The organism is Arsenophonus endosymbiont of Apis mellifera, from assembly GCF_903968575.1.
Classification (GTDB): Bacteria; Pseudomonadota; Gammaproteobacteria; order Enterobacterales; family Enterobacteriaceae; genus Arsenophonus; species Arsenophonus apicola.
This window is the reverse complement of record NZ_CAJCFU010000039.1, coordinates 1-108,648: the sequence shown is the minus strand read 5'-3', so window position 1 is coordinate 108,648 and position 108,648 is coordinate 1. Positions and strand designations below refer to the sequence as shown.

94 protein-coding genes, 1 rRNA gene and 2 pseudogenes are annotated in these 108,648 nt (G+C 34.9%); 42 read left to right on the top strand and 55 right to left on the bottom strand.

All coding sequences use genetic code 11. The features are described from left to right. Window positions 1-393: ribosomal RNA gene (locus H1X92_RS05550) — 16S ribosomal RNA — on the bottom strand; the annotation flags it as partial. 421 nt (window positions 394-814) lie between these two features. Next, window positions 815-1,654 (bottom strand): glutamate racemase, encoded by an 840-nt coding sequence (murI, locus tag H1X92_RS05545; protein WP_180559218.1) that lies wholly within the window; start codon window positions 1,652-1,654, stop codon window positions 815-817. Between the two features lie 339 nt (window positions 1,655-1,993). Between murI and trmA the strand changes: the two genes are divergently transcribed. Continuing rightward, window positions 1,994-3,097, top strand: a complete 1,104-nt coding sequence (gene trmA / locus H1X92_RS05540; RefSeq protein ID WP_180559217.1) for a tRNA (uridine(54)-C5)-methyltransferase TrmA — start codon at window positions 1,994-1,996, stop codon at window positions 3,095-3,097. Window positions 3,098-3,315: 218 nt separating this feature from the next. On the opposite strand, the gene fabR is transcribed toward trmA, so the two are convergent. Continuing rightward, the gene (gene fabR, locus H1X92_RS05535) at window positions 3,316-3,948 is read right to left on the bottom strand and encodes an HTH-type transcriptional repressor FabR (RefSeq protein ID WP_180559223.1); all 633 of its coding nucleotides are present in this window, start codon (window positions 3,946-3,948) and stop codon (window positions 3,316-3,318) included. Between the two features lie 221 nt (window positions 3,949-4,169). On the opposite strand from fabR, the gene sthA reads away from it, so the two are divergent. Continuing rightward, entirely contained in the window at window positions 4,170-5,567 is a 1,398-nt protein-coding gene (gene sthA, locus H1X92_RS05530; RefSeq protein ID WP_180559216.1) for a Si-specific NAD(P)(+) transhydrogenase, read from the top strand. A gap of 35 nt (window positions 5,568-5,602) precedes the next feature. On the opposite strand, the gene oxyR is transcribed toward sthA, so the two are convergent. Continuing rightward, window positions 5,603-6,505: a DNA-binding transcriptional regulator OxyR gene (gene oxyR / locus H1X92_RS05525; RefSeq protein ID WP_180559215.1), complete on the bottom strand. Its 903-nt coding sequence runs from the start codon at window positions 6,503-6,505 to the stop codon at window positions 5,603-5,605. A 623-nt stretch (window positions 6,506-7,128) separates the two neighbouring features. On the opposite strand from oxyR, the gene argE reads away from it, so the two are divergent. The 4 genes from argE to glnG all read left to right on the top strand — a co-directional run bounded on the left by argE (window position 7,129) and on the right by glnG (window position 12,584). Beyond that, window positions 7,129-8,301: an acetylornithine deacetylase gene (argE, locus tag H1X92_RS05520; RefSeq protein ID WP_180559214.1), complete on the top strand. Its 1,173-nt coding sequence runs from the start codon at window positions 7,129-7,131 to the stop codon at window positions 8,299-8,301. A 245-nt stretch (window positions 8,302-8,546) separates the two neighbouring features. Continuing rightward, on the top strand, window positions 8,547-9,956 hold the full coding sequence (glnA, locus tag H1X92_RS05515) for a glutamate--ammonia ligase (RefSeq protein WP_180559213.1): 1,410 nt from the start codon (window positions 8,547-8,549) through the stop codon (window positions 9,954-9,956). Window positions 9,957-10,103: 147 nt separating this feature from the next. After that, window positions 10,104-11,147, top strand: coding sequence for a nitrogen regulation protein NR(II) (gene glnL, locus H1X92_RS05510; RefSeq protein WP_180559212.1), 1,044 nt, complete (start codon window positions 10,104-10,106; stop codon window positions 11,145-11,147). A 9-nt stretch (window positions 11,148-11,156) separates the two neighbouring features. Continuing rightward, entirely contained in the window at window positions 11,157-12,584 is a 1,428-nt protein-coding gene (gene glnG / locus H1X92_RS05505; protein WP_180559211.1) for a nitrogen regulation protein NR(I), read from the top strand. A gap of 45 nt (window positions 12,585-12,629) precedes the next feature. On the opposite strand, the gene hemN is transcribed toward glnG, so the two are convergent. From hemN to greB, 14 genes are all read right to left on the bottom strand, one after another. Then, window positions 12,630-14,003: an oxygen-independent coproporphyrinogen III oxidase gene (gene hemN, locus H1X92_RS05500; RefSeq protein ID WP_180559210.1), complete on the bottom strand. Its 1,374-nt coding sequence runs from the start codon at window positions 14,001-14,003 to the stop codon at window positions 12,630-12,632. A gap of 230 nt (window positions 14,004-14,233) precedes the next feature. Continuing rightward, window positions 14,234-14,749, bottom strand: a complete 516-nt coding sequence (gene yihI, locus H1X92_RS05495) for a Der GTPase-activating protein YihI (protein ID WP_180559209.1) — start codon at window positions 14,747-14,749, stop codon at window positions 14,234-14,236. Window positions 14,750-14,917: 168 nt separating this feature from the next. Then, complete coding sequence (locus H1X92_RS05490; RefSeq protein ID WP_180559208.1) at window positions 14,918-16,246, bottom strand: NCS2 family permease; 1,329 nt, start codon at window positions 16,244-16,246, stop codon at window positions 14,918-14,920. A gap of 254 nt (window positions 16,247-16,500) precedes the next feature. Further along, window positions 16,501-17,235, bottom strand: coding sequence for an amino acid ABC transporter permease (locus H1X92_RS05485; RefSeq protein WP_180559207.1), 735 nt, complete (start codon window positions 17,233-17,235; stop codon window positions 16,501-16,503). Window position 17,236: 1 nt separating this feature from the next. Continuing rightward, complete coding sequence (locus H1X92_RS05480) at window positions 17,237-17,974, bottom strand: amino acid ABC transporter permease (protein WP_180559206.1); 738 nt, start codon at window positions 17,972-17,974, stop codon at window positions 17,237-17,239. 60 nt (window positions 17,975-18,034) lie between these two features. Next, on the bottom strand, window positions 18,035-18,859 hold the full coding sequence (locus tag H1X92_RS05475; protein ID WP_180559205.1) for an ABC transporter substrate-binding protein: 825 nt from the start codon (window positions 18,857-18,859) through the stop codon (window positions 18,035-18,037). Window positions 18,860-19,018: 159 nt separating this feature from the next. Beyond that, entirely contained in the window at window positions 19,019-19,738 is a 720-nt protein-coding gene (gene phoU, locus H1X92_RS05470) for a phosphate signaling complex protein PhoU (RefSeq protein WP_180559204.1), read from the bottom strand. A 14-nt stretch (window positions 19,739-19,752) separates the two neighbouring features. Next, on the bottom strand, window positions 19,753-20,529 hold the full coding sequence (pstB, locus tag H1X92_RS05465) for a phosphate ABC transporter ATP-binding protein PstB (protein ID WP_180559203.1): 777 nt from the start codon (window positions 20,527-20,529) through the stop codon (window positions 19,753-19,755). Between the two features lie 38 nt (window positions 20,530-20,567). After that, the gene (gene pstA / locus H1X92_RS05460; protein ID WP_180559202.1) at window positions 20,568-21,452 is read right to left on the bottom strand and encodes a phosphate ABC transporter permease PstA; all 885 of its coding nucleotides are present in this window, start codon (window positions 21,450-21,452) and stop codon (window positions 20,568-20,570) included. Window position 21,453: 1 nt separating this feature from the next. After that, complete coding sequence (gene pstC / locus H1X92_RS05455) at window positions 21,454-22,410, bottom strand: phosphate ABC transporter permease PstC (RefSeq protein ID WP_180559201.1); 957 nt, start codon at window positions 22,408-22,410, stop codon at window positions 21,454-21,456. Window positions 22,411-22,506: 96 nt separating this feature from the next. Further along, on the bottom strand, window positions 22,507-23,544 hold the full coding sequence (pstS, locus tag H1X92_RS05450) for a phosphate ABC transporter substrate-binding protein PstS (RefSeq protein ID WP_180559200.1): 1,038 nt from the start codon (window positions 23,542-23,544) through the stop codon (window positions 22,507-22,509). Between the two features lie 267 nt (window positions 23,545-23,811). Then, the gene (envZ, locus tag H1X92_RS05445) at window positions 23,812-25,137 is read right to left on the bottom strand and encodes a two-component system sensor histidine kinase EnvZ (RefSeq protein ID WP_180559199.1); all 1,326 of its coding nucleotides are present in this window, start codon (window positions 25,135-25,137) and stop codon (window positions 23,812-23,814) included. Further along, window positions 25,134-25,853, bottom strand: coding sequence for an osmolarity response regulator transcription factor OmpR (ompR, locus tag H1X92_RS05440; protein ID WP_026821896.1), 720 nt, complete (start codon window positions 25,851-25,853; stop codon window positions 25,134-25,136). The genes envZ and ompR overlap by 4 nt, the downstream gene beginning before the upstream one ends. 143 nt (window positions 25,854-25,996) lie before the next feature. Further along, entirely contained in the window at window positions 25,997-26,482 is a 486-nt protein-coding gene (greB, locus tag H1X92_RS05435; RefSeq protein WP_180559222.1) for a transcription elongation factor GreB, read from the bottom strand. Between the two features lie 189 nt (window positions 26,483-26,671). Here greB and H1X92_RS05430 point away from each other — a divergent pair, with 189 nt between their 5' ends. From H1X92_RS05430 to H1X92_RS05415, 4 genes and pseudogenes are all read left to right on the top strand, one after another. Then, window positions 26,672-28,993, top strand: coding sequence for a Tex family protein (locus H1X92_RS05430; protein ID WP_180559221.1), 2,322 nt, complete (start codon window positions 26,672-26,674; stop codon window positions 28,991-28,993). 308 nt (window positions 28,994-29,301) lie between these two features. Continuing rightward, window positions 29,302-29,538: a ferrous iron transporter A gene (gene feoA, locus H1X92_RS05425; protein ID WP_180559198.1), complete on the top strand. Its 237-nt coding sequence runs from the start codon at window positions 29,302-29,304 to the stop codon at window positions 29,536-29,538. 58 nt (window positions 29,539-29,596) lie between these two features. Beyond that, window positions 29,597-31,912 (top strand): annotated as a pseudogene (gene feoB, locus H1X92_RS05420) (Fe(2+) transporter permease subunit FeoB). Between the two features lie 10 nt (window positions 31,913-31,922). Then, entirely contained in the window at window positions 31,923-32,183 is a 261-nt protein-coding gene (locus H1X92_RS05415) for a FeoC-like transcriptional regulator (protein WP_180559197.1), read from the top strand. A gap of 69 nt (window positions 32,184-32,252) precedes the next feature. On the opposite strand, the gene bioH is transcribed toward H1X92_RS05415, so the two are convergent. Next, window positions 32,253-33,029 carry a pimeloyl-ACP methyl ester esterase BioH gene (bioH, locus tag H1X92_RS05410; protein ID WP_180559196.1) on the bottom strand — a complete coding sequence of 259 codons (777 nt, stop codon included), beginning with the start codon at window positions 33,027-33,029 and terminating at the stop codon, window positions 32,253-32,255. A gap of 39 nt (window positions 33,030-33,068) precedes the next feature. On the opposite strand from bioH, the gene gntX reads away from it, so the two are divergent. The 6 genes from gntX (at window position 33,069) to glpD (ending at window position 38,211) form a co-directional block, all read left to right on the top strand. Next, the gene (gntX, locus tag H1X92_RS05405) at window positions 33,069-33,752 is read left to right on the top strand and encodes a DNA utilization protein GntX (protein ID WP_180559195.1); all 684 of its coding nucleotides are present in this window, start codon (window positions 33,069-33,071) and stop codon (window positions 33,750-33,752) included. A 58-nt stretch (window positions 33,753-33,810) separates the two neighbouring features. Then, window positions 33,811-34,389: a Fe-S biogenesis protein NfuA gene (nfuA, locus tag H1X92_RS05400; RefSeq protein ID WP_180559194.1), complete on the top strand. Its 579-nt coding sequence runs from the start codon at window positions 33,811-33,813 to the stop codon at window positions 34,387-34,389. A gap of 94 nt (window positions 34,390-34,483) precedes the next feature. Beyond that, a complete protein-coding gene (gene glpE, locus H1X92_RS05395) occupies window positions 34,484-34,810 on the top strand; it encodes a thiosulfate sulfurtransferase GlpE (protein ID WP_180559193.1) in 327 nt (108 codons plus the stop codon). A 15-nt stretch (window positions 34,811-34,825) separates the two neighbouring features. Then, window positions 34,826-35,680, top strand: coding sequence for a rhomboid family intramembrane serine protease GlpG (glpG, locus tag H1X92_RS05390; protein ID WP_180559192.1), 855 nt, complete (start codon window positions 34,826-34,828; stop codon window positions 35,678-35,680). A gap of 17 nt (window positions 35,681-35,697) precedes the next feature. Then, window positions 35,698-36,456 carry a DeoR/GlpR family transcriptional regulator gene (locus tag H1X92_RS05385; protein WP_180559191.1) on the top strand — a complete coding sequence of 253 codons (759 nt, stop codon included), beginning with the start codon at window positions 35,698-35,700 and terminating at the stop codon, window positions 36,454-36,456. Window positions 36,457-36,714: 258 nt separating this feature from the next. Continuing rightward, on the top strand, window positions 36,715-38,211 hold the full coding sequence (gene glpD / locus H1X92_RS05380; RefSeq protein WP_180559190.1) for a glycerol-3-phosphate dehydrogenase: 1,497 nt from the start codon (window positions 36,715-36,717) through the stop codon (window positions 38,209-38,211). Between the two features lie 70 nt (window positions 38,212-38,281). On the opposite strand, the gene pfkA is transcribed toward glpD, so the two are convergent. Further along, entirely contained in the window at window positions 38,282-39,259 is a 978-nt protein-coding gene (gene pfkA / locus H1X92_RS05375; protein ID WP_180559189.1) for a 6-phosphofructokinase, read from the bottom strand. A 638-nt stretch (window positions 39,260-39,897) separates the two neighbouring features. Here pfkA and H1X92_RS05370 point away from each other — a divergent pair. Beyond that, complete coding sequence (locus H1X92_RS05370) at window positions 39,898-40,560, top strand: acyl-homoserine-lactone synthase (RefSeq protein ID WP_180559188.1); 663 nt, start codon at window positions 39,898-39,900, stop codon at window positions 40,558-40,560. Here the strand turns inward: H1X92_RS05370 and H1X92_RS05365 are convergent. Continuing rightward, window positions 40,531-41,268: a helix-turn-helix transcriptional regulator gene (locus H1X92_RS05365; RefSeq protein ID WP_180559187.1), complete on the bottom strand. Its 738-nt coding sequence runs from the start codon at window positions 41,266-41,268 to the stop codon at window positions 40,531-40,533. The genes H1X92_RS05370 and H1X92_RS05365 overlap by 30 nt on opposite strands. A 1,532-nt stretch (window positions 41,269-42,800) precedes the next feature. After that, window positions 42,801-43,664 (bottom strand): YicC/YloC family endoribonuclease, encoded by an 864-nt coding sequence (locus tag H1X92_RS05360; protein WP_180559186.1) that lies wholly within the window; start codon window positions 43,662-43,664, stop codon window positions 42,801-42,803. A gap of 118 nt (window positions 43,665-43,782) precedes the next feature. On the opposite strand from H1X92_RS05360, the gene rph reads away from it, so the two are divergent. Both rph and pyrE read left to right on the top strand, forming a co-directional pair. Then, a complete protein-coding gene (rph, locus tag H1X92_RS05355; RefSeq protein WP_180559185.1) occupies window positions 43,783-44,496 on the top strand; it encodes a ribonuclease PH in 714 nt (237 codons plus the stop codon). Between the two features lie 74 nt (window positions 44,497-44,570). Then, the gene (pyrE, locus tag H1X92_RS05350) at window positions 44,571-45,227 is read left to right on the top strand and encodes an orotate phosphoribosyltransferase (RefSeq protein WP_180559184.1); all 657 of its coding nucleotides are present in this window, start codon (window positions 44,571-44,573) and stop codon (window positions 45,225-45,227) included. Window positions 45,228-45,305: 78 nt separating this feature from the next. On the opposite strand, the gene slmA is transcribed toward pyrE, so the two are convergent. The 3 genes from slmA to coaBC form a co-directional block, all read right to left on the bottom strand. After that, the gene (slmA, locus tag H1X92_RS05345; RefSeq protein ID WP_180559183.1) at window positions 45,306-45,905 is read right to left on the bottom strand and encodes a nucleoid occlusion factor SlmA; all 600 of its coding nucleotides are present in this window, start codon (window positions 45,903-45,905) and stop codon (window positions 45,306-45,308) included. Between the two features lie 111 nt (window positions 45,906-46,016). Continuing rightward, window positions 46,017-46,475, bottom strand: a complete 459-nt coding sequence (gene dut, locus H1X92_RS05340) for a dUTP diphosphatase (RefSeq protein WP_180559182.1) — start codon at window positions 46,473-46,475, stop codon at window positions 46,017-46,019. Then, entirely contained in the window at window positions 46,453-47,667 is a 1,215-nt protein-coding gene (gene coaBC, locus H1X92_RS05335) for a bifunctional phosphopantothenoylcysteine decarboxylase/phosphopantothenate--cysteine ligase CoaBC (protein ID WP_180559220.1), read from the bottom strand. The genes dut and coaBC overlap by 23 nt, the downstream gene beginning before the upstream one ends. A 192-nt stretch (window positions 47,668-47,859) precedes the next feature. On the opposite strand from coaBC, the pseudogene radC reads away from it, so the two are divergent. From radC to H1X92_RS05295, 8 genes and pseudogenes are all read left to right on the top strand, one after another. Next, window positions 47,860-48,528 (top strand): annotated as a pseudogene (gene radC, locus H1X92_RS05330) (RadC family protein). Between the two features lie 246 nt (window positions 48,529-48,774). Further along, window positions 48,775-49,011 (top strand): 50S ribosomal protein L28, encoded by a 237-nt coding sequence (rpmB, locus tag H1X92_RS05325; protein WP_180559181.1) that lies wholly within the window; start codon window positions 48,775-48,777, stop codon window positions 49,009-49,011. Window positions 49,012-49,022: 11 nt separating this feature from the next. Beyond that, the gene (rpmG, locus tag H1X92_RS05320) at window positions 49,023-49,190 is read left to right on the top strand and encodes a 50S ribosomal protein L33 (RefSeq protein WP_026821921.1); all 168 of its coding nucleotides are present in this window, start codon (window positions 49,023-49,025) and stop codon (window positions 49,188-49,190) included. Window positions 49,191-50,008: 818 nt separating this feature from the next. Then, window positions 50,009-51,079, top strand: a complete 1,071-nt coding sequence (gene rfaQ, locus H1X92_RS05315; RefSeq protein WP_180559180.1) for a lipopolysaccharide core heptosyltransferase RfaQ — start codon at window positions 50,009-50,011, stop codon at window positions 51,077-51,079. A 4-nt stretch (window positions 51,080-51,083) separates the two neighbouring features. Then, window positions 51,084-52,208 (top strand): glycosyltransferase family 4 protein, encoded by a 1,125-nt coding sequence (locus H1X92_RS05310; RefSeq protein ID WP_180559179.1) that lies wholly within the window; start codon window positions 51,084-51,086, stop codon window positions 52,206-52,208. Continuing rightward, a complete protein-coding gene (gene rfaP / locus H1X92_RS05305; RefSeq protein WP_180559178.1) occupies window positions 52,201-52,998 on the top strand; it encodes a lipopolysaccharide core heptose(I) kinase RfaP in 798 nt (265 codons plus the stop codon). Before H1X92_RS05310 ends, rfaP begins: the two co-directional genes overlap by 8 nt. A 50-nt stretch (window positions 52,999-53,048) precedes the next feature. After that, window positions 53,049-54,092: a glycosyltransferase gene (locus H1X92_RS05300; RefSeq protein ID WP_180559177.1), complete on the top strand. Its 1,044-nt coding sequence runs from the start codon at window positions 53,049-53,051 to the stop codon at window positions 54,090-54,092. After that, a complete protein-coding gene (locus H1X92_RS05295; protein WP_180559176.1) occupies window positions 54,089-55,093 on the top strand; it encodes a glycosyltransferase family 8 protein in 1,005 nt (334 codons plus the stop codon). Before H1X92_RS05300 ends, H1X92_RS05295 begins: the two co-directional genes overlap by 4 nt. Before the next feature lie 36 nt (window positions 55,094-55,129). Here the strand turns inward: H1X92_RS05295 and rfaL are convergent, their stop codons facing one another. After that, on the bottom strand, window positions 55,130-56,344 hold the full coding sequence (rfaL, locus tag H1X92_RS05290; RefSeq protein WP_180559175.1) for an O-antigen ligase RfaL: 1,215 nt from the start codon (window positions 56,342-56,344) through the stop codon (window positions 55,130-55,132). A gap of 105 nt (window positions 56,345-56,449) precedes the next feature. Here rfaL and mutM point away from each other — a divergent pair, with 105 nt between their 5' ends. After that, window positions 56,450-57,259 carry a bifunctional DNA-formamidopyrimidine glycosylase/DNA-(apurinic or apyrimidinic site) lyase gene (gene mutM / locus H1X92_RS05285; protein WP_180559174.1) on the top strand — a complete coding sequence of 270 codons (810 nt, stop codon included), beginning with the start codon at window positions 56,450-56,452 and terminating at the stop codon, window positions 57,257-57,259. Window positions 57,260-57,278: 19 nt separating this feature from the next. On the opposite strand, the gene coaD is transcribed toward mutM, so the two are convergent. Beyond that, the gene (gene coaD / locus H1X92_RS05280; protein WP_180559173.1) at window positions 57,279-57,761 is read right to left on the bottom strand and encodes a pantetheine-phosphate adenylyltransferase; all 483 of its coding nucleotides are present in this window, start codon (window positions 57,759-57,761) and stop codon (window positions 57,279-57,281) included. A 312-nt stretch (window positions 57,762-58,073) separates the two neighbouring features. On the opposite strand from coaD, the gene waaA reads away from it, so the two are divergent. Both waaA and H1X92_RS05270 read left to right on the top strand, forming a co-directional pair. Beyond that, a complete protein-coding gene (gene waaA / locus H1X92_RS05275; protein ID WP_180559172.1) occupies window positions 58,074-59,351 on the top strand; it encodes a lipid IV(A) 3-deoxy-D-manno-octulosonic acid transferase in 1,278 nt (425 codons plus the stop codon). Between the two features lie 191 nt (window positions 59,352-59,542). Then, on the top strand, window positions 59,543-61,009 hold the full coding sequence (locus H1X92_RS05270; protein WP_180559171.1) for an ArnT family glycosyltransferase: 1,467 nt from the start codon (window positions 59,543-59,545) through the stop codon (window positions 61,007-61,009). Between the two features lie 154 nt (window positions 61,010-61,163). On the opposite strand, the gene rfaC is transcribed toward H1X92_RS05270, so the two are convergent. The 5 genes from rfaC to envC all read right to left on the bottom strand — a co-directional run bounded on the left by rfaC (window position 61,164) and on the right by envC (window position 66,683). Then, window positions 61,164-62,141, bottom strand: a complete 978-nt coding sequence (rfaC, locus tag H1X92_RS05265) for a lipopolysaccharide heptosyltransferase RfaC (protein ID WP_180559170.1) — start codon at window positions 62,139-62,141, stop codon at window positions 61,164-61,166. A gap of 2 nt (window positions 62,142-62,143) precedes the next feature. Then, complete coding sequence (rfaF, locus tag H1X92_RS05260) at window positions 62,144-63,190, bottom strand: ADP-heptose--LPS heptosyltransferase RfaF (RefSeq protein WP_180559169.1); 1,047 nt, start codon at window positions 63,188-63,190, stop codon at window positions 62,144-62,146. 11 nt (window positions 63,191-63,201) lie between these two features. After that, window positions 63,202-64,140 carry an ADP-glyceromanno-heptose 6-epimerase gene (gene rfaD, locus H1X92_RS05255; RefSeq protein ID WP_180559168.1) on the bottom strand — a complete coding sequence of 313 codons (939 nt, stop codon included), beginning with the start codon at window positions 64,138-64,140 and terminating at the stop codon, window positions 63,202-63,204. Between the two features lie 288 nt (window positions 64,141-64,428). Continuing rightward, window positions 64,429-65,391 (bottom strand): divergent polysaccharide deacetylase family protein, encoded by a 963-nt coding sequence (locus H1X92_RS05250; protein ID WP_225506753.1) that lies wholly within the window; start codon window positions 65,389-65,391, stop codon window positions 64,429-64,431. 2 nt (window positions 65,392-65,393) lie between these two features. Beyond that, window positions 65,394-66,683, bottom strand: coding sequence for a murein hydrolase activator EnvC (gene envC, locus H1X92_RS05245; protein WP_180559167.1), 1,290 nt, complete (start codon window positions 66,681-66,683; stop codon window positions 65,394-65,396). A gap of 340 nt (window positions 66,684-67,023) precedes the next feature. On the opposite strand from envC, the gene H1X92_RS05240 reads away from it, so the two are divergent. The 4 genes from H1X92_RS05240 (at window position 67,024) to cysE (ending at window position 69,872) form a co-directional block, all read left to right on the top strand. Continuing rightward, window positions 67,024-67,461, top strand: coding sequence for a rhodanese-like domain-containing protein (locus H1X92_RS05240; RefSeq protein WP_180559166.1), 438 nt, complete (start codon window positions 67,024-67,026; stop codon window positions 67,459-67,461). A gap of 72 nt (window positions 67,462-67,533) precedes the next feature. After that, on the top strand, window positions 67,534-68,010 hold the full coding sequence (gene secB / locus H1X92_RS05235) for a protein-export chaperone SecB (RefSeq protein ID WP_180559165.1): 477 nt from the start codon (window positions 67,534-67,536) through the stop codon (window positions 68,008-68,010). Next, on the top strand, window positions 68,010-69,032 hold the full coding sequence (gene gpsA, locus H1X92_RS05230; RefSeq protein WP_180559164.1) for an NAD(P)H-dependent glycerol-3-phosphate dehydrogenase: 1,023 nt from the start codon (window positions 68,010-68,012) through the stop codon (window positions 69,030-69,032). The genes secB and gpsA overlap by 1 nt, the downstream gene beginning before the upstream one ends. 24 nt (window positions 69,033-69,056) lie before the next feature. Next, complete coding sequence (gene cysE / locus H1X92_RS05225; protein WP_180559163.1) at window positions 69,057-69,872, top strand: serine O-acetyltransferase; 816 nt, start codon at window positions 69,057-69,059, stop codon at window positions 69,870-69,872. 26 nt (window positions 69,873-69,898) lie between these two features. On the opposite strand, the gene trmL is transcribed toward cysE, so the two are convergent. The 17 genes from trmL to cpxR all read right to left on the bottom strand — a co-directional run bounded on the left by trmL (window position 69,899) and on the right by cpxR (window position 88,372). Next, complete coding sequence (trmL, locus tag H1X92_RS05220; protein ID WP_180559162.1) at window positions 69,899-70,402, bottom strand: tRNA (uridine(34)/cytosine(34)/5-carboxymethylaminomethyluridine(34)-2'-O)-methyltransferase TrmL; 504 nt, start codon at window positions 70,400-70,402, stop codon at window positions 69,899-69,901. Window positions 70,403-70,492: 90 nt separating this feature from the next. Continuing rightward, on the bottom strand, window positions 70,493-71,443 hold the full coding sequence (locus H1X92_RS05215) for an NAD-dependent epimerase/dehydratase family protein (RefSeq protein WP_180559161.1): 951 nt from the start codon (window positions 71,441-71,443) through the stop codon (window positions 70,493-70,495). 40 nt (window positions 71,444-71,483) lie between these two features. Then, complete coding sequence (gene glf, locus H1X92_RS05210; protein WP_180559160.1) at window positions 71,484-72,587, bottom strand: UDP-galactopyranose mutase; 1,104 nt, start codon at window positions 72,585-72,587, stop codon at window positions 71,484-71,486. Between the two features lie 747 nt (window positions 72,588-73,334). After that, window positions 73,335-73,961: a haloacid dehalogenase-like hydrolase gene (locus tag H1X92_RS05205; RefSeq protein ID WP_180559159.1), complete on the bottom strand. Its 627-nt coding sequence runs from the start codon at window positions 73,959-73,961 to the stop codon at window positions 73,335-73,337. Further along, a complete protein-coding gene (locus H1X92_RS05200) occupies window positions 73,954-75,003 on the bottom strand; it encodes a glycosyltransferase (RefSeq protein ID WP_180559158.1) in 1,050 nt (349 codons plus the stop codon). The genes H1X92_RS05205 and H1X92_RS05200 overlap by 8 nt, the downstream gene beginning before the upstream one ends. Continuing rightward, window positions 74,981-76,027 (bottom strand): hypothetical protein, encoded by a 1,047-nt coding sequence (locus H1X92_RS05195; RefSeq protein ID WP_180559157.1) that lies wholly within the window; start codon window positions 76,025-76,027, stop codon window positions 74,981-74,983. Before H1X92_RS05195 ends, H1X92_RS05200 begins: the two co-directional genes overlap by 23 nt. 149 nt (window positions 76,028-76,176) lie before the next feature. Then, entirely contained in the window at window positions 76,177-77,169 is a 993-nt protein-coding gene (locus H1X92_RS05190) for a hypothetical protein (RefSeq protein ID WP_180559156.1), read from the bottom strand. A 19-nt stretch (window positions 77,170-77,188) separates the two neighbouring features. Further along, the gene (locus H1X92_RS05185) at window positions 77,189-77,812 is read right to left on the bottom strand and encodes an acyltransferase (RefSeq protein WP_180559155.1); all 624 of its coding nucleotides are present in this window, start codon (window positions 77,810-77,812) and stop codon (window positions 77,189-77,191) included. Window positions 77,813-77,819: 7 nt separating this feature from the next. After that, complete coding sequence (locus H1X92_RS05180; protein ID WP_180559154.1) at window positions 77,820-79,064, bottom strand: hypothetical protein; 1,245 nt, start codon at window positions 79,062-79,064, stop codon at window positions 77,820-77,822. Beyond that, entirely contained in the window at window positions 79,061-80,491 is a 1,431-nt protein-coding gene (locus tag H1X92_RS05175) for an oligosaccharide flippase family protein (RefSeq protein ID WP_180559153.1), read from the bottom strand. The genes H1X92_RS05180 and H1X92_RS05175 overlap by 4 nt, the downstream gene beginning before the upstream one ends. 13 nt (window positions 80,492-80,504) lie before the next feature. Continuing rightward, the gene (locus H1X92_RS05170; RefSeq protein ID WP_180559152.1) at window positions 80,505-81,323 is read right to left on the bottom strand and encodes an NAD-dependent epimerase/dehydratase family protein; all 819 of its coding nucleotides are present in this window, start codon (window positions 81,321-81,323) and stop codon (window positions 80,505-80,507) included. Then, window positions 81,320-81,877 (bottom strand): dTDP-4-dehydrorhamnose 3,5-epimerase, encoded by a 558-nt coding sequence (rfbC, locus tag H1X92_RS05165; protein ID WP_180559151.1) that lies wholly within the window; start codon window positions 81,875-81,877, stop codon window positions 81,320-81,322. Before rfbC ends, H1X92_RS05170 begins: the two co-directional genes overlap by 4 nt. Before the next feature lie 38 nt (window positions 81,878-81,915). Continuing rightward, the gene (locus H1X92_RS05160) at window positions 81,916-83,214 is read right to left on the bottom strand and encodes a cytidylyltransferase domain-containing protein (protein WP_180559150.1); all 1,299 of its coding nucleotides are present in this window, start codon (window positions 83,212-83,214) and stop codon (window positions 81,916-81,918) included. Window positions 83,215-83,218: 4 nt separating this feature from the next. After that, window positions 83,219-84,160, bottom strand: a complete 942-nt coding sequence (locus H1X92_RS05155; RefSeq protein WP_180559149.1) for a KpsF/GutQ family sugar-phosphate isomerase — start codon at window positions 84,158-84,160, stop codon at window positions 83,219-83,221. Between the two features lie 61 nt (window positions 84,161-84,221). Then, on the bottom strand, window positions 84,222-85,124 hold the full coding sequence (locus H1X92_RS05150; RefSeq protein ID WP_180559148.1) for a glycosyltransferase family 2 protein: 903 nt from the start codon (window positions 85,122-85,124) through the stop codon (window positions 84,222-84,224). 1,185 nt (window positions 85,125-86,309) lie between these two features. Continuing rightward, window positions 86,310-87,680, bottom strand: a complete 1,371-nt coding sequence (gene cpxA, locus H1X92_RS05145; protein ID WP_180559147.1) for an envelope stress sensor histidine kinase CpxA — start codon at window positions 87,678-87,680, stop codon at window positions 86,310-86,312. Further along, window positions 87,677-88,372: an envelope stress response regulator transcription factor CpxR gene (gene cpxR, locus H1X92_RS05140; RefSeq protein ID WP_180559146.1), complete on the bottom strand. Its 696-nt coding sequence runs from the start codon at window positions 88,370-88,372 to the stop codon at window positions 87,677-87,679. Before cpxR ends, cpxA begins: the two co-directional genes overlap by 4 nt. Window positions 88,373-88,526: 154 nt before the next feature. Here cpxR and H1X92_RS05135 point away from each other — a divergent pair, with 154 nt between their 5' ends. The 6 genes from H1X92_RS05135 to H1X92_RS05110 all read left to right on the top strand — a co-directional run bounded on the left by H1X92_RS05135 (window position 88,527) and on the right by H1X92_RS05110 (window position 95,895). Then, entirely contained in the window at window positions 88,527-89,039 is a 513-nt protein-coding gene (locus tag H1X92_RS05135; protein WP_180559145.1) for a Spy/CpxP family protein refolding chaperone, read from the top strand. A gap of 716 nt (window positions 89,040-89,755) precedes the next feature. Then, window positions 89,756-90,454: a response regulator transcription factor gene (locus H1X92_RS05130; RefSeq protein ID WP_180559144.1), complete on the top strand. Its 699-nt coding sequence runs from the start codon at window positions 89,756-89,758 to the stop codon at window positions 90,452-90,454. Further along, on the top strand, window positions 90,441-92,753 hold the full coding sequence (locus H1X92_RS05125; protein ID WP_180559143.1) for a response regulator: 2,313 nt from the start codon (window positions 90,441-90,443) through the stop codon (window positions 92,751-92,753). The genes H1X92_RS05130 and H1X92_RS05125 overlap by 14 nt, the downstream gene beginning before the upstream one ends. Window positions 92,754-93,053: 300 nt before the next feature. Continuing rightward, window positions 93,054-93,794: an outer membrane protein gene (locus tag H1X92_RS05120; protein WP_180559142.1), complete on the top strand. Its 741-nt coding sequence runs from the start codon at window positions 93,054-93,056 to the stop codon at window positions 93,792-93,794. A gap of 180 nt (window positions 93,795-93,974) precedes the next feature. Next, window positions 93,975-94,247: a helix-turn-helix domain-containing protein gene (locus H1X92_RS05115; protein WP_180559141.1), complete on the top strand. Its 273-nt coding sequence runs from the start codon at window positions 93,975-93,977 to the stop codon at window positions 94,245-94,247. Window positions 94,248-94,746: 499 nt separating this feature from the next. Then, window positions 94,747-95,895 carry a BamA/TamA family outer membrane protein gene (locus tag H1X92_RS05110; protein WP_180559140.1) on the top strand — a complete coding sequence of 383 codons (1,149 nt, stop codon included), beginning with the start codon at window positions 94,747-94,749 and terminating at the stop codon, window positions 95,893-95,895. Between the two features lie 592 nt (window positions 95,896-96,487). Here the strand turns inward: H1X92_RS05110 and H1X92_RS05105 are convergent. Together H1X92_RS05105 and H1X92_RS05100 are read right to left on the bottom strand one after the other, a co-directional pair. After that, entirely contained in the window at window positions 96,488-97,597 is a 1,110-nt protein-coding gene (locus tag H1X92_RS05105) for an SGNH/GDSL hydrolase family protein (RefSeq protein WP_180559139.1), read from the bottom strand. A gap of 493 nt (window positions 97,598-98,090) precedes the next feature. Further along, a complete protein-coding gene (locus H1X92_RS05100) occupies window positions 98,091-100,409 on the bottom strand; it encodes an MMPL family transporter (protein ID WP_180559138.1) in 2,319 nt (772 codons plus the stop codon). Between the two features lie 975 nt (window positions 100,410-101,384). Here H1X92_RS05100 and H1X92_RS05095 point away from each other — a divergent pair. Beyond that, entirely contained in the window at window positions 101,385-102,368 is a 984-nt protein-coding gene (locus H1X92_RS05095) for a hypothetical protein (RefSeq protein WP_180559137.1), read from the top strand. A gap of 219 nt (window positions 102,369-102,587) precedes the next feature. Here H1X92_RS05095 and bla read toward each other — a convergent pair whose 3' ends face one another. From bla to H1X92_RS05075, 4 genes are all read right to left on the bottom strand, one after another. Further along, a complete protein-coding gene (gene bla, locus H1X92_RS05090; RefSeq protein ID WP_180559136.1) occupies window positions 102,588-103,481 on the bottom strand; it encodes a class A beta-lactamase in 894 nt (297 codons plus the stop codon). Window positions 103,482-103,872: 391 nt separating this feature from the next. Then, window positions 103,873-104,586: a 4'-phosphopantetheinyl transferase family protein gene (locus H1X92_RS05085; protein WP_180559135.1), complete on the bottom strand. Its 714-nt coding sequence runs from the start codon at window positions 104,584-104,586 to the stop codon at window positions 103,873-103,875. Between the two features lie 332 nt (window positions 104,587-104,918). Next, the gene (locus H1X92_RS05080) at window positions 104,919-107,054 is read right to left on the bottom strand and encodes an SDR family NAD(P)-dependent oxidoreductase (protein WP_180559134.1); all 2,136 of its coding nucleotides are present in this window, start codon (window positions 107,052-107,054) and stop codon (window positions 104,919-104,921) included. A 132-nt stretch (window positions 107,055-107,186) separates the two neighbouring features. Continuing rightward, window positions 107,187-108,413 (bottom strand): RNA-guided endonuclease InsQ/TnpB family protein, encoded by a 1,227-nt coding sequence (locus tag H1X92_RS05075; RefSeq protein WP_180558336.1) that lies wholly within the window; start codon window positions 108,411-108,413, stop codon window positions 107,187-107,189. Between the two features lie 58 nt (window positions 108,414-108,471). Between H1X92_RS05075 and H1X92_RS05070 the strand changes: the two genes are divergently transcribed. Beyond that, window positions 108,472-108,648, top strand: a 177-nt coding sequence (locus tag H1X92_RS05070) for a transposase (protein WP_180558337.1), incomplete at its 3' end; no start/stop codon positions are given.

Here is a 108,648-nt window from a genome sequence, read left to right as displayed (position 1 = left end):
TGCATCAGGCTTGCGCCCATTGTGCAATATTCCCCACTGCTGCCTCCCGTAGGAGTCTGGGCCGTGTCTCAGTCCCAGTGTGGCTGATCATCCTCTCAGACCAGCTAGAGATCGTCGCCTAGGTGAGCCTTTACCCCACCTACTAGCTAATCTCATATGGGTTCATCCGAAGGTGTGAGGCCTAATGGTCCCCCACTTTGCTCCTTAGAGATTATGCGGTATTAGCCACCGTTTCCAGTGGTTATCCCCCGCCTTCGGCCAGATCCCCATACCTTACTCACCCGTCCGCCGCTCGCCGGCAAGAAAGCAAGCTTTCTCCCGCTGCCGCTCGACTTGCATGTGTTAGGCCTGCCGCCAGCGTTCAATCTGAGCCATGATCAAACTCTTCAATTAAAAGTTTGATGCTCAAAGAATGTTTTACTGGCCGTAACGCTTCTTTTTGCCACTTTGTCGACGTTTTAACGCCTTCGCTGTGGCCCAAAATCACGTTACTGCTTATTAGTTCATATATGAATTAACTGTTTTGTCACTCTTCAAGACTTAATCTTCAAATAGTTTTTGATGATGTCTTGCGAGTGCCCACACAGATTGTCTGATTAATTGTTAAAGAGCGTGCGACCCAGGTCGCGAGGTGGCGTATATTACGCTTTTCACCTGTAAAGTCAAGTAGTTATTCTACTTTCTTTTTAATTACTGACTAAGAATTTAATTATTTATTCTTGGCCAGTGGGAGCGCATTATAGGCGGTTTTACGCCGCTGGCAACCGTTATTTAAAAAAAATTGTCTAATTGATTTATATTTCGACAAATCGACTTAAATAGAAATTTTTTCTAATTGATTGAAACCTTCATTCATCAGTACAGGGATAAGTTTTTCAGCTTCAACATCCTTTTTAGTGCAATAAGCGATATTTTTATTTTTAGTCAAAATCAAATTTTGATGATTATTGATTAACCAAACTGCTCGTCTAGCAATTGCTGCGCCAGAATCAATAAGTCGGGTTCCATCAAACAACACTTCTTTAAGTTCTTCTGTTAATAAAGGGAAATGTGTACAACCGAGTACAATAGTGTCAGGGGGTTCTTTCATTTTTAACCACGGTTTTACAATACGTACTAGCGTTTCTTTTGAGATTATATGACCATGAAGTTTTTTTTCTGCTAATTCGACTAATTCTGATGAAGCAATCATCTCAACTTTACAATCAATAGCAAATCGGTCGATTAGCTCTCTAGTATAGTTTCCACTAACAGTTGCCTTGGTTGCTAATAATCCAATAATACCATTACGTGTTAATTTAGTTGCGGGTTTTATGGCGGGAACAACACCTATAATTGGAAATTGAAAATGCGCTCTTAAAGCAGGCAGACTGACCGTACTTGCCGTATTACAAGCAATAATTGCTATTGCCAATGCGTGTTTTTGTTGAATTTGATCGATGAAGCGGATAATACGTTCAATAATAAATTCGGCGCTCTTTTCTCCATAGGGAAAAGCATCATTATCAAAAGCATAAATATAGTGTAGATCTGGCAATAACTGTCTAACTTCACGGTAAACAGATAACCCACCAACCCCAGAATCAAAAATTAGAATAGTTGGTCGAGCTGTTTTCAATTGAGCAGAGGTTACTTTTTTTATTTCATTTTTCATTCATTTCATCACAATAATGAACAATATACCGATAAGAGAATTGTTAGTAAAAATAGTCGTGAATAATTATACAGTAATACTAGATTGAATAAATCCATGTACAGCTGTAATAACTGTCCCCTTGTTTTAAGACAATATTATAACTTATTTTTATTTTTGCATTACTGTCCAATATCGATGGCCTAAAATTTTACGGCTCTTAGTAGCAATATTGAAAAGTAAGCTTTAGAAAAACTATTTTAATTACAAACCATAAATCGTGCAGCAAAGCTAGACATCTATTTCTCTTTCCCTACAATCTTACGATAGAAAATTTTTTATCAATATGAATCTGAATACATGCTAAATAATTTGTCAATTACCCAATACAACTCGCAGTTAACTGAAAAAATCAAATATTTAAACAGTATTATGCTGCCTTTTAATGCACCTAAACCAGAAATTTTTCGTTCTGATTTTTCCCACTATAGAATGCGCGCTGAATTTCGTCTTTGGCATGAAGGACAAGATTTATTTCATATAATGTTTGATCAAACGACTAAACAACGTATAAGAATTGATCAATTACCTGTCGCTTGTAAATTAATTAATCAAATGATGGTTGCTTTAATTCCATTAATTAAAGCTAAACCACTTTTACGTTATAAACTCTTCCAAGTAGATTATTTATCAACATTAAGTAATAAGATCATTGTTTCATTAATTTACCACAAAAAATTGAATGAGGAATGGATTGAGCAAGCTAAACAGTTACGTATTGCTTTAATTAGTCAAGGTTTTGATATACAGCTTATTGGACGTGCAGCAAAAACAAAAATTATATTAGAACAGGATCATATTGATGAGGTATTACCTATTGCAGGTAAATCAATTATCTATCGGCAAATTGAAAATAGTTTTACCCAACCCAATGCCGGAATAAATATCAAAATGTTAGAATGGGCAATTGATTGTACTAAAAACGCAAGAGGAGATTTACTTGAGCTTTATTGTGGAAACGGTAATTTTTCTATCGCACTAGCGCAAAATTTTAATCGTGTACTGGCAACCGAGATCGCAAAACCATCAGTAGCTGCCGCTCAATATAATATTGAAGCTAATAAAATTAATAATGTAAAAATTATCCGAATGTCGGCAGAAGATTTCACCCAAGCAATACAAGGTGAACGTCAGTTTAAACGCCTTGGAGATATTGATTTAACGAGTTATAAATGTGAAACTATTTTAATTGATCCACCTCGCTGTGGTTTAGATGAAAAAACGCTTGAATTAGTACAAAAATATCCACGTATTCTTTATATATCCTGTAATCCTAATACACTTTGTCACAATCTAAATATACTTAATAAAACCCATAAAATTCATCGAGTAGCATTATTCGATCAATTCCCTTATACCCACCATATTGAGTGTGGTGTTTTACTTGAGAATACAGACAATTAAATGAAATAAAAACGCCATTAAAAATATGGCGTTTTATAAGTCATAACGGTAAAGTGACTCATTAACGATGGATAATATTATTTTACTGTAAGAATAAATATTAAATAATATTGATAATATTTCTCTAACACTAATATTATTAAAAGTCATTTAAAAAGCTAATATAGGAGATATTAATAATAAATAGTTGCAATTTGGAGTTTACTGCAAAAAATTATTTATAATTTGATATTATGTTTTTCCTGTTCACGACGATACCAATAATAGGCTCCCCTAGCGATCATTCTAAGTTGTAATACTAATCGCTCTTCCAAAAGTTGCCTTTTTTCCTGATCAATATCTAATGCTTCTGCCCCCGCACTAAATACAATAGTCACCATGGCTTCTGCTTGTATTTCAGTAAAATACCGAGGCATATTACTTTCCTGTTGCAGGTAATCGGCCAATTCAGCAATAAAATGCTGAATTTCTCTGGCAACGGCAGCACGAAACTCAGCCGATGTGCCGGAACGTTCACGCAGCAATAACCGAAAGGCATTCGGATTATTACCAATAAATTCCATAAAAGTAGCAACAGATGTTCGAATGACACTGCCACCTTTTGCAATACGCTGTCGAGCTTGACGCATTAATTGACGGAGCATAAGCCCGCTTTCATCAACCATAGTCAATCCTAATTCATCAACATCACGAAAATGTCGATAAAAAGAAGTCGGTGCAATACCCGCTTCTCGAGCAACTTCACGTAAGCTGAGACTAGTAAAGCTACGCTCAGCACTCAATTGACTAAAAGCCGCTTCTACCAGAGAACGACGCGTTTTTTCTTTCTGCTTTGCTCTAATGCCTGTAATATTACTCACAGTAATTAATATACCTCTTCGATAATAATGCAACTAGACCACTATACCAAAATTTAACGGATTTGCAGTGTCCTTAAGTTTAACTAGTATATAAGGAATTTCTGTTTGTTTATTAAAATGTAGAGCCTAAATCTTATATTTAAGCTTGATTAAAGAAGATAATGTTAAAGTGAGTTGTTTATTTGTATTTACATAATAATAGGTTATACCGAATGCCACAGATTCAATTTGATACTATCGTTATTGGTTCCGGCCCCGGGGGAGAAGGTGCAGCAATGGGGTTGGTAAAACAAGGGAAAAAAGTTGCAGTCATTGAACGTTATAATAAGATTGGCGGTGGTTGTACCCACTGGGGAACCATTCCCTCTAAAGCGCTTCGGCATGCAGTCAGCAGAATTATCGAATTTAATCAAAATCCATTATATAGCGATAAGTCCCGACTTTTACGCTCTTCTTTCTCCGACATTCTTAAACAAGCCGAAACTGTAATCAATCAACAAACACATATGCGACAAGGATTTTACGAACGAAACGGTTGTAATATGTTTGCTGGTGAAGCCTCTTTCATTGACGAACATACCGTAAAAGTTCTTTATAATGATGGTACCGACGATACGCTATATGCTGAAAAAATTATTATCGCAACTGGCTCTCGTCCTTACTGTCCCCCCGATGTCGATTTTCAGCATTCACGCATTTACAATAGCGATTCAATTTTAACACTCAATCATGAACCCCGTCATGTTATCATTTATGGAGCAGGGGTAATTGGTTGTGAATATGCTTCAATTTTTAGAGGGTTAGGGGTAAAAGTTGATCTTATTAATACCCGTGATCACCTTCTATCGTTTCTAGATCAAGAAATGTCAGATGCTTTATCATACCATTTTTGGAATAATGGGGTTGTTATTCGCCATAATGAAGAATATGAAAAAATCGAGGGAACCGATGATGGCGTAATTATCCATCTGAAATCAGGTAAAAAGGTCAAAGCCGATTGTCTATTATATGCCAATGGCCGTACCGGAAATACCGATAATCTAAATTTAGAAAATATCGCTATTCCTATTGATAATCGAGGTCTGATTAAAGTTGACGCTACCTATCGTACTCACAATGAAAATATCTATGCGGTCGGCGATGTTATTGGTTATCCCAGCCTAGCTTCAGCAGCTTATGATCAAGGTCGTCTCGCTGCCCGTGCAATAACAACGGGTCACGGAGATACCCATTTAATTGAGGATATTCCAACTGGCATCTACACCATTCCAGAAATTAGTTCTGTCGGTAAAACAGAACAACAATTGACTGCCATGAAAATCCCATATGAAGTCGGGCGCGCTCAATTTAAACACTTAGCCAGAGCACAGATAGCAGGGATGAATGTAGGCAGTTTAAAAATTCTATTTCATGGCGAAACATTAAAAATTCTAGGTATTCACTGCTTTGGTGAGCGTGCAGCAGAAATTATTCATATTGGACAGGCTATTATGGAGCAAAAAGGTGAAGGTAATACTATTGAATATTTCGTTAATACTACCTTCAATTATCCAACTATGGCTGAAGCATTTCGGGTTGCCGCGCTAAATGGCTTAAACCGTCTGTTTTAAACAAATAGCTCCCAATATTAGTAGTAAGTAAACAATTAATTTTTACTATAGTATCGCTGCATTTGTTTACGTATTGCCTCAGCAAATTGTTCATGACAACTTCTAAGTGGTGAACCAGGACGATAAACTAAAACAACCGAACGTGAAGGAACAGGGTTAATACAATCAAGATAGTAGACGCCATCACGTTTTATCTCTTTCGGTACAGATAAATCTGGCAAGAGTGTGATACCACTGCCGGCTGCCACCATGTTACGTAATGTCTCCAAACTGGTGGCACGAAAGTGGGTATCATCTTTGGCTCCAACCTGAAAACAATATCCCATCGCTTGATCACGCAAACAGTGACCATCTTCCAACATAAGTAATTTCTGCCCGACAAGCTCGTGCATTTCAATTTCTTTACGATTGAACCATGGATGCCCTTCATAAATGGCTAATCGCATAGGTTCCTCATAGAGAGGAATTTCAATAAAAGCTTCGGTTTCTTTCACTTGCGCTAATATAGCACAATCCAGTTTGCCATTATTTAATTGCGCTAACAGATGGTGTGTTTGTGCTTCATGTAAATACATTTCCAATTTAGGAAATAAACGGTGTAACTCTGGAATAATGTGAGGCAAAAGATAAGGGCCGATGGTAGGAATTAATCCTATGTGTAAAGGGCCTGACATGCTTTCACCTTGCAAGGAAGCCATTTCCTGCAATATCTTAACTTCTCGCAATACTGTTCTAGCTTGTTCAACTAACAATAATCCCTGCTGAGTAAACAGAACCTTTCGGCTTGTTCGTTCTAACAACATAACCCCTAAATCGTCTTCTAATTTACGAATTTGACCGCTTAGGGTTGGTTGACTAACATGGCAGGCATCTGCAGCACGCCGAAAATGTTTATGCTCAGCTAATGCAACAAGGTACTCCAAATCACGAATATTCATGCCTACTCCTTCCCTAAATAGAAATTTGATAGAATCAACCTATCCATTCATCATAATGGATCCAATTTTCCTATCAACGAAAAAATTCAGCAATAAAATTTATTTTTATAATTCATAGACAAAAATGATGAAATTAAACGCTTGCACGGCGAGTTGTTTATCGCCAATGACTGATTTTACTAAGTAGCTAAAATGGCATAACTAACTTACGACCATAAACCACAGCTTCAACTTCAAAGTTACAAAATAGTCAGGCTCACTAAGCATCAATTGTAGACATCACCGATAAAGACTTTTCTGAACTTTTATGCTCAAATTAGTGGTCATAGCTTAATTTAAATCGACTTATTACGATAACTATTTTATCATAAATATTAATATGTTATAGCAAATATTTTCTATCCTTAAATAAAATCTTTAGAGCAAAAAATATTAATCAACGCTCCTTTACAGTATCAATTTTCCTTTATCCTGTTCCATATGGTGGTTATTGATTAAAGAAAAAATTAGTATCATTAATATTCTGCTTAATAATTCTTGTACACTGAACTAACATTGATTACTGTATTTTTATTCAAAGAAATGTATGAGTATTGAAATTTTAGTCATTAAGGCTGGCTGCCGTGAAAGCGAAACTCCCAACATTTATCGAGTTATACCGTCAATTAATTGCTATACCATCAATTAGTTCTGTCGATGCAAGACGCGATCAAAGTAATAAAGCATTAATTAATCTACTAGCAGAATGGCTAACAACGCTAGGTGGAAAAATAACCATTCAACCTGTGCCAGAAACCCGGCATAAATTCAATTTACTGGCTACTTTTGGCCAAGGAGAGGGGGGATTACTACTCTGTGGGCATACTGATACGGTTCCTTATGATGATGGCCGCTGGACAAAAGATCCTTTCCAATTAACGGAATATAGCAATAAGTTATATGGTTTAGGCAGCGCGGATATGAAAGGATTTTTCGCTTTTATTATTGATGCCTTACGCAATATTGATATTCATCAGTTACAGCATCCTATCTATATTTTGGCAACTGCTGATGAAGAAACCACCATGGCCGGCGCGCGTTATTTTGCCACAACTGCTGAAATTCAACCTGAATTGGCGATTATTGGCGAGCCAACTTCACTGCGACCCATTCGCGCTCATAAGGGGCATATTGCCAATGCCATTCGTATTATTGGCCAATCAGGCCATTCTAGTGATCCTGCGCAGGGTGTTAATGCAATTGAATTGATGCATGAAACCATTAGTCAGTTAATCTTACTGAGAAATAGATTAAAAACTGATTATCACCACGAGGCATTTGTTATTCCCTATCCAACAATGAATTTTGGACATATTCATGGCGGGGATGCAGTGAATCGAATTTGTGGCTGTTGTGAATTACACATCGATATACGCCCACTACCTGGTCTGTCACTACAAAATTTGGATGAATTGTTGCAGGCCGCACTTAAACCAATTAAGCATCGTTGGCCAGATCGCTTAATTATCAAGGAACTACATCCTCCAATTCCAGGTTTTGAATGCCCAATCAATCATAAGATGGTGAAAATAATTGAAAATTTATTAAATCAGAAAGCGCAAAACGTTAATTACTGCACCGAAGCGCCTTTTATTCAAACACGCTGTCCAACATTAATATTAGGGCCTGGTTCGATAGAGCAAGCGCATCAACCTGATGAATTTATTGAAATTAAATATATTAAACCGACAATTGCATTACTATCACAAATGATATCCCATTTTTGTTTAAAAAATAACCGACAAATAGGAAATTAAAGAAAATAATCTCAGTGTTCCTCTTGTTGATTGCACCATTATTGTGCTTTTAAAGTACCTTAAATGCACTTAAATAGTGCAAATTACTATTGAATTTATGATTATTTATTAATAAATCATTCAAAAAGCATTTATTCTAGGTTATAAATAATTTGGCATGATTTTCGCTTAATAAATAATTAACCAATTTTAATAAAACTTTTTGGCGCTATCGTTCAAAACAGGATCCAATCAGGAGAAGCTTTATGTCTGTTGAGCATGTTTTATCCATGATAAAAGAGCAGCATGTTAAATATATTGATCTACGCTTTACCGATACCAGAGGTAAAGAGCAACATATCACTATTCCTGCTCACCAAATCAACGAAGATTTCTTCGAAGAGGGAAAAATGTTTGACGGCTCGTCTATTGCCGGTTGGAAAGGAATCAATGAATCAGATATGATGCTTATGCCTGATCCCGAGACGGCAGTACTAGATCCTTTTTTTAGTGATTCAACCCTAATTATTCGCTGTGATATCTTAGAACCGAATACCCATCAGGGTTATCAACGCGATCCACGTTCAATTTCTAAACGCGCCGAAAATTTCTTATGTAGCAGCGGTATTGCTGATAAAGTTTTATTTGGCCCTGAACCTGAATTCTTTGTATTTGATGATATTCGCTTTGGCAACCATATTTCTGGTGCTTATTACCATATCGATGATATCGAAGCAGCCTGGAATTCCGGCGCACAATATGAAGAGGGTAATAAAGGACATCGGCCAAGCGTTAAAGGGGGGTATTTTCCTGTTCCACCCGTTGATTCTTCACAAAATATGCGCTCCGCCATGTGTTCCACCATGGAGAAAATGGGATTAATTGTCGAAGCACACCATCATGAAGTTGCCACCGCAGGTCAAAACGAGGTCGCTACCCGTTTTAATACCATGACTAAAAAAGCCGATGAAACACAAATATACAAATATGTAGTACATAATATTGCCCATTCTTTTGGCAAAACAGCGACATTTATGCCAAAACCACTCGTCGGTGATAACGGCTCTGGCATGCATTGTCATATGTCGCTGGAAAAAAACGGCACCAACTTGTTTGCCGGTGATAAGTATGGCGGGTTGTCTGAAATAGCACTTTATTATATTGGCGGTATTATCAAACATGCACGTGCTTTGAATGCATTTACTAATCCAACCACCAATTCTTATAAACGTTTGGTACCTGGTTTCGAAGCGCCGGTAATGTTGGCTTATTCTGCCCGTAACCGTTCAGCTTCTATTCGCATTCCAATCGTCGCCAATCCCAGAGCATCACGTATTGAAGTTCGTTTTCCTGATCCGGCAGCCAATCCTTATCTAGCCTTTGCAGCACAATTAATGGCAGGTCTCGATGGAATAATGAATAAAATTCATCCTGGCGAAGCGATGGATAAAAATTTATATGATTTACCTGCGGAAGAAGCACAAGAGATCCCAACAGTTGCCAGTTCACTGGAAGAAGCCCTACAGGCGTTGGCTGTTGATCGTCAATTTTTGAAACGTGGTGAAGTATTTACTGATGAAACGATAGACTCGTATATCAACTTATTAAAAAATGATGTTCAACGTATTCAGATGGCACCTCATCCATTAGAGTTCGAAATGTACTACAGCGTTTGATAAGCCATTCTCCGCTGAGTATTTTTTGTTGTGTCACATTTACCTCATCTTTTGATGAGGTTTTTTCTGCATAATTATTGAACAAAAACGCCTGGTTTATACTCAAATATGTTAATATGCACTAAAAAGGTGCAGGAGTAGAACTTAGTGAAAATTGATAATTTACCAATTGCCGATCATATTTTAGATTGCTTATTACATAATATTCTATTACTGGATCATAAACTCATCGTCCATTACGCTAATCATGCTAGCCGCCAATTTTTTTTAGCTAGCCCAAGAAAATTGCTGGGAACACCGCTCCCGGTACTTTTTGATTATTGTTCGCTTAATATGGATTTAATGCAGAAAAAAATAAAAAAAAATCTAAGTTTTACCGATAATGAAGCCACTCTGGTTATCAATAATCACTCTTATATCGTAACTATCAGTGCACAGCCTATTTCACCCTGTTTTATTTTATTAGAATTTTCGCCGGTCAATTACTATCGCCGTATCGAGCAAGAACAATCATTACAAATACTATCACGTGACTTAATCCGAACTTTAGCCCATGAAATAAAAAACCCGTTAGGCGGTTTACGTGGCGCAGCTCAGCTGTTAGCCAAAACCCTTTCTAATTCTGAACAGTTGGAATATACCGAAGTTATTATTGAGCAAGCCGATCGCCTACGCAATCTAGTTGATCGTCTACTCGGCCCTCAACACCAAGGCGCAAAAACAACACAGAGTATCCATCAGGTAATTGAGCGTACTTACCACTTAATATCACTGACGCTACCGAAAAATATTAAATTAATAAAAGACTATGATCCTAGTTTACCTGAATTTCCACACTATCCCGAACAAATTGAACAAGTGTTACTTAATTTAAGTCAAAACGCGATACAAGCAATGGAAGAAAATGGCGGAACCTTGACTATACGGACTCGCACTGCATTTCAAACGACATTACAGGGAAAAACGTATCGACTTGCCGCTCGTATTGATATTGAAGATAATGGTCCTGGCATTCCATCACAGATACAAGATACGCTATTCTATCTCACAGTAAGCCATCGTCAGGGTGGCAATGGTTTAGGACTTTCAATTGTGCAAAATATTATTATTGACCAGCACGCAGGTCGGATCGAATTTTCCAGTTGGCCTGGCCATACGCAATTTTCGATTTATCTTCCTATTAAGAATTAGGTAACTGATATGCAAAAAGGTAAGGTGTGGATCGTTGATGATGATAGGGCTATTCGTTGGGTTCTAGAACGAGCATTAAACAATGCCAGCATGGAATGTACTAGCTTTGAAGATATGCAAAGTGTATTAGCTGCATTAGAAAAAACCTGTCCGGATGTTTTAATTTCCGATATTCATATGCCAGATAACGATGGGTTAACACTACTGACACGCCTAAAACAAAGCCATCCTAAATTACCGATTATTATTATGACCGCCCATTCAGATCTCAATACGGCAGTTAATGCCTATCAACAAGGTGCTTTTGATTACTTGCCAAAACCTTTCGATATTGACGAAACGATATCGTTGGTTAAACGCGCACTTAATTATTATCGCAATCAACAACCGAATACTGGATCAAATACTTCTCCGATGGCGAGTGTCAGCAAAATTATTGGTGAAGCACCGGCCATGCAGGAAGTTTATCGAATTATTGGTCGTTTATCTCGCTCCTCGATTAGTGTACTTATTAATGGTGAGTCTGGCACTGGTAAAGAGTTAATTGCGGATGCGCTTCATCGTCATAGCCCTAAAGCAGCTGGGCCATTTATTGCACTAAATATGGCGGCTATTCCTAAAGAACTGATTGAGTCTGAGTTATTTGGTCATGAAAAAGGCGCTTTTACGGGTGCCAGTCAGGTCAGACAGGGACGCTTCGAACAAGCGCATGGCGGTTCACTTTTTCTCGATGAAATTGGTGATATGCCACTTGATATTCAAACGCGCCTGTTACGCGTATTGGCTGAAGGACAATTTTATCGGGTTGGTGGTTATACACCCATTAAAGTTGATGTCCGTATTATTGCGGCAACCCATCAATGTCTCGAACAATTAGTACAAGAAGGCAAATTTAGAGAAGATCTTTTTCATCGCCTCAATGTCATCCGCATTCCTCTTCCACCATTGCGTGAACGGTCTGAAGATATTCCGCTTTTAGCCCGCCATTTCCTCCACCAGACAGCGCAACAACTTGGTGTGGAAAGCAAGATTTTGGCGCCACAGACCGAAACCATCTTAATGTCTTTACCTTGGTCAGGTAATGTGCGCCAGTTAGAAAATGTCTGTCGCTGGCTTACCGTGATGTCTTCCAGCCAAGAGATATTGCCGCAAGATCTGCCAAGTGATTTGCAACAAAATCAACAATTTCTTTATTCACCTAAAAAGACACTAGCGACAAATAACAAAAAATGGCTTGATCCGTTGGCTAATTGGACAAAAACCGCGCTCGAAAATAATAAACACCATTTACTACAGGAAGTTTTGCCGCAGATTGAACGTACCATGCTTGAATGTGCTTTAACCTATACCAAAGGTCATAAACAAGAGGCTGCTCGTTTACTCGGCTGGGGGAGAAATACTCTTACTCGTAAGTTGAAAGAATTTGGTATGTCTTAGTAAAAAAGAGCGGCAATATACAACTATGCTATCCCCTTTAACCTGCTAAATCACTCGTGAAAATTGACGTTGACGCATTTGGTTGCGCAAATAAATATCAAAACACATACATATATTTCGGATCAGTAATCGGCCTTTAGCAGTAATTTGTAGTTCTCTTTGACCAACAATCACTAAGCCATCTGCTATCATCGGTTGTAATAACTGTAAATCTGCAAAAAAATAATCCTTGAAATCAATTTGATAGCGATCTTCAATATCACTATAAACCAGCTGGAAATTACAGATTAAAGTTTTGATCACATCACGCCGAATACAATCATCCTGTGTTAAGGATAAACCTTTGCATAATGCATGCTGATGATTTTCAATGGCCTGATAGTAAGCGCTTAAATCTTTTTGATTTTGCGCATAATGGTCACCTAACATGCTAATTGCTGATACGCCCAATCCCAGTAGATCACAGTTTTGCTGGGTAGTATAGCCCTGAAAATTACGATGCAAGACGCCATTACGTTGTGCAATAGCCAATTCGTCGTTAGGTTTAGCAAAATGATCCATACCAATAAATTGGTAACCATTTTGTGTCAAGGTGAAAATCGTTTGCTGTAAAATAGTCAGTTTTTGTTCTGCTGTCGGTAGATCCTGGGTTTTAATTTTGCGTTGTGCAGCAAAGAGATGAGGCATATGGGCATAATTAAAGACACTTAAACGATCAGGCGAAAGTGCCAATACTCGCTCTAGAGTAAAAGCAAAAGTTTCCGCTGTCTGTTTAGGTAAACCATAAATTAAATCAATACTGGTAGAGTTAAACCCCACCTCACGTGCACGTTGCATCAAAGCAAAAATAAACGCTTCATCCTGCTGACGGTTAACTAAATGTTGTACCTGTTTATTAAAATCCTGCACGCCCATACTCAGGCGGTTAAAACCCTCACACCGCAAATGATCAATAACATGCAATTCTATTTCTCGCGGATCAATTTCAATTGATATTTCGGCATCAGCGGCAAAATCAAAGTGTGATTTTAACATTGCCATTAGTTGACTGAGCTGGGATTTATCCAAATAAGTTGGTGTTCCCCCTCCCCAATGCATTTGGATCACAGTTCGGTTGGTAAATAATCTCGCTTGTTTTATGATCTCTTTTTCTAAAACCAGCAGATAGTTATCTGCTTTATGTTTATGGCGAGTCACCAGCTTATTACAACCACAGAAATAACACAGCTTATGACAAAACGGAATATGTACATAAAGAGACAGTGGTCTGTCAGGATAGCGACTAGCGGCAATAGCAAAATCACTATCACTATAATTGTGGTTAAATTCTAACGCAGTAGGATAAGAGGTATACCTAGGCCCAGCATAGTTATATTTTTGAATGAGGGAAAGATCCCAAATAATACTCTGCTCTGACATTTTTTTATCCTTCAATATGGCTATCTCCTGTCTTATAGCCAAACTCACATTACTCTATTTATTACTACCATCTTAAGCGATAAAAAAATTATCTTAATTTGCTGTAAATAATACATTCAGCAAAAATAGTGACTGATAAGTTATTTATGATTTAACAGCAGCCAATATTACTATTTTATAAGGTAATAACACACATTTTTACGATTAAATAATTATGGAATAAACAATGCTTACTTCCCTTTCAAAAGCCGCATAATGTCATCCGATTTATCATCTTCTTCTTCGTCATCAAGCTCAATACCAACTATTTTCAACAAGCAATCAATTCGCTCCAGTTGTTTATCCACATAAGCCATTTCCTCTTTAGCTAATGTTTTACCTTCTTCAAGATGAGTTAATAACGTGGCTAAACGTTCATCATTTTCCAATAATGCCAACTCTTCTTCTGGTGATAATATTGATTTTTCTATCTTGTTTGTTTTTGGCTTGGTGATATTTAAATCTTTTTCTTCTTTAGCATCAATCACTAGTGCTATCGGTTTCTTACTGCCTATACGAGGATCTTTCTCCATCAACAAACAATTGTTATTTTGGGCGTCAGTTCTATTTTGATAACGGCTACCTGCTACGTGGCCACGCTTTTTTTTCTGTTTTTTTCGTTCACGACTGGCTAAATTTAGCGATTCACGATTTTTTTTCATTTTATTTGCTGCTTTTACAGCAGGTTTTTTCTTGTGCCCAGACATAACTAATTTTCTCTCATTGCGGATTTTCAATACTCTATTTAACACAATAATATGATATATAGATGACTTATACTAGCTACAGTAAAATTAGAATAAATAAAAAATTTGATAAAATTGTTATCGAAGTGATTTAAATAAATTCATTATTTAGTTAATGTATTAATGCTATTAAGCATCAACCAAAATAATTTTTGCAATGAATAATAGCGCCACAATAACGACTGCCGAACCAATCTCACGCCAGCGTCCTGTCCCTATTTTCATTACACAATAAGCAATAAAACCTAATGCGATACCTTCAGTGATTGAAAAACTAAAAGGCATCATAACAGCTGTGATAAAAGCGGGCACTGACTCGGTTAAATCATGCCACTTAACACGCGTTAGACTTGATGTCATCAAAACACCAACATAAATTAGTGCGCCAGCTGTCGCATATGCGGGCACCATACTAGCTAACGGTGAAATAAAAATGGTTAATAAAAATAGCAAGCCAACCACAATCGCGGTTAATCCTGTACGTCCACCTATCGCTACCCCAGAACTACTTTCAATATAGGCGGTGACTGAAGATGTTCCCATTGCGCTACCCGCGACTGAGCTTAAACTATCAACATAAAGCGCTTGTTTCATCTGTGGGAATTTACCCGTCTTATCAGCTAAACCCGCTTTATCGGTAACACCGATTAAAGTTCCGGAAGAATCAAAAAGATTAATTAGCATGAAAGAGAAAATAACACCAGACAAAGCAATATCTAATGAGCCAATCATATCGACATGTCCTACAACCGTCATGATGCTAGGTGGTAACGCAAAAAAACCATTATATTGGACATCCCCAATAATCATGCCAATAATCGTGGTGATCACAATAGATACAAGGACTGCAGCATGAATATGACGAGCGGCTAACACGGCAATGATAAAAAATCCTAAGATCCCCAATAACACATTAGATTGGGAAAAATTACCAATTGCTACTAGGGTATCCGGATTAGCAACAATAATGCCCGCATTTTTCAATCCCATCAGGGCAATAAATAAACCAATACCGCTAGTGATACCAACCCGTAAGCTTAAGGGGATATGCGCAATAATCCAGTAACGAATATGAAAAAGCGTTAAGAGAAATAAACCAACAGCTCCCCAGAAGATTGCACCCATTGCCACTTGCCAGGAATACCCCATAGCACCAACAACGACAAAAGCAAAAAAGGCATTTAATCCCATCGCAGGAGCCACAGCTACCGGTAAATTGGCCACGATCCCCATCATAATACTACCTAATGCCGCAACTAGACAGGTAGTGACAAAAACAGCTTTAATATCCATTCCTGCCATTGATAGAATTTGCGGATTAACAAAAACGATATAAACCATTGTCAAAAACGTCGTCAATCCGGCGATGATTTCTGTTCGAACTGTGGTGCCATGTTCTTGTAATTTAAACATGCGCTGAAGCAGACTCTGTTGTCTGATCGGATCTGTTTTGTTCATATACATAGCCTAATAAAAAAAGGGTTTTTGCTCTATCCTACAATAAAACTAATTCAATTAGTTAATTATAAAATAGAAAAAAGAAAAACAATTATCTGACATAATGATGCGAATGAGTATTCAACTCAATAATCACTCTGAAAATAAAGCTTAGCCGAATCAAAAGAGGGTAGCAGAAACTCCAACAAATAAATCACCCCTGGTGGCCAAGCTTTCATCTATTCTGAATGAGCCACAACATAAAATAGTGGATATTAGAGGCAAGCCAACTGTTTTAGTTGCTTGCCAGACAATAGAGCCAGTGACGACCGATTTTTTTCTAAACGAAGTAAGAATTGGTTTGCGATCATCTCAAGTGAAAAACACATAATAAAATAGATTAGAGCAACAAATAGAAAAACCTCCATTGGATAAATCATTTCTCGATTATTCACTTGAGTTGCTAAAAATGATAGTTCTGCCACTCCGACAATATAAGCCAATGAAGTATCTTTAATTAATGCAATCCATTGATTAATAAATGAGGGGATCATCATCCGTAACGCTTGCGGCAGTATAATATGCCATAATACCGCCCAACGAGTAAAACCTAACGACATTCCGGCTTGCCACTGTCCTTGGCCAATAGCCAAAATACCTGCTTTCACTCCATGTGCCAAATAAGCTGACGCGATCAAAGCTAATGCACAAACTACAGTCGCCAGTTCAGGAATATCCGTGCCTAATAAAATAGGTAATAGAAAGTAACTCCAGAAAATTAACATGATGACAGGTATAGCACGGAAAAAACCTAATACAGCTGCCAGCAAATTTGACCACCAACCTTTTAACATCGCTAATGCAATTCCACCAGCAATACCAAGAAAAATAGAGATACCTCCTGCTAATAAACTTATTAACAGTGTCAATGCTGCGCCTTCTAAAGGGCCATCAGGAAATGTACCAAATAACAGATAGCGCCAATTGTCGGCAATGACTGCAAAATTCATACTAATGTCCCTTAATTAATAGACGTTGCTGACGCCATTGTCCCCAGGCTTCCATCACAGCAATAATGGCGATATAAAGGATTGTCGCCACGCCAAATGCTGCAAAGGTTTGTAAACTTTGACTTTCAATCTGACGAGAAACATAAGAAAGTTCAGCAACACCAATTGCCATGGTCAGGGAAGAATTTTTCACGATATTCATATACTGTCCCAACAAAGGCGGCATTGCGATTTTTAACGCTTGGGGCAAAACAACATAACGCATGGCTTGCCAGCCTGATAAACCTAATGCTAAGGCAGCAAATTTTTGCCCTTGTCTTACACCATAAATACCAGCTCTTATTTCTTCAGCAATAAAAGGAGTAGAGTAGAGGATTAACCCAATCACACCGGCCAAAAACTCAAATGATGGCCATGCTAGCTGAATACCGAGAATAGTGAGCTGATGTGGTGTATTTAGCCATTGCATAACTGATTCCGGTAATATTCCTCCAACAGCGAAGTACCAAAAAAAAAGCTGTATTAATAATGGGGTATTACGAAATAGTGAGATATAAATCATTGCCAACCAACGCAAAAAAATGACCTGGCTATCTCTAGCAGCAACGACAACAAATCCTAACAGGGATGAGAAAACTATGGCACAAAACGAGATCCAAATAGTAATGACTAAGCCCTGCCAAATCCAATAAAGATACTCGGGTGCTAATAGCTGGGTAGAGAAAAAGTATTCAAACATTGATATAACCTATTTATGATAAAGGGACTCATTTAGGTATTTTTATAAAAATAATATTATTTATTTTTCTAATGGTGCAAATTTAAAATCACCACGTGGTAGTGCTGCTTTAGTATCTGGGCCAAACCAACGATTATAAATTATTTCTGCCTGACCACTTTTTTCTAATTTTAATAAAGTATTATTTACTGCATTGATTAAATTCGTTTCACCTTTAGCGGCTGCTAATGCCTGATATTCACGCGTAAGACTAAAAGGTGAGATCTCATAATCTGCTTTCACTTTGGCCGGTAAATTCCCCAATAAACCAACAAGTTTGGCGTCATCTTGAGTTATAGCTTGTACATTGCCATTTCGTAATGCAGCAAAAGCAAGCGGCGTATCATCGTAAGATATTACTTTAGTATTAGGATAGCGTTCACGTAGGGTGATTTCCTGCACTGTTCCTTTATCCGCGCCGATACGTAAAGGAATAATGTCATCAGCCGTTTTTAATACCTTAATACGTGCGATAAACTTCTGTCCAGTGGCAAAATCAGGAATTGAAAAATCAACTTGTTTAGCGCGTTCATTGGTAATAGTAAAGTTAGCACCAATCAGATCCACCTTACCTCCTGTTAATAGAGGTATTCGATTGGCTGGATTAGTAGGACGTAATACTAATTTAACACCAAAATCATTAGCAATCGCTTCAGCAATATCAATGTCATAACCCACCAATTTTTTAGTTTTAGCATCAATAAAACCAAAAGGTGGATTACTATCAAAAACAGCAATACTGATCACACCAGATTTTTTGATACTTTCCAATTTATCTGCTATCGCCAGCCCTGAGACCAAGGCTAATGAGACAGATAATAAAGTTGCAATAAGATTGGATTTCATTTCACTATTACCCTTTACTGTCAATTTTTGTATATTTATTCAAATCAAATTATCAATTCACTGTTAGAACAGGAAATAATATAAAAGTCTATATTTATTCCAAAACAGAATAACCATAAGCTGAAAATAATCATTGAATGATTTACTGCAAACGGTCTGTTAATGACTACCCTTAGTCAACATTTTTTCCACAAAATCCCCACCTAAGTGACGAAAATCTTGCCCTTTTGAATAATAGAAAATAAATTCACAAATATTTTGGCACCGATCACCTATTCGCTCAATAGAACGCGCGCAAAACAGCGCTGTTAATACACTAGGTATGGTGCGAGGATCTTCCATCATATAAGTCATGAGTTGGCGAACAATACCTTCATACTCTTCATCAACTTTTTTATCTTCCAGATAAACCCCAATTGCTGCATCCAAATCCATCCGAGCAAACGCATCCAACACATTATGTAACATTTGAATAGTATGTCCACCTAGCGCTTCCAGACTGACAAGAAGCGATTGATGTTGCTCAGAAAACTTCTCCAATGCAACCTCACAAATCTTATCAGCCACATCACCAATCCGTTCAAGTTCTGCAATGGTTTTCGAAATTGCCATAATTAAACGTAAATCACTGGCAGTAGGCTGCCGCTTAGCAATAATGCGCACACATGCCTCATCAATCGCCACCTCCATCATATTGACTTTTTGATCGTCCTCTATCACTTTTTTTGCCAAATCCTGATCTTGGTTATGTAAAGCTTCAATGGCATTTTTTAGTTGTTCTTCTACCAATCCACCCATTTTCATTAATTCAGTACGAATATGCTCCAACTCAGCATTAAACTGGCCGGAAATATGTCTGTTGTAATTTAAATTATCCATGGTAGTACCCTATATCAACCGTAGCGGCCAGTAATATAATCTTCAGTCTGTTTTACTGTAGGTGTAGTAAACAAAGTATCTGTATCATTAAATTCCATCAATTCACCTAAATACATAAATGCTGTGTAGTCGGAGCAACGTGCTGCCTGCTGCATATTATGAGTAACCATTACCACGGTATACTCAGATTTCAGTTCACTTATTAACTCTTCAATGCGTCCTGTTGAGATAGGATCAAGTGCTGAACAAGGCTCATCTAATAACAAGATTTCTGGCCGGATCGCAATACCACGAGCAATACACAACCGCTGCTGCTGGCCGCCTGATAAACTATAGCCACTATGCGAAAGTTTATCTTTCGTTTCATCCCAAAGGGCGGCTTTAGTTAACGCCCATTGAACACGTTCATCCATTTCAACGCGAGAAAGTTTCTCAAATAAACGCACTCCAAAAGCAATATTGTCATAGATTGACATCGGAAATGGCGTAGGTTTTTGAAAAACCATACCTACTCTGGCGCGCAATAAGGCAATATCTTGTTCATCGGTCAAAATATTGGTGCCATCCAGCAAAATTTCACCTTCTGCATGCTGTTCAGTGTAGAGTTCATACATCTTATTAAATGTACGTAAAAGGGTAGATTTACCACAGCCTGAAGGGCCAATAAAAGCCGTGACTTTATTCTCTGCAATATTTAACGAAATGTTTTTTAGCGCATGAAATTTACCATAGTAGAAGTTCAAGTCACGAACTTGAATTTTACTTCCTACCCTATCGTTTACTTTAATCATCAATTAATCTCTTAAATTTGTCATCTATTACTAAAGAACTAATATTTTTTCTTGGCAAATAATACACGCGCTAAAATATTGATTAACAATACACATAAAGTGATCAATAAAACACCTGCCCAAGCTAATTGCTGCCATTCTGAAAATGGACTCATTGCAAATTTAAATATGGTTACTGGAAGATTAGCAATCGGTTCGCTGAGGTCGGTACTCCAGAATTGATTAGAAAGTGAAGTAAACAATAAAGGCGCTGTTTCACCGGCAATTCTCGCAATGGCAAGTAATACTCCGGTAATAATTCCTGAGACAGACGCTTTTAAGGTAATGGATAAAATCATTTTCCATTTTGGTGCGCCTAAAGCATAAGCCGCCTCACGCAAATTATCTGGCACAAGTTTTAGCATATTTTCCGTGGTTCGAATAACAATTGGGATCTGTAACAATGCCAGAGCAATAACACCAGCCCAACCAGAAAAATGCTGCATTCTGGTAACAACAATCATATAAACGAATAATCCAACCACAATTGATGGCGCAGAAAGCAAAATATCATTAATGAAACGAATAATTTCCGCCAGCCAAGAACGACGCCCATATTCGGCTAAATAAATACCAGCCATAATGCCAAGTGGTGTGCCTAGCACCGTTGCCCATAAAATCAACAAACCACTACCTACAATAGCATTGGCTAATCCCCCACCGGTAGAATTTGGCGGCGGCGTCATTTCAGTAAATAAATTCCAGGACATGCCTTCTACTCCTTTGGTTAAAGTTGTAAATAAGATCCAAATTAACCAAAACAGACCAAATGCCATTGTGATCATCGAGAGCAATAGTGCAATCCGATTTTTTTGTCTTCGCCATGCCTGACGGCGTTGACGTTGTTTAATATCGATAGTTTTTGTTGTATCTGTCGTCAACATGTTAGCGCCCTTCATTTTTGGCCAAACGCATAATCATCAATTTAGAAAATGCAAGCACGATAAAGGTGATAACAAATAAAATTAAGCCTAACTCCATTAATGCAGCAGTATGTAATCCACTTTCAGCTTCAGCAAACTCATTTGCCAACGTGGAAGTAATGCTATTTCCTGGCATAAAAAGTGAAAAACTATCTAACTGATAAGTATTACCAATAATGAAAGTGACTGCCATCGTTTCCCCTAAAGCTCGTCCTAACCCTAACATTACACCACCTATTACGCCATTACGCGTATAAGGCAATACGATATGCCAGATAACTTCCCAAGTCGTACAGCCAATACCATAAGCGGATTCTTTCATCATAACTGGCGTCTGCTCGAAAACATCTCGCATTACTGAAGCAATATAAGGAATAATCATAATTGCCAGGATCACGCCGGCAGCTAAGATACCGATACCTAAAGCCGGGCCTGAAAATAATTCACCTATAATTGGTATTCCGGCCAAAACGTTAGCAACAGGCTCTTGAAAATAAGTGGCAAATAGCGGCGCAAAAACAAACAATCCCCACATGCCATAAACAATACTTGGGATGGCCGCCAATAGTTCAATCGCAATTCCTAGCGGTCGCTTTAACCAATTTGGTGATAATTCTGTTAAGAATAGCGCAATGCCAAAACTGACCGGTACCGCAATGATCAAGGCAATTAATGACGTTACTACCGTGCCATAAATGGTCACTAATGCCCCAAATTCCTGAGCAGGGACATCCCAAACCTTTGACCAAAGAAAAGAAAAACCAAATTTTTCAATACTCGGCCACGATGCAATAATCAAAGAAATAATAATTCCACTTAGCATTAATAGTGTAATTAATGCAGCTAACTTAACGAGAGCACCAAAAATAAGATCACCTTTTTTCCCCGGCGCTTTATATGTCGTTAATTTCTCAGCCATTATTTTTTCTCATTTTAATCCCCTTATATAATAAGGGGATAATCATTCATTTATATTAGAGCGCGATTTTTACTTTCTGCTGATGTCACACTCAATTCAGTATATAGGATTACCATTAGCATCCTTTATATTACTTTTCCATGCTGCCCGAATATGTGCCACAACTTCATTCGGCAATGTCGCATAATCCAAAGCCTTAGCCTGATCAGCTCCTTTGTCATATGCCCAATCAAAGAATGCTAATATGGCTTTTCCCTTCTTAATATTTTTCTGTTTTTTATGTAATAAGATAAAAGTTGCGGAAGTAATTGGCCATACATTTTTTCCCGCTTGATTGGTAAGATCTTGCGCAAACGTTTTAGTCCAATCAGCCTTTTTAGCAGCGGCGCTAAAACTATTTGCAGTTGGTGCAACCGCTTCTCCATCGGCAGAAATTAATTTGGTATACGCTAATTTATTCTGTTTAGCATAGGCATATTCTACATAACCGATTGCGCCAGGTAGACGTTGAACAAAGGCAGCAACCCCTTCATTACCTTTTCCAGCAATGCCAGTTGGCCACCTTACGGTAGAACCTGTACCTATCTTATTTTTCCAATCAGCATTCACTTTGGCAAGATAACTAGTAAAAACAAAAGTCGTTCCTGAGCCATCAGCACGTCTAACCACGGTAATATTTTGTGCTGGTAATTTTAAGCCCTGATTTAATTCAATAATTTTCGGGTCATTCCATTTTTTAATGACACCTAGATAAATGTTAGCCAATGTTTTGCCATCTAATATCAATTGTCCAGATTCAATACCGGCAATATTGACCGTTGGAACAACGCCGCCAATCACAGTTGGAAATTGAATAAGATCGGCTTGATGAAGTTTTTCATCATTTAAAGGCGCATCAGAGGCACCAAAATCAACTGTTTTAGCTATAATCTGTTTTATCCCACCGGATGAACCAATCCCCTGGTAGTTAATCTGATCACCCGTTTGTTTTTGGTAGCTATCCGCCCATTTTGCATAAACCGGTGCAGGAAATGTGGCGCCAGCTCCAGTTAGGCTAGTTGCCGCATAAGCTGACATTGTTGTCAAAGAAATTATGGTTATGACATTAACGATGATAGAACGTATCAATTTCATAATCCCTCCTATTTGGGATGAAAGAGAAACAAGTTACTCTGTTAATTGTAGCGAGTTAAAAAAATACGAGGAGAAAATAGATTAGTTAGATGACAGAAAGATGTATTATTTATGATAGTTTTATGACTGTTAAATTAATAACCAATTTATTTAAAAATATAGCCTTATAAATAGATATAATAAATTTTTAAAATCAAAGAATTATATGATTTCATAAAATATGATAAAATTTTCAGTTAAATTACGGCTAAATAAAAATTTAAATTTTTATTTTTCCATTAATGGTAAAGTTGCCCGTATAGATAATCCTCCTCGTTTACTTTTATCTATAATAATTTCACCATCATGAGCATCAATAATTCGGCGAATAATTGCTAATCCTAATCCTGTACCGCCATTACTTCTTGCTCTTTCGCCTTGCACAAAAGGTTGAAAAAGATGTTGAATACTCTCTTTTTTAATTCCTGCACCATCATCCTCAACCTGAAACCAGGCATGATCTTTTATTACACCACTACTGACTTTTACCCAACCATTGCCATAGCGAAAAGCGTTAACCAGCATATTGGTTACTGCTCGTTTAATAGCAATTACATTAGCATTAATAATAATTGGTGTTGAACTAATTTGTGTCTCAATATTAGGCAGAAAACTACTCTCAGCATTAACAGCTTCAAGTAGGACTTTGTTCAAGTCACAAAACTCCATATTCATTTCCCGACCTGTACGTATATAGTCCATGAATTGCTCAATAATAGCATCACACTCTTCAATATCTTTGTTAATTGATTCTGCGAGATATTGATCCTTTTCATTCATCATTTCTGTCGCTAACCGAATCCGTGTTAACGGCGTTCTCAAGTCATGGCTCACCCCTGCCATTAATATCGTTCTATCATTTTCCAGCATTTTTATCCCAGATGACATACGATTAAAAGCGCGGATGACATAACGTATTTCTAATGAACCTTCTTCCTTGATTGCAGGAACCATGACACCTTTTCCCATTTGCTTAGCATAATTTTCTAACACAAATAATGGCCTACTTTGATAGCGTATATAAAGCCATGTAATAGCAAAAATGGTTAAAAAAATAGCCAGGGTATAACGAAATACAACGGCGAACTGATTCTGTCCTATTTCAGTTAAAGGCAATCGTATCCATACATTTGGGGCAAGATAAGAATTTAACCATAAAAAAGGATGCTCTTTGGCGATTTCAAGACGAACATCCGCCTTGCCACCCATATATTCCGCCATCTGTTGGCTTAATTCCTCGTAATGTCTCGCCCAACGTAAGCCTTTCTCCATAGCAAGTGACTTGGTATAAAAATTAATACCCAACTCCTTATAGATTTTCTTCTTAAATGATGGAGGCATCAAAATTGCATTTCCATCTTGTAATTCGATTTTCTCTGTTAATAACGTATGCACTTCATAGGCTAAGACTTTATTGAGCTGCTGAAGACTTGGCATCACAACAAAATTAAGCACAACCAAATAGCTGGTGACTAAACTAGCAAACAGTAAAGTAACAATAACAAATAATGAACGAGAAAACGTGTTACGTCTGGAAAAACGCAATCGTTTCATGCTTTACTACCATCCGGCACAAATACATAACCCAATCCCCAAACCGTTTGAATATAACGTGGGTGAGTAGGATCATCCTCAATCATTCGACGTAGACGTGAAATCTGCACATCTATCGAACGCTCCATGGCACTATATTCACGCCCACGAGCAAGACTCATCAGTTTGTCACGAGACAGAGGCTCACGTGGATAAGAGACCAATACTTTTAAAACAGCAAACTCACCACTAGTTAATGGCATAGACTCATCATCTTGAAACATTTCCCTTGTTCCTAGATTTAATTTGAATTTACCAAACCGAATTACCGCCTCATCCTGGGCCGGTGCACCCGGCAGCTCATTTGCCTGACGTCGTAAAACGGCACGAATACGAGCCAATAATTCTCTAGGATTAAATGGCTTTGGTATATAATCATCCGCCCCAATTTCTAATCCAACAATCCTATCTACCTCTTCACCTTTTGCTGTTACCATAATAATAGGAATAGGATTATTTTGACTTCTTAAACGACGGCAAATGGATAAGCCATCTTCTCCAGGTAACATCAAATCTAGTACAATCAAATGAATAGATTCACGAGTCAAAATACGATCCATTTGCTCCGCATTAGCAGTACTACGTACCTGAAAACCTTGTTCAGTTAAATAACGCTCCAGTAAAGAGCGCAAACGCATATCATCATCCACAACAAGAATTTTATAATTTTCTTGCATTTTTTTGACTCCATAAATATTTTTAAGATCCCTATACATAGTGCCTTAATAACAAATAAGGCCATATAATAATATAACTAATTTCTATTAGTCTTTTTCAGATTAATATTTACATTTAATTGATCTTTTTAATTTTATATCATTTACAACTCAATCCCTTGATAATTAATTTCCAGTATCCAGTAAGTAATAATACCATTTGGCGTATTCACCGTAACTTCATCATCAATTTGTTTACCTAATAATTCCCTTGCCACAGGTGAATTAATAGAAATCCATTTTTTAATCGGATTAAATTCATCAGGTCCAACTAAGCGAAAAACTTTAATAACACCATTTTCATCTTGTAGTTTTACCCAAGCACCAAAATTAACTCTACCTTCCTGACGAGGATCGGGATCAACTATCTTTAATACTTCAAGACGTTTAGATAAAAATCGAATACGTCGATCAATTTCTCGTAATCGCTTTTTACCATAAATATACTCCGCATTCTCTGAGCGATCACCAAGTGCCGCTGCCTCTGATACAGCTTGGGTGACTTTTGGTCGCTCCTCTCGCCAAAGAAACTTCAACTCTTTTTCAAGATTGTTCCAGCCTTCACGAGTAATATAATTATTTTTCACAATAAAAACTCAGTATGATTAACCTTAATTTAAACTAATTACTATATATAATTCAAAAAAAAGTTTTCGTTGACTACATCAGGTTCTAATATCCAAATATAATGTTAACTGGAAATTATTGTTTTCAACACGTATAAATGTGCACATAAGCAGATAATTGCGTCCTATTTAAGTATTGAAGAAACTAAAATGATGAATAAATCCTTAAGCAAAATTATTGCACATGAATTAGACACCACACCAGCGCAAGTACTTTCAGCTATTACATTACTCGATGAAGGAAATACCGTTCCCTTTATTGCCCGCTATCGTAAAGAAGTCACAGGCGGGCTCGATGATAATCAACTGCGTAAACTTGAAACGCGTTTAAGTTACTTACGTGAATTAAACGAACGCCGCCAAACTATTCTAAAATCGATTAATGAACAAGGAAAGCTTACCGCTGAACTTGCTGAAGCGATTAATAACACATTTAATAAAACTGAGCTTGAAGATCTCTATTTACCTTATAAGCCCAAACGTCGTACCCGAGGCCAAATAGCAATTGAAGCTGGCTTAGCGCCTCTGGCGGAGCGATTATGGAATGAGCCCCAACATATACCGGAACAGATAGCCGAAACCTTTATTGATCCACAAAAAAATATTAATGACACTAAAGCTGCACTTGATGGTGCCCGCTATATTCTAATGGAACGCTTCGCTGAAGATGCAAATTTACTTAGCAAAATTCGTAATTATTTGTGGAAAAATGCCCACTTAACAGCCAAAGTAATCGAAGGCAAAGAAACAGTAGGAACAAAATTTAGCGATTATTTTGATCACCATGAGCTTATTGCGCATATCCCTTCCCACCGAGCGCTTGCCATGTTTCGTGGCCGTAACGGTGGCATTTTACAATTATCACTTAATGCCGATCCACAATTTGAACCATCGCCAAAAGAAAGTTATTGTGAAGAAATTATTACTCAACACTTTGGCTTACATTTAAATAATGCACCAGCAGATAAATGGCGAAGAGCTGTTATCAGTTGGACATGGCGAGTCAAAATTCTGTTACATCTTGAAACAGAATTGATGGCTACCTTACGGGAAAAAGCAGAAGAAGAAGCGATCCATGTTTTCGCACGTAATCTACATGACCTTTTAATGGCAGCGCCTGCCGGTATGCATACCACCATGGGATTAGATCCTGGCTTACGCACGGGCGTTAAAGTTGCTATTGTTGATGGGACAGGCAAACTCATTACTACCGACACGATTTATCCTCATACCGGTCAAGCAACAAAATCTGCAGCAACTATTGCATCCTTATGTGAGAAATATAAAGTTGCCTTGGTGGCCATTGGTAATGGTACTGCTTCGCGTGAAACGGAACGCTTTTTCGCCGCAGTTAAAAAACAGTACCCAAATATTACTGCACAGAAAGTGATCGTTAGTGAATCTGGCGCTTCAGTTTACTCAGCCTCTGAGTTAGCGGCACAAGAATTTCCCACTCTCGATGTCTCTTTACGTGGTGCAGTCTCTATTGCTCGTCGTTTACAAGACCCGTTAGCTGAATTAGTAAAAATTGATCCCAAATCAATTGGTGTTGGCCAATACCAACATGATGTTAACCAAACTTTACTCGCTAAAAAATTAGCAGCGGTAGTCGAAGATTGTGTAAACGCAGTCGGAGTCGATCTAAATACCGCCTCTGTTGCTCTCCTTTCTCATGTTGCAGGGCTAAGTAAAACAATTGCCCAAAATGTTGTTAATTGGCGTAACGAACACGGGCGCTTTAATGACCGCAAACAACTATTACAAGTTACGCGTCTTGGTACAAAAGCTTTTGAGCAGTGCGCGGGGTTTTTACGCATTATGGCAGGGAATAATCCTCTCGATGCCTCAACAGTTCATCCTGAAGCTTATCCAATCGTAGAAAAAATTTTATTAACCACTAAGCAACCCTTAAAAATGATCATGGGTAACACTAGCGTGCTCAATAACCTCAAACCAGAACAGTTTACTACTGATAAATTTGGTATTCCGACGGTAAATGATATTTTAAAGCAATTAGAAAAGCCTGGACGAGACCCGCGACCAGAATTTAAAACAGCCACCTTTGTCGATGGCATTGAAACAATGGAAGATCTCAAAGTAGGTATGATATTAGAAGGTTCGGTGACCAATGTGACCAATTTTGGCGCGTTTGTCGATATTGGCGTTCACCAGGATGGTCTGGTACACATTTCCTCCTTGTCTGATAAATTTATTAAAGATCCGCATTCCATAGTCAAGGCAGGTGATATTATCACCGTTAAAATCATTGATATTGATTTAAACCGTAAACGAATTGCGCTGACCATGCGCCTAGATGAGAAAACAGTAGATACACCACAACATCGTAATAAGCAGCAAACAGGCAGAAATGTCCCCTCAGCCAGTTCAACCAAAACATCCCAACAAAGCAATACACTATTCGGTAATAGTGTTATGGGTGATGCGCTGGCGGCGGCACTTAATAAAAAGCGCTAATAGTCAATATTTATATAGCTAATAGTTTGATCTAGTATCAGGCTATTACCTATTCTGTTATAAAAAATCGTTTTTTTAATAAAAATAATGAATTAACGCTAATTTTGCTGCCAATAGTTCACTCTCAAAGTAACGATTGATCAATATCAATTGCTGTCATTTAAAAAAAGCGCTAAATTAATACGAGTAGCACATAATTATGATTATCATTATTAATGTGATAATGATAATATTTCTTATTAATTTTGCTATTCGTCTGGTACCTATTTACGGTATCTTTATTTTTTGGCTTTATAGTGGAAGTGTCTATGTCAATTCTTCCTAATCATCGATACAAAATTGTCGGATTTTCATCAGAAATAAATCCAGCTTACCGCCAGAAGTTACTTTCTTTAGGCATGTTACCTGGATCTTTTTTTAACGTTATTCGTATAGCGCCGCTTGGTGATCCTATTCAAATCCAAACTCGCCGTATGAACTTGATCGTAAGAAAAAAAGATCTTGCACTATTAAATTTAGACGATGCCGGCAACCAAGTAGTATAAAAATATTTTTATGTTAACTAAATAGCCTATTACTTATTACTCATCTGACCCCAGAACTATGAAATCATTAACTATTGGCCTTATTGGCAACCCTAACGCCGGTAAAACGACACTCTTTAATCAATTAACAGGCGCTCGCCAACGTGTGGGAAATTGGGCTGGTGTCACCGTTGAGCGAAAGGTTGGCCGCTTTGCAACCTCGGAATATGATATTGAATTAGTTGACCTACCTGGCACCTATTCATTAACCACTATTTCAGAACAAACCTCACTCGATGAACAAATTGCTTGTCATTTCATCCTGAGTGGCGAAGCGGATATGCTGATCAATGTTATCGATGCCGCTAACCTCGAACGTAATCTTTATCTAACAATACAACTTATTGAATTAGGTGTACCTTGTCTCGTCGCGCTTAACATGTTGGATATTGCTGAAAACCAAAATATTCACATTAATATTGATGAACTTCAGGCACGCCTAGGTTGCCCTGTTATTCCCTTAGTATCGACTCGCGCAAAAGGTATTAGCAAATTAAAACAAGCGATCGATCAGCATAGCAATAATCTTATTTCAACCCTCATCCACTATCCCGATATTTTGCTCACTGAAGTGGAAAAATTAACTCAAATTATCGACCATAATACATTCAGTCATCAACAGCGCCGTTGGTTAGCACTACAAATATTAGAAGGTGATATCTATAGCCGCGAACGTAGCGCTATTTCCACTAATAGATTAGGTAAAATAAAAGCACATTTGCAATCCCAACAAGCTGAAGAACCTGAACTTATCATTGCTGATGCACGCTATCAAACTATTGCAACCCTTTGCGAAGCGGTCATTAATACTGAAACGGCAAAACCTAATAGCTTAACGCAATTTATTGATAATTTCGTCCTTAATCGCTGGCTTGGGTTGCCTACATTTCTTTTTATCATGTATTTAATGTTTATACTTGCTATCAATATCGGTGGTGCATTACAACCCCTCTTTGAAGGTGGATCAGAAGCCATTTTCATTCATGGAATTCAATGGGTTGGTCATACTTTTAATTTACCACAATGGCTGACTGTTTTCCTTGCCCAAGGGGTTGGGGGCGGTATTAACACGGTATTACCATTAGTTCCCCAAATTGGTTTAATGTATTTATTCCTTTCTATATTGGAAGACTCAGGTTATATGGCACGCACGGCATTTGTCATGGATAGACTGATGCAAGCACTAGGTTTGCCTGGTAAATCTTTTGTTCCTTAGATAGTCGGTTTTGGTTGTAATGTGCCTGCCATTATGGGAGCACGGACATTAGATACTCCACGCGAACGATTAATCACCATTTTGATGGCACCTTTTATGTCTTGTGGCGCAAGATTAGCTATCTTTGCTGTTTTTGCAGCTGCTTTTTTTGGCAAAAATGGAGCAAGTATTGTTTTTTCTCTTTATTTATTAGGTATTGTCATTGCGATCCTAACCGGGTTGTTATTGAAATATACTATTGCACGGGGCGCATCTTCGCCTTTTATCATGGAATTACCGGTCTACCATGTACCACACTTAAAAACATTACTGTTACAAACCTGGCAAAGACTGAAAGGTTTTGTGTTAAGAGCAGGAAAAGTAATTATTATTGCCAGTATGATTATCGGGGCACTTAATAGTTTTTCTTTATCCGGTAAAGTTGTTGATAACATTAACCAATCCGCATTAGCGTCAGTAAGTAAAACCCTTACCCCGCTACTGAAACCTATCGGTATCAACGATGATAATTGGCAAGCAACCGTTGGGCTTATTACAGGCGCGTTAGCTAAAGAAGTTGTTATTGGTACATTGAATACACTGTATAACGCCGAAAATATTACTCAAACACCTTTTGATGCCGAGCAATTTAATTTATTAGATGAATTAGAGGATGCCGTTAATGAAACTTGGGATAGCCTGAAAGAAACATTCAGCTTAAGTGTCTTATCCAATCCTATTGAAGCAAGTAAAGGGGATGGTGAGATGGATAGCAGTACAATGGGCGCTATGGCAGCACGATTCGGATCAACTTTATCAGCCTATAGCTATCTAATCTTTGTTCTACTTTATGTTCCTTGCATTTCTGTATTAGGCGCCATTGCCCGCGAAACAAATCGAAGCTGGATGACGTTTTCAATTCTTTGGGGCTTAAATGTTGCTTATTCGGTCTCTGCCTTGTTCTACCAAATAACAACTTTCTCACAACATCCACAGTATAGCGCCGTGGTTATTGGCTTGCTCGTCGCCTTTAATCTACTGATAATCACATTATTACGCCATTCACGTAAACGCATAACACTTAAACTTAATCATAATGTTCACAAATGTAACCACCGTGAACGTGGCTCATGTCATTAGGAGGAGCTAGATGATCAGTTTATTGCAAGTTAGAGATATGGTTGCACTGTATGGTAGAACGGATGCTTACCAAATTAGTCAGAAATTCTCTGCGTCATTACCTATGATTGAAGCTATGTTAGATAAATTAACCGCCATGGGAAAATTAGAACAAATTGATCAATCATCTTGTTTAACGGGTCATAGTTGTAAACTATGCCCTGAAATAAAAAAGTGTAACCTAAAAAATTTATCAAGTAACTTCTGTCTGATTTACGCAAGTAAGCGCTAATTTTTAATAAATTATCGCTTACTTTATTTAGCTTATATAACTTTTTTAATTCTATTTAACTCCTCTTATTCACTGCTCCAATTGGCAAGAAAAATCCACTAACAATTGAATAAATTGCTTAGGATGAGAAATAAACGGGGCATGGGCAGCATGTTTTATTACCACCGAAGGCGAATTTGGTAACCATGCATCTATTATTGGTACGACTTTTCTGGGCACTAAACCATCAAGATCACCATAGATGCGTAAAAAAGGCTTATTTAGCGTTAATAAAGATTGCCGTAGATCCGTTGTTCGCAAAATCTCTAAACCTGCGTTTAATACAGCAACGGAAGGTAATGGCTGTTTCAGTAACACTGTTTTTAATAAACGTATATCTTCATGTGCTGTTTTAGTGCCCAATGTTTGCAATGCCAGAAAACGTTCTACTGTACGATGAAAATTAGCCTGTAATTGTTGTTCAAAGCCTGTAAGCACCATCGGTTTAATGCCTGGCCAGTTTTCTTGCTGACTAAAACATGGTGTTGAAGCCACTGTTATTAAACCCGCGATTTCAGCTTGATGGTTAAGAGCAATGATGTTGGCAATTAATCCGCCTAACGACCAACCTAACCAAATAGCTTGCTTAGGCGCCTTTTGCCAAATAACTTCTGCCATTTGTTGTAATGACATCGGTGGGAAAAAATTACTACGACCATAGCCAGGTAAGTCAACAAGATGCATACGAAAATGGGAGCCACATTCCACTTCAATTGTACGCCAAATTTCTGCATTTAATCCCCATCCGTGCAATAGCACAATATCTTGTTTTCCTTTACCGGACTGCTGCCAAAACAGTGTGGACATAGTTATTCTCTCTTTATAGGTATAAAAAAGGATATCATTATGTTAACAATGGCTGGATACTGTTGGCTATGCCACCAAACACTAAAATATCGCTTTCATGGCATTTGTCACTACTGTTTAAAACATTTGCCTTATCTAAAACAAGTTTGTTATCGCTGTGCTTTACCCGTCGAAAAATTTACCTTTACTTGCGGTCGCTGCTTACAAACTCCACCCTATTGGCACAATCTTGTTGCCATTACTGCCTATATACCACCATTAAGTAAGCTAATACAGCAGTACAAATTTGGAAAAATCCCTCAAATCGCTTTTATCCTTGCGCGCTTATTCCTACTTTATTGGCAACAAGGATATCGTCAGCAACGCTGGCGCAAACCAGATATCATAATGGCAATACCACTTCATCATGGTAAACATTGGCAACGTGGATTTAATCAAGCCAGTTTAATGGCCATACAATTAGCTTATTGGCTAGGATGCCAATATCAGACTAATTCAATTACTCGCACTCGTGCTACACTACCACAAACTCAACTTTCTGCTAAAAAACGTACACAAAATCTTAGTAACGCTTTTAGGATAAAAAAATCGTTTCAAGATCGTCATATTGCTGTACTGGACGATGTAATTACAACAGGTACAACAATGAATGAAGTGGCTAAATTGCTCATTAAAGCTGGCGCAAATTCAGTCCAAGCCTGGGCAATATGCAGAACCTTGTAGAAAGTAATGAAAAGAGCGTATGATAAACATACTAAAATGATAAAGTTGAGCATTGACTATGATTAATATTACTGAAGCAGCACAAGCTCATTTTGCCAAACTATTGGCAAATCAAGAATCTGGTACACAAATTCGCGTATTTGTTATCAATCCTGGCACACCTTCTGCGGAATGTGGGGTCTCTTATTGTCCACCTGATGCTATCGAAGCAACTGATATTGAACTTAAATTTGATAAACTTTCAGCCTATGTTGATGAGATTAGCGCACCTTTTCTGGAAGAGGCTGAAATTGATTTCGTAACGGATCAATTAGGCTCTCAACTTACTCTAAAAGCACCTAATGCTAAAATGCGAAAAGTTGCTGACGATGCCCCGCTGATGGAACGAGTTGAATATGTTATTCAATCACAAATTAATCCACAGTTAGCCGGCCATGGAGGAAAGGTATCATTAATGGAAATCACTGATGATGGATATGCCATTCTACAATTTGGTGGAGGTTGTAATGGCTGTTCAATGGTCGATATTACCTTAAAAGAAGGTATTGAAAAGCAATTGCTAAATATGTTCCCAGACGAATTGAAAGGCGTAAAAGATTTAACCGAACATCAACGTGGTGATCACTCTTATTATTAAAATTATTACCCATTTTTGCTAAAGATAGATACTCTTTAAGAGTATAGAGAGTATCTTTTTTTCCAAACATAAAATAATATAGCGCAGAATTACTATGGATAATTTTCAATTAATTACAGTTGAACAAGCCTATAAACTTTGGCAAACAGGTAACAGCATCATGGTCGACATTCGCGACCCACAAAGTTTTCATTCAGCGCATATTACCAGCGCTTACCATCTTACAAATGAGTCCTTAAATAACTTTATTAGCCAAACTGACTTTGATACGCCAGTAATGGTAATGTGTTACCATGGCCATAGTAGCCAAGGAGCAGCACAATATTTGGTTAATACGGGCTTCGAAACTGTTTATAGCATAAACGGTGGTTTTGAAGTATGGTCGAGAGAATATCCACACACCATCAATTCACTCTCTTAAGCGATATAACAGGCTATGATCCATCTAATTTCTATAGCAAATCCTAGGTTAGCACAAGCATTTATTGATTATATGGCAATGCAAAACATTGTTATTGAAATGCGCGCTGAGCCACAGGGGAAATTCTTTGATCTCTGGTTACAGGACGAAAATAAGTTCGAACAAGCACAACAAGAACTAAAACTATTTATGCAAGATCCTCTTAACTCCCGTTATCAGGCGGCAAGCTGGCAAACTGGACATGTCGATAAAAAATTTGGCTACCGTAATTATCTCACTTTCGATTATTTAAAAAAACAATCTGGACCACTTACCATTATCGTTTTCTTTTTAACTATTTTTATTTATATTTGGATGCTAATTTCTGGTAATGACACCGTAATGGCTTATCTTGCTTGGCCATCAAATACTCAATACACTGAAATCTGGCGAATATTCACCCCTGCTTTACTGCACTTTTCATTGATGCATATTTTGTTTAATTTAATGTGGTGGTGGTATTTAGGTAGTCAGGTAGAACGCCAATTAGGTACAGGTAAGCTATTTGTCATTACTATTGTATCAGCTCTTTTTAGTAATTGGGGGCAATCGCTATTTAGTGGCTCAGCTTTTGGTGGTCTTTCTGGCGTGGTTTTTTCGTTAATTGGTTACGTTTGGTTAACCGGTGAACGTCACCCAGCAAAAGGTATTTCTATTCCACGAGGATTAATGATATTTGCTGTTTTATGGTTATTTCTTGGTTACTTTGATATTTTTGGCATGAAGATAGCTAACACAGCACACACTGCCGGGTTAATTATCGGTTTATTAATGGGATTATGGGATAATAGACATAAACCAAATAATACAAAACTTGACCAATATATTTAGTGATACTTGAGGTTTTTGTGAAACAAACTCAACGCCATGATGCTATTATCGAACTTGCCCGTATTCAAGGCTATGTAAGTACTGAAAAGTTAGTTGAATATTTCAATGTCAGCCCACAAACTATTCGTCGTGATCTCAATGAACTGGCAGAAAAAAATAAAATTCAACGCCATCACGGAGGTGCCGCACTTCCTTCAAGTTCTGTAAATACGGCTTACCATGATCGCAAAATGATGTGGTCGAATGAAAAAGAACGAATTGCCCAACATGTTGCGCGCCAAATCCCTAATGGGGCGACACTATTTATCGATATCGGTACCACACCAGAAGCTGTCGCCTATGCGTTGCTGAATCATAAAAATTTAAGGATCGTTACGAATAATCTTAATGTTGCAATCCTACTTATGCCAAAAGAGGATTTTCGTTTGATTTTAGCAGGAGGAGAAGTTCGTAGCCGTGATGGCGGGATTGTTGGTGAAGCAACCCTAGATTTTATATCTCAATTCCGTCTGGACTATGGTATTTTAGGTATCAGTGGTATCGATGAGGATGGTTCATTACTTGAGTTCGACTACCATGAAGTACGAACAAAAAAAGCAATTATTGAAAATTCTCGTTGCGTTATGCTGGTCACTGATCACTCAAAATTTGGGCGCAATGCAATGGTTAACCTAGGCAGTATGGAGATGATTGATTATCTTTTTACTGACCAAGCTCCTCCTGCAAACATCGAAAAAATGATTGAGTATCATAATGTAACCCTTGAGATATGCTAATATTCGCTTATCGCAGGAAATTTTCTTATTTCCTGCTCTATTTCTGTAGCTATACTTCTTTATAAGCCCATATTCTCTCCAAATTAATACTCATTCTCTAAATTAGTTTGCTATTTTGGTCTATTTTTCCATCAAACAATAAGTGGCATCAATTTTATGGTTTTTTCCGCTTAATAATAGTTGGCTTTCGAATCTAATTTGATTAAAATCGTGAGCGAAAACGAACATACTTGAGCAATCTCGAACATTGGGGGACGCATGGAAATAAAAGATTTAATAGTGCTAGGTGGTGGTATAAATGGTGCTGGTATTGCCGCTGATGCTGCTGGTCGTGGATTATCAGTATTACTACTAGAAGCTCAAGATCTTGCTAGCGCAACTTCTTCAGCTAGTTCCAAACTGATCCACGGCGGATTGCGCTATTTAGAACATTATGAATTTCGTTTAGTTAGTGAAGCGCTTGCCGAGCGTGAAGTTTTGCTTAAGCTTGCTCCCCATATCGCTTTCCCTATGCGTTTTCGCCTCCCTCATCAACCTCACCTTCGCCCTGCCTGGATGATCCGTGCTGGCCTTTTCCTTTATGATCACCTAGGTAAACGTACCAGTCTACCTGGCAGTAAAGGACTAAAATTTGGTAAAAACTCTGTCTTAAAATCAGAATTAACAAAAGGTTTTGAATATTCAGATTGTTGGGTAGATGATGCACGCTTAGTCGTCCTCAATGCACAAGAAGTTCTTAGACATAAAGGTGAAGTTCGAACTCGTACTAAAGCGACGAGAGCCTGGCGTGAGAACGGGCTCTGGGTCGTGGAAGCAGAAGACCTACGTACGGGTAAAAAAGAAACTTGGCAAGCAAAAGGATTAGTAAACGCAACTGGACCTTGGGTTAAATCTTTCTTTGATGAAGGGTTACAATTAAAATCACCTTACGGTATCCGACTAATTAAAGGTAGCCATATTGTTGTACCTCGTGTACACGATGGATCACAAGCTTATATTTTACAAAATGAAGATCACCGTATTGTCTTTGTTATTCCTTGGATGGACGAGTTTTCTATTATAGGTACTACCGATGTCGAATACCAAGGTGATCCAAAAGATGTTCACATTGATAATAATGAAATTAAATACTTACTAAAAGTTTACAACGATCATTTCAAAAAACAGTTAACCCAGCAAGATATTGTCTGGACTTATTCTGGGGTACGTCCATTATGTGATGATGAATCTGATTCGCCTCAAGCCATTACACGTGATTACACACTCGATATCCATGATGAACAAGGAAAAGCACCTTTATTATCTGTTTTTGGTGGTAAATTAACCACATATCGTAAACTTGCCGAACATGCTATAGATAAATTAGCTCATTACTACCCTAATACCGGTAAAGCATGGACTAAAGACGCAACACTACCTGGTGGTGATATCGAAGGTTGTGATCGTGACGGTTATGCTCAGTTATTACGTAAACGCTACCCCTGGTTACCAGAAGGAATTGCCTTGCGATATGCCCGCACTTACGGTAGTAACAGCAGTTTGATTTTAAACCAAGCACAATCGTTATCTGATCTAGGTGAAGCTTTTGGGCACAATTTATATGAAGCTGAATTACGTTATTTAGTCGAAAATGAATGGGTTACAGAGTTAGATGATGCCATCTTGCGTAGAACTAAATTAGGTATGTGGCTTAATGATGATGAAAAACAACGAATAAAGCAATGGTTAATTAAAAATACAACTATTACACAATAATACCATATAAGCCTCATAAATTTATGAGGCTTATATCGCAACTTTATCGATTACAACCTGAGCAAAACAGTTAATAAAGTTTCTTCGCCGTATCTAACCAATCCTGCTTAAACTTACGTTGCATATTTTCGACTGCATCTATGATATCATGATGAACCAGTTTATCATTTTGAATACCAACACAGCGGCCACCATAGCCTTGCAAAAGTAGCTGAATAGAGTAAGCGCCCATACGGGATGCCAAAACACGATCACTCGCTACTGGGCTACCGCCTCGCTGAATATGACCTAAAACAGTTGCACGTGTTTCATGCCCCGTTGCTTTTTCAATATATTTTGCCAATTCATTAACATCGTAAATATGTTCAGTAATAGCAACAATCGCATGACGTTTACCTCTTGCTAAGCCAGATTTAATTTCTGTCAGTAACTCTTCCTTATCAAAAGGTATTTCAGGCAATACTACAAACTCACAGCCTCCAGCAATAGCCGCGGATAAAGTCAAATCACCGCAGTGGCGCCCCATTATTTCAACTATCGAAATACGTTTATGGGAAGTTGAAGTATCACGTAAACGATCAATTGCCTCAACAATGGTATCCAAAGCGGTAAAATAACCAATAGTATAATCAGTACCAGCAACATCATTATCAATTGTTCCAGGTACGCCAATACAAGGGAAGCCCGCTTCAGTGATCCTCTTTGCTCCGCGATAAGAACCATCTCCACCAATGACCACCAAGGCATCAATATTATGTTTTCTCATATTATCAATAGCTTGAGCTCTTACCTTCTCACTATCACGAAATTCAGGAAAACGAGCAGAGCCTAAGAAAGTACCACCGCGGTTAATAATATCAGAAACACTAAAACGGTTGAGTTCTTTTATTCGATTTTCATAAAGACCCATATAGCCGTCATAAACACCATAAACTTCTAATCCTTCAGAGAGTCCCATTCTTACGACACTACGAATAGCAGCATTCATCCCTGGCGCATCACCACCACTGGTTAAAACGCCAACTCTTTTTATTCCTTTTTTATTCATGGTGACCTCTGATTTAATATATTGCTACAAGTATAAAAACCATATCATTTATTTTACTTATGACTGCGACGAGCTGAATTGATTCTGCATGCTACATTATACGATAAAACTTTTACCGTGTGCTTTAATTATTAACTTTCTTTGATAAAGGTGAAATTTATTATAAATATTACAAATACTCCCATTAAAATAATTAAATAAAAAAATTTCTAATTATTATGTTAATGAAATATATATGTGGCTGATAATTAAGTTATCTTAATAGATACTTTAATTTTTTATACTACAGATATATAGATCTTTTTTTTAAAACTAACGTTTACAATAAAACGTTTTTTATATCTTTTTAGTATAGCTAACTTCATCTATAAAAATTTTTAACTTTTAATTAAAAACTGTCTGATTAATTTACACCTCCGATTTGCACTTCATCTAAAATATTCCTTATAAGTCAGTTAGTTCCATCGCAAAAATCATATATAAACATAACACCACTAGTGTACAAAAAACTACAGAGAAGGCAAAATATAATAGGCATTGTTACTCATAGTGGAAATCGAAAAATAGTATCGCTAGATAGAAATATTTTAGTAATTTTAAATATAGGATCTGCGAGTAAATGAAATAATGGAGAAAAAATGTTAGAAATATTCGATGTGAACTATAACCTTTTGACTGAAAAAAAATCAAAAGAATTATTTACGTTAAGAAAAGAAACATTTAAAGATCGGCTTAACTGGGCAGTCAGTTGTATTAATGGCATGGAGTTTGATGAATATGATAATGACAAGGCTAACTATCTATTTGGTGTAAGAAATAACAACATTATCTGTAGTGTCAGATTTATTGAAATGCAATTTCCTAATATGATTACAGGCACATTTGCACATTTTTTCAAACATCTTAATCTTCCTAAGGGAAATTATATTGAATCAAGCCGCTTTTTTGTGGCCAAAGACCGAACAAAAGAACTAAATTGCGACAAATATCCTGTCTTTTTTATACTATGTCTAGCAATGATTAATTATGCTCAAAAAGGCGATTATGATGGAATTCTTACTATTATCAGCCATGGTATGTTAAAAGTAGTAGAACGTTCAGGTTGGGAAGTTTCAATCATTGAACAAGGTTTATCAGAAAAAAACGAAAAAGTGTATCTGCTGCTTTTGCCCATAGATTCTAAAAATCAAAATAAGTTAATTGGAAGGATAAGGAGCCATTATGACAGCCTTGTGAATAATAATTTAAAAAAATGGCCATTAATATATCCATCATTTGGAGACAGGTTTAATGAGCTGTAATTCGACACCAAGTCTTATTGCATGCTTAGCGTTCATAACGCCCAATTTTTTCACAACACTGCCAATATGAAATTTTACTGTACCCAATTTTATACCTAGTATGGTTGCAATTTCAGAGTAGGTTTTTCCCATACTAGCCCAATACAAAATTTCATTTTCACGTGGTGAAAAACACTCTTTTTTACTTGCTGGGTTCTGATAGTTTTGTCTAATCATCTCTCGATACAGAGAGGTGATTTTTTCATGAACATCAAGAAGAAGCATATGCAAATCATTTTTATGCTCTTTTATCTTCTTTTTTATTTCGACAACTTCTGAACTAAACATCACGATTGATAACATAGCAAGGCGATTATTATAATCATGTAATACAAAAGTATAGCCATTTACAACATTATAATCTTTCGAAATATCGAAAATTTTGGAGAAATTAATATTAGAATTAATAGGCAAACTTTCGTCCCACTCAAAAGGAGAAACTCGATTAAGAGCAAAGATAATGACGGGATCGATTTGTTGATAATTCCTTTCCTTATATATTTCAACCCACTCATCTGGATAATTTGTTATCGCAAACATTTCCGCTGGATTTCTTTTATTCAGGATAATATACGCATACCTAAATTTCCCAAAAACAGCTAATTCTCTATCTAAGTAGTTTTTTATTACATCATTTATCGTATCATTATCAAAAAACGTCTTTGACATCCACTTACTCCCCCAAAATACATAATAACTTCCATGTAAGGATAAAAGTATAGTGCAAAACTAGACTTAAGTCTAACTACAATCGAAGCATAAAAAAAGGTAAAGTCACAACTAGATTTAAATAAAAATAATAAAAAAACCTGACCTCATGTAAGGTCAGGCTGCCAAGTTGGCCAACACCAGGGAAATTTATTTCTCAATATCATAAAGCCATATCGTCAGTAGAAGCAAAATGTCTCTACTGGCTTTATAGCTTTTTTTCATCATAATTTGCTATTAATAATTCAACTCTCCTTCATTAAACTTTAATTTTTTCATATATATCAATATATTAACCTTAACAAAGAAATAAACTTTTGCTTACAAATTTATTTATAATTAAATCAACATATCGACTAATTAGCCATATTTCATTCTAGAAATCTATTTAATCTGTATCTCAATTGCGCGGTAAACTTCATTTAGTTATCTGTTGGACATCCTACATATTCAAATTATCTAAGAATTTTACGATATTAAAACATTATGAATGGGTTAATCTTTATGAAAATAAATGCGTTAAATAAGTAACATTTTTCTGATACACGATTCTTATGATAAAATTTTCAATACATTGTCTTTAATAAACAATATTTTTGTAAGAACAACATCATAGCAAACAAGTGCGTTCTATCATCACACTAACAAATTTAAAAAATATCCTTAACTTACTAAACTAGTGTGATTATGAATACTAGATAAGAGGTTAGCATTATTATTTGATTATATTTTTACTAAGCTAATTTTTTAATTAACTAGATGAGTTAATTAAAGAAATAAAAAGCAATGCCCCTTCAACCAATGAAATCAAGAAGACTTACTAACTCATGTAACTACCGTGTCAACTAATCAACAGTTTTTGCTCCCATAACAGCTTCTATCAGCTAAGTTTTTCAACATATTATTATGGATCCTAGAGACCATTGTGGTCGTGAAAAGTGATGGGAACAAAAAATATTTAGCACTTATTTACGTCATTAGAGATATGACTTCAAGCAATAGCGAGTCAGTATTACCTCATTTAATTTTCTTTGTGCAGCTGAGCCAATATTGACCATATCGAGGATATCTTCGAAATAACCTTCAATATTGTGTACACTATGGGAACAAGCATCTTTCACTCATTCTAAAACAGGCGTGAAATGTCCGTATTCCGCATATTCTAGCTGCTTAGCAAGCTCTCTAGCCGACCAAAATGCAAGGCCAGATTCATCAATTTTTTATTTATTCAAATATTTGATTTTGTTGAATTATGCATCTAATCTCTCATATTTATTAGCGCTATCGATTGATAATGCAGATGGCTTACCTGTAGTGTAATTCAAATACTGTTAAGACTTCCTAAAATAACCTACTTGTAAACTCTCCCTAACAATCAAACTGTAGTGGTCAACTATAATTGTGATTTCTTCTTCAATATTCTGATAGTAAAAAAGCCAGTAAATACAAGGTATCTTCTGGCTTTGTGATTTGTTGTTAATTACTATGAAAACTTACTCAATATTTTGGATCTGCTCACGCATTTGTTCTATTAAGACTTTTAATTCGACAGCAGAATTAGTCACTTGGCTATTAATAGATTTAGAGGCCAAGGTATTTGCTTCACGATTAAATTCCTGCATCATAAAATCCAACCGACGACCGACAGCTTCTTGCTTTTTAAGAATATTACGCGTTTCTTTAACATGAGCATCTATCCTATCAAGTTCTTCTGCAACATCGATACGTTGGGCTAACATGATTAGCTCTTGTTCTAATCGATTATTATCTATCTGAATTTCTGCCTCTGCTAATTTTGTTTGTAAGCGCTCACGCTGCCATTTTAAAATCTCCGGCATTTGATGACGAACATCTTGAATTTGCTGACTAACAGCATCTAGCCGTTGCTCAATCATTACCTTTAGCATCTCGCCTTCGCTTTCCCGATTGAGAATAAAATCATCTAAAGCAAATTCTAATTCTTTAAGTAAATGTTTACAAATAACATCCAAATTCTGCTCCTGAGCTAACATAACCCCAGGCCAGCGAAGAATTTCTAACGGATTAATTTCGCCTTCACCACTACTCTTTTTTACCCAGTTCGCAGTTCTAATCAATTGGTTAGCTAACTCTTCATTTAGGACTAATTCACTCTGCTGATGTGAACTAAGTTCAAAACGTAAACTACACTCTACTTTCCCTCGTGTTAATCTGGCACGTAGACGCTCGCGAATCACAGGTTCCAGGCTTCTAAATTGTTCCGGCAAGCGAATATAAGTTTCAAGATAACGTTGGTTAACGGAACGCAGCTCCCAAGCCGCATTTCCCCATTCACTTTTTATATCTCGTCGTGCGAAAGCGGTCATACTATGGATCATATATCGTTCCTATAAATAAAAATTAGATTATAACCTTGAGTGAAAGCATAGGATAGGCATTCAATGTCGAAGAACGTATAATGCGCCACCAACATTATTTAACTACGGAGATAACACCATGCGTCCAGAGAATAGGCAGGCTGATCAGGTGCGCCCTATAAAAATCACCCGTCAATATACTAAACATGCAGAAGGTTCTGTTCTGATTGAGTTTGGTGATACCAAAGTATTATGTAACGTTACAATCGAAGAAGGCGTTCCCCGCTTTTTAAAAGGCCAATCACAAGGTTGGATAACAGCAGAATACGGTATGTTACCACGAGCAACAAATTCTCGTAATATACGCGAAGCAGCAAAAGGCAAACAAACCGGTCGCACCATGGAGATACAACGCCTTATCGCACGTTCTCTACGAGCTGCTGTTGATTTAAAGCAATTAGGTGAATATACCATTACACTAGATTGTGATGTCATTCAGGCTGATGGAGGCACTCGTACCGCTGCAATTTCGGGTGCCTGTGTCGCTTTAACTGATGCATTAAACAAAATGGTCGCAGAAGGAAAATTGAAAAAAAGTCCGCTTAAATCAATGGTTGCAGCAGTTTCTGTCGGCATAGTGGATGGCAAACCTATTTGTGATCTAGAATATAGTGAAGACTCTGTCGCTGAAACAGATATGAATATTGTCATGATGGATAATGGTAAAATGATCGAAATTCAAGGTACTGCAGAAGGTGAACCATTTAGTCATGAGGAGCTGTTATCGCTGCTTTCTTTAGCAAAAAATGGCTTACAAACCATTTTTACCGCCCAGAAAGAAGCATTAGAATAATAAACTATTATATCTTACTAGCGGTCTTTTATAGCTGTAAAATTGAAAGAAGATAAATTAAAGAGGAAAATTTAATGAAAGGCTATCAGCGCGAATTTATTAAACTCGCCATGAAAAAAAAAGCATTGGAATTTGGTGAATTTACGTTGAAATCTGGTCGCAAGAGCCCCTATTTTTTTAATGCTGGCCTCTTTAATACAGGAAAAGATTTAGCTGCACTAGGTCATTTTTATGCCCAAGCGTTTATGGATCATAATCCTGCTTGTGACATTATTTTTGGTCCGGCCTATAAAGGTATTCCGATCGTAACAACAATGGTGGTTGCACTATCTGAGCATTATCACTTTGATAAGCCATACTGTTTCAATCGGAAAGAGGTTAAAAAACATGGTGAAGGTGGAGAATTAGTCGGTAGTCCATTAAAAGGAAATGTTGTGATCGTTGACGATGTTATTACAGCAGGAACGGCAATTAAAGAATCTGCAGAAATAATTAAGCGACATAAAGCTAAACTTAGTGCGGTTATATTAAGTCTAGATCGTCAGGAGAAAGGTGAAAAGAATCTATCAGCCGTCCAAGAAATTGAAAAGAAATTCAAATGCCAGGTATTTTCTATTATTACTTTGAATGATTTAATTGATTATTTAAGTGAAAATCCGAATATGTCAACCCATTTGGCTACGATGAAAGCTTATCGAGAAAACTATGGTACCACTCCTCTTAACAAATAAAAAATTAGCAATTTTATTAACCCACTAGCGTAAAAAAAACTCCGCCCAAATATCAGGCGGAGTGAGTAGTACAATTAATTATTGTAACTGCGCCAAGATCATAGGCCAGCGTGCATCAAATTCTTTAGTTGGGCAATACCGAAACTCTGAACGTACAAATCGTGATAACATACCCTCACAAAACACTAATAGTTGAGATGCTAATAAACTCTCATCATAACTAAAACTTTGCTTATCTCGTATTTTTCTTTCCTTTAAAACCTGTCTAAATTGCGCTTCGATACGTTCAAACAATTGGCTAATCCTATCTTGTAATTGAACTTGCTCAAACATCAACGCATGTGCTGTCATTATTCGTGTTAATCCAGGATTTTTCTCCGCAAAACCCAGTATCAACATTAAAATCAAGCGAATACGCCTAATGGTGTCTTTCTCATCTTGCAGAATCAGATTAATACGTGAAATTAAAGAATTTTCAATAAATTCAATAAGACTATCAAACATTTTCCCTTTACTAGGGAAATGCCGGTATAGTGCTGCTTCAGATACACCAACATGACTTGCCAACTTAGCTGTGGTAATGCGCTGGCTGCCATCACTTGTTTCCAACATTTGCGCAAGCGCCTGCAAGATTTCCTCACGCCTGTTTTTCTTCTTTGCTATCTCTTTTCCTGCCATGGCTAAACAAGACCCCTGATAAAACAACAAAACAGACCACGCAATCCTTGCTTTTCATCATTTATAAAGCTTAAAAATCAAAAAATTGATAATATTTTATAAATAATAAGATTATTGGCGGCCTGAATGACCAAAACCACCACTACCACGTTTTGTCGTTTCAAAATCTTGTACAAGCTTAAATTCAGCTTGAACAACTGGCACAAAAACCATTTGTGCTATACGCTCACCCGGTTCAATAGTAAAACTTGTATTACCACGATTCCAGACCGAAACCATCAATTCACCTTGATAATCAGAATCGATTAAACCGACTAAATTTCCTAATACAACACCATGCTTATGGCCTAAACCTGAACGAGGAAGAATTACTGCAGCCAATTGTTGATCTGCAATATGTACTGCTAATCCTGTGGGTAATAGCTTAGTTTGACCTGGTTCTAATTGTATCGCCTGATCTAAACAAGCTCGTAGATCTAATCCAGCAGATCCTTCTGTCGCATAAGTGGGTAAAGGAAATTCATTTCCTACACGAGGATCAAGAATTTTAATGTCTATTTTTTTCTTCATAACGTTGAAGTATCTCATCGAGTAAACGGTGGCCAAGCTCTAATTTATGACTATGAGGTAAATGTATCTCTTTATCTTCCCAAAATAAATTCAGGGCATTGCTTTCTGAATTGAATCCATGATCGGCTAATGAAACATCATTTGCACAAATAAGATCCAGATTTTTTTGGATAAGCTTATTACGAGCATATTCTTCCACATTTTGTGTCTCTGCTGCAAATCCAACAACATAAGGACGATTTTTAGTCAATTTACCAACACTTGCCACAATATCAGGATTTTTTACCAATGTCAGAGTAATTTCGTCTGCCTGCTTTTTAATTTTTTCTTTTGTAAACGCTTTTGGCCGATAATCAGCCACTGCAGCACATCCAATAAAAATTTGTTGTTTATCAATTATATTATGTACTTGGTTATACATCTCCAACGCGCTGACAACATTAATACGTTTAACGCCTGCAGGCGTTGATAAATTAACTGGACCGCTAATAAGTGTTACATTAGCACCTCGTTCTGCAGCCGCTTGTGCTATCGCGAAACCCATTTTTCCCGAACTATGATTAGTAACAAAACGAACGGGATCGATTTCCTCTTGGGTTGGCCCCGCCGTAATTGCTAAATGCAGGTTTACCATATCTTGCTTATGCTGAAAACTATTCTCAGCTAACTCAACAATAGCTAACGGCTCTAGCATTCGACCGGGGCCAACATCACCACAAGCTTGACTGCCTTCAGCAGGGCCCCAAACTAAAACATGGCGCTCTTTAAGTAATGTAATATTTTGCTGAGTAATATTAGCGAGATACATCTGCTGATTCATTGCCGGCACAACAGCTATTTTTGCCTCTGAGGCTAAACAGACCGTTGTTAATAAATCATTAGCCATACCAACAGATAAACGAGCAAGCAAATCTGCAGTTGCAGGTGCTAAAATAATTAAATCTGCCCATTTAGCTAATTCAATATGACCCATTGCTGCCTCTGCGGCAGGATCCAATAAATCATCAGCAACTGGATAGCCCGAAACAGCCTGTAGTGTTAACGGTGTAATAAAAGATTTGGCGGCATTTGTCATGACCACACGTACAATTGCACCATGATCACGCAAACGACGAACTAATTCCGGTGTTTTATAAGCGGCAATACCACCGCTAACACCAAGCACGATATTTTTACCTGTAAGTTCTGCCATCATATCTATCCAAATTCAAATGATGAGTTTACTGATATTACCATAAGCTGAAGTTTAGGTGAGAATACCATCAATTTTTATCCATCAAAAAACTTTTTTGCAAAACGCTACGCAACTACGCTAGGAAATTTTGGCACATACTTTGGCATGCTGTAACCTGTCAAAGCGACTGGGAAATAGACAGGAAAACATATGGAAGAAATAAATTATGCACTTCAACCTAGAGAAAAGCTTTTAGCTTATGGGGCATCATCATTAAGTGACATAGAGCTTTTGGCCATTTTTCTTCGCACAGGGTTGCCTGGATTTCCGGTTTTAATATTGGCAGAAAACTTACTAAAAGAATTTGGTTCGCTTCATAAACTATTAACAGCTGATTATCAACAATTTTCAGCGCACAAGGGATTAGGGGTTTGTAAGTATTCACAATTACAAGCGATTGGTGAAGTGGCTAAACGATTTTTTACACAACAACTTATTAATCAAAGTATTATGAGAAGCCCTAAGCACTTAAAAAAATATCTACTCGATTTTTATCTTGGACAAGATAGAGAAATTTTTATCGTATTATTCTTAAACAACCAAAATCAAATTATTTGCTATGAAGAAATGTTTAAAGGTACCATAAATCGAGTAGAGGTACATCCGAGAGAAATTTTAAGGCAAGCTGTTAAAGTAAATGCAGTATCCATTATTCTAGCGCATAATCATCCATAGGGTAACCCGGAGCCCAGTTTAGCGGATAAAATTGTCACCGAAAGAATCGCCAATGCTTGCCGTTTGATAGACATAAAATTACTTGACCATTTTGTCATCGCCCATAAAAAATGCCTTTCATTTGTCGAACTTGGCCTACTCTAATGCCATATTTTGACTAAGAAATAGCAACTTTATTAGTTCTGGGCTTGAGTGAAAGCGCTATAGGGCGTATACTACGCCACCTTTTAGGATCTCGGGTTTGACACAAAGGGCCTATCTCAGTGAGTTTTTACTGAAGTTAAGTTGTTTTTTATATTAAGAAAATTTGCTGAGATAGGCTCCTAAGTCTGACGAGGCAGTCATTCCCGATATAAAGCTCGAGCTGATTAGATTTTTGGAGAAATAGACATGTCACGAGTCTGTCAAGTTACTGGTAAGCGCCCGATGAGCGGTAATAACCGCTCACACGCAATGAATGCAACTAAACGCCGCTTTTTGCCAAACCTGCACTCTCACCGTTTCTGGGTTGAGTCTGAGAAACGTTTCGTAAAACTTCGTGTGTCGGCAAAAGGCATGCGTATAATCGATAAAAAAGGGATCGACGCAGTTCTTGCTGAGCTTCGCTCCCGTGGTGAGAAATACTAAGGAACTTAAAAATGGCTAAAGGTATTCGCGATAAAATTAAACTAGTTTCTTCTGAAGGTACAGGCCACTTCTATACTACAACGAAGAACAAACGCACTATGCCTGAAAAATTGGAAATGAAAAAATTCGATCCAGTTGTTCGTAAGCATGTGATTTATAAAGAAGCTAAAATTAAATAACTTCTTAATAAAAAACCCAGCGCAAGCTGGGTTTTTTATATAATATCTTTAATGTATAAAAGAGAATTTTATATTATTAACATTTTTTTCATTTCATTCTTTTCACTGCAATTTCGTTAATATAATAAATAACCTATTGAAAAAATTAATGAATATAAATAATTATCAAAAAAATTTCTTATTTTATTCATTAAATTTCAGCTCATATATTCATATAATTTTTCTTTGAATAAAAACATTTATTAGATGGCTGAAAATCACAATTTTTCAGGATAATAGAATATATGCAAAATTTTTCTCTAAAATGAGATAATCAGTAACTTGAAAAATTATTACCATAATTATTCAAATCTTTAACAAATGGCTGAAGAATAACAAAAAGTCATTCAATTTTTTGTTATGGTATAGTAAAACTATACCATCGGGTTATCTTACTTTTATACTACCTATAAATAATCTCTCACCATTATCAATGCAAACATACTAAAAATATTTTCTGATATTACTATTAAAAAAATAGTCTCATACCATTATGTATAGTAAAAAATAACAGATAGCAAATTACAAATTAGTAATATTATTGTTAAACTTATTGATAATATTTAAAATTATTTACTTTATAAAGATTCAAATTTTTATTATTTTTTCAAATCTACTAAAAATTTTCAAAAATAAAAGTTATTTCTAGTACAAAAAAAGTAACCCTTTAGATTATTCTAATGAAATTAACTATCTCAAATTTGTTGAATTTATAGTGATAACATTGGTCAAAAATCAGATAAACTTATAAACAAACAATTCAAGAGTGACTGCAGCAAGTGGATAAACAATTTAAAAAAATTCTGATCATTAAAATGCGATTTCATGGAGATATGTTACTGACAACACCTGTCATTAGCACGCTCAAAAAAAATTATCCAACCGCTAAAATTGATATTCTTCTCTATCAAGATACAATACCAATCTTGTCTGAAAATAGAGAAATTCATGCACTTTATGGCATAAAAAACAAAAAAAATAACAATATGGCTAAACTAGTTGATTTTATCATATTAATCAATAAAATACGAAAAAATCATTATGATTTAATTATAAATTTAGCCGATCAATGGATTGTACCTTTTTTGGTAAGATGTATTCCTGCCAAGATAAAAATTTCTCATCAATTCAAGCATAGAGACACAAACTATTGGTCTGGAAGTTTTACACATATTGTTAAACCAAGGGGAAAACATGTTGTTGAACAAAATCTCTCTATACTAAAGCCTCTTCAACTTAATACTTTATATTCCAATACAACAATGGCTTACCAAGCAACTGATTGGGAAAAAATTAATCACCAATTAATTTCTCTAGGTGTACATAGTAGCTATGTTGTTATCCAACCAACAGCTAGACAAAAATTTAAGTGTTGGGATGATGAAAAATTTGCTGAGGTGATTGATAATCTTCAATCTAGAGGATATCGAGTCATATTAACATCAGGCCCCAGTAAAGATGATCTGACCTGCGTGGCTAATATTGCACAACAATGTCGTCAATCACCCGTTACAGAATTTGCAGGAAAAACTACATTTCCACAATTAGGCGCTCTAATTAGTCATGCCGCTTTATTTATCGGTGTAGATTCAGCACCAATGCATATTGCAGCAGCATTAGAAACCCCTATTATCTGCTTATTCGGTGCTACAGATCATCAATATTGGAAACCATGGAGTAAAAATGTTATTCAAATTTGGGCTGGCAATTATGAAAAAATGCCAGAGCGACATGAGCGTGATCGTAATAAAAAGTATCTATCAATAATTCCTGCTAAAGATATTATCGCCGCCACAAAAAAAATGTTACCAATGGATATACAAACCATTAAATCTGAGATAGAGATATAATTCCATGGAAATTGCATTTTGTTTATATAAATATTTCCCCTTTGGTGGGTTACAAAGAGATTTCATCAAAATCCTCTCTGCTTGCCAAAAACGCGGACATCAAATACGTGTTTACACAATGGTATGGGATGATGAAATTCCTGCTGATATTAACGTTATCATCATCCCAGTTAAAAGGCATACAAATCATGGGCGTAATGAAGCATTTTATCATCAGGTTAAAACGCATTTAACCCAATATCCTGCTGATGTTATTGTTGGTTTTAATAAGATGCCAGGATTAGATATTTATTATGCAGCAGATGTTTGTTATGCAGAAAAAGTTGAAAAAGAAAAAGGTTTTTTTTATAAATTGACCAAACGATACCAACATTATATCGCTTATGAAAAAGCGGTCTTTGATGTAAACAGTCATACTAAATTATTAATGTTGACCCAACATCAAGTTGATGACTTTAAAAAACATTACAAAACACCTGACGCACGTTTTTATCTGTTACCACCAGGCATTGACCTTAGTAGAAAATATGACCAGCAAATTACTGACGCAAAACAGATATATCGTAAAAAAAATGCCATTTCTATAGATCAATTCTTTTTATTACAAGTCGGTTCAGATTTTAAACGCAAAGGTGTAGACAGAACACTGAAATCAATAGCTTCCTTGCCTGAGAATATAAAAAATAAAACTATGTTAATGGTAGTAGGCCAAGACTCACCTACCCGCTATCAACGATTAGCAAAAAAACTGGCTATAGATAAGCATGTTTTATTTTTTGATGGGCGTAATGATATAGCTGAATTGATGGCTGCTGCTGATATGTTAATCCATCCAGCCTACCAAGAAGCTGCCGGCATAGTATTAATCGAAGCTATTGCAGCGGGTTTACCCGTCATTACAACAGATATTTGTGGTTATGCGCCTTATATCAAACACGCAAATTGTGGCATAGTAATAGATGAACCTTATAGCCAAAAAAATCTTAATAATGCTTTGGCTACAAGCTTAGCTAATAAGTCTCTATTAAATCAATGGGCAAAATCTGCACGCCACTTTGCTGACACTCAAGACTTATACAGTTTACCTGAAAAAGCTGCAGATATTATTTTGGAATGCCAGCATGCTTGAACTTAAACAACCCTTTAAAAACTTATGGCAAGATAAAGATCCTTTTATTGAAATAGAAAAATTAGATGGCAAAATTTTTCGTCAATTAGAGACACGCAAGACATTATGCTTTACGCTTAATGCAAAGAGTTATTTTCTCAAAATTCATTATGGCACTACGTTAAAAGAAATATTAAAAAACCTATTTTCTTTACGAATACCAGTATTAGGTGCGGATAGAGAATGGAAAGCGATCCATCGTTTAACCGAGGCAGGCATTGATACGATGCATGGTAAAGCTTTCGGCCAAAAAGGAATTAATCCTTTATACCGTAAGTCATTCATTATTACTGAAGCACTTATTCCGACCATTAGCTTAGAAGAGTACTGCGTAAATTGGAAAAATTCAGCTCCCAAATTTAGTACTAAAAAAGCATTAATTTTTCGAATGGCTGAAATAGTGCGTAAAATGCATGCATGTGGTGTCAATCATCGCGATTGCTATATTTGCCATTTTTTATTACATTTGCCTTTTGACGGCGATGAAAAAAAATTAAAGATTTCAATTATTGACTTGCATCGCGCCCAAATACGGCAGCATGTACCCAAACGTTGGGAAGATAAAGATTTGATTGGGTTATATTTTTCTTCACTTAACATTGGCTTAACCCAACGAGATATTTTTCGTTTTATGCAAATTTATTTTTCCGATAGTTTAAGAAATATTCTAAATAATGAACAAAAATTGATTTTCAGCGCTAATATTAAAGCAGAAAAAATAAAAGAAAGAACCGTTAGGAGAGGATTATAACTCTAAACGTTTTGTTTTTATAAAAGATTCTATAAAAATGGGTATAGTACATGTATTTTGACAAGCACAAAGTTATTAAACAAAAACTCTGCTTAACGCAAAATATGAATGCTGATTGTCACCCTAAATTCCATATTGCATATGGAGTCGATAAAAATTTTTTATATGGTTGCGGAATATCAATAGCATCAATTGCGCTGTACAATTCTAATATTAATTATTGTTTCCATATATTTACCGATTATTTTGATCATGAACAGGCAACGCTATTCAATACCCTTGCGCGTCAATATAAAATTGAAATAAATATTTATTTAGTCGACGACCAGAGCTTAAAATCATTGCCCTGCACTAGAAACTGGTCATATGCCACCTACTTTAGATTCATCATTGCTGACTATTTCACCAATAAAATAGATAAAATTTTATACTTAGATGCAGATATTATATGTAATAATAATTTAGATAAATTACAAAAAATTCAATTCAATAATAATGAAATTGCTGCAGTGGTAACAGAAAAAGATAAAAAATGGTGGCAAAAAAGAGCATCCGAATTAGAGGTAGCAAATATCTCACAAGGCTATTTTAACGCTGGATTTATACTCATTAATCTTAATCGCTGGGCAGAAGAAGATATTTCAACTCAAGCAATGCAGTTACTTAAAAATAATTCGTTAAAAAATAAATTCTCTTTTCTTGACCAAGATGTTTTAAATATTCTGCTAACAAATAAAGTAATCTATTTGGCAAAAAAATATAATACTCAGTACAGTATAAATTATGGTCTGCAAAGTGTTAAACATGATGCATTTGCTATTGATACTATTTTTATTCACTATATTGGCCCGACCAAACCATGGCATGAATGGGCAATATCTCCCTTTTCACAACCATTTATTAAAGCAAAAAATGCCTCTCCCTGGCAAAATAAACCGCTATTAAAAGCAGAAAGCGTACACCTTTTAAGGTATTGCGCTAAACATAAATTCAAACAAAGAAAATACCACGAAGGTTTAAAGAATTATACTCACTATTATTTAGCAAAATTTAAAATTCTCTTTAAAAGAGTTAAAGGGCTATGTTTATCATGAGGCATTTTATAAAACAAAAATTTAATATTGCAGGAAAAGAAAATCTTACTAAAAATAATAAAAATTTTAATATTGCTTATGGCGTTGATAAAAATTTTCTATTTGGTGCAGCAATATCCATAAATTCCGTATTAATGAATAATACTGATACTGATTTCAATTTTTACCTATTTACTGATTATATTGATAACGAATATTTAGCACGTTTTCAAGAAATGATAGCGAAGTATAATTCTAATATAATTATCTATCTGCTCGATGCTGAAGAATTAAAACAACTATCAACCTCAGACTTTTGGTCTTATGCCACCTATTTTAGGTTAATCGCTTTTGAATATTTGAGTACTAATATAAACTCTATTTTATATTTGGATGCTGATGTTATCTGTAAAGGCAGCCTAAAAGAACTATTTCAGCTAAATTTAGCTGATTTTTTTGCCGCCGTTGTACTCGATGTTGACAACATGCAGCAATCAAGTGCGACTCGACTCAATTTAGCCGATTTAAATGGCAAATATTTTAATGCCGGCGTAATTTATGTGAATTTACAGAAATGGATTGAAAATGATTTTTCCAAAAAATCATTCGAACTGGTACGAGGAAAAACAGATTTCGGTAAATTAAAATATCTTGATCAAGATGCACTAAATATATTATTTCAGACACAAAATATCTATTTATCTCGTGATTATAATTGTATATATACGTTGAAAAATGAATTGTTTTATCACGATTTTTCCAAATACAAAAATACCATAACAGATAGCACCTCTCTTATCCACTATACTGGTGTTACAAAACCCTGGCATACTTGGGGTGTTAATTATCCTGCCAGTCAATTTTTTTACAATTCATATATTCACTCACCGTGGAAAGATCAACCACTAAAAATTGCAGAAAAGAGAACGGAACTGCAAGAAAAATACAAACATCTATTTTTACAACATAAATATATGCAAGGTTTCTTATGCTTAATTAAATATAAACTACTAAAAAAATAATCTTAAAGCGCCTCACGGATAGGTGCTTTAGTTTAACTAATTTATCAATTTTTCATTACGATTCAATGCTAATGCTATTCCTATTATAATAGCCATATTTGAAACATTTACCGTTTCAAATAATCCTCTAACAATCATATCACCGATAAATATCAACATCAGGATCAAAAAACCATCTTTTGCCGTATTATTACGATATCCTTTAAATAAGTACATAAAAATTGAAACAAAAAGATAGAGGAGAGCAATTAGACCAATAATTCCAGCAGCAAACCAAATTGATAAAACTGTATTATGAGGCCCGATCGATTGTTTAAAAATCCAGTCAGGATAATCAATTACTCTTTCATTGTAAATTTTATAAAATAACTGCTCGCCATAGCCATAACCTTTTATTGGATTCTCTTTAATAAGATCTAAGGCTGAATCCTGAGTACCTTGACTATAACGACTACTACTACTCGTCTGCTCTAATTTGTAAAATAATTTATCAAACTGACCTTGATTAATCATTGCCAAGTAGGATAACAAGATACTTAGGCCAATAACAGCAAGACTGAGTAACTTAATCTCTTTTTTTACTCCACACCAGATAATAAATATTACCGTAATAGATAACCAAGTACCTCGCTGTAATGTCCCGATTGTGATAGCAACAAAAGTAATCGAAAGCGAGAAAAATAAAATTTTATTTTTCACTCCTTTATAAAACCAAAAGGAAAGTAAAGCGGGTACAATAAAGATTAACCAATCAGAAATATATCGATGTTCAAATTTTGATAACGGCAGGATACCCTGATGATATTCGTCAATATATTGCAGAATTTCCTTTATTGTTAACGGTAAAATAGAAATAATTAAAGAGAAAATCAAAAGCTTAGTTATATGCTCTTGTTTTTCTTGATAGAGCACTATGGCAATAGCCACTGCGGTAATAAATAATTTTTCAATAACACCTTTATTAATAGCTTTTAATGAAATATTAACATCTTTAGAGATAATTAATGAATAAAGCATTGCTATAACAAAAAGCACTAAAGACAAAAATAAATTATTCTTAAATATACTGAAAACACGCTTTCTATCTTTAATTAAATAGACAATAGCGGTGAGATAAATTAATCCTGCTAAGACATGCTTATAACGTGTAACACCATCAAGAAAATATATAGCAATAAAAAAAAATACTATCCCTAAATTCCAATAACAGCGGCAATTAATTCGTTTATTAATTATAGGGATAACCTTCATTTCTACTCCAGATAACATATTAATGCCTTCTATTCTATCGACTAACCAACACAAGATACAGTAGTATGTATTAAGATTAACGACTTGTTACATATTAAGGAAACTATGCCAGAACTACCTGAAGTTGAAACCAGCCGACGTGGAATCGAGCCCTACCTGGTTGGTAATAAAATACAATTTAGTATAGTACGCAATAGTCAATTACGCTGGCCGGTAGCGACAGAAATTTTACATATCGCCAACGAATCAGTCTTAAGTGTTAAACGGCGCGCTAAATACTTACTCATTCAACTCCAACATGGCTGGATAGTCATTCACCTAGGTATGTCAGGTAGTATACGCATCTTAACAAAACAACAATTAGCCGAAAAACACGATCATATCGACTTGGTCCTAGCCGATGGCAAAATATTGCGTTATACCGATCCCAGACGTTTTGGCGCCTGGTTATGGACGAATGACTTGGATAATTGCCCGGTACTTTTCCATTTAGGGCCAGAACCTCTCTCTAATAGCTTTAATGCAGACTATCTCTACCAACGAGCAAAAAATAAAAAAACCGCCATCAAACCCTGGTTAATGGACAATAAAATCGTCGTTGGTGTTGGCAATATTTATGCCAATGAAGCGCTATTCGCTGCCAAAATTCTGCCAACCAGAGCCGCCCATTCACTAACAAGAAAAGAGATAGATCATTTAGTTAACCAGATTAAGCAAATTCTTCAACGTTCAATAGAACAGGGAGGAACAACATTAAAAGATTTTTTACAGTCAGACGGAAAACCAGGTTATTTTGCTCAACAACTGTTTGTTTATGGTAAAAAAGGTGAAGCTTGTTCACATTGCGGTCAACTGATTGAATCAATAAAACTAGGGCAACGTAGTACTTTTTTCTGTCATAACTGCCAAAAATAGGCTTAAGCTTAATCATTTTTTATTGTTCAATTTTTTGCAACATCGCTTTCGCTATTGGCGCTGGTAAAAAAGATGAAACATCACCGCCATGTCGGACAACATCTTTAATTAAAGAAGAAGAAACAAACGATAACTTCGGAGAAGGTAATAAAAAGATGGTTTCCAGATCAGCCATAAGATGACTATTCATATTTGCCAACTGACATTCATATTCAAAATCTGTTATAGATCTCACACCTCTAATCAAAATATTAGCTTGGTGTTTTTGCGCAAAATTTACCGTCAGCTCACAAAACCCTGTTACTTCAACATTAGCTAAATGTTTTGTCTGTTCTTTAGCAAACAAAATACGCTCATCGAGGGTAAACATCGGATTTTTACGTGAACTATCCGCGATAGCCAATATTACCTGTTCAAATATTAAGGCGGCACGCTCTATTATATCCAAGTGACCGTAAGTGATAGGATCAAAAGTACCAGGGTAAATTGCTTTGTTTTTCATAAAGTTTTTCACTAATAACGAGCAACTGAACACATATTATCGTATTATTTAAGTATATTGAACAATTATGCTGACAAAATAAAATCTTTACCATTGATAAGAATAGCTATAAATTATTATCTTTTGAAAATAAATGATAATTACTATCATATTTTTAGTTAATTACTAGTTTAATTTAAATTAATTAACAAAATTTTAAATTTTTTTTATCTTTAATGATGAATAAAAACGCTATTTAAATAGATATTCATTGCACTTTCTTATGTGCAATATGCTACTATAGTGCTAATCTCAATCGGTCAATGTGATAGAATGTTATTACGTCTATATCAAATACTTATTTACCTTATTCAACCCATTATTTGGTTACGTTTATTATGGCGTAGTCGCAAGTCCCCCGCTTATCGTAAACGTTGGAGTGAACGATATGGTTTTTGTAATGGTAAGGTAATTCCCGGCGGAATATTGTTACATTCTGTTTCTGTAGGAGAAACATTAGCGGCTGTTCCGTTAGTTAGAGCATTACGCCATCATTATCCAACACTACCTATTACCGTTACTACTATGACCCCAACAGGCTCAGAACGTGTTTTATCAGCATTTGGTGATGATGTTCAACATGTATATTTACCTTATGATTTAGCAGGCTCTGTACGCCGTTTTCTTAATCACGCCGATCCTAAATTAACCATTATTATGGAAACAGAACTTTGGCCAAATCTTATTCTGCAATTAAAACAACGTAAAATTCCATTAATTATTGCTAACGCCCGTCTGTCTGAACGTTCAGCAGCACGTTATCAAAAATTGGGTTATTTTATCCAAGAGCTATTGCAAAAAATTACTTTAATCGCAGCACAAAACCAAGAAGATGGCGAACGTTTTATTAAACTGGGTTTAGCAAGAAAGAAATTATATGTTACAGGTAGTCTAAAGTTTGATATTTCTGTCACCCCTGAATTGGCTGTAAAAGCCATAACATTACGTCGACAATGGGCTCCACATCGTCCAGTTTGGATTGCTACCAGTACTCATGAAGGAGAAGAGTCAATTATTTTACAGGCTCATACTAAACTATTAAAACAATTTCCTGATTTATTACTGATTCTTGTTCCTCGCCACCCAGAACGCTTTGCAAAGGCTCAAGAGTTAACCCAAAAAGCTAAATTACGCTATATTTGCCGTAGTGAAAATCTCGTTCCCAATAGCAATACTCAAGTTATTATTGGCGATACGATGGGTGAACTTATGTTACTCTATGGTATTGCTGATCTCGCCTTCGTCGGCGGTAGTTTAGTCGAAAAGGGCGGGCATAATCCCTTAGAAGCAGCCGCACATGCCTTGCCGGTTTTAATGGGGCCTTATACTTATAATTTCAAAGATATTTGTACCAAACTAAAACAAGCTGATGGACTTATTACGGTTAATGATAGTAAATCCTTAATTCTTACTGTTTCCCATTTGCTTAAGGATGAAGATTATCGTCTATACCATGGCCGTCAAGCAGCAGAAGTATTACATGACAATCAAGGGGCATTGCAAAAATTACTAAAACTACTGGAACCTTACCTGCCACCAGTAACCCATTAAATACGAGTATTATTTAATATATTGAATATCGCTAAATTCCATAGCGAAATAGCGCTTATGATCATTAACTAAACAGTAATAACTAACAAATACTAAGTATTTTATTTTTTCTTCATTATAGTGTTACTGGTTTAATTCAAATAAATGGGATATTTACCCCACCAATTATATGACTGACGATAAAAAATAATATGCCTTTATTTAGCCCAAAATCAAAAATATTGCTTTACTTGTGGGTGTCGATTTATGCAATTTTATGGGTTTTTGGAAGTTATTGTTTAGATCCAACTGTACCTTACGATGCTGTTGAAGCGGTTAACTGGGGAATGAATGGCGAATGGGGTTCGCCAAAAAACCCTTGGTTTGTTGGTGTCATTATGTGGCCTGCCATCTATTTAAACCTCTCCTACAGTTTTTATTGGTATTTTATTCATTTTTTTGGTATCGCTATTGGTATGATAGGCGTATGGCAGTTGGCTTACCGCCTAAGCCACAAAATTGAATTAGCTTGGTTTGCATTATTGATACTCAATTTATCAGGCATCATTAATTTTGATATCATCCCTTATAATGATAACTATATTCTGGTCACGCTATGGCCCTGGGTGCTGCTCTTCTTCCTACGGGCTGTCTATGATCATCCAAAATGGTGGCTTGCCTTTGCACTCGTGTCTGGCTTAGCGACAATGGGTAAATATTCAACCTTGGCTCTGATTGGCACTGCTTTTTTATTAACCCTTTTCGTGCCTAAGGTGCGAAAAAGTTACCAACAGCCACTTTTTTATCTTGCAATTGCACTTTGGTTTGCTTTGATCTTACCTAATTTGTTTTGGTTAATAGAAAATGATTTTTCTGCTTTTAAATGGGTTGATTCACAGATCGAACAAGGCTTTAACCTTCATGTTGTTAGTTCCACATTATCAGTTTTCTATCCGTTAATTATTGCGTCCATTATTGTCTATCTATTAGGCGGTAAAATAAGCTGGCCCAAAGAGCAACCTAATCAATTAGTTAACTTTATTTTGTTACTTCCTTTAGGCGTAATTTTCGGTTGGTTTTTGTTTCATGATGGTGGGAGAATGACGGAATGGCTACAACCATTTATGATGATTGCGGCCCCATTGTTAATTGGTTCTATCTCCGTTCAACCGAAGAAATCATTACGAAAAACATTTTTTGGCTTGATTATTATTGGCGGCCTGATCTTTTTAGGTTACTGTCTGGTATTAAATTATAATATTCGTGGCGCTGGCCAGAAAATGATCGGCATTAAAGCACTCACAGCAGAAGGACAACAGCGCTGGCGGCAAAAATATGGCCAACCATTAAAATATGTTGGCGGCGAAGATAATCTTTATCAATGGTTTATTATCTATGCTTCTGATCGGCCGCACACTATCCAGCCTTGGGATACCAGTGAAGCACAGCCACCAAATGTTTATTATCGCGATATTACGGCAGAAACAATCAAAAAACATGGTGCTTTACTATTAGGGCGAAAAGGTAAAGATTGCAGCCAAGAAAATTTTACTCGGATGTCAAAACATTGGCCTCAATTTACTATTGAAAAAGAAGCCATTATTTACCAATCAGAACCAAGCGCTGATCCGCAATCAATGTGCCTAGGATTTATTGCACCAGAACAAAATAATCATTAAAAACCGTGTGGCAATGAAATAGAAAAATTTTCATTGTCACATCATTTTTATCAATACTAGTCTCAACCAAACAATTTTGTTTAAGCTAGCTTCAATTTAATCGATTAAGCTACCTTTGTTTAATTAAATCTCATCTTTCAAAAAATAATCGTTTTCACCATTTACTATCGATTTTTAATATTAATTGTTGATAGACTTCATTAGGTTCAATTGTTGCCATATTGCCATCAACTGAAATAATAGCTTGTTGTGCTTCACCATAACCGCCAATTAATCCCGGATCGGTCGGGCCATAGAGGGTAATATTCGCTTTGCTTAGTGCGGCAGTTAAATGGCTTAAACCTGTATCAACGGAGACTACCGCTTTGGCTGCGACAATTTGTTCAGCTAATTGGTTTAATGAAAGTTTGGGCAAAACTTCTACATGCTTAAAACCGGCAGCAAGCCTTAGAGCACGTTGATGCTCCAGAGCCGTTGCCCACGGTAATTTAACCGTTAATCCTTTCGCTTGTACAGCGGTGATCAATTGTCGCCAATGAGATTCCGGCCAATGCTTTTCGTCACGTGTGGTAGCATGGAAGAAAATAATGTAAGCAGCGTTTTCCTTTGCCAAAACCGGTGACGAAAAATAGGGTGCAATACCATAATCACCAGCAATAGTTGGTTTACTATAATGTAAACTCTCGGCAAATAATTGTCTGATACGTTCAACCGCGTGCAGTTGTTTATTGACACGATAGCAACAATCATAAAATAGACTTGCTAACGGCTCGCGAGCACTTTTCCAATCATAACCATGACTTACACCACGAGCTATGCGTGTGATCAAAAAGGCACTTTTCAACAATCCTTGTGCATCGATTATGGCATCGTACTTTTGCTGTTGTAATTCAGCACGGAAAACTGCTCTTTGCTGCCTGACAGATTTTGCCAACCAGTTTTTTCGCCAGCGACGAATAGCTACCGGAATGACTCGCTTAACGGCAGAATGCCAGTGTGGAATTTCGGTAAAATTTTCTTCAACAACCCAATCAAACTGGACATCAGGATAGTGTCTGACTGCATCAGTCAGTGCGGGTAAAGTATGTAATACATCACCCATCGACGAGGTTTTAACGATCAACACTTTCATTGTTACTGACTCTCCGCCAATAACTTAGTTAATGCGGTAAACACGCGTTCAGGTTTTATATCAATCAAACTTTGATGATAACCACTCTCTGCGCTCCCTTTCCTAACTTTATGATAGCCAGTTATTAAACGGATAATTTCTACCCGATTTGATAAAGGAGGCGTAAAATCAGGGCTACTTGGCCCATAAAGCGCCACCAGCGGTCGATTTAATGCTGCTGCAATATGCATTAAACCTGAATCATTACTAACTACCGCTCGGCAAGATGCCAATAGATTAACCGCCTGCTCAAGGGTTGTTTTACCGGCCAGATTAAAACAATGTTGCCGACAATCGACAGAAAGCGATTGTCGAATATCTTCACCGATACGACGATCTTTTTGTGAGCCAAAGATTAAAATTTTATAACCGTGAGCAACAAACAATAATTGCGCTAACTCAGCATAATGGTAAGCTGGCCAGCGTTTAGCTGGCCCAAATTCTGCACCTGGACAAAAGCCAATAATAGGTAATTGCTCTGGAATATGAAAAATGCGTTTACTCTGGCTAATTTCCGTTTCTGTCACGGAAAGTTGCGGCCATAAAATTGGTTTAGGGAGCTCATCGGCGTTGTTAACTGAATCTTTTTTATAAGCCAAAGCAACATAACGCTGAACCATTTGTGGAAAAGCGGCTTTATCCAATACGCGAATATCATTCAGCAACCAATAGCGCATCTCACCGCGCCATCCTGTCCGTATTGGTATTTGAGCAAAAAAGGGCACCAGCGCAGATTTAAAAGAGTTAGGTAAAATATAGGCTTGATCATAACGTTGAGTACGTAAATGAATACCAAGCTGACGACGTACACTAAGAGCTAAACGACCATGGCCCAAAGGCATCGATATGGCCTGGTTGACTTCAGGCATTTTATTTAATAGTGGCCGGCACAAATCAGGTGCCATAACATCAATTTCTGCCTCTGGGTGTAGGGTCTTCAAAGTACGATAAAGACTCTGCGACATCATCATATCACCCACCCATGAAGGGCCAACGACCAATATCTTCATGCTATTTCCATTTAATCATCGCAATTTAACCATTGCATGTAATTAGCAACCCCTTCCGCTACGGTTTTGAACGGTTTATCGTAACCTGCAGCACGTAATTTGCTGAGATCTGCTTCGGTAAATGCTTGATAGCAACCTTTTAATTTATCTGGAAAGGCAATATATTCCACTAAAAGATTTTTTTCTTGATGAAAAGCAATTACCGCATCGGCTACCGCCTGAAAAGAATCAGCCTTACCGGTACCACAGTTAAATATGCCGGAGATTTTATTTTGCCAACACCATAAATTAACCGCCGCTACATCACTTACATGAATAAAATCGCGTTTGAATTTCTCACTACCCGCAAAAAGTTTTGGCTTTTGCCCTTGATTAATCTGGCTATTTAAATGGAAAGCGACGCTTGCCATACTCCCCTTATGACCTTCACGTGGACCATAAACATTAAAATAGCGGAATCCACATACCTGTGAGGTGATTTGCGGTAAAACTTTGCGGACATATTGATCAAATAAAAACTTGGAATAGCCATATACATTCAAAGGCTTTTCATATTGCCGCTCTTCAATAAAATGATCACTACGCCCACCATAAGTCGCCGCTGAAGAAGCATACAAAAACGCAATATCCCGTTCAATACAGTAATGAAGTAACTCTTTCGAATATTCATAGTTATTATTCATCATATACTGACCATTCCACTCAGTGGTTGATGAACAAGCACCTTCATGAAAAATCGCATCAACATTACCCAGATTATCACCAGCCATAATACTGGCAATAAAATCTTCTTTGTCGAGATAATCTGCAATATCTAAATCGACTAAATTGACAAATTTAGCCCCATTTTTAAGATTATCGACCACCAGAATGTCACTACGTCCTATATCATTCAGTGCTTTAACAATATTGCTGCCAATAAAACCAGCACCACCCGTGACTATGATCATTGGATTTACCTCTATTCAATCGAGATCATTGTTGCTTATATTGATCTGATAATAACATTTATCCGGCGTTAACCACAGTAACTCATAGGATTTATCCAAATAGGATAAATAACCAGAGCTAACAAAACGGTTAAAATCCTCAATAAGTTTCTCAATTAGCTATTATATTAAAATAAATCACCGCAGAACGAGTCATAGAAGTTTTATTTATCAAAGATATAGAGAAAAGTATTATGACGCGTCTTTTCACACTAACAAAGTCATATATCATTGTTGTCAGCTATTATTTTATTGAGATAATGAAATATTTTTACTAAACAGCGGTTTCCTCTGTTCAGTAAATAATTTTTTTAAGTCAGGATCATGATAAATAGCATCCACAATATATATCATTAAATCAATACCTGATAATGCTTTTGTTACTGGTGATATTTTGCAGTAACCGATGACGGCTTTCTGTAATTCCACAGGTTGCGCTGGAACTTTCTCCTGATCTTGTCCAACCGTTTGAATAGTTAATTTATCTTTTATCGTATTGTTAAGTAGTTTACCAACCGCCACGAGCTCAATATCGCTAGGTAACTCAAATAATGTTTGTTGTAATACTTGAATGGTAGCAGGATAAGGATGGCCAATAACAATACTACTACCCTGTTTACGGGCTAATGAAATAGCATGGGCAAACTGTTTACGAATTTGTGTTTCTGTTTTTAGATGATCTAAAAAAACATTGCGACGCATGGTTGGCAGCGCAAAAATTTTAGCTGCTTCATTGACCTTAGTGTTTGCTGTCGTCACACTATCGAGAAAATAGAGATCGTAATGCGAGAGCACTTGCATAACATTTTTCATAGCCACTAAATTAGCCATCATCGCACTACCCATATGATTATTCATACCTTTAGCATATGGTACTTGCTTAATGGCAGCGACAATCTTCTGCTCTATTTCATTGGCACTCATTTGCGGCGTTAAGGTATTTTTTTCAAGAGGTTGCTGGCTAATCGGTTTCATGGGCATATGGATTAAAATCTCTCGCCCTTGTTGATTGGCTTTTTCGGCCATTTCTCTGCCATAAGGAGAGTCTGGTAAAATGGCTATAGAAATTGCCACCGGCAAAGCTAATATCTGATTATCTTCCTTTTTACGATAACCAATATCATCAATCACAATGGCCAATTTTCCAGCATTGACTTGTCCACTGACAAGTAACATTAGCGCCATGATGATCAAAACAATCCGTTTTAGCACGGTTATCTCCCTAACCAAGGCTGTGGATTAACGGTTTTACCTTGACGGCGGATCTCAAAATAAAGCGAGGAGCGCTGCTGTCCACCACTGCTACCCACTAACGCAACAGGCTGACCTGACCGAACCTGTTGACCCACATTCACCAATGCACTCTGGTTATAACCATATAAACTCATATCTCCCTGACCATGATCAATAACCACTACCAAACCATAGCCTTGTAGCCAGTCAGCAAGTAAAACACGGCCGGCAGAAATGGCTTTAACCTCTGTTCCTTCAGCGGCATTGATCACCATCCCTTTCCAGCGTAATTCATCGGAGATACTGTCACCATAGTGATGCAGGATCTGGCCGTGAACTGGCCATAGAGCCTGACCAACAGGACGGCCTAAACCTCCAGTACGTGCCATCAAAGCCCGTTCATCTTCGGTTGGACGATAAGTGGTTCCTTTTTGCTGCGCCTGCCGTTGTTTTGCTAGAATACGCGCAGCCTCTTTCGCTTCCCTTTCCGCCCTAACTTTTGCGTCTCGCTCAGCCTTGGCAATTTTACTACGCAATAGTGTTTCATTACGTTTCATCACCGCCAAACTTTTTTGATCCGCTTTTAGCGTCGATTCCAACGATAACAGGGTTTTCTTTCTAGCATCCTGTGCCGAATCGAGCGTTTTCTTTTCTTGATCTTGTTTGGCTAAGTTTTTTTTCTGTGCCAATTGCTTTTGCTGTTTCTGTTGTTTCTGCTCAGCGAGTAAGGTCGTTGTTTGCTGCAATTTAATAATCGTTTGCTCTCTGGCTTCATTTAAGTAGCTATAATAGGCTAAAATACGCTCTTCTCGTTGCCCTTGTTCACCTTTAAACAACAATTCAATCCCTTTTTGCTGGCCTAATCGAAACGCAGCATCGAGCTGCTTAGCTAACAATAATTCATGCATCTGTTTTTGCTGTTGTAAACGGCTAATATTTTCATTTAATTGCGTCAGTTCTTTTGCTAACTGCGAAAGTTTTTTACGTGTTTCATGTAATGCACGTCCAGCGGCAGCGATACTTTTTTCCTGACTTTTCAATTGATCGAGTAAATGGTTTCTCTCAGCTTGCTGCTGTTTAACACTTCTCTCTTTTTCTGCAATATTTGATAACAGATCTTTCAGTTTTACTTTATTGTCACTGATGGGATTGGCAAGGGTAATTGATGGCCAGATAAAAAATAGCGAGACAAAAAGTAATGGCTTAACCACTACTCTCTTTAGTAGAGCCAAAAGGATTAGGATTAAACCATATCGGCTGGTATTGTTCATCTTAGTTCAGCATCCTGAAACAATATCACTTAAAATTATTGACAATTACCATAATTAGTAAACATTTCTGCTTCTTTTAGGATAATACTGAAAAAACTTAATTTCTTCATTTATACAACAAATCACAAAATAACTATAGGTTATTATTAATATTGCTTTCATTCAGCTACTTTTTAAGTGATATCAATTAACTGATATCGCGAGCAAATACCACCGATATAAACTTTATTTGCAAAAAAACTCTGGTCATTTATGCAAATTGGCTGTAATTGCGCAGCGACAAAGGTATACTTTGCAAACTAGAGCTATCTATTATTAACTACGGGAGTAATTACCCCACATGATGCAAGAAATCATGCAATTTATTAGCCGACATCCAATACTCAGTCTGGCCTGGATCGCTTTGTTGATCGCTGTGATTATTTTAACCTTTAAGGGTTTGTTCGCCAAAACAAAAAACATCACCCGTGCCCAAGCGATACAACTCATTAATAAAGAAGAAGCGATCACTATTGATTTACGATCCCGTGACGATTTTCGTAAAGGACACATTATTGATTCAATTAACCTGACTCCATCAGAAATTAAAGACAATAATATCGGAGAATTGGAAAAACATAAGCAAAAACCCATTATTGTTGTCTCAGCAAATGGCATGGAAGCATTTAAACCTGCTGAACAACTGGTGCAATATGGTTTTGAACGTGTCTTTATTCTAAAAGAGGGAATTACAGGCTGGTCTAGCGAAAATTTACCTCTGGCTCGCGGTAAAAAGTAATTCAACGGACACATCAGAAATTATGTTTATACAATTCAATATCATATGGACATTTAAAAGGTAATTAACATTATGTCAGAAAAAAGTCATGAAGAGATGGTATTTCAAATCCAGCGAATTTACACCAAAGATATCTCATTTGAAACACCAAGTGCCCCTAGTATTTTTCAGCAAGAGTGGCAACCGGAAGTCAAATTAGATTTAGACACCTCGTCTAGTGAATTGGCCGAGCAAGTTTATGAAGTTATCTTACGCGTCACCGTTACTGCCACCGTCGCTGATGAAACCGCTTTCCTTTGCGAAGTGCAACAAGCTGGCATATTTTCTATTGATGGTATCGAACAAAGCCAGATGGCTCATTGTTTAGGCGCTTACTGTCCAAATATTTTATTTCCCTATGCGCGCGAATGTATTACCAATTTAGTTAGCCGTGGAACTTTTCCTCAACTAAACTTAGCACCTGTTAATTTTGATGCCTTGTTTATGAACTATCTACAACAACAGCATACCGCCCAAACTGAAAATTCGGCAAAACATCAGGAAGCTTAATGAACACTGTTTCGATGACAGTTATCGGTGCCGGCTCTTATGGCACCGCATTAGCCATTACACTTGCCCGTAATGGCCACCGCGTTTTACTTTGGGGACATGATCCTCAGCATATTAAAAAATTACAACAAGACCGCTGCAACCACGCATTTTTACCTGACGTTCCATTCCCAGACAATTTGTTACCTGAAGCTTGCTTGAAGACAGCAATAACCTCAAGTAGCAATATATTGATCGTCATCCCAAGCCATGTTTTTAATCAAGTTTTGCAAAATATCCAACCTTACTTGACGCCACAATCACGCATTATTTGGGCAACAAAAGGGTTAGAACATGGTACTGGACGCCTGTTACAAGACGTTGCCCGCGAAATACTAGGTGACAAAATTCCACTCGCTGTCCTTTCCGGCCCAACCTTCGCCAAAGAATTAGCTGCCGGCTTACCGACAGCCATTGCGGTAGCCGCCTCTAATGCGCGATTTAGTGAAGAGCTACAGCAACTTTTCCATTGTGGTAAAAGTTTTCGCGTCTATAAAAATCCAGATATGATCGGTGTTCAGTTAGGTGGGGCGGTCAAAAACGTCATCGCGATTGGTGCAGGTATGTCCGATGGTATGGGATTTGGTGCCAATGCTCGCACAGCTTTGATCACCCGAGGATTAGCCGAAATTAGCCGTTTAGGCGTCGCTATGGGTGCCCAACCCTCAACATTTATGGGAATGGCTGGTTTAGGAGACCTGGTTTTGACATGTACCGACAATCAATCGCGTAATCGCCGCTTTGGCATGCTACTCGGCCAAGGTATACAGACTGAAGAGGCAGAAAAACAGATTGGTCAGGTAGTTGAAGGTTACTTAAATACCAAAGAAGTCTATGCATTAGCGCAACGTGTTGGCGTAGAAATGCCAATTACCGAGCAGATCTATCAAGTTCTATACGGCAATAAAAATGTACTTGAAGCGGCAAATACATTACTTAGCCGCGCAACTAAAGATGAGATTAATGATACAGATGCTTTTTAATTATTAAAATATCAGAGTGTGAATATGTCACGACAGGAACTTGAAGAAATTTGGATAGCAATTAAACAAGAAGGTAAAACTTTTGCCAATTGTGAGCCAATATTAGCCAGTTTTTTTCATGCAACACTGCTTAAACATGACAATCTTGGTGATTCACTTAGCTATATTTTGGCCAATAAATTAGCTACTCCGATTATGCCAGCGATTGCCGTTCGAGAGATCATACAAGATGCCTATAAAAACGATAAACAAATGATCGCTTATGCAGCGCGTGATCTCAAAGCCATCGTACAACGTGATCCGGCCGTCGACAAATATTCAATCCCTTTATTATATTTAAAAGGTTTTCATGCTTTACAGGCTTATCGCATTGGCCATTGGTTATGGAAAGTAGACCGTAAGACATTAGCAATATATCTGCAAAGCCAAATATCAGTCTCTTTTGCTGTTGATATTCATCCTGCTGCTCGTATTGGTTACGGTATTATGCTTGATCACGCAACCGGTATCGTTATCGGTGAAACAGCGGTAGTGGAAAATGACGTATCAATATTACAATCGGTCACTCTCGGTGGAACTGGCAAAACAGAAGGGGATCGGCATCCTAAAGTTCGTGAAGGGGTGATGATCGGGGCAGGAGCAAAAATTTTAGGCAATATAGAAATTGGCAAGGGCGCCAAAATCGGCGCGAGTTCGGTAGTGCTTCATGCTGTGCCGCCGCACACTACCGTAGCGGGAGTACCGGCGCGTAAAGTTGGAACCCCGAACAGCAAAAAACCTTCGCTGGATATGGATCAAAACTTTAGCAATTCAATCCATGGTTTTGGTGAGGGTATCTAACCATCTCCAACCGGTGAACAATAAAGCTACTCACGCAACAACGCACCTGAGTAATCCAACTGGCGCCATGCTTCAAATACCACCACCGCAACGGAATTGGACAAATTCATACTGCGACTATCCGCTAACATTGGGATACGGATCTTTTGACTAGTTGGCAGTGCATCAAGAACATAAGTAGGTAAACCTCGCGTCTCCGGTCCGAACATTAGATAATCCCCCGACTGGTATGTCACACTACTATGGCTCGGCGTTCCTTTGGTTGTTAAAGCAAATAAGCGGTTACCAGATAGTGTCTGACAATGCTCTTGAGACAAGCCTACACAGGTTAGAAAAGCAAAATAATCATGATGGTGCTGAATATTAGCAAACTCATGATAATCTAATCCAGCACGACGCAGACGTTTGTCGTCCCAGGTAAAACCTAACGGTTCAATTAAATGTAACTGACACCCGGTATTAGCACACAGACGAATAATATTGCCAGTATTTGGTGGAATTTCAGGTTCAAATAAAACGATGTTTAACATACAGCCCTCAACAATAAGCGCTGTATTCTAACATAGTCATCGCCACTGTTAAGTTTTTCAATTGCGTTTAACTAAGCAAAAAGTTTTTTATTAATCTTTAAACTCAAACTGAACCGTATTTTCTATCCCTTTTGCCAAGGTTATCGGCGCTTCAAATCCCGTTTCAGCGATAGTATTAGATTTGAATTGAGTGCGCGCACAGAATTTCTTCACCCGAATACTACTAACCGGAAAATTTTTACCCGTTATTTTAGCGAGCAGATCAAAACAATAACCTGCCAAAAGACCCAGCGCATATGGAATACAAAGATTAGATTTCTGTTTGTGTAATGCCAGACAAATAATTTCTGTTAACTGATTCATGGTGAAATCAGGTTTATCAACATAATTAAAAATATGACGACCCGCTGTTAATTTAGTAACAAAATATAAAAAGGCAGCCACATTTTCCACATACGCCATCGATTTCCGATTATTACCTGAACCAATCATCAAAAAACGCCCGGCAGCAATTTGTCTAAATAGATTATAAACATTACCACGATTACCCTCACCGAAAACCACTGTCGGCCGAATAGTCACTAATGTCCGTTGGCTATCTTTCGCTTGCCAGCTATCATAGACACGCTCCGCCGCCAACTTCGATTTACCATAATCATTAAATGGCTGAAATTTACCATCTTCGCCGGTTTCTTGTTCAACAAAACCATACACAGCCACCGAAGAAGTAAAAATAATCTGTTTAATATTTAATTGTTCAGCAACCTGACAAACATTTTTCGCCCCTTCCACATTCACGTCATAATAGAGGCTAATAGGATGAACATTATCTTGATGCTGCGCCGCTAGATTAATAATAATGGAAGCGTCTTTTAATGGCTCCAATAGGGTTTCTGCTTTAGTCACATCACCAAATACCCATTTATCTGGATGCGCTTGGCTTTTATTAATATCAATAATTTTGAAATCAATGTGCTGTGATGATAATTGATTGGCAAGACGGGTACCGATAAACCCGGAACCACCGAAGATTGTTAGCATGATATACTCAATTCTTAAGAAATATTAATATAAATAACATTTATTGTGATAAAAGAAACTCTTTCTTTGCTGCTTTAAGTGCAGAGGCTACAACCTGATGCATGTCATAATATTTATATTCAGCTAACCTGCCGCCAAAAATAATATTTTTATAATTAGAAGTTAACTGTTTATACTCGGCATAAATTTTATTATTTTTTTTATCATTAACTGGATAATAATATTCATCACCATCTTCAAATTCTTTAGGATACTCTTTTGTAATAACTGTTTTTTCCTGATCACCAAATTCAAAATGTTTATGCTCAATAATTCTAGTAAAAAGATATTTATGATCGATATAGTTAATTACTGCATTACCTTGAAAATTAGTAGTATTGATAATTTCATTTTCAAATTTTAATGAACGATAATCTAACTTACCAAATTTATAATCAAAAAATTTATCAATAGGTCCAGTGTAAACAATTTTTTTTGCTAATTTATCTAAATCTTCTTTATGTTCAAAATAATCGATTCCAATTTCAATTTCGATACCTTCTAATAAACCTTCAATCAACTTATTATATCCACCAATAGGTATTCCTTGGTATTTATCATTAAAGTAATTATTATCAAAAGTAAAACGAACTGGTAATCGTTTAATAATAAATGGTGCTAATTCCTTACAATCTCTACCCCATTGTTTTTCTGTATATTCCTTTATTAATGCTTCAAAGACATCTCTACCTACTAAAGATATTGCTTGCTCCTCTAAGTTTTGAGGCTCTTTACCTTGAAATTCCTTACTTTGGGATAAAATAATATTTTTGGCTTCCTGGGGTGTTTTCACACCCCATAGCTGATTAAACGTATTCATATTGAAAGGAAGATTATATAATTTATTCTTTGATAATGCTAAAGGGGAATTAGTAAACCGATTAAATTCAACAAATTGATTAACGTAATCCCAAATTTCTTTACTATTCGTATGAAAAATATGAGCACCATATTTATGCACATTTATATTTTCAATATTTTCACAATAAACATTACCACAAATATGATCTCTCTTTTCAATAATTTTAACTTTTTTATTATGTAATTTTGCTTCATGGGCAAATACAGAACCAAATAAACCACTGCCAACAATTAGATAATCCATACTTACCTCTTAAAAAAACTTATAAAATAATAAACTGATCTATAAAAAAAATAATAAGAAGATAATATTAAGAACCATAAATCTGTTTTTTGCATATTATAAATAAAAACACTGATAACTAATAAAAATAAATAATAAATAGTTCTAAATTTGCTAATATCTTCTATTTTATAAGGAAAATTATTTACTTTAATTTTAGTTCTTTCCAAAAAATTAGGTAATGGAAATAACATAATAGTAAAAATAAAATCATTTAAAGTGAAATTACATAATAAAAATAAAGGAAAAGAAAATCTACTTATAGTCAGAAAAATTTGCAGATAAAAATTAATTTTACTTCTAATTGAATTATATATAAAAAATATTATTAATATTAATGTTAAGCAAAAAAGCCATAATGTAAAATTATAAGAAAAATAGTATGATAATAAAAAGCAGAAAATAACTGCAAAAAAAAATTTAACGAAATAAATTAATAATTTATTTTTTTCATAAAAAACAAGCTCATTAGAAGAGTATCTTAATGTTGGTTTAGTCTCATTTTTTATAGTTTCTGCATTATTATATATATATCCTATATCATAAACAGAGTATATTGCTAATATGGATATTATAGCGGCTAATAAATTAACATCGAATAAATAAGAAATTGCTAAATAGGGTATTAAATAATATAAAACCCAACTTAATTTCTCGTAAATACTCTTGGCATAGAGATGAAAAAAAGGAGCTAACGGAAAAATAAATTTAAACAACATGGGTAAAAACTCTATTTCTCTTCCAAAAATTTAAATTTTTTCTGGAGGTTACAGCAATAAAATAATTAACAGAATCAATACAATCACTATCATCTAAATTATCGGTAAAAAAAATGGATTTACTAAAAGAATAAGACATAATAACACTCTTTTTATTACCCTGAAGATCTCGATATAATACACCAGAAAATCGATCATTATTATAGAGTAATAATGAAGATTCATATTTATCTATATGCATTTTTTTACTAACAGATTTAACCAAAAAATCCAAAGAAGCAGAAATTATAACAGGGAAATATCCATGTCTTTTCAATAAATCTATTTTTGTTAAAATGTCCTTACGCCAACTAAGTTCATTAACAAATTCATCAGATAAAACAGCTAAATCATTTCTATTTAGCCCTTTCATAAAAAAAAGACATGCTTTTTTACTTAAATCCCATTTTATACCTAATAAAAATGATAATTTGGTGATAATTTGCACTATCTTCAATTTCCAAATTAATTTTATACATAAGTTCTTTTTAGGTAAAATTTTTTTCTCAAAAAAGTGAAACGTTGTATTTTCATTAACTAAAGTACCACATAAATCAATAAATATAATATTACACATTTAAAATATTCATCCATTTATCAATAATATGTTCTATATTAAACTGCTCAGCATTCTTTTTTGATTTTATAAAATTTTCATCCGATACATCTGTATAAAAAGAAAATATTCTTTTCGCCATTTCATCATCAGCTAAATTCTCGTTCAATAACAAACCTGTTTCATTATTTATAATGATGTCTGATGGCCCTGTTTCAATATCAATAGCAACACAAGGCAATCCATTTGCTTGCGCTTCAATCAACACCATAGGTAAACCTTCATAATAGGATGTCATTAGTAAAAGTCGACTTTTAGCATACCATTCAGAAATAGAAGATGTTGAGTTTTGTAATAAAACATTATTTTCTAGATCATATTGCTGGATAATATTTTTAATTTTTTCAACATATTCTTTATCGCCATCACCAAATATTCGTAATAAAAAATAATTATCCAATTTCTTCAAATAAGCACAAATATTTACCATGCGCTCATAATTTTTTGAATAACAAATACGTCCTACAGCAATAAAGCCTTTTCTCATATAGTTACCAGAAGAGATTTTGCCTTTATCAACCGGATTTGGTATCACAATACAATTACACTTATCTTTACGATAATTTTCAAAATCACGATTTGTAAGAGAAATAACATAATCTGCATAACGATATAAACATTTACGCAGATAGCCAAAAAAACCTATCATTGATTGCTTATAACACGTATGATCACAGACAATCAAATTAACATTTTTCAATAATAAAATAGATAAAATATTTAGATTGCCAAAAGTACTATATACATTTTTTATATTATTTTTTTTTATATAATTTTTAACTTTAACCATAGAGAAAAACATATTAATTTTCTCATTTTTAAACTCAGTCGCTAGATTAATAACCTGAAATTGATCATTACCACTATTTTTATATGAGGATTTTTCTGTCTCCAATACAACAACATCGGCAATTTTATGATTTACAAAATAATTCGCTAACAGTTTTACTACTGATTCTGTACCACCAATACGACCTAAGCTATGAACAATTATAGCCAACATATTTTTCTCTCTGTAAACTTAAAATAACAGCATATATTATAGAAACTAACAACAAGCTAATTCCTGCAGGGATGACCGGCAGAAAACACATATAAAAAATATAACTTGCTATAAAAGGAAAACTAAATCGTGAACTAGAATTTAATATAAGTAAAAATACAGAAGAAACAAATATTATAGCTAAAATTAAACCATTAATACGTACAAACTCAAAAAAACCATTATGAGGTAATAATATGCCATAATTAGATACATAATATTCTCTTGAAACACCTGTTAGTTTAAGTTTATCTGAATTAATCAATGCTTTAACAAATTGTTCATTGAGTGAAAATCTTAGCCTATTTGAGCCATCATTAAGTGTTACAAATCGAGAAATATTAACATCATACTCAGTAACATTATTTCCTCCATATTTTCGCAAAGCTTCACCAGCCAAAAATACAAATATTAGACTTAACAAAACGATAATTATGGGAATGTGTATTCTTATTGACTTAGCCAAGTTATAAAATATTTTTAGATACTTAAGGACTAAGAAAATAACAACTGCAAACAAGAAAGCTCGGCTAAGTGTTAATAATCCAAGGATGATACATATAAAATTTAATAATCTTAATTGTAAACAATTAGTTATTACAAAAAGAAGAAACAGATAAAATGCAGAAAAATTTGGATCAATAAAACTCAAAACCGGACGTCCATCACTACTTCTAAAATAAAGCATTTGCAAACAACAAAAAAGTAGACTAAAAAATACTATTTTCTTAACAGTCGATTTAGAATATTTTTTATTTTTTATATTATCAACAACAAAATATGCGGCCAAAAATACCAAAACATAACTTATAAAAGTAGGTTTTAATATTAGAGATAAAATTATAGTAAAAAAAGAAAAAATAAGTAGTGAAACAGGAAATTTTCTTAATCTAATAATTATATTAACACAAACAAATGAAAATATAATAACATAAAGAAATATTTTATAGCTTATATTATATATTCTGAACACATCTTCATTCAACCACTTACCAGTATAAGGAATATTCCAGAATAAATAAGCACAAAAAAAAATACTTATAATAAAAAGGTTTGTAATTCTAACTATTAGTTTTTGTTTACATATTTTCATCAGCAAAAAAATTATTTTTTATATACATAAAGATAATAACATTATTTTTTATTATCGGTTAATTTAGATAATAAATACCCTATCCAAGAATATATATCTCTAATAGTTCCAGCTTCTTTAATTTCTTCAAAATCCGTAAAAACAAAATTTTCATTAATTTTATTTATGTCAATAGTAATATTATTTTCATTATAAAAATGGTATTTTAAAATTTGATGATTAGTCGTAAATAATTTTTTTCTAGCCCCAAGTGCTTCAAAAGTTCTCATCGTTAAACCACTTTGCATTTTATCTGGAACATCAACGATAACTCGGCTTTTCTTAACTATATCAGCAACTTTTAATAAACTAAATTTTTTTATAATAATTAAATTATTATATTTTTTATAAAATCCAGGGCTGGTAAAAATTTTCCTTAAATACTCATTCCACGGTAAATATAATTTAAAATAGTAACTATAACCCTTTTTATTACATAATTCCGTTAGAGCTAATAAAATATCAGCTCTCTCTTGCTTAAAAGAACCAATAAATGAAAAGTCATAGTCTATATTATTAGTTAAAATATACTCTTTTTTATATTCAAACTTAGTTGAATAAAAAAGAGGCAAAAAGTCTATATCATATAAATCACTATTATAATCCAAATAGTCAAATGTAAATTTATAATCAAAAAAAGGCAAAATTTTTATTGCTTTAGGTATATTTGCAATAGAATCCCACAAATAAAGAATACTTGCATGAAAATTTGAATAATGATATAACTTTTGACATATATTTGGTGTCAGTTCTTCACCTTTAATGACAAACAAATAATCATATTTTCCTTTTGCACATTGAATAAATATAAAAGGCCAAATCTTATCCATATAAAAATTATATAGTCTTTTTGAAAAGAATTTAATATGTAATAAATTAACTAAAAAAGAACTATCTCTAACTATTTTAACTTTAAAACCAAAACTTTCAATTACCCTTTTTATTTCTTTTTCATATCCATTAAAAAAAGGCATAATAAGCAATATCGATTTCATTGATATACCTTAAAATATATTAAACTTTTTCCCATATTTTATTAATGTTATTAAATTTTTTAATTATTTTGGCCGGAGAACCAACCAAAACACAATAATCGGGGAATTGCCCACGCACAATCGAATTCGCACCTACAATACAATGATTACCCAGTTTTGTACCTGCTAGTATTTTGCTACCACTACCAATAAAGCAATAATCACCAATTTTTGTTTCATTAATTATTAAGGGTTGATCGGCAATACATACATTGATTTGCCTATACTCATGATCAATATCAGTAATTGTAACATCGTATGATATTACACAAGCATTACCTATAACTAATTTAGAACCTGTAACGAGAGTTAGTCTTGGTCCAATTGAAACATCATTTCCAATTATAATTTCTGGATAAAAAATAGTCTGTTGCCACTTATTAATTGCTTCAATACGTGCATGTTTTCCAATAGTAACATTATTGCCAATATGAAGATGCTCATAACTACAAAAAATAGCTTTATCAATAGTCGAACATTTTCCCCAACTAAGAGAAAAAAATTTACCAAATAAAGCACATTTATAGCGAAGGTAAAAGTTATTAACTATTTTCATCTTTACAGACAAAGGGTAGCAGAAAAATACAACGATTTTCTTAATCATATTATCCTTACTTCAACAATTCATGATAATTATTAATATTAAAGCCAAGTATATAAGTAAGACGCTGAGAAACTAAATTCCAAAATTCAACATCATTATTTAATTCAGTTATCATTTGTAATTTTTCTTTTAACTCTTTCAGATTTGTAAAACTATTATCATCTATTACAGAAATTGCAGCATCAGAATCTTGATCTTTATAACGTAGTGAAATGCAATTATTAATATAACTATCGTAATAGGCAGTACTATTATAGGTAATTGTACAATCATAATTAGATGTCGTGAGCAATTCAAATATCGTTTTATTCTCCATTGCAATAATCTTACTTCCTTCACTTAAACGCTTATATTCATTGCGATCTAATGAAGGATGCAACTTATAATGAATATCATATTCTTGATCAATTAATTTGAGTAATTTAAATAATTTTTTATTATTTAAATGAAATTCTTTTCTTGAAAAAAGAACAAGTATTCTTAATTTTTCATTAGAGCCTTTAATCTTTAATGGAGAATGAATCTTTGAATATCCTGCAATTAGTAAACGACTTTTATCAATACCGTATTTTTCAAATTGTTCTTTCGTATATTCACCCCAACATAATAATTTATCTGCAACTAAATTTTCATATGCAATAGCATCTATCGGTTGCGGAGCGGAGTATAAAAAATAGGAACCATGTTGTAATGTAAAAGTTGGAATACCGCGAGATTTAAAGAAAAAATCAAGTTCTGCTTCACCTGATAAATTACTACAAAAAGCACAAAAGCTCTTTATATTATTTAATTTTTTTTGGTTTTTTTCTAACGCCTTAATATTATTAAGGCAAAAAACCATATGACAAAATAAATGAAGCTTATTTATCCATTTCAGATCAATAACTCGATTTTTTATAAAAAGAATATAAAAAGAAAGAAAAATAGAGTGCAAATTAATATAATATTTATATTCATAATTAGATAAATCAATTAATTTACCATTACTTTCTTTCATAACATAATCTAATATTTCATAATAGTCTCTTCTTTTATAATTACCTATTGAATAAAATATTGTCGGATTAGAAGGATTTTCAACTTTTATTTTTCTATAACTAATTATCTTTATAAAATCTTTAAAAGAAAACTTTATTTTTTTATAAACTATCGATGCTATATCGATTGCTATAATACTGGATAATGGATAATTTTTATAATTATAACTTAAACTATTTTTTATTTTTTTATATTTTGAAAAATTATTATTCATAACAATCCTTTAATATTATCAATGGTAACATTTTGTTTTTTATATTTTAACCATAATATAATAATAAACATATAATATAATATTGAAATATAAATTAGTTCAAAAATATCTATAGAATTAATATTAAATCTTAAAATTAAGCAACAGCCTATTGAAACAACAAAAATAAAAATATAAGTCTTAAATGGGAAATAGGAAGAAAATTTATCTGGTAAAACCTCGTTTATTTTCTTTATTAATGGATAACATCCAATATAATTTAACAAAGTTGTTGTTATAGCAGCTCCTATTATCCCAAATTTAATGATCATGAAATAATTCACTACGATATTAACCAGCATCATAGTGATTGTATTTTTAAAAAGCGCTTTCTCTAAGCCAATAGCGCCCATTACACCACCAAAGATAACAACCGCACGCAACCATTGAAGCATATAAATTTGAAAAACGATTACTGAATCTTGATACTTAATTCCAAAAAAATTAATAATGACCTCTTTACCAAAAACTAAACAAAAGATGATTATAGGAACTAATAAAACAGTTGCCTTCTCAATTGAATTACTCCATATTTGTTGTATTTTTTCAAATTTTCCCTTTTTATAGTATGCTGTTATTAACGGGATCATAGCCGTTAATAATGAGCCTGTAACAATACTAATGAATGGGATCTGAAATGCAGCAACTTTCAATAATGAGTATTCAACTGGTGATAATAATAACGATGTCATAATTTGATCAGTATAACTGTTAATCATACCAACAAAAGCAGTAGAACTCATAGCAATGATATAACTAATCTCATTTTTATTAAATTTGAAATTTTTATAATTTATTAGCCAAGGGGTAAAATTTTTTCGGTTATTCAAAAGTAAAATAGTAACCAAGAGAATAGATGAAATCGAAGAAATAATAATTAGATCAATGATATTTTGTGTTTTTATAGCAACAAAAGAAATAATTAATATTGTTATTATTTGAATGGATGAAGTAATTATTGTATAATCTTTCATCTTATTCAAAGTTACACTTGAATTTCTAAAAAATTCTGGTAAAACCAAACCAACAAAAATCAATGATATAAATATTGAATAATCATAAATATAAGTATTTTTAAAACCAGTAGATATTAAGTAAGATAAACATAATAAAATAAAAACACCAAATAAAATTATGATTATTTGTAATAAAAAAAATCTTTGAAAAAGTTGTTTCCCTTTAGTCTTATCTAATAATTCAGCATAAAAATAATTTAATGCTGTTGGCATTCCCGCTATAAATATCATAGCAAAAACATTTACAACTAAAATTATTTGTTGATAATATCCAAAATCATCTTGATTTAAAATCCTGGCTAGCAATATAAGAAAAAATATAGAAAATATTTTTTTTATACCATCCTGTATCATTAAAAAAAAAGTATTCAAAAATATTTCTCTCTTATTTTTTCAAAAATGCTCTAAAATCATCAACCATTTTTTCTAAATCCTTTAATATAAATCTTGGTTTATAACTAATCTCAGATTTAATTCTATCAATGGATGTTACCGGGAATTTTTCATCAAAATGATTATAAATCCAATTAACTTCACATTTTGTTTTCTTAATAAGAACAGATGCTATTTCATTTGCAGAAACATTTTTTCCATATGCCAAATTATATATTTTATATTTAGTTTTTTCTAATAAGGATAATTTTACTATAGCATTGGCTACATCTGAGACAGAAACATAATCTTTACTATAATTAGGGCTTACATACATATTAACAATACCTTTATTAATTGCATCTCTCGTGATAGATGGCAAAAATAGAGGACTACTGAATGCTGCACCATATACATTTGACGGTCTAACAATTAAAATATTATAAGAGCTTTTTAAACATAATTCTTCTGCAACGAGCTTTGTTAAATTAAATAATCGTCTATTATCTTGGTGACCAATAATAAAATCTGATTCTTCAACAGAGGTAATATTATTCATATATAATCTAGTTGAAGATAAATATATTATCTTTTTAAACTTACCATTTATTATTATATCAGACAATAATTTGACATTAGCATCAAACACAGAAAAGGGTAAATTTTCACAATCACCACTACCTACACAATAAATTATTATACCTAATTCTCGTTTTAAAATATCTTTATCATTTCTTTCAGGTATAAATACATTATATCCGTTTTTTTGTAATTGCCTTGTTACTTCAGAACCAATAAAACCAGAACCACCCAATATTGTATATAAACTCATTTTCTCCATCCATTTATTAAATCAATTTTTATTTCATTTAAAAATGGCAGGTTACTATCTTTTTCAGATAAAATTAAATTCAATTTAGGCCATGGAATATTTAATTGTGGATCATCCCAACGTATTCCACTTTCATCCGTTGGATCATAATAGTCTGTACACTTATACTGAAAATCAGCTTTCTCAGTTAGAACACAAAATCCATGTGCAAAACCTGGAGGTATATATAATTGTAGTTTATTCTTTTCTGTTAGAATAACAGATTCATATTGACCAAACGTAGCTGAATCAGGTCGAATATCAACTGCTACATCAAACACTTCACCATAAGTAACCGTAACCAATTTTCCTTGGGGCTTACTTTTTTGAAAATGTAAACCACGTAAAACCCCCCTTGAAGAGCTAGAGCGATTATCTTGCACAAAAGGTATTTCTATACCAGCTTCAATATAGCGTTTGCTGTGAAATGTTTCTAAAAAAAAACCGCGCTCATCAATAAATACTTTAGGCTCAATAATAATACAACCCTCTAAAATAGATTTTTTTATAATCATTATCACTAAATACCTTGAATAAATACTCAAATCATTTTTTAGAAAAAACCGTAGTCATTAATTATTTTATTGATATCTACACCACTAGCAATATCCGATAGAATCTTCTTTTCATTTGTAGCTCTCTTATATACTTCTTCAATTACTTGTTTTTCAATATCTTTAGGAATAATAATAACGCCTTCAGAATCAGCAAATACAAGACATTCTGGTTCAATTTTTATTCCATTCAGCTGTATTGTTTTATTAAAATATTCTGTAGTTGCTCTTTTTCTAACATCTTGACATGTATAGCCTTTAGAAAAAACAGGAAACCCTGTTGCAATAACTTCAATGTGATCTCTAGTCATCCCATTAACTATTACTCCAGCCGCGCCTGCACGAATGGCTAAATTAGCATTTAATTCTCCAAAATATGCATAATCATCAACTTCATTTTCAACAATAATAATATCATTTGGTATGATAGTACTATAACTATTTAACGCATTATAAATTCCATCAAAATTTTCTTTTTCCTTTAATTTTCTTAATTTCAGCGGTTTTGCCCTTCCAAGTAATTTCGCTTGTTTTATATTTGGCAATAATCCTTTAATCACTTGATTTGGATATCCTAAATCATCCAATAAATCAGATAACAAACTGCTAGACAAACAATTCTTAATATTACCTAATAATTTTCGATCCTTTTCCCTTCGGCCCGCTGCAATAAGCTCTGCTAAATTAAAATCTTCTGGCCAATTAACATCTACTGCTTCAAGTGGAGAGGCTTTTAATAAATATGGAGTATTTCCTATTCTTCTTTTTGTTAATAAAGCTGCTTCCTTAGTAATTATGTACAACCCCATAGTTTCAATAATTGTACTTTTTAAATCATTGCTATTAGGTATATTATTTATATCATATACTGGACTTTCATTATCCCAAATATACAATTTTTCTTCTCTAACCAAAACTGCCGAGTCAAATTTTTTATTTTTCTTTAGTACATTTATACCTTCTTCTATCGTGCTCATTTCAATAAAAGGACTTGTACATAGAACTTGTACATAAATATCTGCATCTACATGTTTCACTTCATTTAAAAATAAGCGATTACCATCAGTTTTATTAGAGGCAAGCTTTGATTCTCTATGTAAAACTTTACAATTTAATTCAGAGGCAGCTTTAATTATATCTTCTGATTCGGTATCTAAATATATTTCATGAAAAAGATTTGAATTAACTAACTTTTCTAACATATGTAGAAAAAGTGGCTTTCCATCTAAAAGTTTCAGATTTTTACTTTCTATTCTAGAACTTGAACCTTTTGCTGGCAAAAAAGCAACTATCTTCATAAACTTACCTTTTTCTATTCAAATTATCATATATACCAAATACTTTTCCATTTTCTATCACAACTAATGAATTTATACCATGCCTTTCCATTTTCATATTTGCATCATTACATTTAGTATTAGCTGATGTAGTTTTCGGGTCTATTGTCATTATTTCTTTTGCTGTTATATCAAAAATTTCTTTTTTATCTACTTGTAATAATTTTTTTCTAGTATCACCATCAGTAATGACTCCATATAATTTATCTTCATTTCCGACTAGAATAGTTCCACTGTAAGATCTAGATAACTCGGTTAAGATATCTATTAATGTTGTATTTGAAGATACAAAAATTGCAGGATTTGTATATTCACGTACTGTGGATAACAATTTTTTACCAAGAGCTCCCCCCGGATGATACTGTGCAAAATTTTCTACTCTAAAATTATTCGCATGCATTAACGCAATTGCAATTGCGTCTCCAATCACTAAAGAAGCAGTTGTTGATGTAGTTGGAGCTAAATTTAGCGGACAAGCTTCTCGTTCTATTCTTATGTCAATATGAAAAGTAGAACTTTTAGCAATAGTTGATTGAGAATTTCCTGTCATAGAAATTAATATATTGCCATTTCTATTTATGAAGGGTAATAATTGAGTTACTTCTGATGTCTCACCTGAATTAGATATTACAAAAAATATATCTTCTTTTTTGATCATACCTAAATCTCCATGATATGCTTCAGCAGGATGCATAAACAAACTTGGAGTGCCTGTACTAACCAATGTAGCAAAAATTTTTTTTGCTATATGTCCTGATTTTCCCATTCCACACATGACTACGCGCCCAGACGAAAAATGTATAGTATCGATAATTTTATTAAAATTATCGTCTAACTTAGATTCTACATATTTAATCCCTTCTATTTCATTATGAATAGCTAATTTTGCATGAGATAAGTAATCCATATATTCCTCTTAGCGAATCTTTAAATTATCTAAGATTCCATTTAAAAATTAAACTATTATATTAGGGCTTAAATTTTTCATTGTTACTTAAATTAAATGAATCTTTATATGCATTATAAATAACTTTTAATTGCTTAAAGTTTCCTTTTAATAAACAATAAAAAACATAACCAAGAGACAATAAAATAATTTTTTTTCTCACAAAAAAATTTTCACCATACTTTGTATGTAAATAAAATAAATTACGAAGCATAAAATAACCTTTCCAAGAAGTTAAATCATTTTTTTGGTTATTAATTAATAATCTTATTGCTCTTGCATTAGGGTTGCAAATTATAAAAATATTGTTCTTTCTAGCTCTAATAGCATATTCAATATCATCGCAAAAAATAAAGAAACGAGGTTCTGGTAAACCAACTTTTTCAATAGCAGCTTTAGAAATAAGAGGTCCTTCAAAAGAAATAGCCTCAATTTTTATAGGATGTCTTAATATTCCATTTTTCTTTATATATTCTTTTACACTAATCCCTTTGGGGTTAATCTTAAAAAAGGAACGTAAATCATAAGTTAATGGAGATAATTCTGCACATGTTCCGTCTAAATTATAACGTATTGGTTGTACAATCCCTGTAGGTTTATCAATTAACATATTCTCTAAGCAATTTATATCTGGCAAAAAATCATCATCCATCAACCAAAGATAATCATAATTATACTTAGAGGATATTTTGAATCCCTCATAAAAACCACCGGCTCCACCTAAATTACAACCCGTATTGTAGTATACAATTTTTTCAGGAAGTAATAATTCACTTAACATTTCGTTAGTACCATCTGAACTATTATTATCTATTATAATTATTTTATGTAGTTCATAACTTTGTTCTAATAATCTATTGATAACTTTATTTAACAAAGATTTTCTATTATAAGTTACAACAATTGCAATTACTTTTTTATCCACCGCTTATCTCTCTTTAAAAATATAAAATTCATTTACTAATGAACAAAAAAGAATTTAATTTAACATTTTGACATTTATTTAATAAATAATTATAGCTACCGCACTGAGTTGTTGGTTCCCAGAGCACCATCTTTAACCTTATCGATTATATATCCTTTTGAATGTCAATCCTTTTTTCATCAAAAAACTATCTGATTTTGCTATTTCCTAAGTCTTACAGAGTATGCTAAGTGGTCTTAGGCCTCAATCTACATTCTTACCGTTTACTTTATCACTTACTGACATGATAAACTTTGATTTACTCATCATTAAAAAATTATTTTTATCATTACTTATCTTTAGCAAAACCATTTTTGATAACAAGTTAACTGTCTTAAACTATCTTTGCACCCTAACATAAATTTAATGCTAAGAGATTTAATGGGGCATGTTAGATATGTGTTAAATGTTTACCACATTGAATTTACAAGCACTACCTCAAACCAGAGCTATCACGGTTTTTTTAACCAATCTAATTATCACTCTATGAATTTTCTGCTGTTTAACAATGAGCTATTTTTATTACCTAAATTATAAGCACTAGCACAAAGTTATAGGTAATTAAATTATTCAATATAATCAACTAGGTAACCATATAATTAAAAGCCACGGCATCTACTCTGCGTAGCTAACTGACTAAGGGCAGGATTTTAATTCATAACATGATCAAATGCCATTAATGCTAATATGATAAAATAGCTTACATTATGAAATATATTGAAACAAACAAGATAAAAAACATGAAAAAATCGCTTTAACAGAATAATATATTAAATTATTAAAAATAATATCATTTTTTTAAGCAACCATGATTTAACGCAAATCAAATAACAAATTAACAATAAAATCAATTTATTATAAAAAGTAATAAAACATAAAGAGAATAAGATAGTTGCTTTTATCTATCCAACAAAAAAATGAAATAGTGATTATATTTCAAGCTATTTTCTAACGTTTTTCTTCATTAAATTAATTTAATATACACTTTTATAAGCTAAAATATGGCTAACAGTCACGATAACAAGCCTGCCTTTCAGTAAAGAACTTCTCTTAACTCATTAATTATACTAATATATTTTTCAATTAATTACAAGCTCAATACTATTGAAAACATTATTAACTATTACAATTTTTCACTTAAAACAGTTAACGCCCATGCAATGGTAACCAAAGCCTTAATCGCAACCCACCTAATGGGCTATCGGAGGCTTTTACCCAGCCTTTATGGTGAAAAACCGCTGTTTCAACAATAGCTAGCCCTAAACCAGTCCCGCCAGATTGCCTATCTCGCGCTTCATCAGTTCGATAGAATGGACGAAAGATTTTTTCTCCATCTTCTTTTGACACTCCGGGACCATCATCATCTACCGTGATCAAAATACCTTGATTTTCTTCTTTAAATGCAACTTCAATACGGTTATGGGAATAACGTAAGGCATTACGGACAATATTTTCTAATGCGCTGCCCAAGGCAGGAGGATTACAATAAATCGTCCAAGCACCAGGCGGAGCCGTAACATTCAGTGTTTTGTTCATTTGTTCGGCTTCAAAAGTGGCATTATCCAAAATATCATTCCAAAGATCGGTAACTTTTATATTTTGCCTCAATATTTCATTCTTATGTTGACTATGTGACAGTACCAACAAATCATTAATCATACCATCAAGACGCAAGGTTTCAGTTTCAATCCGTTCTAATTCTTTACTCTCACCATGCCGGCGACGTAGTAATGCCGTCGCTAATTGTAGACGTGTTAATGGGGTGCGTAACTCATGGGAAATATCAGAAATCATACGCTGTTGCGCGCTGACCATTCCCTCTAACGCACTAATCATCTGATTAAAACTGTTTCCTACCGCCAAAAATTCCTGGGGCCCAGATTCCAATTCAGGATGTTGACGCAAATTACCATTAGCAACATCATCTGCTGCCATTTTTAATTTTCTGGCCGGTTTTGCCAAACTCCACGCTAACCATAACAACAAGGGAGCACTAATTAACATCGTGGCAACCAGTAACAAAAAAGGTCTATCAAAAAGTAAACTTATAAAATCAGACTGTGGACTACTAGCAGGTCGAACCAAATAAAGTTGATAATGATCTTCCCCATCGCGAATTGAAAATGGCCCTAACATCTCGATTCGACCATATTTTTTCTTTTTCGGATGATCTGCATTATCTGATTGCCCAATAAAATTACGAATTACCTGCATTTCATTGGGCATAGCGCCAATAACCCGTCCTTCACTGGTCACCATAATAAGATGCTGACCTGGAGGAGCCCACTTTTGAATGGCATTAGAGAGCCGGCGCCACCACATAAGATCATTAATCGGGTCGCCAGCTAACTCAGCTTCTATGTGCTGTTCTAACATAATACCTTGACGATATTCGCTCTCCAGCAGCGGTGTGATTTGCCTTGAATCAAGCTTGGGTACCATCAACACCAACATCAATACTAAAGCCAGCGTAAACCAAAAAATGGCAAATATTCTGGCTGTCAAACTATTTATCATGTCGCTGAAACCATCAAATATCCTCGTCCACGTAAAGTTTTAAACCAAGGCAAACCATCGGTTCTTTCGGGTAATTTACGCCGCAAATTTGAAATATGCATATCAATAGCACGATCGAATGGTGTTAAACGTTTACCTAAAACCTCTTGGCTAAGATGTTCACGGGAAACAACCTGACCAAGATGTTGTGCTAATAAGTAAAGTAAAGTGAACTCTGTTCCAGTAAGATCAAGGACCTTTCCATTAAAACTCGCTTCTTGCCGTCCTGGATTTAACTGTAAACCATCTACCTGACAGATTGACGAATTAAGATTATCCTGACTTTGCTCACTCCAATTTGAACGCCTTAATAAGGCTCGTATACGTGCAACTAATTCACGATCATTAAATGGTTTAGGTAAATAGTCATCTGCTCCTAATTCTAAACCAAGAACACGATCCAAATCACTGCCGCGAGCGGTTAACATAATCACTGGAATTTGATATTGTCGACGTATCTCTTTTAATGTATCGATACCATTTTTCTGGGGCATCATGATATCAAGTAACAGTAGATCAATTGTTGAATCGAGAAGCGTTAATGCTTGTTCGCCATCATAGGCGATAATCACACTAAAGCCCTCCATTTCAAGTAATTCTTTTAACAGCGAAGTCAGTTCGCGGTCATCATCAACAAGTAAGATTTTATGCATTAGTCATATCCTCCAAGAGCAAAATACGACAAGAATCGCCGCGATGCCATGACTTTACGTTCTTTTACACGCTCTGACGCTAGTTTTCAACCACACGGATATAGTTAGTATAATATTAACATTTTTATCCAAAGAGGGCGGGAGTAAATTATTAATGCGTCACTGGGCAATGATAACTTTTACATCATCGCTATTTATTGTTGGCTCAACATCGGCTTTAGCCGAAGCAGCAGATGTTAGTTTAGCAACAACAAAATCTGCCGAACAAATACAGGCTGTAAAACATGATAATCCTATTTCTAAGCGGAACATAACAAGAGATAGGCTATGTAATCCCTATGATATATTTGTCCCTTTAATAAAAGGTATTACTTTAAGCGAAAGACAACGCCAGCAAATGCGTGACCTGATGGCTTCACAGCGGCAACAAAGCTTTAAAAAGAAAGTTTCACGACAAGAACGAGAAACTTTACATGATTTGATGACAGCAGATATTTTTGATGAAGTCGCTTTTCGTGCAACAGCAGAAAAACTGTCACAAGAAATTGTTGAACAACAAATTGAGATGGCACGCATTTATCACCAATTTTATAAATTATTAACTCACGATCAAAAAATGATACTGGAGAAACAACATCAAAAACAGCTATCGCGATCAAAGTATTGAATATTTCGTAACAAACTTAGCAATAAGTAGCAAGTAATCATTGAAGTTTTTCCTTGCCATAGACACCATCCCTGTCTTTGTTGCCCTCTATTATAGAGGGCTTTTTTCTATGTTAAATGAGGATTAATTATTAAATAAAATAGTTAAAACACTATAACTATCTAAAAAATAAAGTGAAGTTATAATAATCTAACAAAATAACTTTCTATTTCTTACCTAAAATAATTAATACACAACCAGGTATTGTATTTTGACATAATAGTTTTTTATTGTTATATAACTTAAAAATATGTTCTATAACACTAAATCATTTACTTCGTATAAAATAGATTTAACGATTCTTAATTTCTTCAAGTTCCTAAATAAATTCTACTTCTATAGCAATATGTTTAATCAATATCCAGCTAAAAATTTGACAACAAAGAAAATATTTAAATTTATATTGCTATAAAGATAAATCACAGACTAAATTAGAAACATCTTGATTATTTTTTAAGTCTCAACATAATGAAATTTCTTATTAACGTGGGATTCATTTTCTGACGTCAAGAATTATCTATTTAACAAATTCCTTGAAATATTTTAAAAAAATTTTATTAAATTGTTTATAATCGTTATTTTTCTATTATAATTAAAAAATAAATTGCCAAATATTTAGCAATAAAAAATGGTAATCTCAAAATTATTGCCAACTTCAGCTATTGTAAAGGATGTGTATGAAAAAAATAGAGGTAGTTGTACTAGATGATCATTCTATAATTTTATCTGGAATAGAAAAAGAACTAGAATCAACTCATGTCTCAGTATCAAATAGTTACACAAACTCTCATGACTTAAAAAAATATTTAGCTGCCAATACACCTGATATAATAATCATGGATTATGCATTATCACCTGAAGATTTAGATGGACTTACCCTGATAAAGGATCTTCATAAAAGATATAACAAATTAAAAATATTAGTTATATCTGCCTATTCAGATCTTGCCATAACAGGACAAATTTTCAGATGTGGAGCAAAAGGTTTTATAAGTAAAAAAAATGCTAAAAAGCAACAGCTAATAAATGCAATAGATGCGATAGATGCGATAGATGCGATATATAAAGGAAAATATTATTTTAATCAGGTATTTGACAGTTTAAAAAAACTTGAGTTTCACTATGAAAGTATCACTGATAATTCATCAAACTCTATATTATCAAATGTCTCCGTTGCTGATTTATCTAAAAAAGAGTTAGAAGTAATTCGCTGTTTTCTCGATGGTTTAACTGTTTCAATGATTGCCCAAAAATATAATCGCAGTATAAAAACAATAAGTGGACAAAAACAAACCGCACTTAGAAAATTAGGTTTAACTGCCGATCATCAATTATTTATTATAAAAGACGAAATATTGAAAAATGAAAAAATTTAAATTAATTAGCCTAATTTTTAATTTAATTTTACCGACTACTACTTTAGCGACAGAATTTAATCAAATTGAACGGGATTGGTTAAAGCATAACCCTGTCATTTATTATACTATCATTCCTAATAATCGAATAGAGTATATTCATAATAATGTTCATCATGGCATATCTCGCGAATATTTAAATGAAATAGAAAAAAAAACCGGATTAAAATTTATCTATCGTGATCAAAAAGAAAAAAATATAAAAATTATTGCTAATTTTATTAGTAAAACGTCTCATGATAAAAAATGGTTACAAAGCTATCCCTATATCTTCACCTCAGCAGTAATCGTCACAAGACCAGATGCACCATCTATGTTTACACCTCACCAACTAGATGGGAAGAAAGTTGTGGTAAAAAGAAATAGTCCTTATGAGGCTTTTCTAAAGGAACACTATCCCCAAATAATATTAATTCCAGAAGAAGATGCAATTTCAAGCTTAAATCAGCTGTGTGATACCTGTGATGCATATGCCGTTATAGGTCCAAATCTTATATTTTGGCCTTTGGTTCATAAATATTATGCCAATCATTTAAATTTTTCTGGTGTAATTCCTGAATTAAACACCAATATCACTATGGCTATTTCATCTGATATGCCCATATTAAAATCTATTATTGATAAATCGCTAAATAGTATCTCTGCAAAACGAAGTGATGAAATATATAAAAAATGGATTGATGAATTAGATATCACAGCACCACCATTTAATATGATATTAAAATATTATTATCTTGAAATAATTACCGCTATTTTAATATTTTTATTCCTATTAACACTACTTTTTTATATTAGAAAAGCGCAAATATCTGCTCAAAATAATGAATTATCAAAATCACTCTTTATTTCTATGATGAGTCATGAAATTCGTACACCATTAAATGCAATTATAGCATCACTAGAAATATTAAAAATCAAATTAAAAAATAAGGATCTGGAGAGATTTACAACTATTTCGATAAATTCATCCTTAGCTTTGCTCTCATTTCTTAATAATGTATTAGATGCTTCTAAATTGGAAGCAAAAGAACTAAAATTAAGAAACAAAGCGATTGATATCAATCAATTACTTATAGAAATAAAAAATGAATTCACTCCTTTATCTGAGTCTAAAAAAATAGCTTTAATTTACAAATCATTTATTCCGGAAAAAACATATATTAATATTGATTGTGATAAATTACGTCAAATATTACGAAACATCATATCCAATGCAATAAAATTTACAGAACAAGGCTACATTTTATATACCGCTAAATATAAAAAAAATAAATTATTTTTATTAATAAAAGACTCTGGCATAGGAATTGATGACAAAAAACAAAAAAAGCTCTTTCAACCATGGTTTCAAGTTACAAATAAAGAATTAAATTATAATCAAACGTGTAGTGGTCTTGGATTATTCATCTGTAAACAATTTTCTAAGATTATGAAGGCTGATTTTTCAATTAAAAGTATAAAAAATATCGGTACAGAAATAAAAATTGCTATTCCAGCTGATAAATCTAATGAAATAATAAACATCAATAAAGACGAAGAAATAAATATAAAAAAAATCAGTCCATTAAATAGATTATCGATTCTTATTGTTGATGATAACATATATAATATTGATGTTATTACGAAGCAATTAGATATTTTAAAATGTGATTGGGAGTATGTATTAAATGGTAATGATGCAATAGAAAAATTCAAACAAGAAAATTATTATGATTTAGTACTATTAGATAGTTTTCTGCCTGACATGACCGGATATGAAGTATGTAATACAATAAGAAATCTAGAAAAAATACAAAATCGGGTTACTACACCAATAATTTCCATCTCTGCGAATACCAGCAATCAACATATTGAACAATTCATTAATCATGGTGGCAATGATATTTTATCAAAACCGATAACTTTAAAAGACTTAGCCACATGTTTAACTAAATGGAGTTATTTAAATTCTAATATAGAAGATCTATCTGAAAATATTAATACTAATAATAATGATGAACTATTTTATAAAATATTAACCCTAGATTTTAAAAACTTAAGTTTAGCTAGCACTATGAATGATACGAATAATATCAACTACTATTTACATAGAATGAAAGGAGCAGCTCTACAAAATAATAGTCATGCCATAGCGAATTTAATAACTTCAATTGAAAATTTAATTAAAAAAGATAGCATTGATATAAAAAACAATGCGCTTATAAAAGTCTTACTGTTTCAATTAGAAGCTTTAACTCATAAAAAAAATGATTTTAATTAATCATGATTAGCTCTGGCTAAAACGACATATTTCATTTTTCTACTCTCTTATTTTTGAGAGTACTCTTGTTTAAATCCCATCAAGTTAACTTTATATTACCGTTAAGTAATTTTTATGTGACAAAAAATTACTCAACATAATAAAGAAATATAAGCCATATAATAATAGTTAATTAGAGCACACTCCATTATTGCTGAATTGCTGATTACTACTTATAGGCTTTATTCTGATTAATTTAGAAAGGTTAGTCAGTTGATTATTAATATATTTTGATATCAATTAAACCGGAGAAATTATTGTATGAAAAAGTGTCTTGTCTTATTTTTAATAGCGGGATTGCCTGCCACCATGGCAAATGCAGCAGACCAAACAGGATTGTATATTACCGGTAAAATCGGTGGCTCTGTTGTACAATCGACAAAATCTGCGGGTTCAATTTCTGCTGCAATAAATAGTAATAACATCTTTGATGAAAGTGGAAAATTAGATGATATTCCTTCTGGTGCCTTAGGAGGCGGAATTGCTTTAGGTTATAACTTTAAGCCTATGTTTCAATTGCCGGTCAGAGTGGAATTAGATTTTACTGCCAGAAGTAATCTGAAAAAAAATGGTTCAACTGGTGAAGAAATTGCAAATCAGCCCTTAGATATAGAAATGAAAGATAAAATTCAAATCAATACTTTAATGGTAAATGCAATTTATGATTTAGAGAATAGTAGCCAATTTACACCTTATGTCTTAGCTGGGGTGGGTGTTGCGCAAAATAATCGAACTGCGAATATTAGCGCTGATTATCGAAACAATAACACTAAATTATTGTCGGGTAAAAAAGTCAATTATAATTTTGCCTGGAGTATTGGTGCGGGTGTAAAATATGATATTAATAGTAATCTGGCTTTAGATCTTAGCTACCGTTATATCAATGCCGGAAAAACCAAAACCAATGGCGTAACAAATCTAGGTCCAATAAATATAAAAGGCAATTTGGAGTCCAGATTACATAGCCATGACATTATGTTAGGAATGACATATCTATTCTAATTGGATTTAATTTTTTAATTAGTGATTTTTTAATCTGAATTAATATATAATATTTTTTGCCAATTTTTATCTGGAAATCAGATAATTTATTTTCTGATTTCCAAATATTTTTTTATAATTGTTTTTTTCTTATGTGATTAATTATCATTAAAACAAACTCTATATTAATTGGAGCACTTCATGAAAAGACGCCAAGAGATAGCTTATTCATTAGGTAGAAAGATTAAAAAAATCAGAAAATATAATGGAATGACCGTAAAGGAATTATCAGTTAATCTTGGTATATCACAACAACAATTATCACGCTACGAAAATGGTATTAGCCTGATTACTATTGATAAAATCTATATTTTTTGCGATATATTTGATATAACCATTAGTCAATTCTTAGATTCCTGTAACGAACAAAAAAGTATAAGTCACCATCACTTTTTAAGCCCTTTCATTAATTAACAATAAAAAATTATAAACATTCATTTAGTTATAATGATAAATAAATCGAAAAGTCTTTTTTAATTTTGTAACATTTATGCTAATTAAATACTGACAAATAAAATTAAAAAAAATTATTTATAACACAATAATAAAGCCTCACTATTAATTGAAAATTAATTTTTCCCTACAACAATAAATTTATTAATCAATAATGTTATCAGTTATTTTTAATTAAATATATAAAATAACATGCCATTGTTAAATTTGAATATTTGATAATCTGATAAAATCCCTATATCATCATCATTATGTTTTTGAACTTTAGTGGCACAATATAAAAACACTACATAAAAAGCTCAAAAAGCAAAAATAAAATCAAAGATAATTTAGTAAAATAAATCAAATTACAACTACTAGTGTAAGACTCAAACCAACATTTAATTGTAATAATATTTATAAAATCGGCTGCAATAATAGCCGTAATGACTTTATTTTCCAGGGGAGCTGTGTTTTTTTAATGAATTTTTATCGTAACATCATAAGATTAATTTTAATCAATGTACTTATTGTGTCGACGACTGCCAACGCCAACATTTTTCCCGAACGACAAAATATAGATAATCAGCTCGAAAAGTTGGGTGGAGCAAACCGTTTTGATGACACTAAAACTATCGATTGGGGATTATTGCCTGGCCCGTTTTATACACCAGAAATGAGTGCCGGCGTTGGTGTGGCATTAGTGGGGTTATATCGTATTGATAGAAATGATAAAATTAGTCAACCCTCATCATTGGGTGTAAGTGGATTTGCCTCAGCGACTGGCGCTTTCGGACTAAATTTTAATAATTATAATTTTTTATCTGCCGAACAATGCCGTTTATTTATTTCCGGTACTGTAAATAACATCCCCACTTACTATTGGGGAAAAGGTTATTCTGCCGGTAAAAATGACCACAACAAAGTGGAATATAAATCTCAAGAATTTGCTATCAGACCAAGAGTACTATATCGCATAATTGATAATACTTATATAGGATTAGGTTGGGATTTTTCATTACTTAATGCTAATGATTTAGATGAGAGTAGCAAAAATTATTTTGCCAATTCAGTCGGTGGTCGTTCTATACGTAGTTCTGCAATTAGTGCCCACTTCAATTATGATTCCCGTGATTTCTTACCTAACGCCCGACATGGTCAAGCTTTTGAAGTTATTTACAGCTATTTTTCTCCAGAACTGGCTAGCGACAATCGTTTTCAAAGCACACAGTTACAATATTCTGCCTATTACACACTATCAGAAAATAGCGTTTTAGCCGTTGATAATTATGCCCGTTTTACTTCAGGTTCAGTGCCTTGGGATCATCTCTCTTTATTAGGAAATGCAAATCAGATGAGAGGTTATTATGAAGGACGTTATCGTGATAATAATGTTTTTACTACCCAATTAGAGTATCGTCGAAAGTTAGATTGGCGCCATGGTATCGTTGGTTGGATTGGGGCAGGAACACTTAGTGATTCACCATCAAAATTAGGCTCTAATCATTGGTTACCCACTATTGGTATAGGCTATCGATTTGAATTTAAACCTAGAATGAATATTCGAATAGATTTTGGTATCGGTCGCAATAGCACTGGCTTTTATTTCCAAGTGGGTGAGGCATTCTGATTAGCAAAAAATTTGTTATTTATAGTAGCGATAAGATAACCTGTAAGTGAAAATGAAACCAATAATATTAATCGAATTAATTTCCAAATCTAGCGATTGCCAGATCAATCTGAACTAACATAATAACCAATTTTTAAGTTAATCATTGGATCCCTCAATAGAATTGTTTAAAATTTAAGAAAATATTTTTTCCCACTATGATCTGAACCCTATTTTATGATACAAATTTTATTCTCTATGCCGACAGCAAAGATCTTTATTTTCTTTTCTGCCGACAATATTTTTTACCAATTATTTTTTAATACTATCTTACATTTGCTGTAAGCATTATTAAAATCCATAGTAAGGCAACACAATAGATGGAGCAATAAATTCGATCGACAAAAAAATAAAATTTCACCAAAAGAAAAATGTTGTATAACTCACTATATAAGGAGTATCTATTCTATCTTTTAATAAAATAGATGTTTATAATTAATACTAAATTGAAAATCATATAAATATATTAATTGTTAACATAAAATAGACTAAATTTATTATTTTCTATTATTAAAAATTTAATGGCATAAACAAGGCTGAAAACTTCTATCATCTAATTAAGAATTTTTTCATAAATTAATTTTCCCACCTCTTCATATCCTAAATTATTAAAATGAAGGTGATCAACATAAATATTATCGTGAAGTTTAGGCGACAAACTCATTAAAATATTCATATCATAATAAGGTATGTTTTCTTTTTGACAACCCGCTTCCAGCTGTGAAGAATACTTTTTATGTAAGTCCAAGGAACATAAATGATCAAATAATTGCCAAAATTTGTTTGCACAAGCATTTATTGCGTAAAACATCTCCTCTTCATCTTTATGAAACTGATCTTTACTCCATCGAGATAGTGGCTGCAGGATATAATACACTTTAGCATCATGCTTTTTGGCTAACTGTTTTATCTGAACGGCTGATTGAACAGTCATTTTAACTGCTCGATTGATACGTTCCTTAATATCTACGTAGGTATCAGTATATACCTTTTCCATTGGGTTTTGAGCAAGATCATCAAGCCAATTATTTAATCTTTCAGCAAGCTTTGGAATAAACTTTTTTACAGCACTATTACTGCATGATGCATTAGAATTTATTCTATAGGTTAAATCTTCATTATATTTATTCATATAATGAACCAGTTCGTAAGAATAATAATATTTACCATATTCTGAGGTAAAATCGTCGGAAAGCCCCTCAAAGGTTAGTGTGCTAACACCACTTAAGATAATAATATTTTTTATCTTTTTAAACCGATGCTGATTCAGCATAAAAAGAATTGCTTCCTGCACACAATTGTATCCACTACCACCAAAATTAAGCCATATTTCTCCAGTTAACTTAGAAAGTATAGAAGAAATTGTATATGCATCCGAAGTAGCTCCGGTTCCCATTGCAGTCGAACCACCAATAACAATGTTAACTGATTCATCGGTTGGAAAATTAGTTGGCGAAACCCAGCCCGAAAATGATTTACTCATTCGGAAGCCCATTTCATAGGTATTAATCACGGCTGATCGATAATTCTTATGGTGAAAAAACATAGTGTAAGGAAGCCAGCGAATACTTAAATACATAAATTCATCATATTCACGCAGTTGCGGTGTAAGTTCATAACATCTTTTCACAGCTTCCTGATGGGTCATTTGTTTATATTTCATTATTTACCCCCTAAAATTTTATGAAAATATGTAATTTAATATTTTCTAACAATCAATTATCTCACACTAAATAATTTTTAGAACTTTCACCCTATAACCTACAAATGCAATATTTAATTTCATTCTTGAAATAAATATATTAATGCCTACTTCATGGCTGCTAATAAAAATAAATATAATAAAAACTTATACGTTCTAAGTAACACGTAATCTTTATCTCTTATTTACACCGCGAAGTATCAATACTATAAAAACATTTTCCAGCGGGATAAAATGAATTTAATTCCTGAAACGATGAAATTATCAATGCGGCATTCGAATCTACTTAGCAAAAAGATTTATGTCAACAAAAATTTAACATTATTACAGTTTTAGCTAATGATGAATTAGGTTAAGGTTATAAAGCTTTTGGCGTCAACAGTCTTTTAATACTACTAATTATTAAATGTAACCATATGATAAAAAACAATTTAATATTCAAATAAATCAGATACTAAATTTTATAGTAATTTTTTTCTTTACATTTAAACATCACCATTGGTGATAACAAATAAGCAACAAAAATCCCACTACATAAAACAATACCAAAACTACTAATTGTTAAGCTATTACTAAAAATTAGTACACTTAAAGTCAAAAGTGTTGTCATCATAGCTAGAGTAATCGAAAATAAAGCGCAAAGTGGTTCATTATTAGCATTAGTCAGAAAAAATGTATAGTTAACACCAATGCCCAGTACTAAAACTAATGCTAATAGTGAAAAAATATTTAGGCAATGTCCAGTAAATGCAAGCATAGCAAGGCTACTGACTAATGATAATACTGAGGGTAATAAACTAATTACCCCATGACATAGACCCAATTTAGCTATCATACAGGCAGCTATCACGCCAAGTGCCGCAAATAGCAATCCCGCAATAATCATTCGATATAGGATAAATATTTCATTAAATACCGCTTTGCTATCTATCCATTCGACCCCTGGAAGCGCTTCAGCCAAGGCTGAAAGCGCTGCACTATTGTTGACCCCATCTACCGGAATTAAAATACCATTTCTACCATCCGGCAAAGTTGTCCATATCAAACGCCAACTTTCATTAACGGAATTTTCAGTATATTGCTCAATTTGACTTAACATTAAAGTCATCTTTAATTTATCTAAAACATTACCTGTATAATGATTGGCTTGGTCTTCTTTCAACATTAGATTGCCAATAAAGGCTGTATCGCGATATTGATTTTGTTCTGAGTCAAAAGGAATAAGATGATAATTCGTCAACCAACCACGTTTTTTCGCTATATTGAGTTTCATAATAGAAGCTTTAAGCCGCTTGAATGTTTCTTTAGAATTATCACCATAAATCATAAACCATTTTTGATCACTCTTGTTACTGGTTAAACTTATGATTGTTTCCTGAGATAAAATCACTGAAGGCAACACCTGAAGCGAAGAGACATCATTATTATTTTTAAACATTACCAATCCACCTAATGACACTACACCAACAAAAAGTGGTAATCCAATACGTAGCATTTTGTATCGTTGCCAAACTCTAAACCAAAGCAAAATGAAAGTTTTAGCAGGTACTGCCCGTACAGGTATGCCACGACATAACCATGGAAACCACAAAACAACCGTTAAATATGAGCCAATAAAGCTTATCGCAGCGAAAAATATCATTTGGCAGATTTCAGGAAAAGGCGTAAACATCATAATAATATAAGCAGTTACAGTAGTAATAAGTACTAATAATAACGTCGCTTGTATTTTTCTAAGACTTTGCCAAGGATTTGCTTCATGGCCATAAACCATACGTTCTGTAAGATAGTAAAGAGAATAGTCTACCGATAGTCCTATGATGCTTATATTCATTACTAACGTAATTAAATATAATTCACCAAAAACGTATAACGTAGTAACAGTAGCAACTAACGCACCAATACCAATCGATAAAAAACAGAGTAATAATGCAAGAAGTGAACGAAAAACAATCAATATCAGTGAGCCCATTCCCAATATGGCAATAATGCCAAAGATCAAAATATCTTGTTTTATCTGCTGGCTTTTATAATCACTATATAGAAAAGTACCACGTGATAAAATTTGTGCCTGCGGATAATCAATCGTAAATTGCTTCGCTCTGGTTTCTAAATTCGTAACTAGCTGATCGATGCTATGCATATTAAAAGAAGAATTTACCAGCTCTCCATAAATCAGATACCAATATTGCCCTTGATAATCTTGTATTATAATCCAACCATTTTGTATACATAACTGACTGGTATTTTGTGCTAACTTTTGCCACGTATCAGGCATTTGTATTAGAGGATCAATAGTAGAATTTTTGTAATGATCAACTAAAACGTCATAAATTTGAGAAAATATCCACTGAGCATGAGCATTATTATGATTTTGTAATACTGGCTTCGCTGGCAGTTGATCATCTTCACTGCAATGAGTAAGAATCCTTGCTTCTAGTTGTTTCTGTCGTTGCGTATCAATCGGGCCTTTAACATAATCAATACTGGGTTCTAAACGCAATAATGCTATCCAATGTTCTGCAACCGATGAATCTAGTTGCTTTCCCGGACTTATCAACCACAGTAATTGCCGTTCGAACGGCGGCTCAAAATCATTATCAAGCGAGGGAGATGGATGGTGTAAATTTTTTTGCGGTAACCAGGTTAAGATATCGTCACTAAATCGTACATTCGGTAACAATGCTAATAATGCTATTAATAGCAAACAAATAAAGAGCCAGATAACGGCACCCCAGTGCAAAAATTTAATCAGCAGAACGGGGGGCTTCATCGTTAATCAGTGTAAAAAGCATCTATTGATATTGCCCTACAGCAGAATTAATCTGATAATTTTGCTTATTATCTAAAAGAAAAGTATCGAGATAAAATAAATTTTTAAAATAATTAATCTGAATAACATTATTTAATAATTTATTTATCAAGAAAAAATATAATAGAAATTTAAGTTTAAATATGGCTAAACCAGTATTCATTACGATGAAAAAATAGTAAAAAACTTTCACAAAATCACTCCCTGACATTAAAATAAAAATGTTCTTGCTATGATTTCTTTAACGTTATTTTAATTTACATTGTAAATTTAGTTGCATCACTTGAATAAAAAATGAGTAACCATATAACAACACCATCCTATAGAAATAAGTAAAATTACCCTATCAAAAATCTATTAACAGTGTAAAGAAATATCCATCCCATAAATGAACAGTTGGTTATTTATGCTGAAAATAATTGTATTTTTAACATATAAAATAAAAAATATTATTCTCTATTTTTATAAAAAAATATTTTTTATAATAAATTAGCTAAAAAAAGGATTACTGTTAACTGACTAATAGTAAAAAAACTCGTATATCTTTTGTGATTGGAAAAAATTGTCGTTTATATTTATTAATTATATTAATCATTTAATAGCTATTAGAGTGTCCATTACAACAATTACATTGCAGCTATTTTACCTAATTAAAAAGATGACGATTATGTTTTATAAGGATCACAAGAATCAATCATAGACATTAATTATTTAATATAATTATAATCATGCTAAATACCACATAATAAATTTTCATAGTAATGTTTTAATTACTATTTGTTCAGTAATAATCATCATTGTCTTTGCTGTAATACTCATAAAAATATCATCCTTCCTGTCCATTAAACTAGGGCAGTTGCCACCCATTAAAAACATAGCGCATCACGTGTTGTTTGTGCTAGATTTTGACTTATAAGTAATGAATGTGTGGATATCATGTTTACTATCATCAAAAAAATAATCAGACAAAAAATCATTATCGTAGCGGTTAGCCTCATTATTGCAACGCCACTATCAACCTTTGCTAAAGAACCAAAAAACTTCATTTATACCAGTTCCGATGATTTCGAATCGGTATCAGCCATTTTAGAACGTAGCGACATTCATGGCGTACAGATTGTTTACAATTGGCGTTTGCTTGAACCCGAGAAGGACAAATATGACTTCTCAAAAATTGAAAAGGATCTGTCACGCCTTAAGAAAGCAAGAAAAAAATTATTTATCCAGATCCAAGATCGATTTTTCGAGCCAAACGCCCGATACGTCCCTGATTATCTGTTGAATGATCCAACCTATAACGGTGGACTATCACCACAGTTTGATAATCCAGGTGAGGGAAATATGGTAGGTTCTGGTTGGGTGGCACAGCAATGGGTTCCTGCCGTACGTCATCGTTATCAAGCGCTATTGGCTGCACTTGCTAAGCGTTTTGATGGCCAGATATATGGAGTGAACTTACCTGAAACTGCCATTGATTTAGATGAGAAAGCTCTACCTAAAGGATTTTCCTGTGATAATTACTTCGCCAGTGAAATAGAAAATCTCGCCTTTGCACGAAAGGTGTTTACCAAGTCACATGTAGTGCAATATGTTAATTTCTGGCCGTGCGAATGGAACAATGACAAAAATTATATGAGCCGATTATTCAAGTTCGCCAGTGCTCATAACATTGGCCTCGGAGGTCCAGATATTGTCCCCAACCGTAAGGCACAAATTAAAAACTCATACCCCTTCTTCAATCAATACAAAAATAAATTAACACTTGTTGCCATGGCAGTGCAGGAACCAACCTTAACCTATATAAATAAAAAGACGGGTAAGCCATTTAGCAAGGCCGAGTTTGTACAATTTGCTGAAGATTATCTCGGAGCCAATATTATTTTTTGGAGTACAAAATCACCTTGGCTGGCTGAAAAATAAGTAAAATTAACTGTAGAGTATAATTTTTTTAATCAACAAATAGTTCAGAAAAAATAGGTTTGAGCTGTATACCGTTCACAAATTAGTAAGTTGAAAAATGACTTTAAAAGGAAAAAGCACCAAACCAAATTTAGTCTGAAAAAAAGGATATGAACAACGGAAAACAATTTAATATGTGACAACTAAAATTCTTGTACCCGCAAGGCATTTTAAAAAATGTTACTGATCTTTCATATCCGTTAAGGAAAATATGGCTTTACCAATACGAGCAATAGCTTCATTACTTTGGGTTAGAGTTGCTTTTGTTTGTGTAATATAGATAGAAACGATTAACGGCTGACGGTTTTCTGGCCAAACCAGACTGATAATCGATCTGGAGCCATAATCTCCGGCACCTGTTTTATCAGCAATTTTCCACTTTGCTGGCAGAACGGAACGTAATAACGCATTCGCGACTTTGTCATCTTCCATCCACTGTCTTAATTGCTGACGCGATGAAGGCTGCAACACATCACCAAGAACCAATTTTTGTAATGTTTGGCTAATAGCCACTGGAGTTGTAGTATCACGCAGATCACCCGGTATAGCACTATTCAATTCTGGTTCAAAACGATCGAGCCGGGTAATAGAATCACCTATGCTACGTAAAAAACGGGTAAAACTAGCTGGGCCTCCTATTTTTTTCTCAATGAGATTAGCTGCCGTATTATCACTGTAACTAATTGCAGCATTGCATAATTGTTGCCAATTCATCGATAAAGGAGCGATAAATTTTTCAGTTACAGGAGAGTAAGCAACCAATTGCCCTTTCTGAAATTGAATACTTTCCGTCAATACTATTTTTCTATCATCCACCTGATTTAACAACATACCACATAGCAACGCTTTAAAAGTGCTGTTTAGAGGGAATCTTTCATTACCTCGATAACTTACAGTGATATTATCCGCTGTATCAATAACAGCAACACCAATACGAGAATTTAGTTTTTTTTCTTCTTGCTTAACAATGTTAGTCAACTGAGTGTCATTAATTATATAAGCATTTGCGTTACTACAGACAGCCGTAATAAACAAGACCAACCCAACAAATTTTATTCGATGTTTGAAAAACATAGTATTATCCTATCCTCGCAAATTATGTAAAAACCCAAACAAAAACTCACCATTGTTATTGATAACATATTACAAAGATTAATTAGTTGATATATTTATATTGAATAAAATTATTAACGCAGTTTTACATTCCACATTTATGATTATATTTACAGGCATTGTTACATTTAGGATGATAAATTTGCTATAGTCACTTTCAATCTACAATTACTTTACTGTTATTCAATTTAAAAATAATAAAGCCTCACCAAATAAATTTTGGTGATATTATTTTGATCGACTGCTGTTCTCGCTTAATTGGGTTCTTCTCTCCATTAGTACTGCCTAAAAAATTTCTTTTACTTACCCCTAGCTATAAGCGTGGTTATCTTGAGAGATAACCTAAGATATTTCAGGCAAAGAAAGTAATAACCTTATTGTCGCGCAAGATATAATAGCCCACTATCTGGCTACCTTTTGCACGATACTGAGTGAGCGATTGGGTCAATTCCAGTGTAATTCGTTGATATAAAACCTCTATTTTACAAACTCTGGCTGCTTCAAAACCAAAGAAATGTCTGACTTCAGGGTAAAGCGCTTTGAATAAACTTTCTTTAGCAGAAAATGTAATTAATAATGCAAGTTCATAATCAATACCACTATCCACCAGCAGTACTTGTTCATCCAAAGAAGAAAAAAGATTTGCTGTCTCTCTGATAGTTAACGAAGAGAATGTCTCGATATCGACGCCGGGTATTAGACCTGCTTCCTGCGACGTTACAAGCGCGATAGCATATCCGTCGGTATGGGAAAGGCTACCACACCATCCTGATGGCCAGGCTGGTGCGCGATCCCGCCCAATACCGGGTGTGTTATTACATCCTTCAGTTTGTAGCAGTATTTTAGCTGCATATCGTACTGCTACATATTCTGCTCGACGTTTAACCACCGCTGAATTTAGTGATTGAGGAAAAGGAATAGCAAAATAGGCAAATAATTCGTCCTGATAACAACGAATATCAAAATTGACCAAACAGTAACGCAAGCAAGGTAAATGGATAACCATCCCCACCTCAAAATAGCGAATAAAAGGTGGAGCAGAGCCAGTCGTGATTGAAGTGAGCATTTAACTATCGCTAATAACAAACAAAATAAAAATCTATAAAACAATTAATTACGCCATTATGAATACCCGCTTAAAAGTGAGCCATTTTTCATCTCCAGTAAAGGTTTAATGTGGCTCCACAGTTTTCTTCGGGTCAGCTTGCGTCATATTGTTTCCAATACACTTTTTTAACCTATAGCCTTTGTCTATACGATTTGTAAGGCTGCACCCAGTGCGCACTATTTGCCGCGCAGGTCAGAACCTTTTATATAACCAATCAATGTTGTCAGATTTGTTTTACACTTTTTCCTTCAACATTGATTGGTTTTGCAAGCAAGGCTAGCTCTCGGAAGTTAGGTTACCGCCTGCTCGATCGTAGGCGAATACTTAGTCACAACGCTATCACTGATGACATTGGCGATAATTCGATTTAGTTGACTGAATAGTTGTTTCCCGTTGTTGCTGTTCAAAATTGAGTAGTGGTTACCTTCAATGCAAATACACTCGGCGGTTTTAAGTTGTTGACGCCAGAATTGCATCGCCTGTTGGCTCTGACTTGCATAAATCAAATAGGTCATTACTCTTGGCGAATAACTCGGAATGAAACTACGCAGGCAAGTGAGGTTACGTCGGAAAGCTCGTAGCAGATTGCCAACATAATTTCGCGTAAAGGGTGACAGGTCTAATCCATCACTCTTTTCCCCCACCATCAAAAGTTTTACCTGTGGCAGAGTAATGTCATGCAATTTGTAATTCAGTTCCTTAGCAAACCCATGCAGTTGGGAGTCATCTGTTGGTGGCGTTTGCCACGCGTTGGCAGCAAGCGGATCTATCATGACTAAAACCGGTTTTTTGCTCTGGAGTTCCGACATAGCTATCATCTGATAAGCTAATAGCGCACCAAATGACCATCCCACAATAATTAGAGGACAGTTGTCTTTCAGCTGTGACAATACTTGGCGGCAATAAACTGCAGCTCGTTCAACCAGGGTGTCTTCTGCTAGTATCTGCCCAGCTAGCATAGGATCTTGGATCTGAATAACGCCGACCCGATTATCCAGCATCTTCAACATTTCCCGATAAGCTAACAGATCACCGCCAATTGGGTGAAGTAAAATGATCTGAGCCATTTCCTTCTTACTGATCTGCTGTGTTGGTTTGGCCGTATCCTCAGTAATAAAACGATAAAGTGCCTCAGGGGTATCAAGTTGCATAAATTCAGCAAGCGTAAATGGACGAGGCGATTTATTATTCAACTCATCCAGTAGTTCCAGCGCCTGAATGCTGTCACCACCCATACTCTCCCAGGAGGTATCATTGTTACTCTCTGTAAGGCCAAGATGACCCGCATACAATTTTTTAATCAATGGTAGTGAAAATTTATCAGCGGAATTAGAGCTGATGACCACCGATGGACGGGATGGTAGATGTTGTTGATAAAACCAGCGCGATTCGGTAAAACCCGTTGTGCATACTAACTGCTGGATCTGCGGTGAACTCACGGCTTGATAGAGCATTTCAGCCCCCTCACGACGAGTGATACCGCTACTCAAATGTAGCAGATTATCATGGCGACGCAGCCCAGCCGGAAGCTCCTGAACTGACATACCTCCATCCTGCCAGATATCCCAGTTGATCGTTCGGTATTGGCAATTTTGTTGGTTTGCGGCTTTAGCGGCGACCCACGCATCCAAATAGCCGTTAGCACAAGCATAACTGAGTTGCCCAACACCACCATGAATAGCTGACATAGAGGAGGAGCAGATAATCCAACGGGGCTCTAGTGTCTGGAGGATCTCCAGCGCTGCGCAGCTACGAATTTTTTCCTCAACCACAGAGAAATCTTCAACACACTGGTGACGGGCAATAAGCGCACCTGCTGGCACGCCAGCACAGTGTAAAATCCCCTGTATAGGGTTATAATGCGCTTGCAATAAGTTGGTTAGTGATTGCACCTCGGTTATGTTGGTGAGATCGCAACTGAGCGATTCGTATTCACACTGACCGGCTAACTGCAAAGCGACCGGATCTTTATTTACTCGGCGTGAAACAAGAACAAATTGGCTATGTGGTGCAATGGCGGCAATAGCCTGCACTAAAGCCTGACCGATGCCACCGCTGCCACCGAGTACAACATAAGTGCCTGATGGCAGCAGCATGGGTAACTGATGTAGTGGTTGCTCTGCCAGCGGTTGATAGCTGAGCTTTAACCATTGCTTCCTGCGCCACGCATGTACTATGCCATGCTGACTCAAACCATATCCGATAGCGACAGTAAGGCTATCAACTGAGCAATCAAAAAGTGCACAATGTATCTGTGGGTGTTCCTGAATAATAACATTCAGTGCACTGGTTAACATCGCCTGTTCCGGTAGAACAACTTCCCCTACTGCCGTACTTAATGCATTGACAGTGAGTCGATTCAATTCTAGCGTGCGATTCGGCAGGCACTGGCTAGCTGCCTGTATGACATGAGTTAGACTTAACAACAGCTCAACAGCGCTCTCGCCAACAGAAGAAACCCACAGAATTTGTACTTTTCCTGCGGTGTTTGCTGCCTGTTTTAATAGTTGACATCCTCCCCCACCTTCACACTTCGTGACTCAGGAGGGGGATTCCCGTTAGTCGGAGACTATCTGATCGCTCAGAAGCCTGGTTCCTGCTGCTGACGGCATTACTGCACCGTTCACTTCACAGGCTAACACGGCATGTCCTGCCGCTAAAATGTTACGAGCTCCGTTGATATCTGCGTTCTCTGTATACCCGCACTCAAGGCACTCGAATCTACTTTGTGATTGACGATTTTCTTTCGCTGTATGACCACAACATGCACACCGTTGACTTGTATATGCCGGAGGCACAGCTAATACCTGACCACCGCGCCATAGCTGCTTGTACTCAAGCTGACGGCGCATTTCATACCAACCCTGATCCAGTATCGAACGGTTAAGTCCTGATTTTGCCCTGACATTCCGTCCGTGCTGCTCTTGTGTACCTTTTGCCGATTTCGACATGTTACTGACCTTTAAGTCCTCAATGACGATCATCGCGTGGTTTTTGCTGATTTCACTGGTGACTTTGTGAAGGTAGTCTTTGCGGATATTGGTTATATGCGAGTGGAGACGTTGGATTTTTCGCTTCTGTTTTTTCCAGTTATTGCTGAATTTAACTTTACAGCTTAACTGACGCTGGAATTTCGCCAGCTTTTTTTGGTTGGTTTTAAAACTGTTTACAGGTTCAAACACTGTGCCGTCTGACAGCGTGGCGAGTCTGGTTACACCTGCATCCAAACCAATCATTGTTGCTGACGAATGAGGCTGAATGTCCATTTCCAGTTCGACCTGAAACGATATATACCAGTGTCCCGCATGTTGGCTAACGGTTGCGTTTTTAATCTTACCGTACAGCTTTTGCGACTGCCGGAACTTTACCCATACCAAACCTGACGGTAATCTCACTCTGCCATTATCGAGCTGACAATATTTATCAAAATTAACAAAACGAACTGAATCACGCCCGTCATTTTTCCTTTTAAATACAGGAGCTTTTGCTGCCAGTTTTTTATCAAAGCAGCGTTTCCATGCCCCGTGCAGATCTTTGAGTTTCTGCTGAAGATTATCCGTGTAGGCTTCTTGCAAAAAGGAATGTTCCGGCTTTTTTTTCCATTCTGTGAGCATCCGATTTAGTTCAAACGCTGACGGTAGTTTACCGCCGGATTCAATAATGCGTTGCGTCTCTGCTAGCCCGTAATTCCAGATAAAACGAGCGCATCCGCACAACTGCCGCAAACGTTGCGACTGTTTTTCGGTTGGTTCGAGTCTGAATTTGTAGGCTTTTAGAATTAGCATTATTACTCAGTGTGTAGTAAATTATCTCACTATCTTACCGTATATCCGGTTAATTTCAATGCAAAAATATAAAATCAACCGTTCAAGACATGCAGCGTTTCTTTTACATGTTCACCTTGTCTTTGTGACTAAGTACCGAAAGAAAGTACTCAGTGGCTTGCACTACAAAGCATTTCATCAGTATGCAGGTGAAGTGTGTCGCGACTTTGGGGCTGATTTAAAGGAAAGTAACGGA

Bases quoted from the DNA above. Each gene is read 5' to 3' on its own strand.
- H1X92_RS05085 (WP_180559135.1), bottom strand. From the start codon at position 104,586: ATGCTCACTTCAATCACGACTGGCTCTGCTCCACCTTTTATTCGCTAT.
- H1X92_RS05075 (WP_180558336.1), bottom strand. From the start codon at position 108,413: ATGCTAATTCTAAAAGCCTACAAATTCAGACTCGAACCAACCGAAAAA.
- H1X92_RS05170 (WP_180559152.1), bottom strand. From the start codon at position 81,323: ATGAGTTTATATACAATATTGGGTGGTTCTGGTTTTATTGGTTCTGAA.
- feoA (WP_180559198.1), top strand. From the start codon at position 29,302: ATGTCAATTCTTCCTAATCATCGATACAAAATTGTCGGATTTTCATCA.
- pstC (WP_180559201.1), bottom strand. From the start codon at position 22,410: ATGGCTGAGAAATTAACGACATATAAAGCGCCGGGGAAAAAAGGTGAT.
- H1X92_RS05180 (WP_180559154.1), bottom strand. From the start codon at position 79,064: ATGAATAATAATTTTTCAAAATATAAAAAAATAAAAAATAGTTTAAGT.
- H1X92_RS05475 (WP_180559205.1), bottom strand. From the start codon at position 18,859: ATGAAATCCAATCTTATTGCAACTTTATTATCTGTCTCATTAGCCTTG.
- H1X92_RS05370 (WP_180559188.1), top strand. From the start codon at position 39,898: ATGTTAGAAATATTCGATGTGAACTATAACCTTTTGACTGAAAAAAAA.
- H1X92_RS05490 (WP_180559208.1), bottom strand. From the start codon at position 16,246: ATGAACAAAACAGATCCGATCAGACAACAGAGTCTGCTTCAGCGCATG.
- H1X92_RS05130 (WP_180559144.1), top strand. From the start codon at position 89,756: ATGAAAAAAATAGAGGTAGTTGTACTAGATGATCATTCTATAATTTTA.
- H1X92_RS05185 (WP_180559155.1), bottom strand. From the start codon at position 77,812: ATGATTAAGAAAATCGTTGTATTTTTCTGCTACCCTTTGTCTGTAAAG.
- H1X92_RS05135 (WP_180559145.1), top strand. From the start codon at position 88,527: ATGCGTCACTGGGCAATGATAACTTTTACATCATCGCTATTTATTGTT.
- H1X92_RS05105 (WP_180559139.1), bottom strand. From the start codon at position 97,597: ATGAAATATAAACAAATGACCCATCAGGAAGCTGTGAAAAGATGTTAT.
- murI (WP_180559218.1), bottom strand. From the start codon at position 1,654: ATGAAAAATGAAATAAAAAAAGTAACCTCTGCTCAATTGAAAACAGCT.
- H1X92_RS05360 (WP_180559186.1), bottom strand. From the start codon at position 43,664: ATGATCCATAGTATGACCGCTTTCGCACGACGAGATATAAAAAGTGAA.
- glnA (WP_180559213.1), top strand. From the start codon at position 8,547: ATGTCTGTTGAGCATGTTTTATCCATGATAAAAGAGCAGCATGTTAAA.
- pyrE (WP_180559184.1), top strand. From the start codon at position 44,571: ATGAAAGGCTATCAGCGCGAATTTATTAAACTCGCCATGAAAAAAAAA.
- envZ (WP_180559199.1), bottom strand. From the start codon at position 25,137: ATGAAACGATTGCGTTTTTCCAGACGTAACACGTTTTCTCGTTCATTA.
- H1X92_RS05295 (WP_180559176.1), top strand. From the start codon at position 54,089: ATGAGGCATTTTATAAAACAAAAATTTAATATTGCAGGAAAAGAAAAT.
- H1X92_RS05480 (WP_180559206.1), bottom strand. From the start codon at position 17,974: ATGTTTGAATACTTTTTCTCTACCCAGCTATTAGCACCCGAGTATCTT.
- pstA (WP_180559202.1), bottom strand. From the start codon at position 21,452: ATGTTGACGACAGATACAACAAAAACTATCGATATTAAACAACGTCAA.
- cpxR (WP_180559146.1), bottom strand. From the start codon at position 88,372: ATGCATAAAATCTTACTTGTTGATGATGACCGCGAACTGACTTCGCTG.
- H1X92_RS05365 (WP_180559187.1), bottom strand. From the start codon at position 41,268: ATGTCAAAGACGTTTTTTGATAATGATACGATAAATGATGTAATAAAA.
- rfaP (WP_180559178.1), top strand. From the start codon at position 52,201: ATGCTTGAACTTAAACAACCCTTTAAAAACTTATGGCAAGATAAAGAT.
- H1X92_RS05415 (WP_180559197.1), top strand. From the start codon at position 31,923: ATGATCAGTTTATTGCAAGTTAGAGATATGGTTGCACTGTATGGTAGA.
- H1X92_RS05115 (WP_180559141.1), top strand. From the start codon at position 93,975: ATGAAAAGACGCCAAGAGATAGCTTATTCATTAGGTAGAAAGATTAAA.
- rph (WP_180559185.1), top strand. From the start codon at position 43,783: ATGCGTCCAGAGAATAGGCAGGCTGATCAGGTGCGCCCTATAAAAATC.
- pstS (WP_180559200.1), bottom strand. From the start codon at position 23,544: ATGAAATTGATACGTTCTATCATCGTTAATGTCATAACCATAATTTCT.
- envC (WP_180559167.1), bottom strand. From the start codon at position 66,683: ATGAACAATACCAGCCGATATGGTTTAATCCTAATCCTTTTGGCTCTA.
- rfbC (WP_180559151.1), bottom strand. From the start codon at position 81,877: ATGATTATAAAAAAATCTATTTTAGAGGGTTGTATTATTATTGAGCCT.
- waaA (WP_180559172.1), top strand. From the start codon at position 58,074: ATGTTATTACGTCTATATCAAATACTTATTTACCTTATTCAACCCATT.
- rfaD (WP_180559168.1), bottom strand. From the start codon at position 64,140: ATGATCATAGTCACGGGTGGTGCTGGTTTTATTGGCAGCAATATTGTT.
- H1X92_RS05095 (WP_180559137.1), top strand. From the start codon at position 101,385: ATGTTTACTATCATCAAAAAAATAATCAGACAAAAAATCATTATCGTA.
- H1X92_RS05100 (WP_180559138.1), bottom strand. From the start codon at position 100,409: ATGAAGCCCCCCGTTCTGCTGATTAAATTTTTGCACTGGGGTGCCGTT.
- H1X92_RS05190 (WP_180559156.1), bottom strand. From the start codon at position 77,169: ATGAAATCGATATTGCTTATTATGCCTTTTTTTAATGGATATGAAAAA.
- H1X92_RS05270 (WP_180559171.1), top strand. From the start codon at position 59,543: ATGCCTTTATTTAGCCCAAAATCAAAAATATTGCTTTACTTGTGGGTG.
- yihI (WP_180559209.1), bottom strand. From the start codon at position 14,749: ATGTCTGGGCACAAGAAAAAACCTGCTGTAAAAGCAGCAAATAAAATG.
- ompR (WP_026821896.1), bottom strand. From the start codon at position 25,853: ATGCAAGAAAATTATAAAATTCTTGTTGTGGATGATGATATGCGTTTG.
- nfuA (WP_180559194.1), top strand. From the start codon at position 33,811: ATGATTAATATTACTGAAGCAGCACAAGCTCATTTTGCCAAACTATTG.
- H1X92_RS05120 (WP_180559142.1), top strand. From the start codon at position 93,054: ATGAAAAAGTGTCTTGTCTTATTTTTAATAGCGGGATTGCCTGCCACC.
- H1X92_RS05125 (WP_180559143.1), top strand. From the start codon at position 90,441: ATGAAAAAATTTAAATTAATTAGCCTAATTTTTAATTTAATTTTACCG.
- glf (WP_180559160.1), bottom strand. From the start codon at position 72,587: ATGGATTATCTAATTGTTGGCAGTGGTTTATTTGGTTCTGTATTTGCC.
- bioH (WP_180559196.1), bottom strand. From the start codon at position 33,029: ATGTCCACACTGTTTTGGCAGCAGTCCGGTAAAGGAAAACAAGATATT.
- trmA (WP_180559217.1), top strand. From the start codon at position 1,994: ATGCTAAATAATTTGTCAATTACCCAATACAACTCGCAGTTAACTGAA.
- mutM (WP_180559174.1), top strand. From the start codon at position 56,450: ATGCCAGAACTACCTGAAGTTGAAACCAGCCGACGTGGAATCGAGCCC.
- rpmB (WP_180559181.1), top strand. From the start codon at position 48,775: ATGTCACGAGTCTGTCAAGTTACTGGTAAGCGCCCGATGAGCGGTAAT.
- H1X92_RS05205 (WP_180559159.1), bottom strand. From the start codon at position 73,961: ATGTGTAATATTATATTTATTGATTTATGTGGTACTTTAGTTAATGAA.
- H1X92_RS05110 (WP_180559140.1), top strand. From the start codon at position 94,747: ATGAATTTTTATCGTAACATCATAAGATTAATTTTAATCAATGTACTT.
- coaD (WP_180559173.1), bottom strand. From the start codon at position 57,761: ATGAAAAACAAAGCAATTTACCCTGGTACTTTTGATCCTATCACTTAC.
- phoU (WP_180559204.1), bottom strand. From the start codon at position 19,738: ATGGATAATTTAAATTACAACAGACATATTTCCGGCCAGTTTAATGCT.
- gpsA (WP_180559164.1), top strand. From the start codon at position 68,010: ATGAACACTGTTTCGATGACAGTTATCGGTGCCGGCTCTTATGGCACC.
- H1X92_RS05155 (WP_180559149.1), bottom strand. From the start codon at position 84,160: ATGGATTACTTATCTCATGCAAAATTAGCTATTCATAATGAAATAGAA.
- glpE (WP_180559193.1), top strand. From the start codon at position 34,484: ATGGATAATTTTCAATTAATTACAGTTGAACAAGCCTATAAACTTTGG.
- rfaF (WP_180559169.1), bottom strand. From the start codon at position 63,190: ATGAAGATATTGGTCGTTGGCCCTTCATGGGTGGGTGATATGATGATG.
- H1X92_RS05485 (WP_180559207.1), bottom strand. From the start codon at position 17,235: ATGAATTTTGCAGTCATTGCCGACAATTGGCGCTATCTGTTATTTGGT.
- dut (WP_180559182.1), bottom strand. From the start codon at position 46,475: ATGAAGAAAAAAATAGACATTAAAATTCTTGATCCTCGTGTAGGAAAT.
- coaBC (WP_180559220.1), bottom strand. From the start codon at position 47,667: ATGGCAGAACTTACAGGTAAAAATATCGTGCTTGGTGTTAGCGGTGGT.
- trmL (WP_180559162.1), bottom strand. From the start codon at position 70,402: ATGTTAAACATCGTTTTATTTGAACCTGAAATTCCACCAAATACTGGC.
- glpD (WP_180559190.1), top strand. From the start codon at position 36,715: ATGGAAATAAAAGATTTAATAGTGCTAGGTGGTGGTATAAATGGTGCT.
- gntX (WP_180559195.1), top strand. From the start codon at position 33,069: ATGTTAACAATGGCTGGATACTGTTGGCTATGCCACCAAACACTAAAA.
- oxyR (WP_180559215.1), bottom strand. From the start codon at position 6,505: ATGAATATTCGTGATTTGGAGTACCTTGTTGCATTAGCTGAGCATAAA.
- rfaC (WP_180559170.1), bottom strand. From the start codon at position 62,141: ATGAAAGTGTTGATCGTTAAAACCTCGTCGATGGGTGATGTATTACAT.
- H1X92_RS05310 (WP_180559179.1), top strand. From the start codon at position 51,084: ATGGAAATTGCATTTTGTTTATATAAATATTTCCCCTTTGGTGGGTTA.
- H1X92_RS05215 (WP_180559161.1), bottom strand. From the start codon at position 71,443: ATGCTAACAATCTTCGGTGGTTCCGGGTTTATCGGTACCCGTCTTGCC.
- H1X92_RS05240 (WP_180559166.1), top strand. From the start codon at position 67,024: ATGATGCAAGAAATCATGCAATTTATTAGCCGACATCCAATACTCAGT.
- cpxA (WP_180559147.1), bottom strand. From the start codon at position 87,680: ATGATAAATAGTTTGACAGCCAGAATATTTGCCATTTTTTGGTTTACG.
- sthA (WP_180559216.1), top strand. From the start codon at position 4,170: ATGCCACAGATTCAATTTGATACTATCGTTATTGGTTCCGGCCCCGGG.
- bla (WP_180559136.1), bottom strand. From the start codon at position 103,481: ATGTTTTTCAAACATCGAATAAAATTTGTTGGGTTGGTCTTGTTTATT.
- H1X92_RS05160 (WP_180559150.1), bottom strand. From the start codon at position 83,214: ATGAAGATAGTTGCTTTTTTGCCAGCAAAAGGTTCAAGTTCTAGAATA.
- hemN (WP_180559210.1), bottom strand. From the start codon at position 14,003: ATGTCAGAGCAGAGTATTATTTGGGATCTTTCCCTCATTCAAAAATAT.
- H1X92_RS05430 (WP_180559221.1), top strand. From the start codon at position 26,672: ATGAATAAATCCTTAAGCAAAATTATTGCACATGAATTAGACACCACA.
- pfkA (WP_180559189.1), bottom strand. From the start codon at position 39,259: ATGAATAAAAAAGGAATAAAAAGAGTTGGCGTTTTAACCAGTGGTGGT.
- cysE (WP_180559163.1), top strand. From the start codon at position 69,057: ATGTCACGACAGGAACTTGAAGAAATTTGGATAGCAATTAAACAAGAA.
- glpG (WP_180559192.1), top strand. From the start codon at position 34,826: ATGATCCATCTAATTTCTATAGCAAATCCTAGGTTAGCACAAGCATTT.
- H1X92_RS05300 (WP_180559177.1), top strand. From the start codon at position 53,049: ATGTATTTTGACAAGCACAAAGTTATTAAACAAAAACTCTGCTTAACG.
- H1X92_RS05200 (WP_180559158.1), bottom strand. From the start codon at position 75,003: ATGTTGGCTATAATTGTTCATAGCTTAGGTCGTATTGGTGGTACAGAA.
- slmA (WP_180559183.1), bottom strand. From the start codon at position 45,905: ATGGCAGGAAAAGAGATAGCAAAGAAGAAAAACAGGCGTGAGGAAATC.
- rfaL (WP_180559175.1), bottom strand. From the start codon at position 56,344: ATGAAGGTTATCCCTATAATTAATAAACGAATTAATTGCCGCTGTTAT.
- glnG (WP_180559211.1), top strand. From the start codon at position 11,157: ATGCAAAAAGGTAAGGTGTGGATCGTTGATGATGATAGGGCTATTCGT.
- rpmG (WP_026821921.1), top strand. From the start codon at position 49,023: ATGGCTAAAGGTATTCGCGATAAAATTAAACTAGTTTCTTCTGAAGGT.
- pstB (WP_180559203.1), bottom strand. From the start codon at position 20,529: ATGATTAAAGTAAACGATAGGGTAGGAAGTAAAATTCAAGTTCGTGAC.
- secB (WP_180559165.1), top strand. From the start codon at position 67,534: ATGTCAGAAAAAAGTCATGAAGAGATGGTATTTCAAATCCAGCGAATT.